Here is a 112,656-nt window from a genome sequence, read left to right as displayed (position 1 = left end):
GTCTCCGATCCATGGACCATTATTTCAATTGGGCTACGTGATTGGGCACATAGGTTCTAATTAATGAGCTCTAGTATTACCCGCTTACCACGCATCCTATGGCTAGCCTAACACAATTTGATTGTGTACTTAGTTTTTTGCAATGTATATGAAAATCGCTTCCCTGAAGTAAAGTTTTTCAATGCTTTGACAGCAAAACATCGTTCGTAACAAATCGAGGAGATGAATGAGCTCGATCCGCAAAATTCGTAAGGCAGTTTTCCCGGTTGCCGGTCTTGGAACCCGCTTTCTTCCGGCGACAAAGTCCATCCCCAAAGAAATGCTCACCGTCGTCGACAAACCAGTCATCCAGTATGTGGTGGACGAGGCTCGCGAGGCTGGGATCGAACATCTGGTTTTCGTTACCGGACGCAATAAGGCTGTCATCGAAGATTATTTCGATGCACAGGTCGAGCTTTACTCCACGCTTGCCGAACGTGGCAAGAAGGCTGAGCTTGCGCATTTACAGGAATTGCAACCACAGCCAGGCGCCACTAGCTTCACCCGCCAACAGGCTCCACTCGGCCTCGGACACGCGGTCTGGTGCGCGCGCGAGATCATTGGCGATGAGCCCTTCGCACTTCTTTTACCAGATATGGTTATGCAATCGAAGAAGGGTTGCCTCAAGGAACTTGTTGAACTTTACGAGCAGACTGGCGGCAACGTAATTTCCGTACAGGAATGCGACCCTGAAGAAGCCCATAGGTACGGCATTGTTGCCAAGGGCAATGCGATTGGCAATGGTTTTGAGATTACCCAGATGGTTGAGAAACCTGCCAAGGGTACTGCTCCTTCCAATCTCTATATTAATGGCCGCTACATACTTCAGCCCGAAATATTTACGTTACTGAGCAAGCAGGAGACGGGCGCTGGCAATGAAATCCAACTAACTGACGCCATGCTCAAGCTTGCGAATACGCAGAAGTTTTACGGCTTCGATTACCGAGGTTTGACATTTGACTGTGGCTCCAAGTCCGGTTTCATCGAAGCCAACGTGGCTTTTGCCCTTTGGCGCAAGGATATTCGTCCAACAGTCGAAGTTTCTATTGCCAGTATTCTTAAAAGAAGCCGTTCCTAACCTACGTGACCTAGCGCATGTTTCCCAAAAGTGGAAACCGGTTTCGAGATCAAGACATACGTAAAAACAAATATTTAAAGCGTGTTGCCTGAATACGATAAACGCAACACGCTTTAGAGCGTAGAAGCAAACCACGCCGAGCGTTCCAGCAAAATCCGCTCAACGGGCTTGCTTTACTTCTGCTCCTCACCGAAATAAGCGGACAGTACCTCTTGAGTAGGACCATCCATTTTCAGCTGACCATGCTCCAGCCAAAGAATGCGATTGCAATTTTTCATTAGCAATTCCCTCGAGTGACTTGCCAAAATCAGAATCTTTGTAGCCCCCACCAATTCGTGCATGCGTTTGTTTGCGCGCTCTTTGAAGTCTTCATCTCCGGTTGATAACCATTCATCCATAATCAGAATTTCTGGACGCACAGATGTCGAAGTTGCAAAGGCCAGCCTCAGCTGCATACCTGAGGAATACGTTCTGAAAGGCATGTCCAAGAAATCACCCAAGCCGGAGAATTTGGCGATCATATCGAATTTCTCGTCAATTTCTTTCGGAAGCATTCCCATCATAGCGGAGCGCAGGCGAATATTTTCGCGTCCCGTCGCATCCGGGTCAATGCCAAGATGGATATTGATCAATGAAACACAGGTTCCATCAATATACGCAGTCCCCTGCGTTGGGGTATAGATGCCCGAAAGCACTCGCAACAGCGTTGTCTTTCCCGAGCCATTATGGCCGATCAGCCCGATCCTATCGCCGTCCTTAAGAGTCATCGAGACTCCCTCAAGACCACGGATCACAACCAGTTTATCAGTTCTCCGTTCAATTTTTCCGCCTGTCGCGATGCTTAGAACACGGTTCTTTAGGGAGCGACTTGATGAGTTATAAATTGGAAACTCAACGCTCACGTTGTCTAACTTAATCAAGCTCATGTCATCACAACCAATACGCTACACGCCAACGGTATTTTCCAAAGAATACTAACGCAACAGCCCAACCGAAAACTGCAAGCCCAACCGCAACAAACCAGCTAGCATTTTCAGGAGCATGCCCCAAAAGTGGCGCTCTGACCAACTCAATGAAGTGGTAAAATGGATTAAACTCGATAAATGCCCTGGAAACATGATCCGGCAGGATCTTCACCATCCACATAATTGGCGTTGCATAAAAAAATATCTGTAGGAAATTTGTTACAACTTGAGTCATATCGCGAAATCTAGCGCATAAGACGGCCAGAATAAGCATAATCCAAGCTAGATTCAAACAAACGAGTAAGAAGCCAGGAAACGACAATAGAACATAAAAATTTATTGAATGACCAAGAATTAAAGCAATAAAAGGAAATATTACAATATTATGCATGAATATTATTATATTCCTCCACAATGTGCGCAGTATATGCGTAAAAAGTGGCATCCTTACCTGAAGGATAATACCGTCGGACCCACTGAAAGTAGTACAACCTTCTGATAATGAGCTTGTAATGAAGCTCCACATAATGATGCCAGCGCATACGTGAGGCAAATACTCATGCATCTCAGATTGGAAAAGCGTTCCAAAAATAGCACCCAGTGCACCAATCAACACAGCCATATTCAAGGTCAGCCAAAATGCTCCAACTCGCGAACGGCGATAACGCTGCGCAACATCTTGCCAGCCGAAAATCAAAGCTAACCGATAATTTGCAAAAGCCTCTACAATATCATTCAATGCAACTTTGATACCTGCCTTCGGTCTCACTCGATATGCAACCAACTCGGCGTTCCCATCAAAAGCTTCAACGCTCATAAAGACCTAATCCTAGTTGAAATTATGCAGGCTCGCCCATGCGCCTTCGCAAATTTTTCGTCTATTTGATCGCGTGTGTAGTAATGGAAATGTTTGAATTAAGTCAACCACCTCCAATAAGAGAATGCCTTCACAATGCGACTAAACTGCGATTGACGACGTGTCTGAGTTTCCTCGGCTGGTTAGCCCTTACCGGTCAGGCTCCTGTACAGTGTGTAGTGGGTTATTCGATGGCAATCACCCAGCCCCACCGAAACCCGTTTCTGCCCTGCTCCCATCGGTAACCGAAAGGATTGCAGACAATGCGGCTTCGGCCGATCTGAACGTCGAACGCGTGGTGCGTATGACCACAGATCCACAAATCTGGAGCCTGTTCGGAATGAAGGATGTCACTGAAGGCTTCAGCACCACAGGCGAACAGAAAATTTGCGTCTTGCCCCATATAGACCGGCGGCGTGCAATCAGGATGCGGCATGTGATGCGTCAGCACGACAGTGCGGCCGTCAAATGGTTCTGCCAGCTTTTGTCGAATATAGGCTGCATCTGAACGATGTAGGTCAAGCATATTCTCAGGCGTGAACCGATTGCCATCTTGCATATATATTGCATGAAAATCGTTGAGCATCTGACGTGCCATCAACATTCGCTGGCGCAGGTCAGACTTCGCGGCGAGTTTCATCTGGAAATCGACCCATAGGCTTGCGCCGATGAAGCGCGTATTGTCGATAATCACCGTATCGGCATCGAGACAATAAAACCGCTGCGGCCATTGCAGAGAAAGGGCCTCAATTGCCTTGATGGTCTGCCTATCGCTTTCCAGCGAACGATCCCTATCACCGATAAGCCATTTGTTCTGATAGAATTCATGATTTCCGGGGACATACAGGATCGGCTTCTCGTAGCGCCTGATCAGAAATTCCAGCGTTATGTGGAGATCTGGTGCCGCGCTGAGATCGCCCGCTATCATGATCACATCACAGTCCGGCGCTTCTTCCCGTGTTGGATAGGCAACATCTTGCAGTTCATTATGCACGTCAGACCAGATCCAGAGTTTCATGCGATTCTCCCCTATTCCTATCCGTATTATCGAAGCCGTTTTCGCGTCAGGTTTTCCAAGACAGGCATCCACGTCTCTGGCAGACGTGCAGAGACTTTCACACCAGCTGCCATGTCGGTTGATATTGTGCTGTCTGATCAGCTTCATTTTTTCTCAGTGGCCGATGTCTTGTTGGCCAAGCCGATAAAAGCGACTGAAGGTGCGGGCATAATTTCTGTCGAGATCCAGAAGCCACAGCTCGGACGTGATGCCATTGGGCACGATGTAACCAAGACGAGGATGTTCGAACAATACGCCTTCGAGACATGTTGCCGGTCGTTTGCTCAGCTTCCAGCTTGTGATTGCTGGCGAATTTGCCAGTGTCCGTTCATCTGGATAATCACCCTGGAATATCCGCTCGAGATCATCGACCAGAGATTTCAGCATCTTGATTTCAAGTTCGAGTTGTTCGCGATTGTATTTTCCGTCTTTGATTGTAACCATCACGCTGTGTTCCTGATTTATGAAAAAATGAGGGATCGTTCAGGCGCGCAACAACGCGCCCGGGGATTGGCGTTTCCTGATTTCCACGCATTTGATTGTTATCGAGAGCAAAAGCTGAGCTGTTCAGCGTAACAAAGGCATCCACCCTGATATCTGAGCAGAAGCTACTCTGCTGCCTTATCTATTTTGCTTTAACCTTCGTTCTCATCGGTTGTCCGTTAACTCACCATTGAGAATACTGGATACCCTTGTTGGTCTGCATCGCGGCAAACGTCCACGCTGCTGCATAACGGATATGTCCGTGACACGCAGTTTCAGAAGCTTCGCACGAGGCATCAGCTGATTGGTCACGCCGTCTCAACGCTATTATCCGGCCACAAAATCTGAATCCTCGGCATAGACATCTTGTCGAGCGCTTCGACCGTAATCTTCGCGATCTCTTCATCGATAAGCTGTGCTTGCTCTGCTTCAGTTTCCGCGAATGTATCGCCGAGCCAGATGATAAGCTCTTCCCTGAGAGCTTCTTGCACATCCAGCACTTTTCCCGCGATACCCGGTGCGCCGATCAGTCGGTCAAGGTCAGCCAGTGCCCAGATGCCCTTTTCTCGTGGGCTTTCATTCAATAGCGGATCGATCAGCGCGAATTCACACTGTTCGATATCTATATCGTAGTATTGTGATGCCAAACGCGCCAGAATTGCTGCTGTGGTTGATGCTTCAATGCGCCATTGACACAAGGCGTTTTTGTGCGCGTAGATACCGTACACCATGCTGAACATCAGTAGTCGTTTTTTCTCAGCATCATAATGCACGAGATCAAAAGCATAAGGCTTCGTCGGGAGTGCTGATGCAGCAATCTCGATGCTCATTGTAGAAACCGATTTGGGGGCAACCGACTCGATAACATGATTAAGCGTATCACGTGTGATTGGCATTGCACGGCTCGGTCCCCTATGATCGAAAATCCTCAAACGCGCTGACGCTTCTTCAATGAGCCCCAGGATTTTCTCACCTTCGTTCCAGATCGCCCAGCGCAAGAGCGTATCGCGAACCACCGTTTTCTCTGTATCCCGGTTATGGGCTTGGTCAATTCGATGGAGAAGCCACGATAGATGCAGCGCTGCATTTAATTCACGTGTGTAGCTGCGCTGCGGAATTTTGTTTTCGATCAGGTCGATGTAGCCGATCACTGTTTCTGCAAACATAAGTCCTCCTTCTCCGGAGCGACTATCGGCCGCCGGAGCTAAATGGTGTGAGGTGTTGGTCGCGCTTGCCCTTGCAAGCGGCACCAGTTTTTAAAGACAGCAAAGACCGTGACGTTGCGCGCGAACGCACACGAGCAGAGTGTCAAAATCGGAAATTGGGGAGTTCGGCTTTAAAGAGCGCCGAACGTGTCAGAGGCGGAAATTACTTCCGCTCAGGAGCCACAAAGCCGATACGATTATCGGGCCACAGATCTTTTAATTCGAGACGAATGTCGATAATAACCAGCATAGCTTGGCTCCTGTGTTGGCAGGCTAAGTTAGTCTCCATTCCGGTGTTCCAGCACCGGAATGGAGATGTCTGATCGATCAGACAAAGTGACTATTGCAGGATCTCAAACGCGCTGCAAGGATCTGGAACAAAAAAGATCTCCAGACCGTATTTTTATCTAAGTCCCGGATATCACCGGCTTTTTTAGAATAGCCCCAATCGCTACAAAACCCAGTAGCCGTAAGGCTTCTGCTTTGGTCGGCGACTGATCCGGGCGGCTGAAAGCAAGATAAAAAGTTATCCACAGGCGAGACATCAGGCCCCATTTTAACTGCATGCCAGAGTGCTCATCGAAAGAAGCGCCCTTGCCCGACATCTCACATGAACAAAGACGCCGAATACGTTTCGACCTTACTTTCAAACGGCGTTTGTCGCTGAATCGGGAAAATTGCCTCGGGTAACACTCTTCTCGAATTTTGAATCGGATTACTGCAAATTATTTCGATTTGAAACATGTTGCTGACAAATCGAAATGACGTGCCTGCACATTGCGTGGCCCTACCTGCCTGCCATTTCAAACTCGATATTTCCGATTCATCTGCAAACGGCGTTTTATGAAGTAATGGGGGGAGAACAGACAAAAGGGACAAACGCCGTTTGTGAAACGAGGCCATTGAAATCAGGCTGCCACGGTTTTGGAAGCCATCTTCATTGCTCGGGGTCGTCGGCGTCTCCATGAGGCATCAGATGCACTTTGCGTCGGAAATCCCAACCCCTTTTGGTGTATTTGTCGATCAGATCATCAATGACATCCAACGAAGCATCTTTATCGAAGCCCTGATCTGCCAGCCCATCAAGCAGCATATCAATTAGCTTCTCCATCCCGTCTTGATTGCCAGACTTCATCGCTTTGGCAATCATGAAATGCAGAAACACCCGAGCAACGTCGTCGCGTGTCGGTTTGCGCTCTGCTCTCAAACGATCCCGATATTCTTTCTGCCGTTCTCGCTGTTTGCGCAAGCGTTCTGCCTGCTGCTTGCTCGATGCCATTTCACCCCCAATTGCCCGCGAACAATTAAACTATGAGATCAAAACCAGTCGGCGCAAAGCGTTTTTCTTCCTCCCCGCCTACCCATAAACGGCGTTTGCCCTTGAATCGGAAATCTCGGGTTCAGCAACGTTTACCCCGAACTCTGTAACGCTCCTCCCAAGTTTTGAATCGGATTACTGCAAATTATTGCAATTTGAAATGCATCACTGGCAAATCAAAACAACTTGCCGACACGTTGTAATGCCCTACCCGCAACTTCAAATGAAGTACCGGGAAGTTATTGCAATTCAAATCACCTACTGGGGTCGCCAATGCAAACGCCGTTTAAATTATGCAATATATTTCCCGAACTTATTTCCGAAACACGGGTCTGCTGCGCTTTCCGTTCCGTTCGATGGATGCCTCCCACGTTGATAATGAGTATAGCGCGACACCTAACGACGTCGCGCTGTTTTCTTAATTACGAATTGCGACGCCGGGATGGCTTCTCTTTTTCTTTTCTAAACCAGGGCGCAGGTTCTTTTGCCTCGACATACGACAGCAAGCGTAAGGGCTGTGGTTGCAGATGCCCCGTAATGACCGGATACACATCAATTGTCTTTTTCATCACCGTCAAACTGGCAATATTCGTATATCGTGTATCTCCCTCCGTTCGGCCCAGATGCCCGGTAATGTCTTCTATAATCGACATTTCTATCCCCTTCTGTTTCAGCGTGTCGCTGAACCCATGGCGCAGGGCATGGATTGCACGACCCCAAAGCTGATCACCAAGCCCCGTTTCCGCTTTCAACAGAGGGACAAAGCTCTTGTAGAAACGATCACCGGTATCGTTTTTGCGTCCTGGAGCGACCAATTCCGGAAATAAACATCTGTGTCCAAGTTCCTTCAAACGCTTTGCGTAGTCGAGAAAACCCAGTCGGATAAGCTCATCTGGTACGGGGAGATCGCGTTTTGATTGGAGGTTCTTCAATCCTCGGAGCTCGTTTTTCCGAATTTTGATGGACCACATACCTTGATCCTTTGCATAAACCACATCATCAATCATGAGGCCCGTAAATTCGGCGCGTCTTGCGCCCAGATATGCGTAGAGCATTGGCACATAATAAAGGGACGAATGATATACGGTCTGTCCGAACTCCCGCATTTCCTCCGGCATCGGCCCGGCACAACCGGTGAACACCGGAAGCCGGAAGATCGCTTCAACCTGCTCAGGGCCGGGTTTAGCAGTCAGCTCCCGAACGGATGCGAGGCTGCGTTTCTTCGGCTTGATCCCTTTGAACGTAAATGCCCGCAACATGAAACCTGACGCGACAAGATGATTCAGGAACTGTTCGAGATTACCAAGGTGACGCCTGATTGTTCCACTCGACAAGCCGACCTGGGGTTCTGGCAAATTAAGCTTTTGTGCGCGGATTACTTCCCGTTCTGTCGCCTCCCGCAATTGCACGGTCGTCATTGCCACGTAACGCGAACTGCTTCCCCATCTGACAAGGATGTTATTGAAATGCTGGCGCAAAGCCGCCAAGTGGGTCTGAGTAATGGCACTGCTCGTGAGAACATTGTGCTCGTCCAGAATACCGCAGAAAATGCGAACAGCTGTCCTGACGTCCTTTGCCGTATCTTCGTTCCAGTTCTCACGGTTGTTGGCGATCAGAAGGTCGCACTGCTTCATGAATTGCTTCACTGGCAAGTCCTGCCCAGTAAGCCCCAGCATGTCAGATACTGATACAGGAACAGGATTTTCTACAACTGGCTGTGGCTGTGGCTGTGGCTGTGGCTGTGGCTGTGGCTGTGGCTGTGGCTGTGGCTGTGGCTGTGGCTGTGGCTGTGGAATGATATCCGGCACAGGTTCCACGTTTGCAACCGAAACAATTGGTTCTGGCTGGATGGGGGCTGGTTCAGCCTGCTCGTCAGTATATTCGATGAGATAGCGATTCTCGGTGCTCAACAGTACATCAGCCCGCGCTTTAAAATACTCGGCCTTCGCTTTTTCGAAATTCAGGATCGAATAAGCGAGGCCATGTTCCTGCATGAGCGCTCTCAGTTCACCAGCGAAGCGTGATGATTCTGCGTATTCTCGCTCTCCGTGATATGTTGTAACGATGCCTTGATGCAGGCTCTGCGGGACGTTTGCCTTTTCGAGAACACGCCAGCCCAGACAGGATGCATCTTCAAACAGGATCCGACGGGTACCAAATTTTTCCAGAAGCCTGTAGGCCCAGCCTGCTTCCAAATCGGAACGAATATTATCAATGTGATGGAAGCCTACTGTCGTACTCCTGCTGGCAGCCTGCAGGTTGTCCATATGATCATTCATCCGCGCGATTTCGGACTGGAACAATCCTTCGAGAGCTTCTTTCGACATCAATACACTTCGCGGGTTCTCTGCAATTTCATAGAGCATAAGATTGAGCTTGCGGGCCATGTAGCCTGCCTGTCGATGATCAGATTGTTTGAGGCTGAAAGCAAGGTGACGCGAACCAATATTGCGGCCCAGATGTGCCGGAAGGCGCGCGCGCCAGTAAAAAATATTTCCGCGCCGTTGAAGATTCTGAACCTGATGTCTGATTGCCATGATGGACTCGCCGTTTGGAGCCACGAGACAAACCGACCAGGCGAATCGGCATGTGTCATAGCTCTGTGTCACAGTTTGGTGCACAGTCGGCGAAATGGAAAAAAGCTTGAGGATTCCCAGCAAGGAAAACACTAAGTAAAATCAATAAGATATTGATTTTACACATGATTCATGGCTGGGGCGCCTGGATTCGAACCAGGGAATGGCGGTACCAAAAACCGCTGCCTTACCGCTTGGCTACGCCCCAACAAATCACACCGAAGCAATCGGTTGCGCGGCCTTATAACCGCTTCGAAACCTGAGCGCAATCGCCTAATAACGAAATCCCGCCCAAGATTACAGGCCCTGTGAAGAAGCTTTTCAACCGCATATCGCCACTGTCAGCTCAACAAAACCAAAGCGATGATTTGCGTCCAGCTTCAAAGCTGCTAATTCCTACAGATAAATGGGATTTTGGTATTCATCATGCTGTTTCTGTTGATTTCGTTTCTCGTCAGCACTGCCTTGTGCGGCATTGGCCTCTATCTGCTGAACCAGCTGTTACCCGCGCAGTTTCTCGCGGCACGTATGAGTTCGCGCTCCAACCACACAACCGTGGCACGGCAGATCGGCGGCCTGGCGCTTATCCCCGCCATCATCGCGACCCTACTGATCTTCGCACCGGATCTGGAGGTGAACGCGCATCTGGCACTTTGCCTTTCCGGAGCTTCGCTGTTGCTCTGGATCGTCGGTGGACTGGATGACCGCTATGAGCTTTCAGAAATCATCAGGCTGGGATCACAACTCCTTGCCGCCGGACTGGTTGTCTACGGCCTGGGACCCGATTTCCGGTTGTTGCCAGACCTGCTGCCCTACTGGCTGGAGGCAGCACTTATTGCCTTTGCTCTGGTGGTAGCGATCAATGTCACCAATTTCATGGATGGCCTCGATCTTATGACGGCGGCAGGGATTGGGCTTCCTTTGGCTGGTATCGGGCTTCTGGCCGCTCTCAGCCTTACCGGACTGGAAAGCGGCGGCATCGCTATCATCGCAGCTGGAGGTCTTGTCGGCTTTGCCTTGTTCAACCGCCCGCCGGCAACTATTTTTCTGGGTGACTCTGGAAGCCTGCCGCTCGGCCTGATCACAGGTACGGCGCTTATCCTGCTTGCGCGGGAAACGCATATCGCCGTCGCGCTGATCCTGCCGCTTTATTATATTCTCGATGCGGGAACGACTCTCGTAATGCGGTTAAGTCAAGGCGAGAACATCCTTAAAGCGCATTCCAAACACGCTTACCAAGTGGCAAAACGCGCAGGCTGGAGTGTGCTAAAGGTCGTTGGCCACGTGGCGCTCCTGAATCTGATCCTCATCGCCTGCGCCATAGCGCTGCTCGCGCTTGATCACATGCTTACCCAGGTCGCATTTCTGCTTGTCGCTATTGTCGCAACCCTTGTTCTGCTATTGGATTTCCGCGGACGCTTCAGGAAGTTATAACGTCGAACAGTACCTTGCGAACCGCATCGACATCACCGCTTTCCATGGCAATACGTAGCGCCGTGAGGCTGGCAGGCACATCGACCGCAGCCTTATTGCCTTGGGGGGCACGCATGATCTTGGGATGGCGTGTCGGCTGCGCGAGTGACGGATCGTAGAAGAGTTCTTCATACATCTTCTCGCCCTCACGAATCCCCGTTACTTCAATACCTATATCGCCATGCGGATTCTCGTCGTTCCGGACGCTCAACCCCGCCAGAAGAATCATATTCTCTGCCAGATCGCGAATTTTAACCGGCTCTCCCATTTCCAGCAGCACAGTATCGCCGGATTCGGCAATGCCGCCTGACTGTACGATTAACTCGGCAGCTTCCTTGATCGACATAAAATATCGGGTCATGTCTTCATGGGTCAGCGTAATCGGCCCGCCATTGGCAATCTGCTCGCGAAAAAGCGGAACCACTGAACCGTTCGATCCCAGCACATTGCCGAAACGCACGGAATAGAATGCCTTCTTTTTCCCGGATTGCTCGGCCAGTTTGCCGCAATAATAAACGACCAGTTCAGCCCACCGCTTGGTCGCACCCATCACGTTCGTTGGCCGCACTGCTTTGTCGGACGAGATAAGCACCACGCGTTCAACATCGGTATTCAGAGCAGCCTGAGCCACTTCCAGCGTACCGAAAACATTGTTAAAAATACCGATCAGCGGGTTTTTTTCCACGAGCGGTACATGCTTGTAGGCAGCACAATGATAGACCGTGTCGACATTATAGTCGCGAATGGCTTTTTCCACGCAGGCCCGATCACGCACCGAGCCCAGGATCGGCACAATCTCGCAACTAGTAATCTGTCTCAATTGCCGGTCGATATTGTAAAGAGCAAACTCGCTCGACTCGAATAGGACAATGCAGGCGGGATTCCATTGCGAAATGGTACGGCAGAGTTGGCTACCGATGGACCCCCCTGCTCCTGTTACCATGATGCGCCGTCCTTCGACGACTTCCCGCAACAAGGCTACATCCGGCGGCACAGGTGACCGTCCGAGCAGATCGTCAATCTCCACATTGCGCAGCGAACTGACCAGATATTTTCCTGCCGTCAGATCGGCAATCGGCGGAAGAATACGTGTGTTGACCGGAAGGCGGCCCAAAAGTCGTGCAAAATCCTGACGCTGTTTCTGGTCCAGGGCCGGCTCAGACACAACCACTTGTTTGATTCCGTAATTTTCGATCAAGGCAGGGATGTCTTCCACCGCATAGACACGCAGCCCGATAATATCCATACCATTAAGCTGGCCATCGGGATCGACGAACCCGACGACCAATGTATCGCTGTGGCTGCGGAGTGCCGTTGCGAGCTGGCGGGCAGGCTCGCCCACGCCGATGATCAGTGCTGAACTCGTATAACGCTTGTCGGACTCGGAACTCCGCAAAAGCCATTTCGCACCGAAACGGCTGGCAGAGATGAATACGGTGCTCAAAAGCCAGTAAAGCAGCGGAACCGAGCGCGGCAGGCCGGTACTGCCGTAGAGTTCCATAAGAAAGACGAGCGCAACCCAGAAAAGCGCCGCAATGGCAGTGGCCTGAAAAATCGGCCAAATCGCACGTTCGGCGAGATAGCGGATGATGGCGCGATAAAGCCCGAACCGGACAAAAACCGGGATCGCCAGGACCGGTGCGATGAAAATCAGAAATGTTTGTCCCTCGTTCGGCACGAAGACGAAACCAAGACGGATGACAAATGCGAGATAGGCACTCAACAACAGCAGAACACAATCGCTCAGCATCAGAATGATCTGTTTGCTGGCGCGGGGCAAAAGCGCCAGTCTCTGCCATGGATATTTCAAACTCATCCGCGTGTTATCCCGCTCTCCTATGGAGAGAAATACCGGAATGTTTCCAGCGCCATAAGGCTATTCAAACGACAAATAAGGACTAAAACCTAGCCAACTTCTCCGCAACAGGTGCATGCGTTCTCGCTGCGAAGCATTCAAATTTCTCGCCACCGTTACCATGAGTCCTCTGGCTGGACTATATCAATTGCCATTGCAGGGGCTTAACAAACATCTTTTGACGAGATTATGGCTCATAAACAACATCTTGGCACCTGTGCGGCCCAGTCCGCCGCACTCCATTGCTTTGCTTTACGCATGTCTTTATCCCATCGTAGCGGGACCAGAAATCAATCCAGCGGACTGATTTCCCCGCGGAGGCGGTTTCCGCTTTGGGGACATGCTTTAGGCAATTACAGTGCCACTGCGAATGCTCCGCCAGTTCAGGCCATCCGAATAAGCCATTTCAGCGCCAGATGACGCATCGGCAACGAAGACCAGCGCACCGGCTCCATGGTTTTCGGCTGAAGGCAGCAATGCGACCGTATAGGATGATGGACGGATAGGACCGTCGACATCAAGCTGGGTCTGGGGCCAGATCGAACCGACGGCAACGTTACCGGTCGCATGATCGATCCTGATCGCCTCGCGCCATTGTCCGCTATCACTGCTCACCTTTACGCTGAAATCATTGCTGCCATTAAGCCCCATTTCGGCGAAGCCGGTCCAATTGGTCTGATACAGCAGGCTTGCCGTATCGCTCACCGCCTGCTTGTTCACCTTCACCTGATGCCCTGCACCGGCATTGTTGAACAGGCTCGCATCCGACGAGATGGCAAGCCGGTTAACCGCATCGGCAGTGGCATGAACGCCCAGCATGGACAGGGACAAGTTTTCGGGAACCGACGAAACGCCCTTCCAGAGTATGCCGTCAAAAACCAGCAACAATGCTTCGTCCTCGACGTAGGCTTGCCAGCCGATAGCGGGCATCACGAACAGCCATCCGTCGTCAATGAAAGAGGCAATTGCGCCGTCCTTTCCTGCCCATGCCCCGGCAGCCGCCACAGCCACGAGATAGCGATCTCCGCTGGCAGGTATTTCGGGCGCTTCAGCTCGATTCCGTGATTTGACGCTCAGATGCACAACAGCATCGAGCAGCCGCAATGCCTCATTGTGGGTGACATGTTTCTGCGCCTGACTGGGCAGAATATAGGGCATTTTCAGATTTGGGGTTTGATCCATGAACAACTCCTCGCAATGGATAATGCGAGGAGTTTAGTTCGTCTGCCCGAAAAGAGGATAAGTCTGGATCAGCTTCCGCGATAGGTGGAATAGGACCACGGGCTGACAAGCAACGGCACATGGTAATTTCCATCGGCATCAGCGATTGCGAAGCGGATCGGAATAAGATCGAGAAATGGCGGATTGGCTTGTTCCGCACCACGTCCTTCAAAATATTCGGCAACATGGAACTGCAACTCGTATGTACCGGAGCGCAATTCATCGCCGGAAAGCAGGGGAGCATCCGTGCGTCCGTCCAGATTGGTCACCGTACGTTTGATAAGTTCGGAAGCGCCGTTTGCACCGATACGATAAAGTTCGATGCGCATTGCCGCCGCGGGGCTGCCATGGGCAGTGTCGAGAACATGCGTGGAAAGTTTACCCATAATATCCCTCGATAGAGCTCAGGCAGTTTTTTCCGCTTCAATACGGTATGCGGTATCGGAGAAGAAGAACTCCTCCAGATTGTCTTCCTTGCCTGCCCGGTCGACAATCAGAAAATCGGATTTCTGCTCAAGCGCCAATAGCGGATGATGCCACACATTGCGCAAATAATTGACGCCCTGATCACCGCGCGCAAGGAACACACGCGGACGGGCAGGCTTGCCACCGTTATCCTCGGCGACCACGACGAGAAACGGCCTGCCGTTCAATGGAATGAAGGCCTGCGAGCCAAAAGGATGGCGTTCCATCATGACGATGTCGATTGGCGCTTCGAACGATTGTCCCCGGAAGATGTTGATGAGAACCCTTGCCTCGGTGCCAGCGGCTTCGACACGCGCGAGATCATGGTATCGCTCGGTCGTCCCGTTGTTGATCAGCCGGAGCTCGGCTCCTTCTGTCTCGATGACATCGCCAAATGGCGCAAAAGCGTCTTTTGTCAGCGGTTCGACCATCAGAGTTTCGACGTGCAAATCATCCTCCCCGTAAAAGCAGATGCGTTATAGCGACAAAGCTCGACGATGGGGCCTCTGTCAATTGCGAAGCAGTTTCAATCGAAACAAGAAAAGCCGGGCAGAAAGCCCGGCTTTCAACATGTAAAACCAATAAAAACTCAGCGCTTCAGAAGCGTCATCACCGCAGGAACGCCGCATGCGGCAAGTGCGAGTTTCACCAGATCGCCGGCGATAAAGGCGCCGAAACCGAAGGCAATGGCGTTTTCCAGACCGAAGAGATAGGCCATCCAGCCAGCCCCCATCAAAAGAATGACGGCTTCTGCAAGCAACATTGCACCGCCGAGAGCGAAAGGATTGCGCGCCAGTCCCTTGTCAGCAGCGCGTCCGACAATCCAGGCCGCAGCAAGATAGGAGAGAAGGTAACCGCCCGTCGGGCCGACCATATAGGCAAGGCCGATGCCCTTTTCCGGCGTTCCGGTGAAGACCGGCATGCCGAGCGCGCCTTCAAGCAGATAAAGAGCGACGGTCGCTACAGCGAGCCGCGAACCGTAAAGTGCTGAAATTGCAAAGAGAGCGAAGGTCTGCATCGTCACATTGACGTAGACCAGATCAACCTTGATCTTGGCGGAAATGGCAAGAACAGCCGTTCCGATCAGCGCAAGCCCGACGAACCAGAAGGCGCGAGCCAGTTGTCTGGTCGGCAAATATTCCGCAGCGAGAGAGGCGGTGGCGACGCGAGACTTTGCTCTGTGAGGCATATCCAACTCCACTTTTGACGCGGCGACAGACACCGGAACACAACATTCTCCGGAATCTACCAGCTGACGCGATTGTCAGCGCGCGTGACTGTTCACGTTTGCAACCCAACTATATAAGGCCTATGCCGTTTCATCAATCAAACCAAAGAAGAATTGGAAGCCGCTTCAATGGCGCTTGTTTTCGACAGCAGTTTCACGCCCCAATATGGGAAGCCGGTTGAACTGAGTAAAGGCATTTTGCGTCTCACCGTCAACAATCCGAGCGCTTTTACCTTTCACGGCACCAACAGCTATATTATCGGCACGGATACACTGGCGATCATCGATCCCGGACCGGAAGACGAGGCACATTACAACGCCCTGTTAGCGACCATTGCCGGTCGCCCGGTCAGCCATATCTTCGTCAGCCACACCCATCGCGATCATTCACCTTTGGCCCAGCGTCTGAAGGAAAACCTTGGCGCCCGCACCGTCGCCGAAGGATCGCATCGCCCTGCCCGCCCCTATTATGCGGGCGAAACGAACATGCTTGAGGCAAGCGCCGATACGGATTTCATTCCGGATATCATGCTGGCGGATGGCAATGCAATCGAAGGCGACGGTTGGGCTTTGGAAGGAATTCATACTCCAGGACATGCCGCCAATCACATGGCTTTCGGCCTGAAAGGAACCGGCGTTCTTTTTTCCGCAGACCATGTCATGGCATGGGCAACATCCATCGTGGCACCGCCCGACGGCTCGATGAATGACTATATGATCTCGCTCGAAAAACTGCTGGTACGCGACGACAGGGTCTATCTACCGGGCCATGGCGGCGCTGTGACCAAACCTGCCGCTTTCGTTCGCGGCCTGCGCGCCCATCGCAAGATGCGCGAACGCGCCGTTTTAGAGCGGGTTCTGCAGGGGGACCGGACGATCAGCGACATGGTGAGGGTGATCTATCGCGATACCGATCCACGGTTGCACGGTGCGGCGGCGCTATCCGTGCTTGCACATCTGGAAGATCTCGTCGGGCGTGGGGAGGTCACGACCGATGGCCATCCGTCACTCGACGGTATCTATCTTCCTGCCTGATTATTCCACATCGGCTGGAGCCTTGTTAACCTCGCCTTCCAGCGCCCCCAGAAAATCGGTGATGAAGCCCGCATTCTGCCCCATGTCGCGCTTGCCATAGCGTGACAGCGAGCGCACATCGACATAGGTGGTTTCGCCTTCGTCGAGCAGGCGGATGACGATATCGCTTTTCAGGCCCAGAATGAAACTATGCGCTGTCACGACAAACCGCATCGCGTTCTGCTCCGGTGAAGGAGCATTTCGCGCAACCTCCTGCCATCCGAATGTCTTGAGAACAGTCTGGACGCCTTGCGCAACGCGGTCGGGTGCAGCTTCGTAGCGGCGTCCAACCACATCGGGATAGGCGGTCAACTGGGTCAACGCATCACCACTCACCGCCACTGTCAACGGATTCATCCATTGCAGGCGTGGCGGCATATTGGATGGGAATTGCGGCGGCGTCTCAAAATCTGTGGAGAGGTCGTAGAGAGGTGGAGAGAGATACCACAGTGCCGTTACCAGCCCGACCGGAAGCAACACTGCAAAAGCGAATATGCCGCCCCAGAAGGAGCGCGCGCCGCCCTTGTCGCCATTGACCCACAGATTGCGAAAACCTTTAACCGCGCAGAGAAGGGCCAGAACGGCAAGACCGGTGCTCAATCCGGTAAGCAGCACCAGATCAGGTGTCTCCAATGTCCAGAAGCGATGCAGAAGAAATGCCATCGCAAGCAGCACGAGCGCAAAAATGCCGAGCCGAAGCGCCCAAACCGCAGAGCGCGACCGACGCCGCTGATAGCGAAGTTTTCTCATGCAGTCTCCGAGAGCATTTCCAGCCTATAGTGAATCATTGGAAATGCTGTTTCTCTCTGTTTTCACGCCGTATGAATAGCAGAGAGAATTTCACTCGGCAAAACCTCAACATGGAAATTAAAATGCCTCGCCTGTCAGGACGAGGCACTTTCCCTGGCGATACCCGTCAGTAGCGCGCGTCTTTCGGCTTCTTCATGTTCGGCCAGTCCTTCGCTTTGCCTGCGAAATCAGGCCGCGGCATATGGGTGAAATATTCCGACACGTCGATGGCTTCCTGATCGGTCAGAACACCACCCTGCCCGATGGGCAGATTGTAGTTCTGGGCAGGCGGCATCGCATATTTGACGAACTGCGCCGCCTTGTAGGTGCGTGCCAGACCGGCGCCGATGTTGAAGCTTTCATCGCCCCATAGTGGTGGGAAGATATAGTCACCGGCCTGATCCTTCATGCCTTCACCGGCAGCGCCGTGACAGGTCGAACATTGGGCCGCATAGATTTGCGCACCTTTGACCGGGTCAGGAACAAGGCTTTCGTCGATGGGACCGGCATTGCGGACCGCCACTTTCGTGCCCTTTTTCACATCCTGGCGCAGCCAGTCCATATAGGCGATCATTGCCTTCATGTCGGCCCCATCAGGCGGCAGCGGCTTGCCGTTCATCGAACGCTGGAAACAGCCATTGATGCGCAACACCAGATCGACTTCCTTGCCTGCACGGGGCATGACGGCGGGATAGAAATTGCTGGTATTGATATAGGAGGCGACGTTATCCATCTTGCCCTGCCCCATGTGGCAAGAGTTACAGTTCAGGCCGTTGCCGACATTGTCGGGCAGAAGCCGCGCCGTTTCGTTGAGCAGCCGCTTGCCATGCATGATCTCGGACGCGTTCGGCTGCTTGAGAATGTCACGGTCCGGCGGGATGACATAGGTTCCAACCTGCTTCTTGTCCTTGTCCAGAACAGCATAGGCTTGGGGAGCCGGGGCATCCAGCGAGGGCCGCAGGTGATTGAAGAGGAAGGCGCCCCCCGTTACCGCCACGGCAAAACCGGCACCGAGAACGACAATCGTACTGGTTTTCATTGCTTGTTCTCCGGAACGTAATGGACGGGCTTGTGAGCGATTTCACGTCGCATACGTGCGATATCCTGCTCCGTTATGGCAGCGCCATGATTGCCCCAGCCGTTGCGAATAAAGTTGAGGATTTCAGCGACCTGCCAGTTCGGAAGATTGGCGAAGCCCGGCATGGTGAAAGCCATCTTGTCCGCCGGTGTATCAGGCGTCCTGCCTCCGGTCAGTGTGACCTGAATGAGCGAGCTTGGATCATCGGCAAAGACAATCGAATTGCCAGCAAGTGCGGGATAGATGCGTGGCGCGCCCTTGCCGTCCATGCGGTGGCAGACCGAACATTGCTCGACATAGGACAGGGCGCCCGGTGCACTGAAATCTCCAGCCTTGAGCGCCGCGGTCGTCACGTCTTCCTTCGGCTGCCATTCACGCACGCGTCCTTCGCTTGGCTGTAGCGACTTCAGATAGCGGGCAATTGCACGCAGATCATCTTCCGCAAGATATTGGGTCGAGTGCTGCACGACATCGGCCATTGAACCGAATGCCGCTGTGCGGTCTGTTCGTCCTGTCTTGAGGAAAGTGACGATCTCGTCTTCAGCCCACGTCGAAAGCCCCGTATCCTGATCGCGCAGATTCTTCGCATACCAGCCTTCCAGAACCGAGCCGGACAGGAACTTGCCCTTCGGATCGTTCTTCACCGCTTTTTCTTCATAGGCGAGACCACGTGGCGTATGGCACGCGCCGCAATGACCGAGCCCCTCGACCAGATAAGCGCCGCGTGCGATCACCGGATCAGTGTCCGCTGCAATTTCGAACGGACGCGAATTTCCAAAGAAAAGCTGCCAGTAAGCGAGCGGCCAGCGCATATTGGTCGGCCATGGCAGAGTGCTGGGCTGGTTGTCCTGCTTTACCGGCTCCACCTTCGACATGAAGAATGCGTAAAGCGCCTTTATGTCTTCATCATTCACGACCGTATAGGAGACAAAGGGCATTGCCGGATAAAGATGAACATTATCCCGGCGCACGCCCTGCCGCACCGCACGCTCGAAATCGGCATAGCTGTAGCCGCCGATGCCAGTTTCATTGTCGGGCGTGATGTTTGTGGAATAAATCGTGCCGAGCGGCGTCTGCATGCCGAGCCCGCCCGCAAACGCCCTGCCGCCCGGCGCCGTATGACAGGCCGCGCAGTCGCCTGCCTGGGCGATATATTCGCCCTTTTCGATCAACGCTTTATCGGTAACATCGATAGTGCTTTCCTGTTTGGCCGTCAGCCAATGGGGTGTTGAAAGCGCAAAGAGCCAGGCTGCGGCTAGCGCACCCGCGCCGCCGACCGCCGCTTTCCAGATCAGTTTCATGTGCCCTCCGACACCATTCCCTTGTGATGAGGAGAACATCGAAGATTCGGAAGGAAGGGGCATTGACCGCGATCAAAACCTATCGGGATCAATGTTTAGCGTTCTACAAAAGCAATAACTAATGCACTCTTAGCGTGCTTGATAGATGATGCAAATCGCATTAGGGGCAGCACCCTCCCGGAGCGCAATTCTATATGACCGCATCAAATCAGCACCTCAATTGTTTGTTCAACACGCATCATATCCGAAAACCGTTTCTCACTTTTCGGGATGCGTTCTTAGCCTGCAAAGATCACCAGCTTTAAGAATAAGTGAGAAAAAGCTAGGTAAATCAAATAAAAAGGCATTGCAGCAACCGCTAACAGAAGGCATGATTGCGCTCGTGGGGGGCTTATATTGCAATCGTCGGAGAGGACGGAATGGATCGCGCCCTTCAAAATGGCAACCAGTCATCGGACGGCACAACTACAGACGATACGATGACGCTTGAAGCCGTCGAACTGGAGTTTGCGCTTGGAGCCATCGACGTCCTTATCGAAGGTTTTGATTCCGCGCTTGCCAAGGCCGCTGAACGGGTGGGCGGCGAAGTTCTTTTCAATATGCCAGCTCTCGACACCAGCGAAGCACAGCGCATCGGTGCAATTGCCATTGCCGGACAACCGGAAGATCAGGTTATTTTCGTCACATTGCGCAATGACGGCACGACGCTGTCCGTTGAACCGCCAACAGGCGAAAATGCCGTTTTTGAAAGCCTTGGCCGCAACTACGCCGCCGTCATGAAAAGCCTTTCTCCGAAGGAAAAAGTCAACGGCGCCTGAACGGGATTATTTCGGCACCGCAGGCTTTGGAACCCCCGCATGAAGATTGTGCGGAGCAACCGGGTTGAGCGTCATCGTCGTCTCGACATCCTTGAGACGCACGAATTTCATCCCCTTCGCTTTCAAGGCTAGAACGCCTTTGGCCACGCCTTCGCCCGCTGACCGCGTTGGTTGGTTGATATGCGAGATAATGACATCGCCGTCACGCGCGGCGGTGATGCGGCGCTCGACCGTCGGCGCCAACAACGAGGCGCCCTGATCGCCATTCAGTGAATAGCCGCCGATCTTATAGCCCATGCTGGTGGCAAGCTTGATGGCATCGGTCGAATAACGGGCCGTCGCATCGCGATACCAGCCAGGCTTTGACACTCCGGCATCGATGATAGCCATCGCGCCGGCATCGATTTCCAGATGGATGGCTTCAAGCGAACCTGCCGTCCTGATACCGTACATTTTTGGCTCGTTCGTGATGGCCGGAATATGCATTGCGCCATGGTTCTCGATATCGAACAGATCGGCATTGGCCTTCAGAACCGCCATGGCCGCTTGGTTCTGCTTTATCCATCGTCCCGTCACGAAGATCGTCGCTGGAATACGGTTCTGCACCAGCATGTCCAGAATGCGATGATCGGTCTTGCCCATGCAGGCATCAAGCGTCAACGCCACCTGTGGCGATGCAGCGCCACCCCGCGCGATATGCAATTGCGGCTCAACGATCTTGATCGTGTCACGCGCAGCTTTGTTCTCCGCTCGCTCCTGCGGCGAGATATCGTATGCACTGGCAATGCCAGTCGTGGCGAGAATGACGGCTCCTGCCGCAGCAATACAACGAAGCATGACAATATCTTCTGAAAATGGCTTAACTACCGGGGACTACTCCGGCAGCTAAGCCAAATTGTGGCGTGCTGTCAAACCTTGCGTATGGCCGACTGCGCGGCGGCAAGACGGGCAATCGGCACGCGGAAGGGCGAACAGGAAACATAGTCGAGACCTGTCTTTTCGCAGAAGGCGATCGACGCCGGATCACCACCATGCTCGCCGCAGATGCCGAGCTTCAGTTTCTCGCGGGTCTTCCGTCCGCGTTCGGCGGCGATTTCCACCAGTTCACCGACGCCTTCAAGATCGAGCGATACGAACGGATCCTGTTCGATCACACCCCGCTGTTGATAGGAAGTCAGGAAGGACGACGCATCATCGCGTGAAATGCCGAATGTCGTTTGCGTCAAATCGTTGGTGCCAAACGAGAAGAACTCAGCCGTTTCGGCAATTTCGGCAGCGCGCAAGGCTGCGCGCGGCAGTTCGATCATCGTGCCGACCATATAGTCGATCTTGACGCCTGCCTCACCCATGACTTCCTTGGCAACGGCATCAATACGCGCCTTGACGAAATCGAGTTCTGATTTCAGACCAACCAGCGGCACCATCACTTCCGGCACCACATGTTCGCCGGTTTTTTTGCCTGCTTCGACGGCAGCTTCGAAAATCGCCCGCGCCTGCATTTCCGCGATTTCCGGATAGGATACAGCCAGACGGCAGCCGCGATGGCCCAGCATCGGGTTGAATTCATGCAAGGCGTCGGCGCGCTCACGCAGCTTTGCTGCATCGACACCCATTGAGCGGGCAACCTCTGCGGCTTCCTCGTCGGTGTGCGGCAAAAACTCGTGCAATGGCGGGTCGAGCAGACGGATCGTGACCGGTAGCCCCTTCATGATCTCGAACAGCTCGATGAAATCGGAACGCTGCATCGGCAGAAGCTTTGCCAGAGCCGTGCGTCGGCCTTCTTCATTGTCGGAAAGAATCATCTCGCGCATGGCAACGATGCGGCTTCCGTCGAAGAACATGTGTTCGGTACGGCAAAGGCCGATGCCTTCCGCACCGAACGAACGCGCCGTGCGTGCATCTGCTGGCGTTTCGGCATTGGCACGAACCTTCATCCGGCGGGTACGATCAGCCCATTCCATCAACCTTCCGAAATCGCCGGAAAGTTCAGGCTGCAGCATCGAGACAGCGCCTTTCAGAACCTGCCCCGTACCGCCATCGACGGTGACGACATCACCTTTCTTGAAGGTCTGACCTGCTGCGAGCATGACACCATTGCGATAATCAACGCGAAGCGATCCTGCGCCGGAAACGCAAGGCTTGCCCATGCCGCGTGCGACAACCGCTGCGTGACTGGTCATGCCGCCGCGCGTTGTCAGAATGCCCTCCGCCGCGTGCATGCCGTGAATATCTTCCGGGCTGGTCTCGATGCGAACGAGAATAACCTTTCGGCCTTCCGACTTTGCCTGTTCGGCATCTTCCGACGAGAAGACGATTTCGCCCGTCGCAGCACCCGGCGATGCGGGCAGCCCCTGACCGATAACCTGACGCTCCGCACGCGGGTCGATGGTCGGGTGCAAAAGCTGGTCAAGCGCTGCCGGATCGACGCGCAGAACCGCTTCCTCCTCGGAAATGAGACCTTCGCCTGCCATTTCGACGGCCATTTTCAATGCTGCTTTGGCGGTGCGCTTGCCCGAACGGGTCTGGAGCATCCACAGTTTGCCGCGTTCAATGGTGAATTCGAGATCCTGCATATCGCGATAATGCTGTTCCAGCCGGTTGGCGACGTTCAGGAATTCAGCGAAGGCATCCGGCATTACCTTCTCAAGCGACGGCTTGTCGGAACCGGCTGCGATACGCGCTTCCTCGGTGATGTTCTGCGGCGTGCGGATACCGGCAACGACGTCTTCGCCCTGTGCATTGACGAGGAACTCGCCGTAAAGCTTCTTCTCGCCCGTCGAAGGATTACGCGTGAAGGCCACGCCCGTCGCAGAGGTCTCACCCATATTGCCAAACACCATAGCCTGGACATTGACCGCCGTGCCCCAGGCCGCCGGGATATTGTGCAAGCGGCGATAGGTGATGGCGCGTGCATTCATCCAGCTTGAGAAGACGGCTCCGATGGCACCCCAGAGCTGTTCGCGCGGGTCTTGCGGGAAAGGCTGACCGAGTTCTTCCTCGACCTTCGCCTTGTAAGACCCGATGACACCTTTCCAGTCTTCTGCCGTCAACGCCGTATCGACCTCAATGCCGAGATCGGCCTTCTTGTCTTCAAGAATTTCTTCAAAGAAGCCATGGTCGACGCCCAGCACGACATCCGAATACATCTGTATGAAACGGCGGTAGCTGTCATAGGCAAAGCGCTCATCACCCGCCTCACGGGCAATGGCCTGCACCGTCTCGTCATTGAGGCCGAGATTGAGCACCGTGTCCATCATGCCCGGCATGGACGCACGAGCACCGGAACGCACCGACACTAGAAGCGGCTTTTCGGCATCGCCGAAATTACGCCCTGTCACTTTCGCGATATAGGCCAGAGCCGCCTGAACCTGATCGTTCAGCTCGGACGGATAGGTACGCTCGTGATCGTAATAATAGGTGCAGACTTCGGTCGTGATGGTAAAGCCCGGAGGCACCGGAAGACCAAGGCTGCTCATTTCAGCCAGGTTCGCTCCCTTGCCGCCGAGAAGATTACGGTCGCTTGCCGCACCTTCTGCCTTGCCGTCGCCGAACGTGTACACCCACTTCGCCATCATGGCCTCCCTTGATGCAGGATAGGCTCACGAAAGGCTTGCAACAGTTGCAAGCACTCCCAGAACCTGCTTCCCGTTGCTTATGCGATCCGCAAGGCTGCTGCCAACCAAAAAAGACAAGCCGCGACAATAGAATCGATTAGAGACGGGATTGGCTGGACAAAGGCCACATAACTGATTGACTCTGCTGGCCAGATAGAGCAAGAATGAGAACAAATAAGGAACATACTGGAGTTCGGCCATGCGTATCACAGGCAAGCTTGACTATCTGGAAATGCCGGCGGGAAACGGCTCGCTCGATGCGACGAAAAGTTTCTATGCGCGCGCCTTCGGCTGGTCATTCATCGATTACGGCCCAACCTATTCGGCCTATTCCGAAGGGCTTGATGGCGGCTTTGACGCCGACCTGCAAGCGACAGCAAAGCCGCTGCCCGTGCTCTATGCGCTGGAGCTGGAAGGCGCGCTGGAGGCTGTTACCGATGCGGGCGGCACGATTGTGAAACCCATCTTCTCGTTCCCCGGCGGCCGGCGTTTTCATTTTACAGATCCAGCCGGAAACGAACTTGCCGTGTGGAGTGACCGGTAATCCTGTTTGTGGCGGCGCGATGACGAGTTTCAGTGAATATGCTCGGCAGAAGCGCGATCTACCGTTTCCATCTGCAATGTGGTGTGGTGGAGATCGTATTTCTCCTGCAAGACCTGTTCAACCGCACAGCGCACGGTTTCACCCTCTGCCCCGGCGGCCAGCACGATATGCGCAGTCAGGGATTTCTGGTTCTTGGTCAGCGACCAGACATGCAGGTCGTGGAGCGTCACTACACCGGGTACAGCCAGAACGGCTTTTCGCAGATCATTGAGATCCAGGCCAGCCGGAACACCTTCCAGCAGAATATTGATACATTCCTTGAGCAGCACCCAGGTACGCGGAAAGACCATAAAACCGATAGCGATCGCGATCAGTGAATCCACCCATTCCCATCCGGTCAGATAAATGATCACAGCACCGACGATCACACCGACAGAGCCCAGCATATCCGCCCATACCTCAAGATAAGCGCCCTTGACATTAAGGCTTTCGTCCTTGTGCCCCATCAAAACCCGCATGGATATCAGGTTGACGATCAAACCAAGCACCGCAACAACCATCATGCCCACAGACTGCACATCAGCGGGGCGCGAAAGACGCTCATAGGCTTCATAAAGGATATAGAAAGCCACGCCCAGCAACAGGAGTGCATTGACCGTCGCCGCAAGGATCTCGAAGCGAGCATAGCCATAAGTGCGAAGAATATCGGCTGGCCGTCGGCCCAGATAGATGGCGATCAGGGCAAGGAGAAGCGCAAAACTGTCCGTTGCCATGTGCATGGCATCGGATAAAAGCGCGAGACTGCCGGTGACGAAACTGCCGATAATCTCGGCAATCATGAAAAGGCTGGTCAGCGCGAAAGCGATCCATAGTCTCGGAAGAGGTGTGTCGCTAACGTCTCCATGATCGTGATCGCCGCTCATACCGTCCTCCGTACAGATTATGCTCTATCTTTTTGTTTTTACGCATGTCTTTATCCCAAAACCGGTTCCCACTTTTGGGAGACATGCTCTAGCTTGCTTCGCGTAGTTGTTCCGCAGTCTGCAAGTCCACGGAAACGAGCTGGCTTACACCCTGTTCACCCATGGTCACACCGAATAGACGGTTCATGCGCGCCATGGTGATCGGGTTATGTGTGATAACCACGAAGCGCGTTTCAGTTGAAGCCGCCATTTCGTCCATCAGATTGCAGTAGCGCTCGACATTGTGGTCATCGAGCGGTGCGTCCACTTCGTCCAGCACGCAGATCGGCGCCGGATTGGTAAGGAACACCGCGAAAATGAGTGCCATAGCTGTCAACGCCTGCTCACCGCCTGAAAGCAGCGTCATGGTCTGCGGCTTCTTGCCGGGCGGACGGGCAAGAATTTCAAGCCCGGCTTCCAGCGGATCATCGCTTTCGATCAGCTGCAGTTCAGCCGTGCCGCCACCGAAGAGATGCGTGAACAGGCGCTGGAACTGCACATTTACAACGTCGAACGCAGCCAGCAGACGCTCGCGACCCTCGCGGTTGAGGCTCTGGATTGCCTGGCGCAGCTTCTTAATCGCCTCTATCACGTCTTCGCGCTCAGAGACGATGGTGTCGAGACGCCCAGAGAGTTCCTGCTGCTCCTCATCGGCGCGCAGATTGACTGCGCCGAGCCGCTCGCGCTCGATCTTCAACCGCTCCAGCTGACGTTCCAGCTGGTCAGGATCAGGCAAAGCTTCATCCGGCTTCAAGCCGGTCTGGCGAATAGCCTCGTGGGGCGGGCAGTTCAGCGCTTCGGCAATACGGGCTTCTGCATCCTTGCGCCGCTCTTCTGCCGCCGCAAGGCGTTCTTCAGCGCGTACCCTCTGTTCGCGGCTTGCCGCCAGTTCCTGGATGGCAAGGGTTGCTATCTTGTCGAGTTCCGCTTGTGCGGCCTCGGCTTCGGCCAGAATGTCGCCTGCCTGTTTGCGCAGGTCATCAGCGTGCGAAAGCTCGTTCAACAATGCGCGGCGGCGGCTCTCGATCTCGTCAGGCGCTTCCGCAAGCGCCTCAGCCTCGTCAGCCGTTTCCGCCCGGCGATCATTCAATGCAGCTATATGGCGGTCAGCATTTTCCGCACGGGATTTCCAGTTGCGGCGTTCCAGCGCAATCATTTCCAATCGCCGTTTGCGGGCATCGGCCTCGCGTCGCAGCCCTTCATAAGCGGCGCGCGCTTCTGCCAGGGCAGTACGATCCGACATGACTTCGCTGTTCAATGCGGCAAGGCGTTCGCCAATCGCATCTATATCCGGCATTTCGCCTAGCCGGTCTTCGGCTTCCGTGACACGGATCTGCGCTTCTTCGAGATTTTCTTCCAGATGTGCCTTGCTGTCTTCCAGACCGGCACGGCGTGTTGCCAACTGACCTGCTGCACGCTCCGCAGCCGCCAGAGCTTCACGCGCTTCGTCAAGCTTGTGCTGGTTTGCCCGCCATTGATCGCGTGCGACGCGCTCCTGCTCGACTGCCTCGCGGACGCCTGCTTCGGTGCGTTGCACATCCTGCTCAGCCTGCTCGGCACGCTTACGCGCAGCAATTGCTTCCTGTTCGAGCTCCGCCAGCCGGTTTTTTTGTGCCAGTCGCTGCGCTGCCGGGGTCGGCGCATCGGCGCTTGCTGTATAACCATCCCAGCGCCACAGCGCACCTGCTTGGCTCACTAGCCGCTGGCCGGGCCGCAACATAGCCTGCAGGCGCTTACCGTCGCCATCCGCAACGACGCCGACCTGTGCCAGCCTGCGGCGCAATTGCTGCGGTCCTTCCACCAGCCGATCCAAAGGCGTCACGCCGTCTGGCAGAGCGGGATCGGCGGTGACAGCAGGGGTGTAGGCCCAGTAGACCGGCGCATGCTCATCGCTGGCCGCATCGAGGTCTTCACCAAGTGCGGCACCGAGCGCGACCTCATAGCCCTTCTCGACACGCAGCTCTTCAACCACCGGCGGGAATTGTCCCGTTTCACCGGCATTCAGAATGCGGGCCAGCGTCTGTGCTTCCGTTTCGATACGGTTCAGTTCCGTGCGCGCTTCGCTCAAAGGCTGGCGACTGGCGGCTTCAGCTTCGCGCGCATTTGCAACAAGCTCTTCCGCGCTGGCCACCATCTCCTCCGCCGAAGCCAGCGCTTCCGCGCAACGGTCAACGACGATGCGCCTTTCCGCCGGGTCGAACAGGCCGCCAATCTGTTCCGCGACCGCGGCGATATCGCGCTCAATCGCTTCCATCTGGACAGAAAGACGGTCACGGCGGTCACGCGTTTCCTTCAAGGCCCGTTCGACCTGCGCGCGCTCCGCGGCGGCTTCGGCGCGCTCCGCGGTCACACGCGACAGCGCATTCTCACTGTCCTGCAAGCGAATTTCCGCTTCCTCGAACAGTGCGCGCAGTTCCTGATCGCGTTCGCCCGACTCCTCGGCAGAGGCGATCAGTTCCTGCTCCTCCTCATCAAGCCGCGCCAGAATGTCGGCGTTCTCGCGCATCATGTCTTCTTCACGCGCAATGTCGGCGGAAAGCTGCTCAAGACGCTTTATCAGTTCGGCCCGGCGGGAACGCACACGCTCGCCTTCCTCGTCAAGCTGGGTTCTCGCTATGGAAAGTCGCTGCAATGCAGCCGCAGCCTTTGCTTCAGCCTCGCGCAGTTCAGGCAGTTTGTGCGCACCGACTCCTTGCGCCTTGGCGGCGTTCATCTGCGCCTGCGCCATATCGCCGACGGCAGACGTCGCCTGTGCCAGGGCGCTTTGCGCCTCGCCTTCCTGCATCTTTGCCTGTGACCAGCGCAAATGCAGGAGTGCAGCTTCCGCCCGGCGAATATCCGCGGAAAGGGCCTTGAAGCGGTTCGCCTGGCGTGCCTGACGTTTCAGGCTTTCGATCTGGCTGCCCAACTCGCCCACCACATCGTCCAGACGCTCAAGATTGGTCTCGGCAGCCCGCAGGCGCAGCTCGGCCTCATGACGGCGCGTATGGAGACCGGAAATGCCAGCCGCTTCTTCCAGAAGCGCGCGACGGGCCTGCGGCTTCGCCTGAATAAGCTCACCGATACGTCCCTGCCCGACCATGGACGGCGAACGTGCGCCGGTAGACTGGTCCGCGAAAAGGAGCTGCACATCCTTGGCGCGGGCTTCCTTCCCATTGATGCGGTATACTGACCCGGATTCACGCTCGATGCGGCGAGAGACCTGCAACTCGTCCGCATCATTATAAGCGGCGGGCGCTGTGCGATCGGAATTATCCAGAAAAAGCGTGACTTCCGCGGTATTGCGGGCAGGCCGCGTGGCAGAGCCGGAGAAGATCACATCATCCATGCCGGAGGCGCGCATGTTCTTGTACGAGTTTTCCCCCATCACCCAGCGCAGCGCTTCGACAAGATTGGATTTACCGCAGCCATTCGGACCGACAACGCCGGTCAGCCCGCCTTCGATGACGAACTCCATCGGTTCGACAAAGGATTTGAAACCGACGAGGCGCAACTTGGAGAAGCGCATTAATAGACTCCTCCCATTGTCACCTTAGAAACGCAAAAAGCGGGTGCAAGGGAGCGCCCGCTTTTCGATCTGAAAAACGGATCAGAGAAGCTTGTCGATGATTGCCGACATTTCGTCAACCGAAAGCGCTCCAGCGTATTTTTGTCCGTTAATGAAGAAAGTCGGCGTTGCACTCACACCGAAATCCTTCGACCCACGCTCCATCGTGGCTCTCACATCATCGAGAAGTTGCTGGTTCGTCAAGCAAGCCTTGAAGGACTCCTGTGTAAAACCAGCAAGTTTCGCGATTTGCAGAAGAGCCGCTTCGCCATCTTCAGCCGTCGCCCACTGCTGTTGCTGTTTGAAGAAAACATCGACCATCGGGAAGTAACGATCTTCTGGTGCGCAGCGCGCCAGCATGAATGCAGCCGTCGCGCGCGGATCGAATGGAAATTCGCGGAAGATGAGCCGCGCTTTGCCCGTATCGATATATTTTTCCTTGATTTTCGGGAATGTATTGATCGTGAAATCCGCGCAATGCGGGCAAGTCAGGGATGCGTATTCAACGATGGTAACGGGCGCGTCGGCCTTGCCGTAGACCATGTCCTTGAGCTTACCGGGTTCGGCAATCTTGGCCGCATCGACTGTGCCTTCAGGATCGCGCTGCTGCGCATTCGCGCTGCCGGCAAAAGCCAGCCCGGCAGCAGCCGCTCCGGCAAGTGAAATAACGTGTCTGCGATTAAGCGCTGCAGGCATCCGAATCATCCAGTCCTGTTTCAATAGTTGACTTCGACATACAATTTAGAGCGGCAGATCACACTTCGCTAGACCCGCTGCGTTCACATGAAAGTCAGAACCTCGGATTATTTGTCTTCAAATCTGCGACAATAAATTAAGATTCTGAACACAAACTCCTGAAAGCTTGCATCAATTTTATGGCAGTAGATTGAATTCAGCTGTCCTTGCCGCCTTTTTGACCGATTGCCCGCTTCTCAGCGAGAATATTTTTGCCAAGACGCGCGAGAGCTGCACGAAGCGCATCGTCTTCGATGCCGTCCGTAGCCTTGTCGATGCGGCGTTCTTCCGCAGGTCCGAGCGGCGCCAATCGCTTCACGCGGCGTTTGGGCGGGATGACCGGCGGTTTCTGCTCGATGCGAATGCGCCCGACCGCCGAGAATCCGAGAAAACCATTGATACGACTGATGATTTCCCCTGTTTCATGCTGGACTTGCAGGGCTGCGAACCCTTCACAGGCAATGATCAGCGTTGCGGGTGAAAAGGGATCGTCGTCATGCAGGCGACGCGGCCAGATGATCCGCAAAGGACGTGAGGTTGCCCCGATCGCGGGACCGACAATATCTTCCCAGGATTGAAGCAAGGCGAGATTGATACCGGCACGCTTTTGCAGCATCGGGTCCACCAGTCCCGAAGCCATATCTGCCAGCGGCCTGAAGCCGCGTCTGGTTGTTGGTTCGCTCATCGTGCTCCATTATAGCCGCGAAACCATTCGACAAACAAAGGAATACCCTGATCGAGTGTTGTTTTCGGGCTAAAGCCAAGATCACGTGCGGCCAGTGCAATATCGGCATAGGTGCGCGGCACGTCGGCAGCTGGCATAGGTTCCAGTGTGCGAATTGCCTCCTTACCGGTCGCTTTTTCGATCGCAGCGATAAAATCGTTGAGCATAACGGGGCGGTTGTTGCCGAGATTGTAGACAGGTGCCGTATCCTCCGGCTTGTCGAGTATGCGTCGCACCGCGCCGACCACACCGCTGACGATGTCGTCCACGAAGGTGAAGTCCCGCTGCATCTCACCATTGTTGAACACCCGGATCGGTTCGCCCTTGAGGATCGCAGATGTGAACAACCACGGGGCCATATCCGGCCTTCCGTATGGGCCATAGACCGTAAAAAAGCGCAAACCGGTGGAGTGCAATTTGTGCACGTGGCGGTAGGAATAGGCCAGCAATTCGCCCGAGCGCTTCGTTGCGGCATAAATCGAGACGGGATGATCGACAGGATCGCTTTCGGAGAAAGGAACCTTTTCGTTCGCGCCATAAACCGACGATGAGCTCGCATAGACGACCGGTGGGCGCTTCTCCAGTCCCAGCGCGGTTTCGAAGACCGTAACCTGTCCCTGAACATTGGCGGAAATATAGGCCGCAGGGTTCTCGATGGAATAACGTACCCCCGCCTGTGCTGCCAGATGCACGATGATATCTGCGTCCCGATCAGCCCCAATAGCAGCATTGAACGCTCCTGCATCCGAAATATCCGCCTTCGCAAAACGGAAACCTTCACGCATATGAAGCTTCGAAAGGCGCGTTTCCTTCAAGGCGACCGGATAATAGTCATTCACATTGTCGATGCCGATGACCTGCCAGCCCTCATCCAGCAGGCGCTGTGCGGTATGGAACCCGATGAACCCGGCAGCGCCCGTTACAATCGCTTTCATACAGGTGATTTCTTTCCAAAAATATACGAGGCGAGGCCTGCACGCCGTGCTGCCATGATGCGTCTCGATGCAGCCGCGTTCAGTGCCGCGAGGAAGAACATCGTTGAGGCAATGGTTACCTCGTGCAACAATGGATTATGCAGCATGCCGTAGCTACCGCACACCAAGGCGAAGTAGATCAAAGCTCGCCGCATTGCCCAGCTATCGGCGGTACGCCACAAATAGATGAAGATGGAGATGAAGGCGCCAGCCATGAATACGAGGCCCAAAATGCCGTCGTTCAACAACTCATCCAAGACCGTGTTGTGAACATGACGAAAACCATCCAGCATCGCGGCTTTGTCTCCCGCTTCGGCCTTCACGTAATCCATTTTTGAGTAGGAACCAACGCCTGTCAACGGGTGGGCTTCAATGACATGGGCTGCACTTTTCCACATGACCTCACGAATGTCAGCCGAGATTTTGTCCTCCCAATCGGCGGCACGCCCAGTATCGTAATATTCCACCATTCCGGAAAAACGCTTGGACATGATATTCCCGACAGGTCCGACGACGATAAGAGCTGCCATCGCTGCAATCAATGCAGCATAGACGGCTCCTTGCTGCCTTATACTGAAGCGTCTCAGGAAAAGCATAATCTCCACCGCAGCGAAAATGGGCAGCACCACGATGACCGCTCGTGTCTCAGACGTCAAAACCGCTGCAAACCCCAGAACCAACCAATGTGGGCCGTTCGGTAAGTATCGTGAGGCCCTATGCAACGGGATTGCAGCAGAGATCGCCGCTACTCCAGCCACGAATGCAAAGACTGCCTGGTTGCCACCGATACCGATGCGCCCGCCGTCTGTCGCCGAAAGATAGACTGCAGCAATGACGGCAAGCAAAGTGCCAACCCGCGCCCCGAGGACATAGGCTCGCAGCGGATCACGGACGAGTACCATCCCCGACCCGGCAAAAGCGAAAACAGTGATGAGCAGAGTATAACCGATCTGTCGATTATCCTGAAATGGTTCCCCGCGGAACAGGATCAATCCCAACGACCAGACGCCGTATAGCACTATGAAAAGGTAGAATTTCCTGGCGAACATGCGGGTTGTCGCGTGACGACCGCAGGCCAGATAAATACCGATACATGAGAAGACGAAAAGTAACAGCGGTCCTATACCGACACGAATGGGCATTGCCGCCGATGCGATTCCGAGTACCCAAGAATCCACCCGGCGACGTAAAAGAAAAGACTTTTTAAAATAACTCAATCTTCTGCCTCTTTCAGGCTCTTCCTGTTTAAAGCGTAAGCGATTCGCCGGACATAGTCAGTTGCTCGAAAGCCAAGTGTGCTAATCCTTTTGTACATCGGCAAACGCGCTTTGGCATAAGCCGAGCGCCCCTGTGCGATCGTCGATTCTGTGACTGAAAAGGAGACCAGAGGCACATTCGTCGTGAATATTTCATGCCCTTTTGACCATCCGCGTTCAAGCTCAACATCATACGGCAAATGCATTGTGCGGATGGAGTTGCTGAGTTTTCTCGCCGCCTGCCTCGTCACCAGATATGCAGCCGCACTTCCCATCGGTCCATGTAAACTACGCCCAACGGCAATTTCATCATTCACCTGCAGGAAAGAACGAAATGCCGAGAGGCGATGATTTACGAGCTTGATTACGTCCCAGCCTTGAATATGCGTCATTTGCTCCACTGAGGCACTGAACGCGGGAGGCAACACCACATCATCCTCCACAATCACTGCGAAAGGCTCCGGTGCATCGGCTATGGCTTCCAATGCCCGAATATGGCTGAAATAACAGCCTATTTCTGCAGGCAATGCCACTTTACCGTGCCACCGGCGGAACCCAGCATCATCGAAATGCGCCAGTTCTTCCGGCGAAAGCAATTTTCCTTCGATGGCCTCCACGCGCCGAAGATCAATCGAAAGCGCATCGGCATTGGACTTCAGCCTGTCCCAGCGGTCTCGCGATCGCGCAAGATTGATGACATAGACAGGTATAGGACGATCCACTTATTCTCTTTCCGCCACAAGCACTGGAGCACACCGGAGACTCACAGATAAACTTCTATGCGCTACGCCCCAATATACACAGCATTGTTTCTATCAATTGTAAAAATAAGGCATTAATCAGAATGTTGCCCAACTGTTATCTCACGTACATTTCATGCTGAATTCTGCCATTTCCGATCGAAGCACAAAGCTCCTGCACTGGTATGACCGACACCATAGGGTTTTGCCGTGGCGTGTAGGTCCGGTCGAACAGGCATCCGGCATCAAGCCCGACCCTTACCGTGTCTGGCTTTCCGAGATCATGCTCCAACAGACAACAGTTGAAGCAGTAAAAAGCTATTTCAACGTTTTTGTGGCACGCTGGCCGACCGTTCAGGACATGGCAAAGGCAAGTGAAGACGATATTCTTCGAGCATGGGCCGGGCTCGGCTATTATTCGCGCGCACGTAACTTGAAGAAATGCGCCGACGCCGTAGTCATGCAATATGACGGCAAGTTTCCGGACAATGTTGAGGGGTTGAAGGAACTGCCTGGCATCGGTGATTACACTTCCGCGGCAATCGCAGCAATCGCGTTTGGCGAAGCTGCAGCAGTCGTCGACGGCAATGTGGAGCGCGTAATTTCGCGGCTTTACACAATCGATACGCCCCTGCCCGCAGCAAAAACGGAAATCCGCGCGCTCATGGGTCAATTGACTCCCACCGACAGGCCGGGAGACTTTGCTCAGTCCATGATGGATCTGGGAGCAACCATTTGCACGCCACGACGCCCGGCCTGTGCGATCTGTCCGGTTAACGAAGATTGCATGGCGCTCGCGTCGCGCGATCCGGAAGAGTTTCCGGTCAAGGCACCCAAGGCGGAAAAACCCGTTCGCACCGGGGCGGCTTTCATCGCCATTGCGGGGGATGGTTCAATCCTCCTACGCAAACGGAAAGGTGAAGGCCTGCTTGCCGGGATGACTGAGGTTCCAGGCAGCCATTGGACCGCGCGTATCGACGGAGATGCAACGGTCAATGCGGCACCGTTCCCGGCACAATGGACCGCTTCCGGTTCAATCACACATGTTTTCACCCACTTCGAACTGCGATTGTCAGTCTACCGCTCCGAGAATGTCAGTAAGGCTGCATCCACGGATGGATGGTGGTCTCGACCGGACGAACTTTCGGACGAGGCACTGCCGACTGTCATGAAGAAGGCGATTACCGCCGCCATTCCAGAGGCTTTCAAACGGGAGAGGAAGCACCGTTGAGCAATCCCATCAAGCATGTCGTTTTCGATATTGGCCGGGTTCTGATCCATTACGATCCTGAACTTGCTTATCTCGATGTCATTCCCGATACGTCGGAAAGACGTTGGTTTCTGGAAAATATTTGCACCAGCGCGTGGAATATCGAACAGGACCGCGGCAGAAGCTGGGAGGAAGCGGAAGCGCTTCTGATCGATACATATCCGGAGAAAAGCGATCACATCCGTGCATTCCGGCAAAACTGGAACCGCATGGTGCCGCACGCATATGAGGACAGCGTCGAAGTTCTGCGCAGCCTGATCGGGCACGGCAACGATGTTACCATGCTGACGAATTTCGCTTCAGACACTTTCCGCGAAGCACAGATTCGCTTTCCCTTTCTGACCGAAAGCCGGGGCGTCACCGTATCGGGCGACATTCATATGCTGAAACCCGACCGCGAAATCTACGATCATCACGTTGCATCGTTCGACCTTGATCCCGCGGCAACGCTTTTCATAGATGACACGATGCACAATGTGGATGGTGCCAGACAGGCTGGCTGGCAGGCGGTGCATTTTACGGATGCGGACAAGCTGAGAGCCGATTTGAAGGCCTTGGGTCTCACCTTCTAAGCCTAGAATAGCGAAGGCGCCCGAAGCCGATGCTTCGAGCGCCTCACTATCAGACTATGCTGGAGGCCGTCCGATAACTTGTGTTTGCGCATCTTTTTCCGAAAACCGCTCCGCACTTTTCGGGATGCGCTCTAAGCGCCCGCAACTGCCATCTGGTCGCGGATGACCTTGCGCAAGGCGTCGATTGGCTTCAGCGCGCCGTTTTCCTCATAGTGCCAGAAAGTCCATCCATTGCAGGCATCAAAGCCCTGGACCTTTGCACCCATACGATGGATCGAACCCGCTTCACCGTTGGCAGCCAGCGTACCATCCGCCCTAACAATGGCAGCAAAACGGCGACGCTCATCGGAAAGCACCGTGCCGGGGCGAAGAAGGCCTGCTTCGAGGACACTGGTGAATGCCACACGCGGTTCAGCCCGCTTGCCGGTCATCACTGTCAGTTCGGCTTTGCCGAGCGGTTCAACAGCATCGATGCGTGCCGTTGCCGCATCGATATAGCTCTGTTCGCGCTCTATGCCGACAAAGTGGCGTCCGAGGCGCTTGGCAACTGCACCCGTTGTCCCGGAACCGAAGAATGGATCGAGAATAACGTCGCCGGGCTTGCTGGATGCCATCATGATACGGGCAAGCAGCGCTTCCGGCTTCTGGGTTGGATGAACCTTGTCACCGTTTTCGTCTTTCAGGCGTTCAGAACCGGTGCAGATCGGGAACAGCCAATCCGAGCGCATCTGTATGTCGTCATTGGCGGCCTTCATCGCTTCATAGTTGAAGGTGTAGCCTTTACCCTTCTGGTCACGCGAGGCCCAGATCAGCGTTTCATGGGCATTCTGGAAGCGACGACCGCGGAAATTGGGCATCGGGTTCGTCTTGCGCCAGATGATGTCGTTCAACAGCCAGAAGCCGAGATCCTGCAACTGCGAGCCAACCCGAAAAATGTTGTGGTAAGAACCGATGACCCAGATGGTGCCATTCGGCTTCAAGACACGGCGGCAGGCCATAAGCCAGGCACGCGTGAAGGCATCATAGGCTTGAAAGCTCTCGAACTGGTCCCAATGATCGTCAACTGCGCTGACCATCGACTGGTCGGGACGATGCAAATCGCCACCCAGCTGGAGATTATATGGAGGATCGGCAAAAATGACGTCCACGGAATGATCCGGCAGGCGTTCCAGAGCCGCGACGCAATCACCTTTGATGATGGAGTCAAGCCAGGCGGTACGCGGAGCCTCGATGGGCAACTCATGTGCAAGACGTACAAGAGACATGGGATACTCGATTACCTGTGGACGCAAAAAACTTGTCCTTATGGTTACCGGGTAGGGTAAATATGCAGTTAACGCCAAGTGATTGAAATCGTAAATCTTTTCTTAACCGGGAGGGAAAGACCGCAGTTCCGGGCTTTTCGCGGTTAATTGGCACTCGACATTTTACCGCCTGTCATCTTAACGCCGTGATCGCTATGCAATGGTGGCTTTCTCATCGTGCCATCGATAAGGCTTGGTTATTCCTTTTTGCCTATAATCGGCATTCAACTTCTGAGTTTGCGTGGCGGGCGGGCGAGCCGTCCTGCTTGTCCGGTGTATTTTATGATGAATATCGCTGAGCTGCGACATAACCGGTATTTGCGGGTTCTTTTTGTACCCTTTCGCATGCGAGCATTGGTTCGCGGCAGCGAAATAGGTCTCGTCATTGCCGGTACAGTCATCGGCATCATTTCCGGACTGATGGTTGCCGCTATAGGCAGCATTTCCCAATGGATGCACCAGGCCATCTTCGCCCTGGAGCCCGGCGAAAAGCTAAGTTCAGCAGCGTCACTGCAACCCAGCGCCTATATTGCGCCACTTGCGGGCGGCGTCTTGATGGGGATCGTGATCTGGGTTCTTGCACGCTGGCGCAAGCGTCCCATCGTCGACCCCATCGAAGCCAATGCACTTCATGGCGGGCGTCTCTCGCTGACGGACAGCTTTATTCTCGTCGGGCAGAACCTGATTTCCAACGGGTTCGGCGCATCGGTCGGCCTTGAAGCTGCCTATACACAGCTTGCGAGCGGTTTCGCGTCCCGCATTGGCCGAGCACTCAAACTTCGCCGCGCGGATCTGCGAACATTGGTCGGCTGCGGTGCTGCTGCCGCCATCGCCAGTGCATTCAATGCGCCCCTTACAGGCGCTTTTTACGCATTCGAACTCATCATCGGCGTCTATTCTATCGCCACGCTGGCACCGGTAGTTGTAGCGGCAATGATCGGTGCTCTGGTAACACAGGCAATCGGCGGGGCACCGTTCGTCATCGATATCGGACAGATCAACGACATCACACCACGCGATTATGTTCCTGCACTCGTTCTCGGCTTCTTTTCAGCGGGCATCGCCATTCTCATCATGCGCGGCGTCACTTTTGTTGAAACGTTCGCCCGACGGAGTGTTATACCCAATGTAATGGCACCGGCAATCGGCGGTGCACTCGTTGGAACGATAGCGTTCTTTTCGCCGCAGGTTCTGGCCTCCGGTCATGGAGCTCTGCACCTCGACTTGAACGCGAACATCACCATTCCCGCGCTACTGCTCTTGATCTTCACCAAATCGCTCGCCTCTGCCGTCTCCATCGGATCGGGCTTTCGCGGCGGCCTTTTCTTTGCATCGCTGTTTCTCGGGGCACTGACCGGCAAGCTATTTGCCGCAGTGGCGGGAGCGGTACTGCCAGTCGGCTTAGCGCTTGCACCGGAAGTATACGCTGTAATCGGCATGAGTTCACTCGCCGTAGCAGTTGTTGGCGGTCCAATGACCATGACCTTCCTCGCACTGGAGCTAACGGGGGACTTTCCGATCTCCATGCTCGTGCTAGGTGCCGTCGTCTCATCTTCGCTGATGGTACGAAAGACCTTCGGCTACTCCTTCGCCACGTGGCGCTTTCACCTGCGCGGCGAGGCCATCCGGTCCGCGCACGATATCGGTTGGATACGCAATCTGACCGTGAACCGGATGATGCGTCATGATGTACGGACCGTACTGATCGATACCGACATCGAAACATTCAGGCACGATTTCCCGCTCGGCTCGACTCAGCGCGTCATCGCGGTCGATGCCGATGGGCGCTATGTCGGCATGATCCCGGTTCCGGAAGTCTATGCCGACAGCTTCGACACATCAGATAGCGAACACAGCATCAGCGAGCTTCTCAAATATCAGGACGAGTTCCTGCTGCCCCAGATGAATGCCAAGGAAGCCGTCGCCCGTTTCGACCGGGCAGAAAGCGAAGCTCTGGCGGTGGTCAACAACGCGCAGGAGCGTAAGGTGCTCGGTCTTCTCAGTGAAGCGCACACCCTGCGTCGCTACAGCGAGGAGCTGGACCGGCGGCGGCGTGAAGTTTCCGGTGAGGTCTGAATCCGAACCAACCCGATTTGACGGCTTCGCCATAAAGGTGTAGCTCAATCGCGGTGTTTCCGGCCGCTGCCGGTGCCCACTCCTCCAGTCGAGCGCTGTTCGATCTGAATGAATCAGATCGGCGCTCTAACTCCTTCTATTTGAAGCATAATCTTATCGATCCTCGTTTCACTCCGGTCGAATTATGCTCTAAAAGGCTATTATCATGGCGGCACCGTCCCTCATCATTTTCGATTGCGATGGCGTTTTGGTGGATTCCGAAATCATCGCGGCAGAAGTAGAATCCGCCCTCCTCACCGAAGCCGGTTATCAGATCGCCGCGGATGAAATGGCTGAACGTTTCGCCGGTCTGACGTGGCAGGATATTCTTCTCACCGTAGAGCGAGAAGCAGGGATTCCACTTTCGGCATCGCTTCTCGACAAATCCGAAAAAATTCTGGACGAGAAGCTCGAGAACGAAGTTCAGGCGGTTGAGGATATCGTGGAAGTGGTCTCGGCGCTAAGGCTGCCGAAGTGCATCTGCTCCAACTCGACCGGCCATCGGCTGGAAAGCATGCTGAAACGTGTCGGCCTTTACGAACTGTTTGCGCCGAACATCTTTTCGGCCAAAGAAGTCGGCACCAAAAAGACCAAGCCCGCTCCAGACGTGTTCCTCTATGCGGCCAAGCAATTCGGGGTCGATCCGAAGGATGTTATCGTGATTGAAGATTCCGCGCATGGCATTCAGGGCGCGCGCGCCGCTGGCATGCGTGTGATCGGCTTTACGGGCGGTGCACACACCTATCCCGGCCATGCCGACAAGCTGACCGATGCCGGTGCGGAAACCGTCATCCATCGCCACAAGGATTTGCCAAGCGTTATCGAAGCGCTGTCCATCTGGACTGATGCCTGAATGAGATAATCCGACGCCCGGTTTTTGTCAGGCGGCGGATTGTTTGTTGCGTCCTTTCGGCGGAGCATTGAGAATTGCCAGAAGCTCTTCGGCTTCGCTCTCAGAGAGGCCGATCAGCAGGCGGGTTCCCATAATGACGGGTTCGCCAGTGGACGTATCGAAGATCGCCCAGGTGTCCGTCGGCTCAAGAATGCGTTCGTATTTCTGTTTCATAAGAACACACTAGCCTAAATCCGTTGCCATTCATTTCATACCGGCAGTCGCATTTAATTCGAATTTTATCGATCTGCATTTATCCACGGAACCGGTTATTTTAGGCTGTTCCCGTGACTGCTCGGGTACGCTTTCGTCTGGTTTTTGGCAAACTGACCGTCACCAGCGCCTTGGCTTCTTCGGCTTGTAGCGGTTTGCCATAGAACCAGCCCTGCGCTGTCATCGGCTTCTTCATTTTGCGGAAATATTCAGCCTGAGCTTCAGTTTCGATGCCTTCGACCACGATGCCGAGATTATGCTGCCGCGCCATCGATATGATCTGGGGAACGATCGACACCGTATCCCCGTCAGTACAGACAGTGCGCGTAAAAGCTTTGTCGATCTTGATCGCGTCGATCTGCAGCTCGCCAAGATAGGAAAGGCTTGAATAGCCCGTTCCAAAATCATCGATATAGACTTTGTGCCCCTGATCACGAAGCTGCCTAATGCCCTTCGACGCTTTCGAAAAATCTACTGCTGTGCGTTCCGTAAGCTCAAGACCAATCTGACGAGGATCGATCCCCGCGTCAGCCAGTTTCGTCTGGATGTTTTGTTGAAATGCGGACGCCTGAACATCACTGGCGGTAATATTGATGTTAATCTGAAGATTTCGATTGCGACGCAATAAATCTCCCATTTCATCGATAACATGATCCACGACATAGGCTGTTACCCGGCCTGCCATACCCTTCTCTTCCGCTTCAGCGATAAACACATCGGGCGGTATCAGGTCGCCAGTTTGCAACTGCCAGCGCAACAAGGCTTCGAAGCCAGTAATTTTGGCATCCGCCACATTGACCACCGGTTGATAAACAACCTCAAGCTGCCGGGCTCTCAAGGCTTTGTTGAGCATGGACGCTAAGGGGCGTTCGCGGTTGCGATAAGCGAACCACCCCAAGCCAAGAGTTGCACCTGCGAGCATTCCGAGACTGACTGCGATGAAAGATTTCCACCGGGCGGAGTTGCCGGAATTGTCCAAGCGTGCCTCGAGAGCAATACAGATTCCCGTATTGTCATCACAGCGATATTCCTTGATAACGTTGCTCAGCACGTCGTATTTCCGTCCAAGATCGCCGAAATCTGGTGCGGGAAAATTCCCCGACGGATAACTGTAAAGGCGGGCGAAATGCTTCTGATCCGCATCGCGCATATAGATTGCAAAGCCGTATTGCGGCGTATGGAGCAGATCGAATGCGACCGAACTCAAAACAACATTGGCTGCGTCTTTACCAATCACGGAACCGTGGCTGCCCGGAGTAATCAAGGATCGGTCGCCATAAACATAAGTGCCGTCACTCAAATGAACATCCGCAGGCGAACGGTCGGGTTGTCCAGGGATATTGCTCAGAAGTGTGGAACAGATAAAACGGCCACCGCGAAAACGACCTATATCCTTGATCTGATAAGCAGAAAAGATCAGATCCCGTAGATATGCCATATCTTCTGGAGAACACATCTCGTAGGGTGAGCGATTGGCCGCATCGATTGTTTCATGCGCAGAAACAACCAGGCGATTTGCATGAGCAAGCAAAGCGGCCATATAAATATTTATGTGCCGCTCTTCATCCAAAATTCGCAATCTATTGCCTGCCCACTGCCCGAAAGCCGCACCAAGAAACAGCATAAGAAGTAAGATGAGAGGAACAGGCTTTAGAAATTTACTGCGATCAAATCGCATATGATACTTGCCCTCAAATATATCAGATTATGTTCAGGGATTTATCAAATTCAACTATCGCCGGTATTCCAATACAAGTACGATAAAGGCTTTACAGCACAACTCGATCCAAACACACGAACATTATCTGAATCCGCATTAATACAAGATTAAAACCAAAATAATGTCTCAGATTATCACAATCACATAAAATTAACACTGTAAAATATGCCTGAGTGCGAACCAGCATAAATAAATTATAGAAAATATAAACGATGCGCGGATATGCTGATCCACGCATCGTTTATGAACAGGCTTATATTATCGAGGATCTCGGTAATTTTTTACTTCGTATTGTACGGCCCTTCGTCAAAACCAACGAAAATCTGGATATTTTTCTTATCCGTCATCGGCACAGTGATTGCCTTGTCATTGAAGACGAACTGGGTGGCTGTGTCCCCATTGGATATACTAACCGCCTGCTTGTGCAGTTTGGAATAGATGACCTGATCGCCCTGACGGACAGCAACACGGATCGGCATGGTGATGGTGCCAGTCTTGAACTTCGGCCCAGGGACAACCTTGCCGGCCGCAGCAACGTCGATGGTCATGGTTCCAGCGCCGTACTGGCAGGCGCGGGTCGTGTCGGTCAGGGCCGCCTGATAGATCACGCGCGCGGGGTCCTTATCGCCACCCTTTTCATATGTATTGAAGAAGGCCGTGCCGTCGCGCAACGAAACCGAAGGGCAGAAAGCGCGAAGCTCGGATTCCTTAACGCGCTGATCGCCGGAAACGGCGGGCGTAGTCAATGAGGAACCTGCGGCTCCGTCGGCAGCCTTATCAGTGCCACTGGTTGTGCAGCCTGCGAGGGCTACGAGCAAAACCGTTGCAAAGACTGGAAACAACGATGAACGATTCTGTGGTGCTGTTTGCATAAACCGGCTTCCCTGCACTGATAGAGCTGTCTTCTACATCACGCATGTGTATAGCGTGATGACGTTTTCCCGTTTTTTGCTCCAGAGAGCAACCCCCCATCCACGCCAACATGCTTTAAAACCTTGCGGCTTTTTTAGGGAAGCTCTATTGCATTACGCGGCTCAAAACCGCGCCGATCTGAAATGAAGGCCCAAGAAATGAAATATGTAAGCACGCGTGGGGAAGCGCCGGTCCTGGGGTTCAGCGATGCATTGCTGGCCGGTCTTGCCCGGGATGGCGGTCTCTATCTACCGCAGGATTATCCCCAGTTTTCGCCAGAACAGATTCGCGAACTGCGCGGGAAATCCTATGTGGATATTGCGCTGGCGGTGCTCACTCCATTTGTCGATGGCGAAATCCCGCATTCGGATTTCCGCCGCATGGTGCATGAAGCCTACGGTACTTTCCGTCACGATGCAGTCTGTCCGCTGGTCCAGACAGGCGCAAATGAATTCGTCCTTGAGCTTTTCCACGGTCCGACACTCGCCTTCAAGGACGTCGCAATGCAGCTTCTTGCTCGCATGATGGATTATGTTCTGGCGCAGCGCGGCGAACGTGCCACCATTGTCGGAGCAACATCGGGCGATACGGGTGGCGCGGCCATTGAAGCCTTTGGCGGTCGTGACAACACCGATATTTTCATCCTGTTCCCGAACGGCCGCGTGTCGCCAGTGCAGCAGCGCCAGATGACATCATCCGGCTTCTCCAACGTTCATGCCCTTTCCATCGACGGTAATTTCGATGATTGCCAGAACCTTGTAAAAGGCATGTTCAACGACCTTCAATTCCGTGATGCACTGTCGCTTTCGGGTGTGAACTCGATCAACTGGGCCCGCATCATGCCACAGGTCGTTTATTACTTCACAGCGGCGCTGAGCCTCGGCGCGCCGGATCGGGCCGTATCCTTCACCGTACCGACCGGTAATTTCGGCGATATTTTTGCAGGCTATGTGGCCAAGCGCATGGGACTGCCTATCGATCGGCTGATTATTGCCACCAACGATAACGACATTCTCTCACGCACGCTTGAAACCGGCGCATATGAAATGCGCGGCGTCGCACAGACGACATCGCCGTCGATGGATATCCAAATTTCCTCGAACTTCGAACGTCTCCTGTTCGAAGCCCATGGACGCGACGCGGCGGCATTGCGCGGCCTGATGGAAAGCCTGAAGCAATCCGGCGGTTTTTCGATATCCGAAAAGCCGCTTTCGGCGATCCGTGGCGAATTCGCCGCTGGTCGTTCGACTGTCGACGAGACCGCAGCAACGATCAAATCCGTGCTTGAGGCGGATGGCTATCTGCTTGATCCGCATTCGGCAATCGGCGTGAAGGTCGCTCGCGAAAATGTGTCCGGTGCCGCGCCGATGGTTGTTCTGGCAACGGCACATCCGGCCAAATTTCCCGATGCCGTAAAGGCTGCCAGCGGTGTCGAGCCGCAGCTTCCGGCGTGGCTTTCGGACTTGATGCAACGAAAAGAAAGCTTCACAGTTCTTCACAACGACCTGAAAATCGTGGAAGAATACGTTCGCCGCCATTCGAGAGCTTAAAAAGACCGGCTCCGAGACGAGAACCAGAGCGGGAATGCAGGGAGCAGTTTGCTTATGGGTGTTGAAGTAACGCGTCTTTCCAATGGATTGACGATAGCCACCGATACGATGTCCCACGTGGAAAGCGTGGCGCTTGGAATCTGGGTCAAAGCCGGAGCGCGGAACGAAGCTACCGACAGACATGGCATTGCTCATCTTCTTGAGCATATGGCATTCAAAGGAACCGAAAAACGTACAGCGTGGCAGATCGCATCGGATATTGAAAATGTCGGCGGCGAGATCAATGCCGCCACCAGCGTCGAGACCACATCCTATTATGCGCGTGTTCTGCGCAACGATGTGCCATTGGCAATCGACATTCTTTCCGACATCCTGACCGCTTCCAAGTTCGATGAAGCCGAACTGGAACGCGAGAAACAGGTTATCATGCAGGAAATCGGCGCGGCGCACGACACACCCGACGATATTGTTTTCGACCGCTTCACCGAAACAGCCTACCGCCATCAGCCGATCGGACGCGCCATTCTCGGCGAACCCGAGACAGTGATGTCGTTCACCTCCACCGATCTGCGCCAATATATGGATGAACAATACAGCGCTGACCGCATGGTCGTGACTGCGGCGGGTGGCATTGATCACGATGCTTTCGTCAAGGAAGTTGAAAAACGTCTCGGCAGTTTCCGCGCCCACAATACAGCGCCAACACTCGACCTTGCCCATTATGTCGGCGGTGATTTCCGCGAAAATCGCGAACTGATGGATGCGCAGGTTCTGATCGGCTTCGAAGGACGCGCCTATCATGTGCGCGACTTCTATGCCTCGCAGCTCCTGTCCATGGTACTGGGCGGCGGTATGTCCTCGCGTCTCTTCCAGGAAGTGCGTGAGAAGCGCGGTTTATGCTATTCAGTCTATGCCTTCCATTGGGGCTTCTCGGATACCGGTCTGTTCGGCATCCATGCAGCGACAGGTCGCGACGAACTTGTCGAACTGGTCCCCGTCCTGATCGATGAACTGCACAGGGCCGCCGACTCCATCAGTCTGGAAGAAGTGGATCGCGCGCGCGCGCAATATCGCGCGAGCCTGCTTATGTCGCAGGAAAGCGCTGCAAGCCGTGCAGGCCAGATGGCACGCCAGTTCCTGCTCTATGGTCGTCCTGTCGAAAATAGCGAACTGATGGACCGTCTCTCGCTGATTACTCCAGAACGGCTGACCGATCTGGCCGGGCGCCTGTTCCTCGACAGCAAGCCCACTATCGCCGGTGTCGGCCCTATTGGACGTCTGATGAGCTTCGACGGACTGTCTGACGCCCTTTCGACCAGTGCGCATGCGAGGAAAATCGCTGTATAATTAAGGCAATAGGGCATTAGGGGAGTAGGGCAGTATGTTTAGCTCGGCGAATACGTCCACCCTTCCCTATTGCCTTACTGACTTACTGCCATATTGCCTTATCCCGTCATGATCGGCCTGCCCTTCCGTAGAAGCAATCCGAACGTCCTGCGTGGCCAGCGCATTTATCTGCGCGAGCCGATGATGAGCGATTTTGCAAACTGGGCCAGTCTGCGCGAGCAAAGCCGGGCCTTTCTCGCGCCATGGGAGCCGACCTGGCCCGATGACGATCTTACCAAGAGCGCCTTTCGCCATCGGATAAGGCGCTTTCAGGATGAAATCGCGGCCGGTACCGGCTACCCGTTTTTTGTGTTCCGCAACAGCGACAACAAGCTCGTCGGTGGCATTACGCTCGGCAATATCCGGCGTGGCGTCGGCCAGAACGGCATGATCGGCTACTGGAGTGGGGCGCCCTATGCCGGCAAAGGCTATATGACCGAAGCGCTGTCGCTGGTTATCCCCTTCGCATTCGACCGACTGCAGTTGCACCGGATTGAAGCAGCCTGTATCCCTCATAACGAGCGTTCGATACGGCTTCTCGAAAAAGCCGGATTTGAGAGAGAAGGACTGCTGCGTTCCTATCTCAAGATAAACGGCTTCTGGCAGGATCACCTGCTTTTCGCCCTTATAGAAAGCGACAAACGTATGACGAATAGCCGCATGATCAATGGCAAGGTTGGACGCTCGTGACGGGTTTTGCGGATAAGTGGTTTGTTGCCGGTGCAAGGTTTCTTGCGCTCGTGGTTTTTCTGACCGTTTCGGTCATTCAGGCATCAGCCATTGAACCGATAAAAATTTCCAAGGAAGATACTGCCCTCGACCTGTCTCGCGCTGTCGAACTTCTGCGCAACAAGGGCGAAAGCGTCCAGGTATCGACCGCACCGGGTCCTGACGGTATTGTCCGCCGCATCGAAGTGCAGGCCGATCAAAACAGCAAGGCATCCGGCGACTGGGCCGCTTTCTCGATTGCAAACCCCACCGATGAGCAGATCGACCGCCTGATTGTCGCTCCGCATTTCCGTCTTGTCGGCTCCGGCGTCATCTGGCCCGATCTTGGCTCTCCGCGCATTGCATCAATCACGCCGAGCGAGGGCTTCGCGCTCGATCGCCAGCCAAGTGCCGATGCAGACATTTTCCGCATCACACTCAATCCGGGCAGCGTTGTTACCTTCGTGGCCGAACTGTCCTCACACAATCTGCCCCAGCTTTATCTGTGGGAGCCGGAAGCCTATAAGGATGCGGTTAATTCCTACACGCTCTATCGCGGGATCCTGCTCGGAATTTCCGGCCTGCTGGCGCTGTTTCTGACTATCCTTTTCGTCGTCAAGGGCACTTCACTGTTCCCCGCAACCGCCGCACTTGCATGGGCGGTTCTGGCCTATATCTGCGTCGATTTCGGCTTCTGGAACAAGCTGATGGAGATAACGCCGGGCAACGAACAAATCTGGCGCGCCGGCACCGAGGTGGCACTAGCAGCCTCACTTGTGATTTTCCTGTTCACCTATCTCAATCTCAATCGCTGGCACGATCATTTCAGCTATGGCGCGGTGACCTGGGTGCTGGGCCTGCTGGCACTTGCAGGGGTTGCCGTCTTCGACCCGCCCGTGGCTTCCGGTATTGCGCGCATTTCGCTAGCGCTTACCGTCCTGTCCGGTGTCGCCATCATCGGCTATCTGGCGGTCAAGGGTTATGATCGCGCTGTCATGCTGATACCGGCCTGGCTCCTTACCCTCATATGGTTGCTGGGTGCCTGGATGACAGTATCGGGCCAGCTCGATAATGATATCGTGCAGCCTGCACTTGGCGGCGGTCTTGTCCTGATCGTTCTTCTGATTGGCTTTACCGTCATGCAGCATGCCTTTGCTGGCGGAGCGCTGCAACAGGGCCTTCTATCTGACATGGAGCGGCAGGCGCTAGCTGTCATCGGTGCGGGGGACATCGTATGGGATTGGGACGTGCCGCGTGATCGCGTGGTGACAACGCCAAACATTGCCAATTATCTCGGCCATACCGCCAACAGTCTGCAAGGCCCGGTGCGCAACTGGCTTCCCGCCATGCACGCCGATGATCGCGACCGGTTCCGGTCTACGCTTGACGCCATTCTGGAAAACCGGCGCGGACGGATCGGCCAGATTTTCCGGCTGCGCGCCAATGATGGCCACTATCACTGGTATGCGCTGCGGGCGCGCCCCGTCATCGGTTCGGATGGCGAAGTGGTGCGCTGCGTCGGTACACTGGTCAATGTGACGGAACAGAAGAAGGCGGAGGAACGCCTGTTGCACGATGCGGTGCACGATAATCTGACCGGCCTTCCCAACCGCGAGCTGTTCCTCGACCGTCTCAGCAATGTCATGAATATGGCACGCGGGGAAAGCAACCTGCACCCAACAGTGTTCATCATCGATATCGACCGCTTCAAACAGGTCAATGACAGCCTCGGTATGTCGGCAGGCGATACGATCCTCCTGACCATTTCGCGTCGTCTGGGGCGCCTCATGAAGCCGCAGGACACGCTCTCGCGCCTGTCCTCTGACCAGTTCGGCCTGTTGCTAGCCTCTGAAAGCGATCCGGGGCGCATCGCATCCTTCGCCGAAGCTTTGCGTCAGGCCGTGCGCGCACCGATTGCCTATGCAAAGCGCGAAATCGTTCTGACATCGTCCGTCGGCCTGATTACCTGGACGAAAACGGCGACGACCGCGGAAGATTTCGTGAAAGACGCTGAGCTTGCCATGTATCAGGCAAAGCGTTTCGGTGGAGACCGTATCGAACCATTCCGTCCGGCATTCAGAGCCATCGGCAGCGACAAACTTCAGCTTGAATCCGATCTGCGCCGTGCGCTTGAACGTGACGAAATCAGCCTTGTCTATCAGCCCATCGTCAAACTTGATGAAGGCACAATTGCCGGTTTCGAAGCGCTCATGCGCTGGGAACATCCGCGGCGCGGCGCCATTTCGCCGTCGGAATTCATTCCGATTGCCGAAAACTCTGGTCTCATCATCCAGCTTGGCCTCTTTGCAATGCAACGGGCTGCAGAAGATCTGTTCGCCTGGCAGGAGCAGTTTCCGAAGCTCGAACTTTTCGTTTCGGTCAATCTGTCATCCACGCAACTCATCCGTCAGGACCTCATCAATGATGTCCGCTCGGTGCTTTCGCGCATTCATCTCAATCCGGGCAGCCTCAAGCTTGAACTGACGGAATCCGTTCTTATGGAGAATCCGGAGCAGTCCACGCATGTCCTGGCACGCCTCAAAGCGATGGGCATCGGCTTGTCGCTAGACGATTTCGGGACCGGTTATTCGTCGCTGGCTTATCTCACGCGTTTCCCGTTCGACATCATCAAGATCGATCGTTCCTTCGTGAAAGGCGATCAGCCACAGAAAGCGACGCTGCTTCGCTCGATTGTGAGCATGGCGCACGATCTTGGCCTCGCCGTCGTCACGGAAGGCGTGGAGAGCGAAAGCGATGCACTTCAGCTTCGTCAGATGGGTTGCGAGTATGTGCAGAGCTTTATGTTCGGCCAGCCAACGAGTCGCGACGAGGCAACGCGCATGATCCGCGAACAGCGGGACGCGGCAGCGGCTTGATTTAGGGCAGTATGTTAGGGGAATTTGAAAGAATCGGATAAGCTAAAGCAAGTGATTTTTAGCTTACTCCCTTACTCCCTTACTCCCTTACTCCCTTACTCCCTTACATCAAGCATGCCCCGCATCAGAGACGAGCCGGGACATATCAATGCCCATGTGGAGCATTAAGCGCGCGTACTTGCCCTCGATATCACTATCGAACAGCATGTCGAGCGGCGCGTCGCAGGTCAGCCAGCCATTCTCGGCAAGTTCTGCTTCGATCTGGCCTGGCGCCCAACCAGAATAACCAAGCGCCATTAAAGCCTGTGACGGCCCCCTGCCCCCATAAATGGCACGCAGAATATCGACGGTTGCAGTAAGGCAGACATCCTCCGAAACCGGCATGGTCGAGTCGACCATATAATCGTCGGAATGCAGCACGAAACCACGCGTACGATCCACAGGCCCACCATTACGCACCATCATATGCTGTGCGCGATCCGGCAGAATAATCAATTCATCCTCATCGATGACCCCGATCTGACGCAGGAGATCTGGAAATTCAACTGGCTGAAGCTGATTGATGATGAAACCCATCGCGCCTTCATCGGAATGCGCACAAATATAGACCACCGACCGGGCAAAACGCTCGTCGCTCATTCCGGGCATGGCAAGCAGGAACTGCCCGTTCAGAAAACCCTGCTCCTTGTTCGGCGTCTTTAGAATGGTCATGAATATGAAGGTAGCAAGACTGCGTAAAATAACAATGGTCATTTATTTCGCGCCCCACGTTCAGAGTGAGAATCCGTTCAAGTAGCCAGACAGGACACCACAGCACTGCCAGCCGCCAAACGGTGCAAGCTCGGCAATATTGGACTTGAAGCGACCATCTTTTCATTCCATCTTTTGTCCATGAACATTCGAACGCTTGCTCTCGCACCTTTTCTGTTAGCCTCGCTGGCACTACCAGCAATCGCATCCAACTCTGACTGGACCGAGACGCCAGGCGGACGCGTTCGCGTCGTGCTTGAAGACAATGGCACCAATAAAGCGGCCAGCCACGAAAGGCGCGGTGCCTTGCAGATCGAGTTGCAGCCCGGCTGGAAGACCTATTGGCGTAATCCCGGCGATGCAGGCGTTCCACCGCAGATCAATATCGAGGGGGATGCCAAAGCGCGGATCGATTTCCCGGCACCTGTCCGATTTGCAGGGGATGATGAAGGCGGGATCGGATATAAGCACCCGGTTTCGCTGCCGATAGTGTTTCACCTGAAACCCGCTGATACGCGACTAAAGGGCCATGTTTTTCTCGGGGTCTGCGAGAAAATCTGCGTTCCGGTACAGGCTACATTCGACTTCCCGCTCGATGGCAAAGGGCAGCCAGCTTCGCCGCAAGAAGTTGCTGCCCGCACGATCATTGAGACCGCGTTCGAACGACTCCCTACACCGGCATCCGCAGAATTCGGCATAAGCGATGTAAAACGGGAAGGAGATAAGGCCGTCTTCGACCTCACCGTTCCCGACCCTGTCGCCCCAGCGGAACTGTTTGTTGCCAGTGACAAGATCAGGCTTTCCGATGCTATTGCGATCCAGAGTGGGCAATCCGGTCAGCGTTTTACCGCTACAATGCACGGCACGGCAGACAATGCCATTATCGATTACACCATTGTGCAGAATGGAAGAGCCGTCTCCGGTCAGGTAACGCTGGATTAGTCTTTCCTGCTTTTATCCGTGTTTTAAAATTGTCCAGCGACCAGTTATCGGTTTAACTGTGTCATCCCCCGCTTCGCGGTGCGGATGAGAATTTGACAATGGCAGAGGAGCAGACGCCCTTGCCCGAGGAGAGATTAAATGACGATCAAAGTTGGCGACAAGCTGCCTGCAACAACTTTCAAGGTAAAGACTACCGATGGCGTTAAGGAAATGACGACCGATGAAGTCTTCAAAGGCAAGAAAGTTGTTCTCTTTGCGGTTCCAGGTGCCTTCACGCCGACCTGCAGCCTCAATCATCTGCCGGGCTATCTCGAAAACCGCGACGCGATCCTCGCTAAAGGGGTCGATCAAATCGCAGTTGTGGCGGTAAACGATCCATTCGTCATGGGCGCTTGGGCGCAGAACACCGGTGGCGAAGGAAAGATCCTCTTTCTTGCCGATGGAAGTGCAACCTTCACCAAGGCAGCCGGTCTCGATATCGATCTTTCCGGTGGCGGCCTCGGTGTGCGCTCCAAGCGTTATTCTGCCATCATCGAAGACGGTGTAGTAAAATCTCTCAATATCGAGGAACAGCCGGGCCAGGCGGTCACATCCGCAGCTGCAGCCCTTCTCGACCAGCTTTGAGAATAAAGAAGGGCGGCGAAAGTCGCCCTTGCTATTTCACCTTCAAAGTCCGGTGGCCGACATATTTAAACGGTTCCATGCCTTCACGGGCGAGTTCATCCGCGCGTTCGTTTTCTGGATGCCCTGCATGGCCCTTGACCCAATGCCAGTTAACTTTGTGCGGTTTGCGCGCCTCATCGAGCGCCTGCCACAATTCGGCATTCTTGACCCGCTTCTTGGCAGCAGTCTTCCAGCCGTTGCGCTTCCAGCCTTCGATCCAGCCGGAAATGCCATCGCGCACATAAACTGAATCCGTATAGAGATCGACTTCGCACGGTTCCTTGAGTGCCGAAAGCGCCGAGATAGCCGCCATTAGTTCCATACGATTGTTGGTGGTATCGGCTTCGCCGCCCTTTAACTCCTTGACGTTACCGTTCCAGCGCAGAATTGCCCCCCAGCCACCGGGACCGGGATTGCCCGAGCAGGCACCATCCGTAAAAGCCTCAATCCGCTTCACGCAGCCGCTCCCTGTTGCTCCAAACCATATTCAGCAGCTGTTTCGATCTGACGATGGAAGCGCATCTTGCGCACATATTCCATCGGGTCTTTCTTGATCACGAAACTGCCTTCCGGGACATTGAGCCAGTCATAAAGCCGGGTCAGCATAAAGCGGATGGCGGCGCCGCGCGCCAGAACCGGCAGCGCATCGGCCTCAGCCACAGAAAGCGGACGAACCGATGTATAGCCGCGCAGAAGCGCTGCTCCCTTGGTGCGATTATAAGAGAAGTCCTTTTCAAAGCACCATGCGTTCAGGCAAACGGCAACGTCGTAGGCCAGAATGTCCGTGCAGGCAAAATAGAAATCGATAAAGCCCGAAAGCTTGTCGCCAAGGAAAAAGACATTATCCGGGAAGAGATCGGCGTGAATCACGCCTTGCGGCAGATCGGCAGGCCAGTTCTGTTCAAGAAAGGCAAGGTCGGCTTCCGCCTCGCGGACGAGGCCTGGTTCTACCGCATCCGCGCGTTCACGCGACAGGTTCCACAATGGGCGCCAGTCGGAAAGCGTCAAACCATTGCGGCGGTGCAGTGAAAAATCAGCGCCTGCCAGATGCATATGGGCCAATCCTTCGCCGACAGCTTCGCAGTGCTCGACCGTTGGACGGCGCATCCACATGCCCTCAAGGAATGTGACAATTGCGGCAGGTCGTCCGGCAAGTTCACCAATTGTGGAGCCGTCACGACGGACCACCGGCTGAGGGCATTCGAGGCCACGGCGGGCCAGATGCTGCATCAGGCCCAGAAAGAACGGCAGGTCTTCGCGATTGGTGCGTTTTTCGTAGAGCGTCAGGATGAAGGAACCTGAAGATGTGTGCAGAAGATAGTTGGAGTTCTCCACGCCTTCCGCGATGCCTTTGTAAGATGTCAGTGTGCCGATATCATACTGCTGCAGGAAAGTGCCAAGTTCGATTTCATTGATATCCGTATAGACGGCCATGCCGCTTATTTCCCTCAATTGTCCTTGGGCATCAGTTTTGGAATACCAGCCACCCGGTGTTCGCCGTTGACGAAGGCCATGTCTCGGACCGTCAGTTCCACATCGCGAATCTCGCGATTTACCAGGAAGTTCTCAGTCTCGACCGTCGTTTCAGCCAGCTCGATTTTCACGTTGAAGCGTGCCTTGAAGGCATCAATGATTTCATCGACGATGATTTCAGGTGCCGAAGCCCCGGCCGACAGCCCCACCACCGATATATCCCCGATGCGATCCCATTCGATATCAGCGGCGCGTTGAACCAGCATCGACATCCGCGCGCCTGCCTTCTCCGCGACCTCAACCAGACGCTTGGAGTTGGATGAATTTGGTGCACCGACGATCAGAAAAAGATCGCAGCCGGGAGCGGCGGATCGCACCGCGTCCTGGCGGTTGGTCGTCGCATAGCAGATCGACTCTGCCGCCGGGGCCGAAAGGTTTGGAAAGCGGGCCTGCAATACCTCGATAATGCCTGCAGTGTCATCCACTGAGAGCGTTGTCTGCGTCACGAAACCAAGATTGTTCTCGTCATTGAAATGGCAGTTTTGTGCATCCTCAACCGTTTCGATCAGCGTAACGGCACCCTCGGGCAATTGTCCCATGGTGCCGATCACTTCCGGATGACCGGAATGACCGATCAAGATGACATGGCGACCAAGGCGTTGATGACGCATGGCCTGCTTATGCACCTTGGAAACAAGGGGACAGGTTGCATCAAGATAAAACAGGTTCTTGGCTTGGGCGTCGGCAGGCACTGATTTCGGCACACCGTGGGCGGAAAACACTACCGGCTGGTCACGGTGCTCTGCAGGTATCTCGTCCAGTTCCTCGACAAAGATCGCGCCGCGCGATTGCAAGCCCTCGACCACATAACGGTTGTGAACGATCTCATGGCGAACATAAACCGGCGCGCCGTACTTCTTCAGCGCCAGCACGACGATCTGGATCGCCCGATCCACTCCGGCACAAAAGCCGCGCGGGCCGCAAAGGCGGATTTCCAGTGGTGGTCGCTGATCAGTCATGAAGCGTGCTCGCAAGGTTCGGCGTGGCTTTAAACTTAAGCGCGTCGCGCTTCAGTCTTTTATTTCATCGCATGTCTTTATCCCATCTCGGCGGAATCAAAAATCAGTCCGGTGAACTGATTTCCCCACAAAGATGCGGTCCCACATGGGAAAGACACGTTTTAGTCTGGGAGTTGGGCCGCAACGAGACCGTTGTCAACCCCTCCCCCCTTTTCGATAGCGCCAGAACCACGCTCCGACCACCCCTATCAGGGCCAGGGCAAGGCCGTACCATGTTACCGCATACTGCAGATGATTGTTGGGAAAATCGATAATCGTCACGCCGCCAATGGGTAAACCACCCGGATTGGGCTTGTTGTCGGCGTCGATAAAGAACGGCACGACCTCATCCAGACTTGGCAAACCGGCGCTTGTCCCCATCGCCGTCCAATCCTTCCAGTAGAAGATATTCTTGGCGATATCATTGTCGGGAAGGAAAAAGCCGGGCTTTGCCGACAAGGGATCACGTGCCAGCCCAGTGACGCTTACCGGGCCGTCGAGCTGTCCTTCAGCACGCGTTGCCGGATCTTTCTTTTCGTAAGGAACGAAACCGCGATTAACCAATACGAAGCGCCCATCTTCCAGCATCAGCGGCGTATAGACATTGTATCCGGCGACTCCCTTATAAGTGGCCAGAAAATGCCGTTCGCCCTGATGCATGAAGGTACCCGAGACCGTCACCGAACGATACTCGACCGATCCCTCCTCCTTGTAGACTTTCTCCATTTCGGAAAGCGGTAGTGGCGGCTCATGAATGCGCTGTTCGGTCGATGCGATCAGCGCTTCCTTCCATTGCAGTCGTTCCACCTGCCAGGTGCCAAGCGCCAGCAAAATAGCCAGCGCGATGGCGGATGCGATCACCACTCCCCAAGGAAAGCGGCGCGACTGCTGTGCTGCCGTCATTGGCCGTCATCCTGTCGGCTGTCCAGACGCCCCTGCGCGGCCTTATGACGATACTGCATATTGATAAGAACGCCCTTTGCCCACCGCATGGCCACGAGGCTGAGGATAACGGCCAGCGGCACCCATAGAATAAAATGCACCCAGAGCGGCGGCCCGAAATTCACTTCCATCCAGAGCGCAAGACCGACGACGATAAAACCGATAATCAGAATGACGAATGCCGCGGGCCCATCGCCGGAATCGGCAAAAGAGTAATCCAGCCCGCAGGCCTTGCAGCGCGGAGCCACTTTTAGAAAACCGTCGAACAGTTTTCCTTCGCCGCAACGCGGGCAATGTCCAGCAATGCCGCTCTTTATGGGATCGACGGGGGGATAAATGTTCTGATCCGGCATTGCGTTTCCCTTCTCAACATCTCTTCACAAACAAAAGGCGGCCATGTCGCCAGGGCCGCCTTCGAACCTTTGACTGCTGGCAATCAGCCTGCATGCATTGGCGCGCCCCAGCCACCCCAGACATAGATGGCGAAGAACAGGAACAGCCAGACCACGTCGACGAAGTGCCAGTACCAGGCAGCTGCTTCAAAACCGAAATGCTGCTTCGGCGTAAAATCGCCGCCAATGGCGCGGATCAAGCAGACCAAAAGGAAGATCGTGCCGATGAAAACGTGGAAGCCGTGGAAACCCGTCGCCATGAAGAAAGTTGCGCCGTAGATCGAATCCTTGAACGCGAATGGCGCGTGAATGTACTCATACACCTGTACAAAGGAGAACAGAACACCAAGAGCTACGGTGATCGCAAGGCCGGCAATCATACCCTTACGGTCGTTGTGCAGCAGCGCATGGTGCGCCCAGGTCAGCGTCGTACCCGACAATAGCAGGATAACGGTGTTGTAAAGCGGCAGATGCAGAGGATCGAGAACCTCGATACCCTTCGGAGGCCAGACGCCGCCAGTAAATTCGGCGCGCGCTACTTGATGCACTTCATTCGGGAAGAGACTGGCATCGAAGAACGCCCAGAACCAAGCCACGAAGAACATCACTTCCGAGGCAATGAACATGATCATGCCATAGCGAAGATGCAGCGACACGACGCGGGTATGATGTCCCTCATGCCCTTCCTTGATCGTATCGGACCACCAGCCATACATGCAGTAAAGCACGATTGCGAGGCCGATGAAGAAAATCCACGGCGTCACGACATTCAGGCCGAAAAACGGCAGCTCGCCGGAGTTGATGTAACGCATCCAGGCAATACCGCCAACGGCAAGCACGAATGCACCCACCGAGCTAAGGAACGGCCAAGGGCTCGGCGCGATGATATGATAGTCGTGATTTTTCTGATGAACGTCGGCCATGTTTCTCCCCGTAAATCCCCTTAGGGGTTCCTCTCTCGTACCTTCTTGCATACTCCCCAACCGGGTTGCCAAGCAAGTCTGTCTATAACAAGCGGTATCTCCCGTCAGAGTAAAACCGCTTCATTGTTTTGTCTTTGCGGCATTGTGCGCCGCCAGGGCATTTCGCGTTTTCCTGAAACATCGAGAATACTCTATCTCTATGTTTTTATGCATTATCCAACACAAAACCGCTTCGCACTTTTGGTTCGAAAATGCTCAAGGCATCAACTTCCGTTCGTCGAGGTCTCCGCCTTGGCGTTTGCGACAGGCTTCGGCTTCTCAATCGGAAAGAACGTATATGACAGCGTGATCGTTTTGACATCCTTCAAATCGGGATCGTTAACAATCTCCGGATCGACAAAGAACAGCACCGGCATTTCCATATCCTCGCCAGGCTTCAAGGTCGTATCTGTAAAGCAGAAGCATTCAACCTTGTTGAAATAAGCCCCGGCCCGGCCCGGCGCGACGTTGAAGCTTGCCCGGCCGTAGGTCGCCTGATCGAACAGGTTGCGCGCTTCATACTTGATCAACGTCGTTTCGCCGATGCGAACCGTGACCTCACGCTGCACGGGTTTGAAATCCCATGGCAGCCCATTGGCCGTATTCGCGTCGAAACGCACCTTGATGGTTTTGTCGAGGATGGTATCGGAATATTGTTCGACGCGCTGCGTCGTGCCGCCATAGCCCGTCACCTGACAGAAAATGCGGTATAGCGGCACGGAAGCATAGGCTGCACCGATCATGCAGACGAAGAAAGACAAACAAGCAAAAGCAATCGTCGCGTTGGAACGCTGTTGCTTTTTCAGCTTTTGATTCTTTTCCTGCTGATCCGCCATTTTCTCCTCCCCGATAAAATTTAGAGTGGCCGTACCAGAATGTTAGCACCCAGTTTCGCAATCGTGCCGACGTAAACCAGCAGCACGAACAGCACCAAGGCGATCGCCAGTCCCCGGGAACGATTGCGCTGGGCCCGCTTTTGCCGCTCCGTCGGAACGACCAAATCCAGCTCGCTGTTCACCGGCTTCTGTACGGTTTTATCCATTAGAACACTCCAAAGGCGGCGAATGCCTTCATTACCAGTGCCTCTACAAGTAGCACTGCGAACAGTCCCGACAGGTAAAGTAGCGAAAAGCGAAATAGTTTGCGGGCAGCCGACAGCATTTCAGGCTGCGATCCTGCAACCAACATACGCCATGCATAATAAACGAAAGCCAATCCAAGCAGCGTGGAAATCGCGCCATAGACAGGCCCTGCAAAGCCGAGCACCCAGGGCAGAACGCCGACTGGCGCCATGATGATCGCATAGAACATCGCCTGACGTCGGGTTGAAAGCTCGCCTTTAACGTTCGGCATCATCGGAACATGCGCTGCTTCATAATCATTAGCTGAAAAGAGGGACAGTGCCCAGAAATGCGGTGGTGTCCATAGGAAGATAATCATGAACAGCACGACGCTGTCCCATGTGATTTCACCCGTCGCCGCCGCCCAACCGATCATTGGAGGGAATGCGCCTGCGGCACCGCCTATGACGATGTTCTGAGGCGTCGAACGCTTCAGCCACATCGTATAGATCACAGCATAGAAGAAAATCGTAAAGGCGAGCAGCGCCGCCGACAACCAGTTGACCATCAGTCCAAGCGTGACGACTGAAAAAGCCGACAATGTCAGACCGAAAGCCAGAACCTGGTTGGGGGCAATGACGCCTGCCGGAATGGGCCGATTGCGCGTGCGCTTCATTACCGCGTCAATATCAGCATCGTACCACATGTTCAGCGCACCCGATGCTCCAGCACCAACTGCGATGCACAAGATGCTGATGGCGGCGAGAACTGGATTCATATGTCCCGGCGCGACCACGAGACCGACCAGCCCGGTGAAGACCACAAGGGACATCACCCGGGGTTTCAAAAGAACAAGGTAATCCCGTGCTGTCGCTTCGGAGAGAGCGAGCGCATCGTCGGTACCTGCATTTTTTTCCACCAGAGACATTTTAACTTTAACAACCTCAAACTCACCGGTCCGAACCCCACGCCCCTACAGCGTGGATCGGCACAATCACGACAATGTCCTCCCGAAAACCATTCTGTCCCCGTCGGAAAGTGCCGCAATTGATGGCCAACTTTTTCGTCTACCGGCGACGGGCGGAACAGAATGCCGTCCGCCCATAGCACATTTTGTAAAGATGGGCGAAGCCTTTTCCGTGCCCCGCCCATAGCACGATTACTTGATGCGCGGCAGCTGTTCCCACTGATGGAATGGAGGCGGCGACGAGAGCTGCCATTCCAGCGTGGTTGCACCATCACCCCATGGGTTTGCACCGGCTTCACGCTTCTTCGCGAATGCCTCAAAGACATTGTAGAGGAAGATCAGGACAGCAAAGCCCGAAATATACGAGCCGTAGGACGACACCATGTTCCAGCCCGCATAAGCGTCGGGATAGTCAATGTAGCGGCGCGGCATGCCAGCAAGGCCAAGGAAGTGCTGCGGGAAAAAGAGCAGGTTCACGCCGATAAAGGTGACCCAGAAGTGCAGCTTGGCGGTGAACTCATTATACATATAGCCGCTCATCTTCGGGAACCAGTAATACCAGCCCGCAAAGATTGCAAACACCGCACCCAGAGACAATACGTAGTGGAAGTGCGCCACAACATAGTAGGTGTCGTGAAGTGCACGGTCGAGTCCGGCATTGGCGAGCTGAACGCCGGTCACACCACCGATCGTGAACAGGAAGATGAAGCCGATCGCCCACAGCATCGGTGCCCGGAAGGTGATCGAGCCCCCCCACATCGTCGCGATCCACGAGAATATCTTGATACCCGTCGGAACCGCGATGACCATCGTGGCAAAGACGAAATAGCGCTGCGTATCGAGCGACAGGCCAACCGTGTACATGTGGTGGGCCCAGACAACGAAACCGACAACCCCGATTGCAACCATGGCGTAAGCCATGCCGAGGTAACCGAAGATCGGCTTGCGTGAGAAGGTCGACACGATGTGGCTGACGATGCCGAAGCCCGGCAGGATGAGAATGTACACTTCCGGGTGTCCGAAGAACCAGAAAAGGTGCTGGTAAAGGATCGGATCACCACCGCCGTCCGGAGTGAAGAAGGTTGTTCCGAAGTTGCGATCTGTCAGCAGCATGGTAATGCCACCCGCCAAAACCGGCAGGGAAAGCAGAAGCAGGAACGCCGTAACCAGCACGGCCCAGGCAAAGAGCGGCATCTTGTGCAGCGTCATGCCCGGTGCGCGCATGTTGAGAATCGTGGTGATGAAATTGATCGCACCAAGGATGGACGACGCACCGGAGATGTGGATTGCCAGGATGGCAAAGTCCACAGCCGGTCCCGGTTGACCCGAGGTCGACAGCGGCGGATATAATGTCCAGCCGCCACCAGGACCCCAGCCACCGGGCGCCGACGGCATGAACAGTGAGATCAGCAGCAACAGCAGCGCTGGCGGCAGGAGCCAGAACGAGATGTTGTTCATGCGTGGAAAAGCCATGTCGGGCGCGCCAATCATCAGCGGCACCATCCAGTTGGCAAAACCACCGATCAGCGCCGGCATGACCATGAAGAAGATCATGACCAGAGCATGCGCGGAGGTGAACACATTGAACATCTGCTTGCCGGCGTCGAGCGCGGCATCACCTTCAACACCGTAAACCATGGATGCAAGGCCATGGAAAATCTGAATGCCTGGCTCCTGGAGTTCAGCGCGCATCGCGATGGATAGAGCGCCGCCGATGATGCCGGAGATGATTGCAAAAATCAGGTACAAAGTACCGATGTCTTTATGATTGGTCGAGTATACCCAACGAACCCAGCCGTGCGGCTTGTGGTCGTCTTGGGCACCATGCTCGTGAGCTGCTGTGCCAGCCATGGAATTCGCTCCCGTTTTCAACAGTCTTGCGTATCGGGATCAGAGACCCGCCGCAGCCACTTTATCGTTTGCGCCACCTTCAACAGCGGCCTGAAGTGCCTTGTTCGCGCCATTCAGGTCAGATCCCGCAGCGGCGATCCAGGTCTGATACTGCTCTTTCGAGACAACGCGCACGGCGATTGGCATGAAGCCATGATCCTTGCCGCAAAGCTCAGAGCATTGACCGTAGTAAAGGCCTTCCTTGTCAGCCTTGAACCAGGCTTCGTTGATACGTCCCGGAACGGCATCCATCTTCACGCCAAAAGCTGGAATCGTCCACGAATGGATCACATCGGCAGCGGTAACAAGGAGGCGAACCGTTTCACCGACCGGAACCACGACCTCGTTATCGACGGCGAGAAGACGCGGATAACGCGCGCGGTCTTCCTTACCGGCAGCGGCGCGATCACCGTCCTTTAAAAGAAGGGAATCAAAGCTGACCGGATTATCGACCTGATACTCATAGCCCCAATACCACTGGTATCCCGTCGCCTTGACGGTGAGCGTCGGATCTTCAGGCGAATATTGCGCCGTCAGAAGCTGGAAAGACGGGACCGCCAGAAACAGAAGTATGATAACGGGCCCAATGGTCCAGACTACTTCAATGGCGGTATTATGGCTGGTTTTGGAAGGCTCCGGGTTTGCACCCGCACGAAAGCGGAACACGACCCAAACCAACAAAAACAGAACCAGCAAGGTAATCGGAACAATGAACCAGAGCGTATAACGCTCAAACCAATGAATCTGCTCGGCAATTCCAGTCGCTGCGTCCTGAAATCTCCATTCCCAGGGACGGGGCTGATCCGCAAAAGCGGCACCAGTCGTCCACAGCACTGCAAGAACGCCGCCGAAGGCGCCCTTCGTTGTGGCAACAATCTTATCCACCAGAACTCTCTCCCTTTTCGCCCTTTCGAGCTGGACGCCGGACGCTAAAGACGGCCGCATCCCCCGTCGGCGTTCAAACCACACCTTAGCGCACACCGCAAGGAAGGCGAATATGTTCCTGTGCGGCATTTTTGCGCGCAGCCTGCAGGAGAAAGAGTAAACGTCCGGATTTATTCAAAGCAAGGCACGGTTCGCTTAAACCGCGAAAACTTGGGAAAACCGCACGAAACCCATAATGAAGCCATGATTTGACAAGACGTTTCCTTTAACGTGCCGCGTGACAATCGATGCAACAGACGGTATCACCGTTGCCATGATGGCCAAGACTGTTAAACGCCAATCACGGCGCTTTTCATGGCCAATGCAGCGCGTTAACGTCCCGGTGATTCGATCTGGAGATTTCATGACTTTTCGCATGCTTGCCCGCCGCACGTTCAGCCAGCACCTCGTGACTCTTGCAACAGGTGTCAGTATGGCGCTCGCCGTTGCAACGCTTCCTTCGGTTGCTCAGGAAAAACCGGCGCAGTTACAAACCCCACAAGAAGCTCCCGCAGCCCAGTCGCAAGCGGCTCCGACCAGTCCGCAGCAAAGCGGCAAGCTCAAGTCGCAGCATGGCGCATGGTCCGTTCTGTGTGATACGCCCGCTGGCGCCAAGACGGAACAGTGCGCTCTGATCCAGAACGTAGTCGCAGCAAAGCGCCCTGAACTGGGTCTTTCGGTCGTCGTTCTCAAGACTGCGGACAACAAGGCCCGCATCCTTCGTGTTCTGGCCCCGCTCGGCGTTCTATTGCCCAACGGTCTTGGTCTCAATGTCGACGGCAAGGATATCGGTCGCGCCTATTTCGTCCGCTGCTTCGAAGACGGCTGCTATGCTGAGGTAATCCTTGAGGATGATCTCCTCAAGACATTGCGTTCCGGCAAGGCAGCTACCTTCATCGTCTTCCAGACACCGGAAGAAGGCGTAGGCATCCCCGTTGATCTGAAAGGGTTCGGCGAAGGCTTCGATGCTCTCCCCTGATCACAACTGCGATGACTGGTTGTTCTCAACCGATTTAGGGCTTACATCCTGCAGCAAACACATGCTGCAGGATTTATTTTTATGAAAAGCCTGATCGACAGTTTCGACGCCAGCCGCGACGATATCGAACGCCTTGTCGCCCGAAGCCTGAAAGGCAGTGATGATGGCGAACTCTTCGTGGAATATCGCGAAGCGGAAGCGCTTGTTTTCGATAATGGCCGTCTCAAGACCGGCTCCTTCAATCAGGATCAAGGTTTTGGCCTGCGGTCCGTTGCAGGTGAAGCCATCGGCTATGCTCATGCAGGCGATCTTTCGATGGCCGCCTTGAAACGCGCTTCCGATGCGGTCTCCGCTACTCTTCGGGGCTACGGCGGAAATTACGCGGCGGCACCTGCTGGCACCAATCGTCACCTATACACGGATGAGAACCCCATCGGTTCGCCGACATTCGACGCTAAGGTGCAATTGTTACAACAAATCGACGCCTATCTGCGCGCCAAGGACCCCAAAGTACGCCAGGTTTCTGTTTCGCTCGCGGGCTCATGGCAACAGGTCGAAATTCTGCGTGCCGACGGTCATTTCGTCCGCGATATACGGCCCATGGTACGCCTGAGCGTTTCAGTTGTGGCGGGCGACGGCGACCGTCAGGAATCCGGTTCGCATAGTGTTGGCGGACGCAAGGGGTTCGGCGACTTCATTACCGCTGAAAGCTGGCAGCACGCAGCCGATGAGGCATTGCGTCAGGCGCTTGTCAATCTCGAAGCCATCCCTGCTCCGGCAGGCACATTCGACATCGTTCTCGCCAATGGCTGGCCGGGCGTCATGCTGCACGAAGCCGTCGGGCATGGGTTGGAAGGTGACTTCAACCGCAAGAAAACCTCTGCCTTTGCTGGCCTGCTCGGCCAGCAGGTTGCCTCCAAGGGTGTCACGGTTGTCGACGACGGCACCATCGCCGAGCGCCGCGGCTCACTGACTATCGATGATGAAGGCACGCCCACCAACCGCACCGTGCTGATCGAGGATGGCAAGCTCGTCAATTACATGCAGGACAGGCAGAATGCGCGGCTGATGAGCATGGAAGCGACCGGCAATGGACGCCGCGAATCCTATGCTCACGCGCCGATGCCACGCATGACCAACACCTATATGCTGTCCGGCGACAAGACGCCGGAAGAGATCATCGCCTCTATGAAGAAGGGAATCTATGCGGTTTCCTTCGGTGGCGGTCAGGTGGATATCACATCCGGCAAGTTCGTGTTCGGCTGTACAGAAGCCTACATGATCGAGGACGGCAAGGTGGGAGCGCCCATCAAGGGTGCGATGCTGATCGGTAACGGTCCGGATGCCATGCAGCGGATTTCGATGATCGGCAACGACATGAAGCTCGATACCGGCAGCGGCAATTGCGGCAAGGGTGGCCAATGGGTTCCTGTCGGCGTCGGCCAGCCACATCTGCGCATGGATCAGGTAACGGTAGGCGGCACAACTGTATAAGAGCCATGCCATTATCCGCGCTTCAGTCAGAACACCGCTTATTAGAGCCATCTAACTTGCAGATACAGGGAGTAAAGTGCAGGTTACGGAGTGTGGCCTGCACAGCGTTACTCGATGCCAGGCCGATCTGGAGAGATGAATGCCTGAATCGCCTTACGACTGGACGGGCAAGCGAACGGAAAAACGCGACCGGCAGAAGCGTATGCTGGTTGTGACAGCCATCACGATGGGCGCACTCATTCTTGTCCTCGGCATGGTGGACGGCCTGCTGATCCTGTTAGGCTGACATGCTGCCCATCTACGAAATCGATTGTGCCGGGATAGAAAGCCCGGACGATCTTTGGCAGAGATATCTTTCCGCCGTTCCGGCCAAAGAACCGGAATCCTTCGGCTACACACTCGACTCGTTCTGGGACGCTGTGCAATGGCAAGGTCCGGGCTGGCCCGGTGAATGCGAATTGGTGTTCAGGAATGCCGAAGCTCTGCGCAGGTTGAGAACACGCGGCGGGAAGCCTTTTCTCGACGCCTTAAGGCGTCTTGTGAGCGAAACAGATCGGATAGTTGTGAGGCTCTCGTAAAAATCGGGTCTTGATTTACATGCCCGGCTCTTCTTCCAGCAAACCGGTTACGAAATCGAAAAGTCCGGGACGACGGTCGCGGCGAAGACGTTCAGCCTCGATGATCGACTTGATAGCTGCAAAGGAGCGGTCAAGATCTTCATTGATGACGATATAATCGTACTTCACCCATTTCTGGATTTCAAAGCGCGCATTCTGCAGACGGGTCTCGATGACATCTGCTGTATCCTCCGCACGACGATTCAGGCGCTGCTGCAATTCGCGCATGGTGGGCGGCAGGATAAAAATCGAGACCACATCAGCCGGCATTTTTGCTTGCAGCTGGTCTGCACCCTGCCAGTCGATATCAAACAGCATATCCTGACCGTCGGCCAGCGCGATTTCAGCAGTTTCACGCAGCGTGCCATAGAAATTGCCGTGGACCTCAGCCCATTCGATCAGCTCGTCATTGTCCCGCAAACGTTCAAATTCGCGGATCGTCTTGAAATGGTAGTGAACCCCTTCAATCTCGCTCGCGCGGCGCTGGCGCGTCGTCACGCTGATCGACAGCGAGAGGTCCATCTTCTTGTCTTCCAGCAACAGCCGGGCAATAGTGGACTTACCGGCCCCAGATGGCGACGAGATCACCACCATCAAGCCTCTACGTGCGACGCCATTTTCAACCGAAGAGATGGCCATGATACCTGTTACTCCAGATTTTGTACTTGTTCGCGAAACTGATCCACGACTGCCTTCAGTTCCAGACCGATGGCTGTGATCGACGCTGCATTCGATTTAGAACACAGTGTATTAGCTTCACGATTAAATTCCTGTGAAAGAAAATCGAGCTTGCGCCCAACGGGGCCGCCATCTTCCAGAAGCTTGCGAGCCGACGCCACATGGGTATCCAACCGGTCAAGCTCTTCCTGAATGTCGGCTTTGGTCGCAAGAAACACTGCTTCCTGGTAGAGCCGCGCTTCGTCGAGTTCGCGTGCGGTATCCATCAGCAATGCCACCTGTCCGGCGAGACGTGCCTTAATCGCGTCTGTGCCGCGTGACGGGTCGCAACGAGCCTTCTTGGTCAGGCGTTCGATACTATCGACATGAGCGGAAAGTATGGTGAAGAGGGCTTTACCCTCCTGCGTGCGCGCATCGGCGATTGCCTTGAGTGTTTCCTCAAAGCCCGAGACGATAGCAGCTTCCAATCCGCCCCGCTCATCTTCGTCGTCAGCCATCTGCGCCTGATCGATGATACCGCGCAACGAAAGAATACCGTCTACGCTTGCCGGGGCCAGGCCGTGCTTCGCCTGCAGATCCGCACCGAGCTTCAGGACTTCGGCGAGCATGGCTTGGTTAATACTGAAACCGGCCTGAGCCTCGCTCCGCTCAACGTTGAGGCTGGCTTGAAAATTACCACGTGAGAAATGACGCGCCAGCATAGAGCGAACTGGATGTTCGGCGGCTTCAAGACCTTGCGGCAGACGCAGCCGAAGGTCGAGCCCCTTGCCATTGACGGAACGTACCTCCCAGACAATGCGCGCTTCTCCGCCTTCCATGGCGTGTTGCACGGCATGGCGTGCAAATCCAGTCATGCTTTGGAGCGCCATGCGTTCCGTCCCCTCAACTCACGCCCGCAAATGTGCGGCCTACTCAAAAAACCAATCCGAAGCCGGCGCTCGCCACCGGCTTCGGTTACACATTCACCCCAGATCATAGCGAAGCACTATTGGCCCGCACTCTGATCTGTATTACTGCCGCTATTATTCTGCTGTTCGATATTCTTCTGTTGTTCCACGGAACGCCACTTGCGGACATTGGCGTTGTGTTCCTGCAGCGTCTTCGAGAACACGTGACCGCCCGTACCGTCAGCAACAAAGTAAAGGTCTTCCGTATCCAGCGGATTGGCGACAGCTTCCAGCGCGGCCTTGCCCGGATTGGCAATCGGCGTCGGTGGCAAACCGTTGATCACATAGGTGTTGTAAGGGGTCGGTTTTTCGATGTCCGACTTGAAGATCGGTCGGTCCGAAGGTTTGCCTGCCCCGCCGAACAGACCGTAGATAATGGTCGGGTCGGACTGGATGCGCATGCCTTTCTTCAAGCGATTGACGAAGACCGAGGCCACATGCGGACGTTCGGACGCGATGCCGGTTTCCTTTTCCACGATGGAAGCCAGCGTCACGAATTCGTTCTTATCCTTGATCGGCAAATCGGGATTACGCTTTGCCCAGGAGTCGTCCACGAGCTTCTTCTGCGAGGCAACCATACGATCGATGATTTCCGAACGCGTCGTGCCACGTGTGAAATTCAGCGTATCGGTGAAAAGCGAACCTTCCGGAGGCATATCCTTCGGCATGTCGCCAACCAGCGTCGGATCAACCGAGATTCGGTCGAAAATCTGCTTGACCGTCAGACCTTCCGGAATGGTCAGCGGATACATGATGGACTTGCCGCTGATGAGAATGTTCATCACGTCGCGCATCGTCGCGCCCGCGGGAATAGCGTATTCACCCGCCTTCAGATCGTTCTCATGGCCAAGCGTTCGCATACCGTATCGGAAAATACGCGCATCGCTGACGATATCACGGCTTTCCAAGCTGTTGGAAACTTCGGAGATACCAGCACCGCGCTTGACGAGAAATGTCGTCTCAGCAGTGAGCGGACCTTGCCCGTCAAACTGCATCTTGCCGAAATAAAACAAAGCGGATGCACCGAGCAGAACCAGCACGACCAGCGACAGCATGAAGTTCATGAAAACGACGATCTGACTGCGCGCATGGCGCGAACGCTTGCGCGGCGGTGGCGTTCCCGGTTCGGGACGCAGAGCTTCAGACGCGGATTTCGGCACGAACGGCTTGGACGTCGCGTTCGTTTCCTGCGTCGCACCCTGAGGCTGCTCGTCTGCAGGGGGGGGTCCGGATGGCGCCTCTGAATTCACTCAATCACCTCGGTCCAGAGCATTTCGAATAGCTCAACCAAACTATCAGAAAGACTCTATCTATCTATTTTGGCGAGCTTCCCGACACATTGTGTTGAATGCCCGCCCGGAACGGCTTTTGCGCTTATTATTCCTAAGAGCGAATAAACCCTTTGGATTCGTATTCACACTAACCGCTGTTCACGATTTTAAACATCGCATCCGGTTATATTTTGACAAAAACGCGGAGAAATCCCCGCGTTTTTTAAATTCGATATTTTATTTCCAACTAATGCCGATCAGGCATATCGGCGCAGGACCAGCGAAGCATTGGTTCCGCCGAATCCAAAGGAGTTCGACAGAGCTACATCGATCTTGCGTTCACGCGCCTTGTGCGGAACCAGATCAATCTTCGTCGTGACAGCTGGATTATCAAGATTGAGCGTTGCGGGCGCGATATTATCGCGGATGGCAAGCGTCGAGAAAATCGCCTCAGCTGCACCAGCGGCACCCAGCAAATGGCCGATAGCCGACTTGGTCGAGGACATCGAGATCTTCGACGCAGCATTGCCGACCACGCGCTCGACAGCGCCGAGTTCGATGGTGTCAGCCATGGTCGACGTGCCATGAGCGTTGATGTAGTCGATCTGGTCCGGCGTGATTTCAGCACGCTTCAGAGCTGCAACCATGCAGCGCTCGGCACCCTCGCCGCTCTCGGTCGGAGCCGTGATGTGATAGGCATCGCCCGAAAGACCGTAGCCGATGACTTCCGCATAGATTTTCGCGCCGCGCGCCAGTGCATGCTCCAGCTCTTCGAGAACCACAACACCAGCGCCTTCGCCCATCACGAAGCCATCACGATCTTCGTCATAAGGGCGGGAAGCTGCGGTCGGGTCGTCGTTCCGCTTGGTGGAGAGCGCCTTGCAGGCGGCAAAGCCTGCCAGCGAAATGCGGCTTACCGGCGATTCCGTGCCACCGGCAACCATCACATCCGCGTCGCCGAAAGCGATGAGGCGGGCAGCGTCACCGATAGCGTGCGTGCCGGTTGCGCAGGCGGTCACGACCGAATGGTTTGGACCGCGCAGCTTGTGCTTGATGGAAACGTGGCCGGAAGCCAGATTGATCAGACGGCCCGGAATGAAGAAGGGCGAAATGCGGCGTGGCCCCTTGTCGCGCAGCGTGTAGCCTGCCTCGACAATACCTTCGATGCCGCCAATACCCGAACCGATGAGAACACCGGTGCGCACCTGATCCTCGTCGCTTTCGGGATGCCAGTCGGCATCGTCCAGCGCCTGGTCCGCAGCGCCGACGGCATAGACGATGAAAGGATCAACCTTGCGCTGTTCCTTGGCTTCCATATGGAGGTCGGGGTTGAAGGTGCCATTGGTGCCGTCGCCAACCGGAATACGGCAGGCAATCTGGCAGGCCAGATCGTCAACTTCAAATTCCGTGATGCGGCGAGCACCGCTTTCACCGGCAATAAGACGCTTCCAGGTCTCTTCGACACCGCTGGCAAGCGGCGACACCAGACCAAGACCGGTGATGACGACACGCCTCATATCCACCCCTTAAAATTCTGTTATGTCACGAGCACCGCGCCCCGCAGGCTTTAACCGGCAGAACATATGTCCGGGCCTGACTGAAAGGGATGGTGCCCCAATTGTTAAAACTGGAGCCTGCCATGTCGAACACAATCTCAGATCAGTGTTCTGGCAGATTCACAAACAGGCCGTTGAACGACCGTTGTGCAAGCTCGCCTCGATCGCGGACGAAAGAGGCGATTAAAGACAAGCAGGGCCGGGATTCGCGAGAACCCCAGCCCAATGCCCAAGTTCAGATTAGGCGGAAGCCTTGTCGATGAACTTCACAGCGTCGCCGACCGTAAGGATCGTTTCGGCAGCGTCGTCAGGAATTTCAACGCCGAATTCTTCTTCGAAAGCCATGACCAGCTCGACAGTGTCGAGGCTGTCTGCGCCGAGATCATCGATGAAGCTTGCGCCTTCCGTGACCTTGTCGGCATCTACGCCCAGATGTTCAACAACGATTTTCTTGACGCGCTCTGCGGTATCGCTCATGTCGGAACCTCGACCTGTGTGTTTGTTGCTCTGCCTTGGTTAGCGGCATGCAGGATTGTAATCAAGTTATAAGATGTCTGCCAAGTTTCGAGCGAAGCCGCCCGGACAGTCATCCTGTGGATATTCCTTTCGGAACAGGATCGCGGCACTTCTACTCAGAATGCCGCAATTCTCGATGGGCGCATTACCATGCTTCTTGAGCAAGGCAAAGCGCCTTTTCCTTCTCTACCCCCCGTATTAAGGCATTTTATACCATAATAGAGGGAAGAAGGAGGCTTAGATCATGGCCATGCCGCCATTGATGTGCAGGGTCTGGCCCGTCACATAGGCTGCCTCGTCGCTTGCCAGATAGACAACTGCCGCAGCAATATCGCCACCAACACCCATGCGTTTCATGGGGATATTGCTCATGATCGCTTCCTTCTGCTTTTCGTTCAGCTTGTCGGTCATGGCCGATTCGATGAAGCCCGGAGCGATGCAGTTGACCGTTACATTGCGGCTGGCGATTTCCTGCGCCAGCGACTTGGAAAAGCCGATGAGGCCAGCTTTCGAAGCGCAATAGTTCGCCTGCCCCGGATTGCCGGTCACGCCAACAATCGACGTTATGTTGATGATACGGCCATTGCGGCGACGCATCATCGGATGGGTCAGTTCACGTGTAAGATTGAACACGGACGTCAGATTGACGTTCAGAACTGCATCCCAGTCCTCGTCGCTCATGCGCACGAACAGACCGTCGCGGGTAATGCCGGCATTGTTGACCAGAATGTCAACGCCGCCCATTTCCTCTTCCGCCTTCTGGCCGAGAGCCTTGACGGCTTCGCGGTCGGAAAGATTGGCTGGAAAGACGAAGGTGCGGTCGCCAAGTTCAGCAGCAAGCTCTTTCAGCTTTTCTTCACGCGTGCCGTGCAGGCCGACGATTGCGCCCTGTGCATGAAGAGCGCGGGCAATCGCTTCGCCAAGACCACCGGTTGCGCCGGTTACCAGAGCCTTGCGGCCAGTCAGATCAAACATATCGGATCCTTTTAGCTAGTGAGCTTTTATGCCAACGCTGCAAGCGCTGCATCAATTTCTTCGGCAGAACCGACAGCTGCACCGGCCACATCCTTCGAAATGCGGCGCGCCAGACCGGTCAGAACCTTGCCCGAACCTACTTCATAAAGCGTGGTGACGCCATTGGCTGCAAACCATTCGACAGTTTCGCGCCAGCGCACCTGACCCGTAACCTGCTCGACAAGAAGATCGGCAATCTCGTTAGCGTCCGTCACCGGTGCCGCGCGCACATTGGCGATAAGCGGCACAATCGGGTTGTGCTTTTCGACCGAAGCCAGCGCTTCACGCATTGCGTCAGCAGCAGGTCCCATCAAAGTTGAATGGAAGGGAGCAGATACGGGCAGCATGATGGCGCGCTTGGCGCCCTTTTCGGATGCAAGTTTTGCAGCCAGTTCGACCGCCGTCTTGGAACCGGAAATGACGAGCTGGCCACCGCCATTGTCATTGGCGATCTGGACTGAACCAGATGCCTTGGCTTCAGTGCAGACGGCTTCTACGTCGCCATGCTCCAGACCAATGATCGCAGCCATCGCGCCTTCGCCAACCGGAACAGCCTTCTGCATCGCATTGCCGCGAATGCGCAAAAGACGCGCCGTATCGGCAAGCGAGAACGTGCCAGCAGCGCAGAGCGCCGAATATTCGCCCAGCGAATGACCCGCGACATAGGAAACCTTGTCCTTCAGCGAGAAACCGCGCGCTTCCATGACGCGCAGCACGGCCATTGAGACGGCCATCAGAGCAGGCTGGGCATTTGCAGTCAGCGTCAATACGTCTTCCGGCCCTTCGAACATGGTGGCGGAAAGCTTTTCGCCCAATGCGGCGTCCACTTCGTCGAAAACGGCGCGCGCTTCAGCAAACTGCTCGGCCAGAGCCTTGCCCATACCCACAGCCTGGCTGCCTTGTCCGGGGAAAGTGAATGCTACCGCCATTGATGCCTCGTTCTGGTTTTAAGCATATGATAATGTCGAAACCGATATCTGTTTTCGCCGACATGCCTTGCAATTAATTGCACAATTTGGCGCGATGTGCCCTAGCGAGGACTGCAAAGTCAAGCATTTCCCGGTTTTTGTGAGGTTTGCGCCTTGCAAAGCCGGGGAAAAACACGTAATAGCCGCCCGTTCATTGCTCGGCACCAGCTGGGGGCTGAACGGAGGGCCGTTCTCCTGACTAATCATTTAGTGTGGAAACGTTGGAAGCCACAAGCGCTTCTGCCTCCCGTGTCTCCGCTCTCGACCGTCTCAAGTTGCGCGTCCTTTCTTCTCCGGTTTGCCGGATCAAGAGAAGTCGCAGAGGCTTAGCCGCTGGTGTCAGCATGTTGTAACAGAAGAAAGGCAAAGCCAATGGCTCTTTATGAACATGTGCTTCTTGCCCGCCAGGACATTTCCCAGCAGCAGGTCGACGCTCTCGTCGAACAGTTCAAGGGTGTTCTCGAAGCTAATGGCGGCAAGGTCGGCAAGGTCGAAAACTGGGGTCTGCGTCCCCTCACCTACCGTATCAAGAAGAATCGCAAGGCGTATTACACGCTCGTAAACATTGACGCTCCGGCTGCAGCCGTTGCCGAAATGGAACGTCAGATGCGTATCAACGAAGACGTTCTTCGCTTCCTTACCGTTCGCGTTGAAGAACACGAAGAAGGCCAGTCGGCCATGCTCACCCGCCGTGACGACCGTCGCGAACGCGATGGTGATGATCGTCCGCGCCGCCGTGAAGGCGGTTTCGATCGTGGTGATCGCGGCCCACGTCGCCCGCGCGACAACGAAGCTGGTGAAGGAGCATAATCATGGTTGATATCAATCAGATCCCGACCCGCCGTCCTTTCCATCGCCGTCGCAAGACGTGCCCGTTCTCCGGCGCAAACGCACCTAAGATCGACTACAAGGACATCAAGCTTCTGCAGCGTTACATTTCCGAACGCGGCAAGATCGTTCCTTCCCGTATTACGGCTGTCAGCCAGAAGAAGCAGCGTGAACTCGCCAAGGCGATCAAGCGTGCTCGTTTCCTCGGCCTGCTGCCCTACGTTGTGAAGTAAGAACAAGATTTCGAGAGGCGCTCTCTTAGAGATCGCCTCTCGTGCCCCTTTCCTCCATTGCGATGGGCGCAACGGAGCGCAATAAAAACCCAAGTTGGGGCAGCCGCCTCTAACTGCACGAACCGGCAAGACCGGAGCAGGACAGCGAAACTTATGAAATTCAATGGAACCATTATCGGTATCGGCATATTGGCGGGGCTTGCCTCGGCCTTGATGTCGTCCGGCGTCATCGCACAAGGTGGCGCGATGGCCGCTATGGCCATGGTTCTCTATTTCCTGACACCACTTCCCATCTTCGTTGTCGCCCTTGGCTGGGGTTCGAGCGCCGGTATCGTTGCCGCCGCCACAGCCACGATTGCCGTCGGCGTTGTCGCCGTCCCGCTTGCAGCACTCCTGATGGCATTGACGAGCTTCATTCCCGCGGCAACCGGCGCTTATCTGTCCGGCCTCGCGCGGCCAGCCGAAGAACTCGGCGGACCGAAGGACATTCTGGTCTGGTATCCGCTGTCGGACATCGTGTTTCGGCTTGCTATGATGGTGGCGCTCAGCTTCGTCGTCATCGGTGCGATTCTTGGTTTTGGCCCGGACATGGCGCGCGAACTTGCAAATACGCTTATCGACCGGGTTGCCGAAGCCGATCCGCAGTTCACAGCCAGCGACGACATACGCAACAATGTAACCTCGCTGCTGATGGTCGCCCTGCCCGCGATCCAGCCGGCAACCTGCCTTGCGATTCTCGTCGGCAATCTTTATCTGGCACAGCGCCTGATCTCCATGTCGGGTCGCCTGCGCCGTCCGCGTGATGACTGGCCCGCAACGCTGCGTATGCCGCGCCCGGCCCTGCTCGTCTTCGCGGTCGCTCTTGCGGTTGCATTTCTTCCCGGCGGCGCCGGATTGATCGCAACCGTCGTTGCCGGTGCTCTCAGCGCAGGTTTCATGATGTCAGGCCTTGCCATCATGCATTTTCGCACACGCGGCAAGCTGTGGCGCCCGGTGGCGCTGTGGCTCGCCTATTTTGCGATCATACTCTTCGCATTCCTGCTTTTCATCTTCATGGTTCTCGGACTTTTCGACACTTCGCGCGGCGCGCCAGTCTCGAAAATGCCGGGAACTGACAGTCAGTAACCGAATCAGAAACTCGAAAGGAAACTCCAATGGACGTTATTCTTCTGGAACGTATCGGCCGCCTCGGCCAGATGGGCGAAACCGTCAAGGTCAAGGACGGCTATGCCCGTAACTTCCTGCTCCCGCAGGGCAAGGCTCTTCGTGCCAACGAAGCCAACAAGAAGAAGTTCGAAGGCCAGCGCGCTCAGCTCGAAGCCCAGAACTTGGAACGCAAGAACGAAGCAAGCGCCGTCGCTGAAAAGCTCAATGGCGAAAGCTTCATCGTTGTGCGTTCGGCTGGTGAAACCGGCCAGCTCTACGGTTCCGTTTCAACCCGTGACATCGCCGACATCATCACGGCCAACGGCTTCACCCTGCACCGCAACCAGGTTGAGCTGAACCATCCGATCAAGACGATCGGCCTGCACGAAGTCTCGATTTCGCTGCATCCGGAAGTTCAGGTTCAGGTTACGGTCAACATCGCCCGTTCGACCGAAGAAGCCGAACGCCAGGCAAAGGGTGAAGACCTGACCTCGATCGAAGCCATTTATGGCATCGAAGAACAGCCTCTGTCGGAAGAAGTATTCGACGAAGAAGACGAAGCTGAAGATCAGGCTTAATTTAGCCGCCTATTATCCATGAGGATGCCCAGCCAGACGGCATGCATTCCCATCGTGGTAAACTTTATATGATCGTGCCCGGCGGCCCTCGCCGGGCATTTTCTCTTTTCAGATCGGTAAAACTCCCTATTCTGCATATTAGTATTGGATTGGAGAGGTGCTGACGGAAACGTCTGCGTTGCTTGGGCATTCCTCCCGAGGCCGATTGACCGAGGGGATATTGCCTGAAAATCTGATGACAGTGCGGCTCTGATACTTATGCACCGCCGCCTGCCATGCAAACGCATGGACGTGCGCCTGCTTCGATCCCCAAGAGGAGATGGGGCCGATGTATGGAATGTTGCGTACTGTTCTTTCGCATATGATTAAAACCGGTGATCTGACGGTTACCGATTCGGAAGGGTCGCGTTTTCAGTATGGCGACAAGACCGGCGCGCCGGTTCATGTACATTTCAAGACCAAGCATGCCGAGCGCGCCGTTGCGCTCGATCCAGAACTAAAGCTCGCCGAATGCTTCATGGACGGTGAGATCGATTTCCTGGACGGAGATATATATACGCTGCTTCAGGTGGTGTTCGAAAATACCGGGCCGACAGCGGCAACCGAGCCATGGATGAAAGCTGCCGGAAAACTGCGGGTGCTCTTCCGCCGCTTCCAGCAGATGAACACGATTTCGCGTTCTTCGAACAACATCAAAAGCCACTATGACCTTTCGGGCGAGCTTTACGACCTGTTTCTCGATCCCGACAAGCAATATTCCTGCGCCTATTTCGATCCGCCAAATGCTACGCTGGCTGAAGCACAGCTTGCCAAGAAACGCCATATTGCGGCGAAGATGCTGGTGAAGGAAGGCGACAAGGTACTCGATATCGGCTGCGGCTGGGGCGGCATGGGGCTTTATCTCGCCCGCCATCTCAAGGCCAATGTGACAGGCGTGACCTTATCCGAGGAGCAGCACGCCATCGCCAATCAGCGCGCGCAAGACGAAGGACTGGCCGACAGGGCAAAATTCGAACTGACCGACTATCGCAATATCAACGACAAATTCGACCGGCTGGTGTCGGTCGGCATGTTTGAACATGTCGGTGTCGGCCATTTTGCCGAGTATTTCCAGCATGTTGCACGGCTGATGAAACAGGACGGCGTGTTCCTTCTGCATGCCATCGGACGCGCCGATGGTCCGGGCGCAACCAATCCGTTCATCCGCAAATATATCTTCCCGGGCGGATATATTCCTGCGCTTTCGGAGGTTCTACCGCACATCGAAAAGGCCGGACTTTATGTCACCGATGTGGAAATCCTGCGGCTTCATTATGCGGAAACGCTAAAGGCGTGGCGAGAGGCATTTATGGCCAATCGCGACAAGGCAAAGGCGCTTTATGACGAGCGCTTCTGCCGAATGTGGGAGTTCTATCTGGCTGCATCCGAAAGCGCATTCCGCTGGCAGAACATGATGGTGTTTCACATTCAGATCGCCCACAAGCAGGAATCCGTTCCGCTGACCCGCAACTATATCGAGGCAGAGGAAAAGCGTCTCAAGCGTCTCGACAGCGCGCCGAAAGGCGCCAATAGCGAGGTTCGCGCCGTTAAGAAGAGCATGAACGCCTGACCGCAATTCCATCGGGTCCAGATGTCAGTCCGCGTCAACAGCGGACTGACAAAACCATGATCCGAACTGTGGATCAGTGTGAATCATGGTATAGCTTGGTCCTTCCAGCAGGAATCATCCGAAGTCGCGTTGCGTTTGGCATCGCTTGAGGGCTAGCTGGTTGGATCAGGAACGGAAAAGAGAATCATGGCGGAAGCGGCGGTACGCAAACTCGACGATGCGCGGGACCAGAAAGATGCGCTCTATCGGGAAGCCCCCCACAATATTGAAGCGGAACAGGCGCTGCTGGGCGCGATCCTGATCAATAACGACGCCTTTTATCGGGTATCGGACTTTCTCAAGCCAACTCATTTTTTTGAGCCGTTACACCGCCGTATCTATGAGATCACGACCGATCTCATTCGCGTGGGCAAGATGGCAAATCCTGTAACGATGAAGACCTTCCTGCCAACCGAAGGCAAGGTGGGCGATCTCACCATCTTCCAATATGTAACCCGTCTCGCAACCGAAGCCGTCACCATCATCAATGCCGAGGATTATGGCCGCGCGATTTACGATCTGGCGACACGCCGTGCGCTGATCGGTATCGGCGAGGATATGGTGAATGTTGCTTATGATGCGCCTGTCGACATGGCACCGCAGGAACAGATCGAAGATGCTGAGCGACGCCTGTTCGAACTGGCAGAAACAGGCCGTTATGATGGCGGCTTCCTGCCGTTCAAGGATGCCGTAACCACCGCCGTCGACATGGCCAATGCCGCCTTTATGCGTGACGGCCATCTTTCCGGTGTTTCTACCGGCATTCACACGCTCGATGGCAAGATGGGCGGTTTGCAGCCTTCCGACTTGATCATCCTCGCCGGACGCCCGGGCATGGGTAAAACCTCGCTCGCCACCAATATCGCCTTCAATATCGCCAATTCCTATGAGGGCGAACAGCAGGCGGATGGTTCAATGAAAGCCGTGAACGGCGGCGTCGTCGGCTTCTTCTCGCTCGAAATGTCGGCAGAGCAGCTCGCAACCCGTATCATTTCCGAACAGACCGAAGTTTCCTCCTCGAAAATCCGCCGTGGGGACATCACCGAGACCGATTTCGAAAAGCTGGTCGCCTGTTCGCAGGTGATGCAGAAAATCCCGCTCTATATCGACCAGACCGGCGGTATCTCGATTGCCCAGCTTGCAGCGCGCGCGCGCCGCCTCAAGCGCCAGCGCGGCCTTGACGTTCTGGTGATCGACTATGTGCAGCTGATGACCGGTTCGTCGAAGGCTTCCGCACAGAACCGCGTGCAGGAAATCACCGAAATCACCACCGGGCTCAAGGCGCTCGGCAAGGAACTCAATGTTCCGATCATCGCGCTTTCACAGCTCTCCCGTCAGGTTGAAAGCCGCGACGACAAGCGCCCGCAGCTCTCGGATCTTCGTGAATCAGGCTCCATCGAGCAGGACGCCGACGTGGTACTTTTCGTGTTCCGCGAGGAATATTACGTCAAGAACCTCGAACCGCGTGACGAGTTCGACCCGAAATATGAAGAATGGAAGCAGCACTTTGAAAAAGTGCGTGGCACTGCCGATGTCATCATCGCCAAGCAGCGTCACGGACCGACCGGAACGGTCAAGCTTGCCTTCCAATCCGAATTCACGCGATTTGCAGATCTGGCCGAGGGTTCCTATCTCCCGGAACAGTATGAATAAAATCACGATCAAGATGGAGCGCGTCTGATGGCCAAGGCGCGCATTCAATTCATTTGCCAGAATTGCGGCGCGGTCCATTCGCGCTGGGCGGGCAAGTGTGATTCCTGCGGCGAGTGGAACACGCTTGTCGAGGAAGGCACCAATAGCGGCATCGGGTCCGGTCCCGGCGCCATGTTGTCCAAGCGTAAGGGTCGCGCTGTGGCGCTGACCTCCCTGTCCGGCGATATAGAAGATGCACCGCGCATCATTTCCGGTATCAGTGAGCTTGACCGCGTAACCGGCGGCGGTTTCGTACGCGGTTCGGCGCTGTTGATCGGCGGGGATCCCGGCATCGGCAAATCCACGCTTCTGACACAGGCGGCGGCAGCCCTCGCCAACCGCGGCCACCGCATCGTTTATGTTTCAGGCGAAGAAGCCGTCGCCCAGATTCGCCTGCGCGCGCAGCGTCTGGGCGTTGCCTCGTCGGCGGTGGAGCTTGCCGCTGAAACCAACGTCGAAGACATCGTTGCCACCATTTCGGACGGCAAACGCCCCGATCTGGTGATTATCGATTCGATACAGACGCTTTGGACCGACATGGCGGATTCTGCGCCGGGCACGGTCACACAGGTCCGCTCGTCAGCGCAGGCGATGATCCGCTATGCCAAGCAGACAGGCGCTGCGGTGGTGCTCGTCGGCCATGTCACCAAGGATGGCCAGATTGCCGGTCCGCGCGTGGTCGAACACATGGTTGACGGCGTTCTCTATTTCGAAGGCGAAGGCGGGCATCATTACCGCATCCTGCGCACAGTGAAGAATCGTTTCGGTCCCACCGATGAGATCGGCGTTTTTGAGATGTCCGATGGGGGACTGCGCGAAGTTTCCAACCCGTCAGAGCTTTTCCTTGGTGAGCGGAATGCCAAGGCTCCAGGTGCCGCAGTCTTCGCTGGCATGGAAGGCACGCGTCCTGTGCTGGTAGAGATACAGGCACTTGTCGCGCCCTCCTCGCTCGGCACTCCGCGTCGCGCGGTCGTTGGCTGGGACGGCGGACGGCTTGCCATGATCCTCGCCGTGCTGGAATCGCATTGCGGCGTCCGCTTCGGCCAACACGACGTCTATCTGAATGTCGCCGGCGGCTACCGTATCAGTGAGCCCGCTGCCGATATAGCTGTGGCTGCTGCACTGGTTTCGTCCATGGCCGGTATTGCCCTTCCGCCAGATTGCGTTTATTTCGGCGAAATCAGCCTTTCCGGTGCTGTTCGCGCAGTAACGCATGCAGTACAGAGGCTTAAGGAAGCTGAGAAGCTCGGTTTCCGGCAGGCAGAGGTGCCCGGCGGCAGCGGCGAACTTTGGAAAGATCGCAACTTCCGTCTCATGGAAACTTCGGCCCTGCCTGACCTCGTAGCGCGCATTGCGGCTTCAGGCTCCGGAAAGAAGCAATAAATCTGGTGATTTGCCATTGGAAGAATCTGTCAACTTTCCGGTGATAAGCTCCAGCATCTTTGACTGCCCTGCGTATTGAAATGATTGCGCATAATAATTGAGGACAGGCAGAATGCCGATAACCATGCTTGATGGAATTCTACTCGGGATAACGCTGGTTTCAGCCGTTCTGGCGATGGTACGCGGTTTTTCCCGCGAGGTGCTGTCGCTGGTATCGTGGGCGGCAGCGGCGGCTGCGGCCTATCTCTTCTACCAGCCGGTTCTGCCTTTCGTGCAGCCCTATATCAACAACGAAACCATCGCGAAGATTGCCGCCGCTGGCGCGGTCTTCCTGGTCGTGCTGATTGTCGTTTCGCTGATTACCATGAAGATCGCCGATTTCATCATCGATAGCCGTATCGGCGCGCTGGACCGTACACTCGGCTTTCTGTTCGGCGGCGTGCGCGGCGTGCTTCTCGTCGTGGTCGCCATGCTGTTCTTCAACTGGCTCGTGCCGACCAACCAGCCAGCCTGGGTAACGAATGCAAAATCGAAGCCGATGCTCGATTCGTTTGGCCAGCAGTTGATCGACCTTCTGCCGGCAAATCCCGACCAGATGATCGACAAGTTCAAGCCGCAGCATAATGCTCCGGCTTCCGGCGAACAGGAAGAAGCGCCGGTTCCGGACGATACGCCTGCGCAGCAATAAGCCGTTTTCGACGATCGGGAAGCCGTCAGCCTCGCTGGCGGCTTTTCCAATTCCGGAAGCCGATAGCCAAATTGACGCCCCGACATTGTCATTTCGTTTTCGCGATCATATTTCAGACGGGAATTTGCGGGATTATTCGCGGACATCGTGCGATACTCATATTCATGAGACTATATCGACGCAGCGGTGAACTCTTGGCTTTTAACAAAAAGCCATCTTGTGATAGAGAGGCGCTTTAGTTGCCTCTGCAATCGAAAGGCCTTGCGGCAATGACCAGCCATTCTTCTGAAAATGCTTCCTTCATGCTGGATGAAGACACCCTGCATGAAGAGTGCGGCGTATTTGGCATACTTGGCCATGAAGACGCAGCCGCGTTGACCGCGTTGGGCCTGCATGCCCTCCAGCATCGCGGGCAGGAAGCCGCTGGCATCGTTTCCTACCATAATCGCCGTTTCCATTCCGAACGCCATATGGGCCTCGTGGGCGATCATTTCACCGATGCGGCGACGCTGAACCGCCTGCCGGGCGACCGCGCCATCGGTCATGTGCGCTACTCCACCACCGGCGAGACAATCCTGCGCAATGTGCAGCCCTTGTTCGCGGAACTGGAAGTCGGCGGCATTGCCATTGCCCATAACGGCAACTTCACCAACGGCATCACACTGCGCAAGCAGCTGATTGCTTCGGGCGCGATCTTTCAGGCGACCTCCGATACGGAAGTCGTGCTGCACATGATCGCCCGTTCGCGCCACTCCTCCTCTTCCGACCGTTTCGTCGATGCCATTCGTCAGGTCGAAGGCGGTTACGCCATGCTGGCGCTGACCCGCACCAAGCTGATCGCCGCACGTGATCCTATCGGCATCCGTCCGCTCGTCATGGGCGAGCTCGACGGCAAGCCCATCTTCTGCTCAGAGACCTGCGCTCTCGACATCATCGGCGCGAAATATATTCGCGACGTCGAAAATGGCGAAGTCATCATCTGCGAGATACAGAAGGACGGCTCCATCACCACCGAATCCATCAAGGCTGAAAATCCGCAGCCGGAACGGCTTTGCCTGTTCGAATATGTCTATTTTGCCCGTCCTGACTCCGTCGTCGGCGGTCGCAGCGTCTATGTCGCGCGCAAAAATATGGGCGTGGAGCTTGCCAAGGAAGCCGGCATTGAAGCCGATGTGGTCGTGCCGGTGCCCGATGGCGGCACGCCTGCTGCCCTTGGCTTCGCGCAGGCAAGCGGCATTCCGTTCGAATATGGCATTATCCGCAACCATTATGTGGGCCGCACCTTCATCGAACCGACGCAGCAGATTCGCGCGCTCGGCGTCAAGCTGAAGCATTCGGCCAATCGCGCGATGATCGAAGGCAAGCGTGTCGTGCTGGTGGATGATTCCATCGTGCGGGGCACAACCTCCGTCAAGATCGTTCAGATGATCCGCGATGCAGGCGCAAAGGAAGTGCATATCCGCGTGGCAAGTCCAATGATCTACCACCCGGATTTCTACGGTATCGACACCCCCCATGCCGATAAGCTGCTGGCCAACCAGCACGAAAACCTGGAATCCATGTGCCGTTACATTGGCGCAGATTCCCTGGCGTTTCTTTCCATCGACGGGCTCTACACGGCCGTTGGCGGAAAGCCACGTGATCCGAAAGCGCCAGCTTTCACCGATCACTATTTCACGGGCGAATATCCAACCCGCCTCCTCGATCAGGAAGGCGAGAGCAACGTGCACACGCTGTCGCTGCTCGCCAGCAACGGCTGATCGCCCAATTCTTCACGCAGGCGGCCCAAAAGGCCGCCCGTTTCTTGTGTTTGCACGAAATATGGGGACTAGATGAGCATCGACCTTACGGGCCGCATCGCACTGGTAACAGGCGCATCGCGCGGTATTGGCTATTTTCTTTCACTTGAACTGGCAAAACGCGGCGCACACGTGATTGCGGTTGCTCGTACCGTCGGCGGGCTTGAAGAACTGGACGATGACATCCGCAAACTTGGAGGCAGCGCCACGCTGGTGCCTCTCGATATCACCGACATGGAGGCGATTGATCGCCTCGGAGGCTCCATTCATGAGCGCTGGGGCAAACTCGATATCATGGTCGCGAATGCGGGTGTCCTCGGCACAATCTCACCAATCGGCCATGTCGAGGCTAAGACCTTCGAAAAAGTCATGAACGTCAACGTTACCAGCGTCTGGCGCCTTATCCGGTCTACCGATCCGCTGCTGCGCGCTTCCGACGCTGGACGCGCCATTCTTCTCTCGTCAGGTGTGGCGCATAGCTGCCGCGCCTTCTGGGGGCCTTATGCTGCCTCGAAAGCTGCCGTCGAAGTCATGGCGCGCAGCTGGGCTGAAGAAACGAAGCAAATGAAGCTCAAGATCAACTCGGTCAACCCAGGCGCGACCCGCACCGCAATGCGCGCGCAGGCGATGCCGGGTGAAGATCCGGAGACATTGCCAACACCGCAGTCCGTCGCGGAAAAGATCGTCAAGCTAGCCGACCCAAAACTTGAAGTTAGTGGCAAGCTTTTTGACGTCCGACAGGATCGCTTCCTAGACTATCATCTGCCGAGCTGATTTGTTTCTTCCGGCCTTGCCTATATGCAGGGCCGGTTGTATTTGTTTATTTATTGTTGTTTCCCGCCTAGCCACCTGCGGCTCTTTTTCAGCGGGCACTTCTCCCACTCTCAGATCCCTTCGTCGCGCGCCGACCGTTTTGGCGTGCTCTTTTTGCTATTGGAGGACGTATGACCAAAGATCACCAACGTTTCATCATTATCAGCGGCGGGCCAGGATCAGGCAAAAGCACACTGATCGATGCGCTTGAAAAAGATGGCTTTCCCCGCACGGTAGAAGCTGGACGCGCCATCATTCAGGATCAGGTCTCTATTGGCGGCAATGCTCTGCCCTGGAGTGATCGCGCGCTTTTTGCGGAGTTGATGCTTTGCTGGGAAATGCGCTCTCACGAGATGGCGAAACAACAGCGCGGTACAGTCTTCTTCGACCGAGGCGTTCCCGATGTAATCGGCTATCTGACGCTGTGTAACCTGCCCGTTCCCCGACATATGGAAGAGGCCGCACGGCAGTTTCGGTATAACAGAACAGTTTTCCTGACGCCGCCATGGGCTGAAATCTTCGGTCAGGATGCCGAGCGCAAGCAGGATTTCGAAGAAGCCGTGCGCACCTTCGATGCGATGGACAAAACCTACAGGCGGCTCGGATATGAAATCGCGCTCCTGCCGAAATCATCGGTCGAGGAGCGCGTCGGTTTCATCAAGCAGGAATTGCCTTCAGTTTTCCTCTGACGGCTTGTCCTCTTCGGAGTTGGTTTCTTCCTCAGCCCTTCGGTCAGCGGCTTCGCGCCTGTTCCAGGCCACCAGGCTAAAAGGAAGAAATGCAAGATAGGCAAGCGCCGTGAGGCTCAGAGTTTGCCAAGTGAAGCTCATCAGGAACGCGACGTAAACGACCACAAACAGGATAAGCGGCATGACAATATCGCGCCGGACAAGGCTTCCGGCGGATTTGCCATTATAGACCGGCAGGCGGCTTACCAGCAGAAACGCGATTGCCACGGTATAGATCGCCACACCGAAAGCGAGCGCCCGTGTTGGAGTCAAACCGAGAAAACCGAGATAGACCGGCAGCAGGACGAGCATGGCGCCCGCCGGCGCAGGAACGCCGATGAAATAGTTGCTTTGCCAAGCCGGACGGTTCGGGTCTTCCAGCATGACATTGAAACGCGCCAACCGCAGGCAGCAGGCAATGGCGTAGAGGAGTGCCGCGATCCAGCCGAACGAGCGTGCTTGATCCAGCATGAAGGCATAGAGCACCAAAGCAGGCGCCACGCCGAAATTGACGATATCGGCGAGTGAATCCATCTGGGCGCCGAACTTCGACGATCCCTTCATCATGCGCGCGACACGCCCATCGATCCCGTCGAGGAAGGCAGCGACAAGAACCATAACAACGGCGAGCTCGAAGCGGTTCTCGAAGGCCAGACGGATGCCCGTAAGACCAGCACAGATGGCAAGAACAGTTATGACATTGGGAATGACAATACGCAGCGGTATCTGCGACAGCTTCGGGCCGCGCGATGAATCCACGCGGCCATTGGGCTCAAAAGGCGGAAAAGGTGTTTCCATCGGCTCAGCCGATCCGCACCACAGGCTCGCCGCGTACGCTGCCGTAATCGGCCAGCACGGTTTCACCGGCGACTGCCGTTTGGCCGATAGCGACACGAACAGTCGCATCTGCCGGAAGATAAACATCGACCCGTGATCCGAAGCGGATCAGGCCGAACCGCTCGCCCACGGACAAATCATCGTCTTCGTTAGACCAGCAAACAATGCGCCGCGCAACCAGACCGGCAATCTGGACAACGCCGATCTTGCCGTGCGGACTTTCGATCAAAAGGCTGTTACGTTCGTTTTCCGTGCTGGCCTTGTCCAGTTCCGCATTGAGGAACTTGCCCGGACGATGCGCGACTTTCTCAATCTTGCCACGCACGGGAGAACGGTTGATGTGAACCGAGAACACATTCATGAAAACCGATACGCGCATGCGCGGCTCGACACCGAGATCCAGCTCGGCGGGCGGCACAGCCAGACCGACGAAAGAAACCTTGCCATCAGCGGGGCTGATAACGAGATCGTCATCCATTGGCGTCACGCGTTCCGGATCGCGATAGAAATAGATGCACCAGACCGTCAGTACCATGCCGATCCAGAACAACGGGTCCCAAAGCCAGCCCAGAATAAGCGAAACCACGAAAAAGCCCGCTATAAACGGATAGCCTTCCCGATGGATCGGCACGAAAGTATTGCGGATGGTGTCAGTAAGGCTCATCGCTCTTCCTTTGAGTTTGGCCGTTATTTACATCATCCTGTCCAGAATCGAAATCCATTTCGCAAATTATTCACGGCTGTTAGAGCACGTGATCGCGCCCTAACATAACCAACCACCGACAAACGGTTTATTCCGCAGCCGGAACACCGCGTTTGACGATGCCCAATTCGTCGTTTTCCCGGACCTGACGCAGACGCTCTTCCGCCTCGTCCGCCTCGCGCTGGCGAGCCCACATGGATGCATAAAGCCCCTTATGCTTAAGAAGCATGCGATGCGTGCCGCGCTCAGCAATCAGTCCGTCTTTCAAGACGATAATCTCATCCGCACCGATCACGGTCGACAGGCGGTGCGCGATGACAAGCGTGGTGCGCCCACGGCTGACGATGTCGAGCGCAGACTGGATTTCCTGTTCAGTTGCCGTATCGAGCGCTGAGGTCGCCTCATCGAGGATCAGGATTGGGGGCGCCTTCAGGATTGTCCGGGCGATGGCGACGCGCTGCTTCTCACCGCCTGAAAGCTTGAGACCCCGTTCGCCGACCATGGATTGATAGCCTTCCGGCAGATGCTTGATGAAGCCGGAAATCTGTGCCAGTTCCGCCGCCTTTTCCACTTCTTCGGTCGTGGCATCGGGACGGCCATAACGAATGTTATAAGCTATCGTATCGTTGAACAGAACAGTGTCCTGCGGCACCATGCCAATGACCTTCCGCAGGCTTTCCTGCGTAACGTCGCGGACGTCCTGCCCGTCGATGGAAACCGATCCGGACTGGACATCATAGAAGCGGAACAGGAGGCGCGAGATCGTGGATTTACCCGCGCCCGAAGGTCCGACTATCGCGACTGTCTTTCCTGCCGGAACTTCAAAACTGATGCCCTTGAGGATCGGGCGGTTCGCATCATAAGCGAAATGCACATCATCAAAACGGATCGCACCGTGATCGATTTTCAATGCTGGTGCATTGGGCTTGTCGACGACTTCCTGCTTCACATCGAGGAGATCGAACATCTGCTCAATATCGGTCAAACCCTGACGGATCTCGCGATAGATGAAACCGATGAAATTGAGCGGAATGGAAAGCTGCATCAGCATGGCATTGATGAAAACGAAATCGCCAATGGACTGCGTCCCGGCCCGAACTTCCAGCGCCGACATGACCATAACCACCGCCATGCCGACGCCAAAGATGACGGCCTGACCGAAGTTCAGCCAGCCAAGCGATGTCCAGGTCTGGGTTGCCGCCTTTTCATAGCGTGCCATCGACGCATCGAAGCGCTTGGCTTCCATATTCTCGTTGCCGAAATATTTGACCGTTTCGAAGTTGAGCAGTGAGTCGATCGCCTTGGTGTTGGCGTCTGTATCGGAATCATTCATCTCGCGGCGAATATTGATGCGCCAGTCGCTGGCCCTGATCGTAAACCAGGTATAGAGCCAGACCGTCGCCGCGACCACGAGCAGATAGGAAATGCCGTAAGCAAAGGCGAAAATCACCGCCGTCAGCGCAAATTCCAGAATGGTTGGCAGCGTGTTGAGGATCGTGAAACGGACAATCGTTTCGATGCCCTTGGTGCCGCGTTCGATAACCCGCGAAAGCCCGCCCGTACGCCGTTCAAGATGGAACCTGAGCGACAGCTGGTGCATGTGCACGAAAGTCTTGTAGGCCAGCTGACGCACCGCATACTGACCGACACTCGCAAACAATGCATCGCGAAGCTGATTAAGACCAGCCTGCACGATCTTGGCGCCGTTATAGGCCAGAACCAGCATCACCGCACCGACCAGAAACAGCGGAATATAATCCGGCGGGTTCAGTTGACCGGTCAAGGCATTCGTCACCCATTTGAAGAAATAGGGTACGAGGATGAGCACGATCTTGGAAATCACCAGATAGAACGTGGCCCAGACGACGCGCATACGCAGATCGGGCCTGTCGGACGGCCACATATAGGGCCAGAGATTTCGCAGCGTCTTGAACGTCTCGCCAGAGTCGGCGGAAACCGTTTTGGGGGAACTCATAGTGTGTTCTTTCAAGTCGGTGGACTCAAGCGATTTCGCACGAGATGAAACTCCGTCATCGCTCTGTCTTTTGCTTTTACGCGCATCTCATCCCGAAAAACGGTTCCCGCTTTTCGGGATGCGCTCTAGCCGCAGCATCTGCTCTGGAAGGAAGCAAAATGCGCGCGGACAGCATTTAATTGCTGCCAGTTGACGCTGTAACGCGACGACTGGCGCTCAGGCCGATAATCGATAAGGCCGGCCTGCACGAGAACCTTGAGGTGTTGGGAAACAGTCGATTGGGCGAGATCGAGCCTGCCGACAATATCCTTGCAGCAGCAGGCGTCCTCCATTATCAACTGGCGGATAATTCGAATGCGGACAGGATGGCCCAGCGCAGCGCAAATGCGCGCTGCCGCTTCATCGTCAATGCCCGGCTGCGCCAGATCAGGGACGGCTTCGGTCGAGTATTTGTCCAGAACTACTTTCATCGTCTATCGACGATATACGATATTGCTCCCAATTTCAATATTTGGAAACGTTCTTTCCAGAAAAGATCGCCAAACAGAAACACGCTATCGTCGCTGACACTCATTGCCGAAACGCGCCGCCATTATCGGAAAGCGCGGTTCAGTATTCAAAACGTTCCGTCAGTTTTTATGGTCTTCCAACTGGCGCCGAACCTCGTCTTCACCCAAAGGTTCCTTCGGCATATTGAACACCTGACCCGGCCAGATCAGGTCCGGATTGCGAATCTGGTCGCGATTGGCGAGATAGATCGTCGTATATCGCGTACCCTTGCCATAGGTGCGCTTGGATATCGTCCAGAGATTGTCCCCGCGCCGAATGATGACGGAACCCTCGACCTTCCGGAGCGGGGTTGCCGATGAAGCGGCTTCACCGCCGTTTTCTTCCGATTGAGCTGCCATCTGACCATCCGTATCGGAAGCAACGGCTGAAATGTTCTCGCCAGCTTCGCGACGGAACGGGACGCGGGCTGTCGCCAGAACCCGATTGGCATTATCGAGCAGATCGGCTCGAATGATATAATCACCGACGCTCAGCGGCTGTTTGCTCTGCACGAGGAAGCGGCCATCAGGTGAAATGGAGCTTGCGCCAAGCAACGTATCATTGGCGTGGACGATCACGCGATTACCGCCCTTGGCCTTACCCGCCACGAAGACCGACTGGCCTTCAATCTCCACAGCTTCGATGGCAATCGGCAAATCCTGTGCAGGCTTCGCTTCCGGTTTGTCGGCCTTGGCAGCAGCTTCCGTATTTTCCTGCGGCTTCTTCATTGCCGTTTCTGGCTTTGTGATCAAGCGGCTCGCCTGCCCCGGCTCCTCAACCAGCGCCAGCACCTGCCCCGACTTGGTTTCAGGTACTGACACGATGGCCGTCTGCGCGGAAGTGGCAACATTGTTGTCCGCGCCAGTCGAGCGCAGGACAAGCTGATGATCGCCGCTCTTCAAAGGCTCATCCAGAACGATGGCGAAATCACCATTGGCTCCGGCCTTGGCTTTGCCTACAACCTTTGCACCTGCGACAACCTCGACACCGGCGTTGGGAAGCGCCTTGCCCGCAATCACGACCGAACCGTCAGGCTCGACGCGAAGGAGATCGAAAACCGGTGTCTTGCTGGCCTGTTCTGCGGGAGTAGCATCAGCCTGCTTGGCCGTTTCTTCGGGGTGAGCCTCCTGTGGCTTTGTATCGTTTGCCGCGGCTTCGTCCGTAGGCTTGGTCGCTTCGGGTGCTTTGGTCTCGGACGGCGTTGCTTGCAGCTGCGCTGGCGCATCGTTCGACGCTGGCGCAGCAACATCGGATTGCGGCGCCTCGACACGGGATCGAGTTGCATTCCAATAAAGGCCAAGCCCGACGACAATTGCGACGAGCCCGATACCGAGCAATCCTAACCTGTTCTTTTGCATTTCGCTTCGAAACCCACGCCAGAGACTATAATAGCGGGTTTATAGCTTTTGGCTTCCCCCTACAAGAAATCTGCACCGAAACAGCAAAAGGTACGAGGCTTTTTATTAGCAAGGTCACTGTTCTACACAGTTTGTCGGCTTTGATTGGTCCGGATCGTCCATAAGGTTATAAAGATCGGCCGTCTCGCCCTTGGTCCACCAGATATAGACACCCCCGGCATATTTGGCTCCCGACCCTGAAATGACATTGGAAGCAACGACGGTTTCGTCTTCGAGCTCGAGTTCGGCAAGCGAAATATCACCGGCATTGTAGTAGGTTACCGAGACATTTTTCTCACCGCATTTATACAGGACGGCATTGGTCGTAACTTCAGTGTCATCCGGCAATTTGATGTTGATCTCGCCAGCCGATGCAGATGATGCGGCAAAGGTGAGCCCGAGAAACACAACCCAATTCTTCATATCCAATCCACTTCTCAATCTGGAGTACATAATGATTGAGATATAACAATCGCCGTAAATGTCCAACCGGAACCTGGCTTGCACGTCTGCCTGTCGGCAATCTTCACCGCAAAATGAAATCGCAGACGCTTGACGCTGAAAGGCCAAAAGCGCACAAGAAAATCATGTCTGAGATTCGATCCATCTGTGTTTATTGCGGCTCGTCTACGGGCTTGAATCCCATTTATCGCGAAGCGGGGGTTACGCTCGGCCGATCCATCGCCGAACACGGTTTGCGCCTCGTCTATGGCGGCGGCACACGCGGCATCATGGGCGCCGTGGCGCAAGGCGTGATGGAAGCTGGCGGCGAAGTCACCGGCATCATCCCGACCTTCCTGCTCGACAAGGAAGCAAGCCTCGAAAAGGCCGAACAGCTCACCGAACTTATCGTCGTGGGTGACATGCATGAGCGCAAACACCTCATGTTCCAGAAGTCGGATGCGTTCGTTACGCTCCCCGGCGGTATCGGCACGGTTGAGGAAATCGTGGAAATGATGACCTGGGCGCAGCTCGGCAAGCATCGCAAGCCGATGGTGTTCGCAAACATCAACAATTTCTGGCAGCCAATGCTTTCGCTTCTTGAGCACATGACGGCAGAAGGTTTTATCCACACCGCCCATCAGATGAAGCCACTCGTCATAGACAGCGCAGAAGATATCGTCCCCGCCATTATCGCCGCCAATGGCAAGGCACATGAGGGCGACCAGACGATCATTGAGAAGATGTGAGTTTAGGGCAGTAGGGCAGTAGGGCAGTAGGGCAGTAGGGCAGTAGGGCAGTAGGGCAGTAGGGCAGTAGGGCAGTAGAAAATTACAGCCGTCGCGGCCATCTACAACCCAAACATACTGCCTTATTCACTTACTGCCTTATTGCCTTACCTCTTCACCAGCGTCGCCACAGCTTCGACATGTGGCGACCAGAGGAATTGGTCAATCGGCGTGACACGCGTGACGCGATAACCGCCTTTCACCAGAATGGCGAGATCACGAGCCAGCGTCACCGGGTTGCACGAAACTGCGACAACCTTCTCCACCTTGGATTTTGCCAGTTCCAGCGCCTGCTCCTCCGCGCCTGCCCGCGGCGGGTCGAAAACGACAGCATTATAGGGCAGCAATTCCTTTGGCATAAGCGGACGACGGAACAGGTCACGACGTTCGACCGAAACAGGCTTCAGTCCCTGCACATGGCGCACGCCACGATCGAGAGCGGCCAGGGCCAGCGCGTCGTTTTCAACGGCATGAACTGCGCTCTTTTCTGCAATCCGTAATGCAAATGTTCCAACACCGCAGAACAAATCCGCGACACGCTTGGCCTTGCCCACATGGTCCAGCACAAGCTGCACCATCGCTTCTTCGGCATCGGTCGTTGCCTGCAAGAAACAGCCGGGCGGAACCGGAACCGGTACCTTGCCGAAATGGATAAGCGGCTTTTTCGGTTCAACGATGATTTCGCCTTCATGCGAAAGGCGCGCAAACCCCTTCGTCATGACAAGCGCGGTCAGCGCGCGCCGTTGATCGTCGCTCAGCTTGCCACAACCGCTCGCCGCAAGGTCGAGACCGGATTCCGTCTGCGTCACTGCCAGCTTGAACGGCTTGGAACCGGGAGCAATCAAAGCCCCTACTTCACGCAGATCATCAAGCCGCGCGATGATCTCTGGAACGGTTACCGCGCATTCAACGATATCGATGATTTCATGGCTGAGGTGACGGTTGAAGCCGAGCAGCACCCCCTTCTCCGTCTTGCGTGCCGCAAAAACAGCGCGACGGCGCGTGCGCGGCTGGCAGGCCACCAGAGGAGCAACCTCCGTGTCGATCCCCCTGCCCTTCAGAGCGGAGACGACAAGTTCGCGCTTCCACAGACGATAGGGTTCATCCTGCCAGTGTTGCAGCGCACAACCACCGCAATCCTCGAAGTGCCGGCAGGCGGGCGCCTGCCGCTCAGGCGATGTTTCGAGAAGTGCCATAACCGTCGCGCGGTTCTTGTCGCGCGCGACATTGGCCACTTCGCCCGGCAATGTGAAAGGCACATAAATCTGGCCGTCTGGAAGGTTGGCAACGCCATCGCCGCCCGCGCCAATCGAGCGGATATTAACTTGCGTCGTCATCGGTCTTTCTTTCCTGCCAGGAGATATTCACGATTGCCATCGCCGCCTTCGATGGGCGACGGACAAAGACCGAGCGCGCGCCATCCGGCTTGCGTTTCCAGCCATGATCTCAGTTCTTCTGCTATGCGTTCGCCATCTTTCGGATCGCGCAGAATGCCGCCCTTGCCGATAGCCTCCCGGCCCGCTTCAAATTGCGGCTTTACGAGAAGCGCGCAGATAGCACCTTTTTGCGCAAAGGCCAATGCTGGTGGCAAAGCCAGTTTCAGCGAAATGAAGCTTACATCCGAAACTACACAATCGACATCGCGTCCATCCAGATCGGAAAATTCCAGCGCACGGGCGTTAAGCCCTTCCTTGTTGGTGACGCGAGGATCGGTGCATAGCGTCTCGTGCAACTGGTCATGGCCGACATCAATGGCAAGAACATGGTTTGCGCCACGCTCCAGCAAAACTTGCGTGAAACCGCCTGTCGATGCGCCTATGTCGAGCGCGGTGCGCCCCTTCACATTGAGGTCGAAATGATCGAGCGCCGCGATAAGCTTCAAGGCAGCGCGGGAGACATAGCGGCTAGCCGGATCATCCACGGCGATGTTTGCGGTGCGCAGAACCGTCTGGCCCGGCTTGGTGACAGGCTTGCCGTCCATCTTGACCGTGCCGCGCTGGATTGCATCACGCGCCCGCGAACGCGTTGCAAAAAGCCCCAGTTCCACCAGCAGCTGATCGAGCCGCAGGTTCTTGTCGCTCGTTTCTCCGCTCATCGGTCAGGCGCTAAATGGCGCTGCAACGGCCTCACGGCCAAGAGCTGCAAACACCGCATGCACGATGCCTGCCCGGTCAAGACCGGCCTCGGCATACATAGCGTCCGGCTTGCCGTGGTCCTGATAGCTATCCGGCAATGTCAAAGCCCGCACCTTGAGGCCACGATCAAGAAGGCCATCGGTGGCAAGAAATTGCAGAACATGGGAAGCAAAGCCGCCAACAGCGCCTTCTTCCACCATCACCAGTACTTCATGTTCGCGTGCCAGACGGCGGATCAGATCGTGATCGAGCGGCTTGGCAAAGCGCGCATCGGCAACCGTGGTCGAAAGACCGGCGGCGCCCAACTCATCGGCAGCGGCAAGGCATTCCTGCAAACGCGTCCCGAAGGACAGCAGCGCAACCTTCGTGCCCTCGCGCACGATGCGGCCCTTGCCGATTTCGAGCAATTGTCCTCGCTCCGGCAGATTGACGCCGACGCCATCGCCGCGCGGATAACGGAAGGAGATCGGGCCTTCATCATATTCGGCGGCCGTACGCACCATATGGCGCAGTTCCGCTTCGTCCGACGCAGCCATCACCACGAAACCGGGGAGAGCGGCGAGGAAGCCTGTATCGAACGAACCCGCATGGGTCGGGCCATCGGCACCAACCAGACCGGCACGGTCAATGGGGAAGCGCACGGGCAGGTTCTGGATCGACACGTCATGCACGACCTGATCGTAGCCGCGTTGCAGGAAGGTGGAATAGATGGCGCAGAACGGCTTGAAACCTTCGCTGGCAAGACCGGCGGCGAAAGTCACCGCGTGCTGTTCGGCTATGCCGACATCAAAGGTGCGCTTCGGAAACACTTCGCCGAAGAGGTCAAGCCCGGTGCCCGACGGCATGGCGGCGGTGATCGCCACTATTCTGTCATCGTGACGCGCTTCCTCAATGAGGCTGGAGCCGAAAATCTTGGTATAGCTCGGCGCATTTGCAGGCGGCTTCGACTGCTTGCCCGTAATGACGTCGAATTTGTTGACGCCGTGATATTTGTCCGCTGCAGCTTCCGCAGGCGCATAACCCTTGCCCTTCTGCGTCACCACATGAATGAGCACCGGGCCTTCCTGCGTATCGCGAACATTTTTTAGGATCGGCAGCAGATGGTCGAGATTATGCCCGTCGATGGGGCCGACATAATAGAAGCCCAGCTCCTCGAACAGCGTGCCGCCGGTAAAGAAGGCGCGTGCATATTCTTCCGACTTGCGGGCCTTGTCCTGCAGGAATTTCGGCAGCTTCTTTGCTACCTGCTTGGCGGCTTCGCGAACGCTACGATAGGTCTTGCCCGAAACGAGGCGCGCCAAATAGGCGCTCATGGCACCGGTCGGCGGCGCAATCGACATGTCGTTATCGTTGAGGATGACGATCAGGCGCGCATCGAGCGCCCCGGCATTGTTCATAGCCTCATAGGCCATGCCAGCCGACATCGAACCATCGCCGATGACTGCAATCACATTGCGTTTTTCGCCAGAAAGGTCGGATGCGACCGCCATGCCAAGACCGGCGGAAATCGATGTCGACGAATGCGCCGCACCGAAGGGATCATATTCACTTTCGCTGCGCTTGGTGAAGCCTGAAAGGCCACCGGTCTGGCGCAATGTGCGAATACGGTCGCGACGCCCGGTCAGAATCTTGTGCGGATAGGCCTGATGGCCAACGTCCCAGATGATACGGTCATGCGGCGTATCGAAAACGTGGTGCAGTGCCACTGTCAGCTCCACCACGCCCAGTCCCGCGCCCAGATGCCCGCCGGTAGTCGAAACCACGTCAATCAGTTCTGCACGCAATTCCTCCGCGAGCTGCGGCAGATCGGATTCCGGCAATGCACGCAGGCGATCCGGGGTCGGCGCCCTGTCAAGCAATGGGGTCATAGGTCGGGACATTCAAACAACCTGTTTTTGGTTAGGCCTTGTTGTCGGTATAGCAGCAACGCGACAGGATCAAGCAGGGCGGGACATCGTGTCCTATCGCCGAACGCAATCCACATTATACCAAGGCGTTAAGATGCTAACGCATCACGCTTTGAAAAAGTTCAATCGCCGCTCGGGCTTAATCCGCCCCATGAGTCGGACTCATGGGGCTGACATTATTCAGGCAAAGGTATGAAATCCTTCTCGTCACCGGGCACGATATCGAAGCGACCACTGCGCCATTCTTCCTTAGCCTGCTCGATCCTCTCACGTGAAGAAGATACGAAGTTCCACCATACATAGCGTTTCGAACCAAGAGTTGCACCGCCAAAAAGCATAATATGCGCGCCTTCCGGTCCGGCCTTTACGACAACATCATCGCCCGGACGAAACGCCAGCAAACGGTCTGGCGGAAACACTTCGCCGCCAATGCCGACATGGCCCTGCAGCGTATAGATAGCGCGTTCTTCGGCCACAGGCGGGATTGGAAAACGCCCGTTCGGTTCTATACGAATATCTGCATAAAGCGTATCAGCGTGCTGGATCACGGGCGACGTCACCCCGAGCATGGAACCCATGATCAGCCGACCGGAGAAATCACGATCTTCCATCACTGGCAAATCAGGCGCATTGGTGTGAAAAAACTCAGGATTGATTTCTTCCAGCGCATCGGGTAGCGCAAGCCAGGTCTGGATACCGGAAATCGATAATGGTCCGTCGCGTTCTTCTTCCGGGGACCGTTCGGAATGCACAATGCCCCGACCTGCGGTCATCAGGTTCACGTCACCAGGGCGGATAACCATTTCTGTACCGAGACTGTCTCTGTGACGAATATGCCCGTCGAAGAGATAGGTCACCGTGGAAAGACCGATATGCGGATGCGGACGCACATCCAATGCATCTCCATCCCGCAGAACAGCCGGTCCCATGCGATCGAAGAAAATGAACGGCCCGACCAGGCGTCGACGCACCGTCGGCAAGGCTCGTCGCACTTCCAGCCCCCCGATGTCGCTTGTACGCGGAATGACGAGCGTTTCGATGCTGTCAACCGAGGTCTTGTCGCCAAGAACCGGATCAGGACATGGAAAGAAACTCATGAAACGCAACTCCAGCCGTTGATCTACGCCGTTTATATAAGCAATAATTTCACTTTATCGAATGTTCCCCCAAAACAAAACCGCACCGACAAGCGGTGCGGTTCGATTACAACGTAAATCCCGTCAACGTCCCTGCAACAGCTTCGAAAGCGAGCTGGCATCGGGAACTTGCCCGTTTGCAGTTAGCTTGTCGACCAATCCCGGCAGAACCTGAGACAGCTGGTTCAGAAGTTCCTGCTGGTCGATACCGGCATGCTGGGCGATTTCACTCAGCGTTTTCTGGCCGATCGCATCACCAAGCTGACCTGGCTCGATTGGATGGTTGGAACCTTGGCCGACCCAGGAATCCACCTTCTCGCCAAGACCAGCCTGTTTCAGCTGATCGAGGAGACCACCAAGTCCTCCGCCAAGAGAGCCCGGAGCCGAGGGAGCAGCAGAAGCATTGCCTGCAGCCGCGCCACCGAGCAGTCCGCCAAGACCGCCAAGGATGCCGCCGAGCAGACCGCCGCCTGCCTGCGACTGATCCGGCACGGGCTGTGCCTGAGTGGTTTCCGGCTCAGCGCTATTTCCCTTCAGCATCTTGCCGACCAGCAGGGCGCCAAGCGCGATCAGCACCGGTTTCGCGAGGCTTCCGCCGGGAATGGGCGAATTTCCTGAGTTGTCGTCATAACTTCCCATCACACGATACTCCCTGTTATCCGATGCCAACTGTGCATTCGGTAAGTTAAAGTTAAATGGGTTTCCCAATTTGACAAGCATTATACCTTGCAAATTTTGTAGTAGTATGAAAATTTCCTAAGTGCGTGATGCAAAAGTGTAATTACGCTTCGGGAGATATTAGATGTCTTTTATAAGCTGGATAATACTAGGCTTGATTGCCGGTTTCATCGGCAGCAAGATCGTCAATAAAAGCGGCCAGGGAATTTTCCTGGACATTGCTCTCGGCATTGTCGGCGCCATTGTCGGCGGTGTGATCTCGTCTCAGCTTTTTGGACGTGGCGTCACCGGTGCATTTGATCCGATCAGTCTTGTTATCGCGATTGTCGGCTCAATCATCGTGTTGTGGGTCTATCACGCAATTACCGGCAAACGATCCATCGGCTGAAATCAATTCATGTAATTCAGGCTCCGGTTCGTCCGGGGCCTTTTATTTCTATTGGCCGAAAGACCTGCCAATCAATGAGTTTTCTGGAACCCTATATCACCGCTTATGGTGCGCTAGCACTTTTCTTTATCGTATATTTTGAATCTTTCGGCGCACCCTTGCCGGGTGAAAGCGCCCTCATAGCAAGTTCGCTGCTTGCCCTGCATGGCACATTGAACATCAACGCCGTGCTTCTTGCGGTCTTTGTTGGCGCGGTACTAGGCGATTGCACCGGCTATCTGATCGGGCGGTTCGGTGGACGCCGACTGATCCTGCGATACGGACATCTCGTCAAGCTGACGCCGGAACGGCTGGAGCAATTCGAGAAACTCTTCGATACAAAGGGAATTTATGTCGTGGCGACAGCACGCTTCGTCGTGCTGCTAAGGCAGCTGAACGGCATCGTAGCGGGTTCAATGAAAATGAACCCGCTGCACTTTCTGGCAGCCAACATTGTCGGTGCAGCGGGATGGACGCTTGCCTGGGGATTTGGCCCCTATATGCTGAGCGGCGTTCTGGCGCCTTATGTCGCCCAGCTCAAAACACTATTCTGACCGGAATTATTCAGGCCGGGTTACTCAGGATCCAGCGGTTCGGTTCCGACCGGCTGGCCATCACGGCCAATGCGGATTTTCTCCACCTTGTCCTCGGCAGACTTCAGAAGCATGTCGCAATGTTTCTTCAAGGCTTCGCCACGCTCATAGATGCGAATGGACTCTTCCAGCGGCACGTCGCCCCGCTCCAGAGCATCAACAATCTTTTCGAGCTGTGTCAGCGCATCCTCGAAACTCATCACTGCAATATCGGCGTTGGACGGTTCGGTCACCATGATTCATCCTTTCAACAGCCGCGTAATATGCGCAGACGCGGACTGCGACAAGCCCTCAAGATCATATCCACCTTCAAGCACACTCACCAGCCGGTGATCGCAGAACCTTTCTGCCCGCTCCATGAGTTTGCCCGTCGCCCAGTCAAAATCCGCTTCGTCGAGATTGAGCTCGGCCAGCGGATCGCGAAAATGAGCATCGAAGCCCGCCGAAATAAGGATCAAATCTGGCCGGAAATTGTCCAAAGCGGGCAATACACGACTATTAAACGCCTCGCGGAATTCGCGACTTCCCGTATCGGGGGAAAGCGGCGCATTGAAGATGTTACCAACGCCGGTTTCATCCTTCGCACCCGTGCCGGGATAAAGCGGGAACTGATGCGTCGAACAGAACAGGACGCTTGGATCATCCTTGAAAACATCCTGCGTTCCGTTCCCGTGATGGACATCCCAATCAACGATAGCGACACGCTCCACGCCATGATGATGCTGCGCATGACGCGCCGCAATCGCAATATTGTTGAAAAGGCAGAACCCCATCGCGGTGGAACGCTCAGCGTGATGTCCCGGCGGGCGGGCCGCGACGAACACATTGTTTGCAACGCCGGAAAAGACATCATCGACCGCGGCCGTCGCCGCACCAATTGCCGTCAGCGCTGCATCCAGACTTTTTGGGCTGACATAGGTGTCGCCGTCGAGCTTCACCACAGGCGCAGGTGCATCCTCGTCCAAAACTGACTCCGGTATGCCGGCGCGTATGGCTTCCAGATGTTTTTCAGGATGCGCAAGAAGCACTGCCGTCTCATCGGCGCGTGGCGCTTCCACCCGGTCGAGCCGATAGAAATCCGGCCCTTCCAGCTCACTCATCAACGCCCGGATACGATCCGGACGCTCGGGATGGCCGGGCGGCGTCAGGTGTTCGAGATAGATCGGATGCCAGTAAAGCCGTGTCGTCATGGGTTCACTATAACATCCTGATGGCGCATGACCATGATGGCCATGCGCCTGATCTGTCTGAATGGGGTTAGATGATTTCCGTGCGGGCGATACGGATGCCGAAGCCTTCAAGGCCGACATAGTGACGCTCACGCGAGGCCAGCAGCACGATCGACGTGATGCCGAGATCCTTCAATATCTGCGCGCCAAGACCGATCTGACGCCATTCTTCCTCGCGGGCAACCGCTTCGGCATGGCTTTCATGGTCGCTCTGAATCGCATCGCGAGCGCGGGTGTCGTGGTGATCGGCGCGCACGCCAACGGAGCCTTCGCGCAGATAGACCAGTACGCCGCGGCCTTCCTTGCCCATCTTTTCCATAATGGCATCGAGATTGCTCCCGCCCTTGCCGAAAACATCGTTCAGCACATCCTCGCGATGCAGGCGAACCGGTACTTCCTCGCCGTCACGAATATCGCCGAATACGACAGCCACGTGCTGCATGGGCTCCCATGGCAGTTCGTAGGTATATGCATGAGCCGCACCTGCGCAGGTATTCACCGGTGCATCGCCTACACGCTTGACCAGCGTTTCCTTGCGCTGGCGATAGGCGATGAGGTCCGCAACCGTGACCCGGTGCAGCGTGTGCTTTTCGGCGAATGCCTTCACGTCCGGGCCGCGCATGACGGAACCGTCATCATTGACCAACTCGCAGATAACGCCGATGGGCGGCAGGTTCGCGAGCTTGCAAAGGTCGACAGCGGCCTCCGTATGGCCGGACCGCATCAGAACGCCGCCTTCGCGGGCGACCAGCGGGAAAATATGGCCGGGGCGTACGAAATCCGAAGCGCCAGCATTGGGATTGGCCAGATTGCGCACGGTCAACGTGCGGTCTTCCGCCGAAATGCCTGTCGTCGTGCCATGGCGGTAATCGACTGTCACGGTGAACGCTGTCGTGTGAGCGGATTCGTTTTCGGCGACCATCGGCGCGAGGTTGAGGCGCTTGGCTTCGTCACGAGTCATCGGGGTGCAGACGATGCCGGACGTGTGGCGGACGATGAAGGCCATCTTTTCCGGCGTGCAATGCACAGCGGCAACGATCAGGTCGCCCTCGTTCTCGCGCCCGTCATCATCCATGACCACAACGATTTCGCCACGTTCGAAAGCGCGAAGCGCATCCACGACCTGTTTCTGATTATAGCTCATTTCGACCTCTATATGTCAGGCAACCAACGGGCCCTATCGTCGGTCAGATATGGCCAGTCTGGCCGAATTCAATCAGATGCGGCCAGTTTGGCCTCAAGTTATTCAGACGCGGCCAGTTTGGCCCCCAATTATTCAGACGCGGCCAGTTTGGCCGCGGTGGCGCAGATAATGATCGGCAATAGCGCAAGCCACCATCGCCTCGCCAATCGGCACGGCACGAATACCCACACATGGATCGTGACGACCCTTGGTCATCACATCCACTTCCTTGCCGTCCTTGTCGATGGAGCGGCGCGGCGTCAGGATAGACGAGGTCGGCTTGACGGCAAAGCGCGCAACAACAGGCGCACCGGTCGCAATACCACCGAGAATGCCGCCTGCATGATTGGACAGGAACAATGGCTTGCCATCGTTGCCCATCCGCATTTCATCGGCATTCTCCTCGCCGGTGAGACGGGCAGCCTCGAAACCGTTGCCGATTTCCACGCCCTTTACAGCATTGATCGACATCAGCAGGCTTGCAATATCCTGATCGAGCTTGCCGTAAATCGGCGCGCCGATGCCCGCAGGCACGCCTTCGGCAACGATCTCAATGACCGCGCCAACCGACGATCCGCTCTTGCGAATGCCATCAAGATAATCCGCGAACAGCTCGACCGAACCCGCATCCGGCGAGAAGAAAGGATTGTTGTCCACCTCCGCCCAGTTCCAGCGGCGGCGGTCGATACCGTGCACGCCCATGGCAACCAGCGCGCCCTTGACTTCCAGCCCCGGCACGATCTTGCGTGCAATGGCACCAGCCGCAACACGGGCCGCCGTTTCGCGCGCCGATGAACGTCCGCCGCCACGATAGTCGCGAATGCCATATTTGACGTCATAGGTGTAATCGGCGTGGCCCGGACGATACTGGCGGGCAATCTCGCCGTAATCCTTCGAGCGCTGATCGGTGTTCTCGATCATCATCGAAATCGGTGTGCCGGTCGTCGTCATCGTCACGCCGTCGTCGTCCAGAAGAACGCCGGAAAGCACGCGCACCTGATCGGGTTCGCGGCGCTGCGTCGTATATTTGGACTGGCCGGGTTTGCGCTTGTCGAGATAAGCCTGAATTTCGGCTTCCGTGAACGTGATACCGGGCGGGCAGCCGTCGACAACGCAACCGAGCGCCAGACCATGACTTTCGCCCCAGGTGGTTACGCGGAACAGATGACCGAAACTATTGTGAGACATGCGCGACGCCTGAATTATTTGTCCTTGTCCGGAGCAGGTCAAGGAGAGCAGCTACTTTACGGCCCGGTTTTATTGAGCTTTTCGATGGCGGTCAAATCAAGCTCCCCGCTGACGTAAAATTTCCTTCTGAAGATCGATATCCGGCATTTTTTTTGACACATTCGGCACGCTACATTGTGGGATATGCGGCGCGGCGCGCCGAAAATCGCAATCACGACAATCGTGTCGAATCGGTCAGGCGACAACCCAACCCGAGGCACAACCAAAGGAACGGAAAGTCATGCATTATCTGGTCGGATTAATTCTTATCGTGGCTTCGCTCTTCTCGACGGTAGCCATGGCAGACGATGCCGAAGGCAAGATCACCGGTATCAACAAGGATAGCGAAACCATAACGCTGGATGACGGCCAGACATACAAACTGCCCGGCGAGTTCGATTACAGCGCGATCAACAAGGGCATGAAAGTCCTCATCATCTATGACATGGTCGACAGCACGCGCTTCATCACCGACATTCAGGAAGCGCCGTAAGCCCGGAACCAGCCGTTTCTGAAGACACGCGCCCCAACCAATCTACGGAATCAAACCCACTCAAGCTTGCTGTTTGCGAACTTCAAAATCTTGTCCTGTGGGATGGAAAGATTAGCGGCGGCATGACCGTCCATATCGCCGTATAGATAAAACAGCGTGCGGATGCAGCCGCCATGCGTCACGCAGACGGTCGGCCACTCCACGGCTTCCACCCAGCGCCCGATACGCCGCGATAGGCCCATATAGCTTTCGGCGGTTATGCCCGGCGGCACGAAATTCCACTTGTCGCGGGCGCGTGCTTCAAGAAGATCTTCGCGCTCCTTGGCAATGTCTTCCATCATGAAGCCCTGCCAGTCGCCGAAATTGACTTCCATCAACTGCGGATCGGTTCGGTAATCATACGGGTCGAGGCCCATGCGCAGGCGGATGCGCTCCATCGTCTCGCGCGTGCGGCGCAGTGGGCTTGCCACGAAATCGAAGCCCGCGCCGTCGCCGATCAGCGATCTCAGCATGTTGCCGTTGCGGTCGGCCTGGCTGCGCCCATTATCGTTGATATCGATATCGAGCTGACCCTGAATACGCTGCGAGACATTCCAGTCCGTCTCGCCGTGACGCGAAAAGTAGATAATTTCCCGAGCCACAACCCTACCTCTATCTGCCGTCAATGAACAATCTGGATAGCTTTCCCGCATCGGAAAAGACAAAGAAAAATCCCGAAAAGCCGGTCAACTTTTCGGGATTTTGTATTCGCTGCCTCAGTCTTTCACGACCGAAATGTCCGGAGCGTCAACCGCTTTCATGCCGATGACATGATAGCCGCTATCCGCGTGATGGACTTCGCCGGTCACCGAGCGAGACAGGTCGGACAGGAAATAAAGGCCGACATCCCCCACTTCCTCAATGGTGACGGTACGACGCAGCGGCGCGTTGTATTCGTTCCACTTGAGGATATAGCGGAAGTCGCCGATGCCCGAAGCGGCCAGCGTCTTGATCGGACCAGCCGAGATTGCGTTGACACGAATTTTCTGCGGACCAAGATCGACGGCCAGATATTTCACGCTTGCTTCGAGAGCGGCCTTAGCCACGCCCATGACGTTATAATTCGGCATGACCTTTTCGGCGCCGTAATAGGTCAGCGTGAGGATCGACCCGCCATCCGCCATCAGCTTTTCCGCCCGGCGCGCAACCGCCGTCAGCGAATAGACCGAGATCAGCATCGTGTTGGTGAAATTGGCTTCCGACGTATCGAGATAGCGGCCAGTCAATTCGTCCTTGTCGGAAAAACCGATAGCGTGCACCAGGAAGTCGAGTTTGCCCCACTTCTTTTCAAGCGTCTCGAAAACAGCATCAATACTGGCGGCGTCCGCCACATCGCAATGTCCGGCAACGAACGCGCCAAGCTCTTCTGCCAGTGGCTCGACACGCTTCTTCAATGCATCGCCCTGATAGGTGAATGCGAGCTCTGCGCCTGCATCGCGAGCGGCCTTTGCAATACCCCATGCGATGGAGCGGTTGTTGGCGACGCCCAGAATCAATCCACGCTTGCCCTGCAACAAACCTGACTGTGCGGTCATTAGGGGTCCTCATTGAAAACAATTAACTTGTTGCCCTATCGCACAGGCTCGGCTCTCCTTCAAGCAATTGCGGTGAAAAAGCCGGGCATTGTCACTTTACTGCCGCAAAGAGACAACACCCGGCTTCAAACGATTGAAGTGGAACTTAAGCGACTTTGCGCTTTTGCAGGAATTCTTCCAGTTCCTTGTCACCGCCTTCCGGCAGCATGATCCGCACATGCACGTAGAGATCGCCACGTCCGCCGGCTTTCAACGGAAGGCCTTTTTCTTTCAGGCGCAGCACGCGGTCGGAGCTTGACCAGGCCGGTATTTTAACCGCGATCCGTCCGTCGAGCGTTTCAACTTCCTGCTTGCCGCCAAGCACGGCGTCAGCAAGCTCAACCGGCAGATCTACATGGACATCACGCCCTTCCAGCCGAAACCGTGGATGCGCCTTGAAATGGATCGTGACGAGCGCGTCACCGGCGGTTCCGCCGATCAATGGCTCGCCCTGCCCTTTCAGGCGAATGGTCTGACCGTCTTCGACGAATTTCGGCAATTTGATCTTCAGATGCTTGCCATTCGGAAAAATCGCTTCGACCTTCTCCGCACCCGCCGCTTGTTCCAGCGTAATATTAATAGACGCGGAAAGGTCGGCTCCCTTCGCCTGGCCGCGCTGACGCGCGCCGCCTGCGCGGGCACCGCCACCGAATGCACCGCCAAAAAGATCGTTCAGAATATCTTCCGCGCCGCCATAGCCCCCACCTCGCTGAAAGCCGCCGGGACCGGATCGAAACTCGAAATGACTGTTGCCGTCGCCACCCTGCCGAAACCCGGCGAACGGGTCGCCATGAGCACCGCCGAAGCCTTGTCCGCCGGCAAAACCCTGAAAGGCTGGCTTGCCTTCGGCATCGATCTCGCCACGGTCGAATTGTCCGCGCTTGTCCGTATCGCCCAGGATTTCATAGGCCTGGTTCAGTTCTGCAAAGCGCTCCTGCGCCTTCGGATCGTCCTTGTTCTGATCCGGATGGTGCTTTTTGGCCAGTTTGCGGAAAGCCGATTTTATTTCCTCGGGCTTCGCCGTTTTGGCGACGCCCAGCACGCTATAGGGATCGCGCATATAGTTCCTCTTTCAGGAAAATGACTGTGAGATAAGTAAGACTCGTTGCCCATAATATGCGCATGTGACCGGAAAAGTTCCAGTCAAGCCGGAGTTTTCTTTTCAGCACCTTTTGGATCAGGCACTCAGATCGGAGCGAATGAAGTCACCGTCCATTGACCGCCGCGCTGCATGCAGGTTTCGCCGCGATAGATGGAAACGCCGTCAAAAGCTTCACGCGAGGTTTCAAACTCGCGGCAAAGCTGATTGTTCTTGTTGTTCTCGGCAATCGTCGTGATGGTGCCCTGGCTGCCCGTATCCGGATTTGCCCATGGCACAGGCTTTTTACCCCATTCCGTAAAATTAAGTGCGGAAACAACGTTCTTTATCGCAGACTGATCGGAAAGCTTGCCGGTATCGGTTTCAACCGGCTGCGGCTGCTTCACGGAGCCGGTAATCGTGGAAGAATCAGGAACAGCTTTTTCGATGCTCACGCCACCCATGGCGCAACCGGCGAGTGAAAGGAAACATATGCCAAACGCAGCCTTGCGCAGAGAATTTGCGCCACAGTTCAGAGTCCGGAGATTGTTTTTGTGGCGAGCCGTATCGATAGCCAACGCTATTCCCTTATTCTACACGCTAAAGATGCAGGGATTATGGGTGAACTTGAGTTAACAAGCGGTGTGCCGGGAAGGTAAACAAATCGGAATCAGAGCACAACGCCCAACTCTATACTTTATGCAGCCGTCAAACGATGTTCCCGGTTTTCTGTGACCGACTGTGCCCAATTTGGGCATGTTGCATCCCTTGTCGGCAGGCAGAGGAGCCGAACCATTCCCTGCGACGACCTATCCCGGCAAAACATTGGACAAAATGGCGGTTATCGAAGAAGCTCCCTTCGATCCGCCCCATATGGGGTTTCTTTGGCGGGGATTCCCTTTGCAGGACGATCCGCAAAATTCCGACAGGCTGTTGAAATATCCAAAATGACAAACGCAAGCGACGACTTCACCGAATCCGCCCAGCCGTTCAAACTTTTTGCAGACTGGCTGGCCGATGCCAAAGAGAGCGAACCGAACGATCCCAACGCCGTAGCGCTGGCAACGGTCGACCCGGATGGCCTGCCCAATGTGCGCATGGTGCTGTTGAAGGATTTCGACGAACAAGGCTTCGTCTTCTACACCAATTATGAGAGCACAAAGGGCAAAGAAATCCTGTCAGCCGAAAAGGCTGCAATGTGCTTTCATTGGAAGACGTTACGACGTCAGGTGCGCGTGCGCGGACCGGTGGAAAAAGTCAGCGATGTCGAGGCCGATGCCTATTACGCCTCGCGCCCGCGCGGCAGCCGCATCGGCGCCTGGGCATCCAAGCAGTCACGCCCGCTGGAAAGCCGTTTCGCGCTGGAAAAGGCGGTCACCGAATATACTGCAAAATATGCCATTGGCGACATTCCCCGCCCGCCCTACTGGTCGGGTTTCCGAATCCGCCCGGTTTCAATCGAGTTCTGGCACGACCGGCCTTTCCGCCTGCATGACCGCGTGCTTTTTACGCGACCGACGCCGGACGGCGACTGGAACAAGGACAGGCTCTATCCGTAAACTGCTATGCGCACCGCCCTCATCCTGAGCCAGCCGGAGGGTCGAAGGATACTCTAAGATAGCCCCGTGCTTCGAGGCAGGCTTCGCCTGCACCTCAGCATGAGGGGCTATCCATTCCTTATACAATCGGCTTGATCGCCACCCAGAGGCTTCCGAACACAAGCCCCAGGAAGATCAGCCAGCCGACAATATTGTTCGACTTGAAGAGCCGCAAGCATTGGTCGGGATTGTCGATATCGAGCACGATGATCTGGCGATAGAGATGCACGCCCGCCGCGAGCAATCCCGCCAGTGCCGGCATCGGCACCTGTGCCACGGCGAAAGCAGCCGCGAAGAAACCAATAGCACCGCCATAGAGGATCATCAGCGCCGTCTTGGTGTGTTTGCCGAACAGGCGCGCCGTCGAGCGCACCCCCACCAGTGCATCGTCTTCCTTATCCTGATGGGCATAGATCGTGTCGTAGCCGATCGTCCACAGGATCGCGCCGATATAGAGGAGCACCGGCGGAAGCGCGAGCGAGCCTTCCACCGCAGCCCAGCCCATGAGTGCGCCCCATGAGAACGCAAGACCAAGCACGAATTGCGGCCAGTTGGTAATGCGCTTCATGAAAGGATAAGCGGCGACGATCAGAAGCGAGAAAATGCCCAGTCCGATGGAGAACCAGTTGAACTGCAGCACGACGACGAGGCCGACCAGCGCCTGCAAAACCAGAAAAATCTTGGCCTGACCGCGTGTCACCTGCCCCGACGGCAACGGTCTTGACCGCGTGCGATCCACCTTGTCGTCAATATCCTGATCGACCAGATCGTTATAAGTGCAGCCGGAACCGCGCATCGCGATGGCGCCGATCAGGAACAGAACAAGATGCCAGATCGAAGGCATGACGGCCCAGGCGCCATCGCCCGGCTTGGCGCCCGCACCTGCCACGAGAGCAGCCGACCACCAGCACGGCCAAAGCAGAAGCTGCCAGCCAATGGGACGATCCCAGCGGGCAAGCTGCGCATAGGGCCAGAGCCAATGCGGTAGCAGCTTATAGACCCAATGGCCCGATGGAGCATCCTTTACACGCCCTTGCGCATTGCGTGACTGAATCGATCCGTGTAGTTCGGGCTGTGCCATGGCGAAATCCTTGATATATGCAGCCATCACTATAACCCCGACGAAGACGGAGCAAGCAATGAGAGTTCTTTTAATCGGTTCTGGCGGTCGTGAACATGCTCTGGCCTGGAAACTGTCCGCTTCTCCGTCACTGACAAGACTCTATTGCGCTCCCGGCAATCCAGGCATTGCAACGGTCGCGGAACTCGTCGACATCGGTGTCGATGACCATCAGGCGCTGATCGCCTTCGCCAAGGACAAGCAGATCGATCTCGTCGTCGTTGGACCGGAAGCGCCACTTGTAACTGGCCTTTCCGACGAAATGCGCGCAGAGGGTATCCGTGTGTTCGGTCCCTCCAAGGCTGCAGCGCAGCTTGAAGGATCTAAGGGTTTTACCAAGGATCTCTGCGCGCGCTTCGATATTCCGACGGGCGCTTATGGCCGTTTCAACAATGCGCCGAAGGCCAAGGCTTATATCCGACAGCAGGGTGCGCCCATCGTCGTCAAGGCCGACGGGCTTGCCGCAGGCAAGGGCGTGGTTGTTGCGATGACGCTCGATGAAGCGCTCGACGCCGTAGACGCCTGTTTCGAGGGCGCATTCGGTTCTGCGGGGGCCGAAGTGGTGGTCGAAGAATTTCTGGATGGCGAAGAAGCAAGCTTCTTCTGCATCTGCGATGGCAAGACCGCCTTGCCGCTCGGCTCGGCGCAAGATCACAAGCGTGTCGGCGACGGCGACACCGGCCCCAATACAGGCGGCATGGGCGCCTATGCCCCGGCCCCGGTGATGACGCCGGAAATCGTCGAACGCACCATGCGCGAACTGATCGAACCGACCATGCGCGGCATGGCTGAAATCGGCGCGCCGTTCTCCGGTATCCTGTTTCTCGGCCTGATGATCGGCAAGGACGGCCCGAAGCTCATCGAATACAATACCCGTTTCGGTGATCCGGAATGCCAGGTGCTGATGATGCGCCTCAACAGCGACCTGCTCGCGCTCATCAATGCCGCCGTGGACGGCAAGCTCGATGAAGTCTCGCTCGATTGGAAAGACCAGCCCGCGCTGACGGTGGTGATGGCTGCGGAAGGCTATCCGTCCAATGTGAAGAAGGGCAGCGTCATCCGCGATCTCGACAAGCTCGAAGGCATCGATGGCGTCAAGGTTTTCCATGCTGGAACGGCGGAGAAGAACGGCAGCATCGTTGCCAGCGGAGGCCGCGTGCTCAACATCACCGCCATTGCCGAAACGGTCGCCGAAGCTCAGGCGCGAGCCTATGAAGCTGTAAAGTTCATCGACTGGTCGGAAGGTTTTTACCGCTCCGATATCGGCTGGCGCGCCGTGGAGCGTGAGAAGCAATCCTGATCTCGCCAGTTGGCTTGACTGCCACGACATAAATTCTTCTCATTCTGCGAACCCTTCGTCATTGCGACGAAGGGTTGTTCCCTGTGGATGGCCGCGCGACATCTCATCATGATGACGTGCATCGAAAACATTGACGTTTACGTAATAAGCCGATAGCTCTTATATCGGATAGCCATTTGGCGCCTGCCGGAATGCGAACAGCGCCGATGCAGGATGGCTTCTGAGGAGAGGCCAGAGCATTTTGCAACTAAATGAAACATTTGGTGTCGCATAAATGCGCAGAAAATAAATGGTTAGAGCGGTTCCCATTTCGATGGAATGGTCAGAACCGCTCTATCGGACCATATTTGGAGGAAAGATGTATCGCGCGCCGGTTTCTGAAATTTCCCATACACTGATGAAAGTTGCGGGGCTGGAGAAAGCCCTCGACGACAACCGCTTTCCCGAATTTTCCGCCGATCTTGCCGCTGCCATTCTGGAAGAAGCCGGCAAGTTTGCCTCCGAGCGCGTCGAGCCTTTGCGTATCACCGGCGACAAGCATGGTGCCACCGTCAAGGACGGTGTCGTCACCACGGCACCGGGCTGGAAAGAGCTTTACCGCGACTGGATCGAAGGCGGCTGGAACTCGCTGACCGGCACGCCGGAATATGGCGGACAGGGCCTGCCCACGATGATGTCGGTTGCAGTAAGCGAAATGTGGAACTCCGGTACGCTTGCCTTCGCCATCGCGCCGACGCTGACCATGGGCGCCGTCGAAGCGGTCGAGAAGCACGCCTCCAAGGAATTGAAGGACATCTATCTCGAAAAGCTCATCAGCGGCGAATGGATGGGGACGATGAACCTAACCGAACCGCAGGCCGGTTCAGACCTCGGCGCACTTCGCACCCGTGCGGAACGCACCGATGACGGCAGCTACCGCATCTTCGGCCAGAAGATTTTCATCACCTATGGCGAGCATGACCTGACCGACAATATCGTGCATCTGGTACTGGCGCGCCTGCCGGATGCCCCGACCGGCACGAAAGGCATTTCGCTTTTCCTCGTACCGAAGTTCCTTGTCAATGATGATGGCTCGCTTGGCCGCAGGAACGATCTGTTCTGCTCCGGCCTCGAACACAAGATGGGCATTCATGCCTCCCCCACCTGCACCATGATTTATGGCGATGGTTTCGTGAAGGGTGAGGAACAGGGCGCTGTCGGCTACCTGATCGGCGAGGAAAATCGCGGACTGGCCTGCATGTTCACCATGATGAACAATGCTCGTCTTCTTGTCGGCATTCAGGGTGTCGGCGTGGCCGAAGCCGCCTATCAGCAGGCTCTTGCCTATGCGAAGGAACGCAAGCAGGGCCGCGCCGTCGGTGCAGATCCGAAGCAGGGTATGAGCCCGATCATCGAACATCCAGACGTGCAGCGCATGCTGTTGACCATGAAGGCGCTGACGCAGATTGCCCGTTCGATCACCTATTCCTGCGCTCATGCCATTGATATGAGCCACGCGACGGATGACGCAGACCGGCAGTTCTGGTCGGATCGCGCCGGCTTGCTGACACCGCTTGCCAAAAGCTTCGCGACCGATGCAGGCGTGGACGTTGCTTCGCTCGGCATCCAGATTCACGGCGGCATGGGCTTTATCGAGGAAACCGGCGCCGCCCAATTGCTGCGTGATGCCCGGATTACCCCGATCTACGAAGGCACCAACGGCATTCAGGCCATCGACCTCGTGGCGCGCAAGCTGCCGCTTGGGCATGGTGAGCATATCAAGGGCTTCCTTGCAGAATTGCAGGACGACGCCGACAAGGCCGCCGCATCCAATCGTCCGGAACTCGGCGAAACTGGCGCTCGCCTTTCCAAGGCCATCAATGAGGCCCGCGAAGCGACCGACTGGTTGCAGAAAGCGATTGCAGAAGGGCAGCTTGAAGCAGCGCTTGCCGGGGCCACGCCTTATCAGCGGCTTTTGTCGCTCGTTTCCGGCGGTGCCTATCTTGCGCGTGCAGCACTTGTAGACGACGATAGCGGCCGCGCAGTGCTGAGCCGCTTCTTCGCGGAAAACATGCTCGCCGAAGTATCCTCTCTGAAGGACACCGTCATCACCGGCGCCGCCAGCCTTGCCGCCGCCAAATCTGCGCTGGAGGCGTGAGCATGAGCGAACATATCCTGATCGAACGCAAAGGCGCGATCCAGATCATCCGCTTCAACCGTGCGGACAAGAAAAACGCCATCACCCGCGCTATGTATGCCACCTTGGCAAAGGCGCTCAAGGACGGCGATGCCGACGACGCCGTGCGTGTGCATGTGTTTCTTGGGAGTCCGGGTGCCTTTTCCTCCGGCAACGACATGCAGGATTTCATGGTCGCGGCATCGGGCGGCGATCTCGGCAACGACATTCTGGATTTTCTGGGTGCTCTTTCCAGCGCAAAGAAGCCGATCATTTCCGGTGTCGATGGCCTTGCCATCGGCATCGGCACGACCATCCACCTGCATTGCGACCTGACATTTGCGACGTCGCGCGCTCTGTTCCGCACACCGTTCGTCGATCTTGGCCTCGTGCCGGAAGCAGCTTCCAGCCTGCTGGCGCCGCCACTGATGGGACACCAGAAGGCATTCGCCCTTTTGGCGCTCGGTCATGGATTTACTGCGGAAGCCGCACAGGAGGCCGGTATCGTCTATCAGATCGTTGCCGAGGATACGCTGGAAACAGTAGTGATGAAGGCTGCCGAAGAAGTCGCTGCCAAGCCACCACAGGCCATGCAGATCGCCCGCGCCCTGATGCGCCTGCCAGCTGAAAAAGTTTCCGAACGTATTGCACGTGAGGCCAAACATTTTGCTGAACGGCTTACCTCGGATGAAGCCCGGGAGGCCGTCATGGCATTTCTCAGCCGAAAAAAAATAAGCCCGGATGCGTTCTGAAAACAAGACATCCGGGGGCTTTTTGGAGGTCAGCCAAAATTTTTGAAGGGGTCGCCTTTTATCGGGCGACCCCTTTCGATTCAATTTCGAGCAATGATTTCCTTGCCGGAGATTACCAGGCGGACGCCGAGCGTACCGGTCTTGCGGCGAGCGAGAAAACGCGGACGGCGACGGCGTGGCTCCTGCCCCTGACGACGAGCCTGCGGCTGGCCGGTGCGGACTGCGCCTGTGCTTTCGTAAAGCGGACGGGCGATGCCGTCTTCCTCGACCAGCATCATCGGCAGATTGAAGCTTGCGGCCCAGGCGCGCCAGTCGGCGGCAACGTCGGTCAGATCATGCGCAACAAGCAGGGGAACGGAAAGCTGCGGGTCTTCATGCATCAGCTCCAGCGTCACCGTGATTTCTCCGAACTCATCTTCCACTGCACGGGCGGCAACGCCGACAAATGCGTTGGCTGGGAGAGCGATCGACATCGGCAGGCCACTTGAAGGCAGAACCTGCCGGATCACCGCGCCGCGCTCGTTGATGGTGAAGGTAACGTCGCTGCTCCCGTCATGGGTCGCATAGCTCACAACCTGCGGAAAGTGAAACGGATCGAGCCGCAATTCCCGTCCTGCCCAGTCGGGCTTCAGTCCCTCGCTCATCATTTTCGACGCCTCTGTCTCTCTGTCTTTTTTATTTTGGGAGCCGGTTATTCCGACTTCCCTTTGTCGAGCTTTTTGCTCTTCGTTGAGATGGAGAATAGGCGCGGTTTATTACCGACGGGCTTAATGAGTTGGGTTAACTTTTTCCTGCCTTTTCCTTTGGTTAGCAGATTGCAACCGGGTGTAAGAATTCGGAAATTCTTCTGAAGAAGCGTTTACTAAAACAAACGGGCGGTTAATACCGCCCGCCTTACACGATTAAATAGTGATACTTTTACAGAACCTTGCCGGGGTTCATGATGCCTGCCGGATCGAAGGCCGACTTGATGCGGCGCATCAGGTCGAGCGCGATATCCTGCTTGAAGAAGGCCAGTTCTTCCCGCTTGAGCTGACCAATGCCATGTTCAGCCGAAATCGAACCCGTATAGCTCGCGACGATCGTGTGGATACGATGGTTCAGTTCATGCCAGCGTGCAAGGAAGGCTTCCTTGTCGGCGCCGACCGGCTGCGAAACATTGTAATGCAGATTGCCATCGCCGATATGGCCGAAGCAGACGATGCGTGCGCCGGGGATCATTTCCAGCGTCGCGGCATTGGCTTCGTGGATGAAGGCGGGGATGGAAGCGACGGGCACTGAGATGTCATGCTTGATCGAACCGCCTTCCGGCTTCTGCGCCCAGGACATTTCCTCGCGCATCTTCCAGAAAGACTGTGCCTGCGCCACGCTTTCACCAATGGCCGCATCTTGAATAATGTCGCTCTCAAAGGCTTCAGTCAGGATCGTTTCCAGCGTCGTGCGCGCATCCTCTTCCGAGCGGGTAGAGGAAATATCGATTAACACATACCAATCATGCGGGCTTTCGAGCGGATCGCGCACGCCATCGACATGGCGCACGGTAAATTCCACGCCGACGCGCGGCATCAATTCAAAGCCGGTCAGCGATGGGCCTGCATGTTCCGTTGCAAGCTGGAACAGACGCAGCACGTCTTCTGGATTGCGCAGGCCCGCATAGGCCACTCCCTTGCCTTTCGGCTGCGGGAAGATTTTCAGCACCGCAGCCGTGATGACACCAAGCGTGCCTTCCGAGCCGACAAAAAGGTCTTTCAGGTCGTAACCCGTATTGTCCTTCTTCACATAGCGAAGATCGTTGAGAATCTCGCCGGTCGGCAGCACGACCTCAAGGCCAAGGCAAAGCTCGCGCATATTACCATAGGCAAGCACTGCCGTGCCGCCAGCATTGGAGCCAAGGTTGCCGCCAATCTGGCATGAACCTTCGGCACCCAGCGACAGAGGAAACAGACGACCGGCTTTTTCAGCTGCTTCCTGGAGGTTCTTCAGGATGACGCCCGCTTCGAGCGTTACCAGATTGCCGACCGTATCGAGATTGCGGATGCGGTTCATACGGCCAAGCGACAGAATGATGGCCGTACCGCTTTCATCGGGCTGCTGGCCGCCGACGAGGCCCGTATTACCACCCTGCGGCACCACCGGCGTTTTCGTCTCGCTGGCAAGCTTCATGATGGCCGCGACTTCTTCCGTCGAACCCGGGCGAAGGACGAGAGGTGTGCGACCGTGATAGAGATCGCGCTGCTCGATGAGATAAG

The 112,656-nt window shown here is 55.6% G+C and carries 107 protein-coding genes, 1 tRNA gene and 1 pseudogene (1 of these 109 running past the window's edge); 39 read left to right on the top strand and 70 right to left on the bottom strand.

The window, feature by feature from the left end; genetic code table 11:
* The first annotated feature begins 226 nt into the window (after positions 1 to 226).
* Complete coding sequence (gene galU, locus JNC70_RS07635) at positions 227 to 1,117, top strand: UTP--glucose-1-phosphate uridylyltransferase GalU (RefSeq protein ID WP_340583691.1); 891 nt, start codon at positions 227 to 229, stop codon at positions 1,115 to 1,117.
* Positions 1,118 to 1,290: 173 nt separating this feature from the next.
* Here galU and JNC70_RS07630 read toward each other — a convergent pair whose 3' ends face one another.
* The 8 genes from JNC70_RS07630 to JNC70_RS07595 all read right to left on the bottom strand — a co-directional run bounded on the left by JNC70_RS07630 (position 1,291) and on the right by JNC70_RS07595 (position 9,785).
* The gene (locus JNC70_RS07630) at positions 1,291 to 2,043 is read right to left on the bottom strand and encodes an ABC transporter ATP-binding protein (RefSeq protein ID WP_340583690.1); all 753 of its coding nucleotides are present in this window, start codon (positions 2,041 to 2,043) and stop codon (positions 1,291 to 1,293) included.
* 4 nt (positions 2,044 to 2,047) lie between these two features.
* Complete coding sequence (locus JNC70_RS07625) at positions 2,048 to 2,899, bottom strand: ABC transporter permease (protein WP_340583689.1); 852 nt, start codon at positions 2,897 to 2,899, stop codon at positions 2,048 to 2,050.
* Between the two features lie 223 nt (positions 2,900 to 3,122).
* Entirely contained in the window at positions 3,123 to 3,956 is an 834-nt protein-coding gene (locus JNC70_RS07620) for a metallophosphoesterase (protein ID WP_374788574.1), read from the bottom strand.
* Between the two features lie 153 nt (positions 3,957 to 4,109).
* Positions 4,110 to 4,439, bottom strand: a complete 330-nt coding sequence (locus JNC70_RS07615) for a DUF6634 family protein (protein ID WP_340583983.1) — start codon at positions 4,437 to 4,439, stop codon at positions 4,110 to 4,112.
* 347 nt (positions 4,440 to 4,786) lie between these two features.
* Complete coding sequence (locus JNC70_RS07610) at positions 4,787 to 5,644, bottom strand: hypothetical protein (protein ID WP_340583687.1); 858 nt, start codon at positions 5,642 to 5,644, stop codon at positions 4,787 to 4,789.
* Positions 5,645 to 6,620: 976 nt separating this feature from the next.
* A complete protein-coding gene (locus tag JNC70_RS07605; RefSeq protein ID WP_340583686.1) occupies positions 6,621 to 6,962 on the bottom strand; it encodes a hypothetical protein in 342 nt (113 codons plus the stop codon).
* A 461-nt stretch (positions 6,963 to 7,423) separates the two neighbouring features.
* Complete coding sequence (locus tag JNC70_RS07600) at positions 7,424 to 9,538, bottom strand: DUF6538 domain-containing protein (RefSeq protein WP_374788573.1); 2,115 nt, start codon at positions 9,536 to 9,538, stop codon at positions 7,424 to 7,426.
* A 172-nt stretch (positions 9,539 to 9,710) separates the two neighbouring features.
* A tRNA-Gln gene (locus tag JNC70_RS07595) sits at positions 9,711 to 9,785 on the bottom strand.
* 218 nt (positions 9,786 to 10,003) lie between these two features.
* Between JNC70_RS07595 and JNC70_RS07590 the strand changes: the two genes are divergently transcribed.
* Positions 10,004 to 11,011 (top strand): MraY family glycosyltransferase, encoded by a 1,008-nt coding sequence (locus JNC70_RS07590; protein ID WP_104754775.1) that lies wholly within the window; start codon positions 10,004 to 10,006, stop codon positions 11,009 to 11,011.
* Here the strand turns inward: JNC70_RS07590 and JNC70_RS07585 are convergent.
* The 5 genes from JNC70_RS07585 to JNC70_RS07565 all read right to left on the bottom strand — a co-directional run bounded on the left by JNC70_RS07585 (position 10,998) and on the right by JNC70_RS07565 (position 15,780).
* Complete coding sequence (locus tag JNC70_RS07585; RefSeq protein ID WP_104754774.1) at positions 10,998 to 12,866, bottom strand: polysaccharide biosynthesis protein; 1,869 nt, start codon at positions 12,864 to 12,866, stop codon at positions 10,998 to 11,000. The two genes, JNC70_RS07590 and JNC70_RS07585, sit on opposite strands and share 14 nt — an antisense overlap.
* 384 nt (positions 12,867 to 13,250) lie before the next feature.
* Complete coding sequence (locus JNC70_RS07580) at positions 13,251 to 14,087, bottom strand: DUF2793 domain-containing protein (RefSeq protein ID WP_374788572.1); 837 nt, start codon at positions 14,085 to 14,087, stop codon at positions 13,251 to 13,253.
* Positions 14,088 to 14,155: 68 nt separating this feature from the next.
* Complete coding sequence (uraH, locus tag JNC70_RS07575; RefSeq protein WP_211692406.1) at positions 14,156 to 14,512, bottom strand: hydroxyisourate hydrolase; 357 nt, start codon at positions 14,510 to 14,512, stop codon at positions 14,156 to 14,158.
* Positions 14,513 to 14,530: 18 nt separating this feature from the next.
* Entirely contained in the window at positions 14,531 to 15,040 is a 510-nt protein-coding gene (locus JNC70_RS07570; RefSeq protein ID WP_211692405.1) for an ureidoglycolate lyase, read from the bottom strand.
* Positions 15,041 to 15,180: 140 nt separating this feature from the next.
* Positions 15,181 to 15,780 (bottom strand): biotin transporter BioY, encoded by a 600-nt coding sequence (locus JNC70_RS07565; RefSeq protein WP_104754771.1) that lies wholly within the window; start codon positions 15,778 to 15,780, stop codon positions 15,181 to 15,183.
* Positions 15,781 to 15,948: 168 nt separating this feature from the next.
* Between JNC70_RS07565 and JNC70_RS07560 the strand changes: the two genes are divergently transcribed.
* Positions 15,949 to 16,854 (top strand): MBL fold metallo-hydrolase, encoded by a 906-nt coding sequence (locus tag JNC70_RS07560; RefSeq protein WP_211692403.1) that lies wholly within the window; start codon positions 15,949 to 15,951, stop codon positions 16,852 to 16,854.
* Here JNC70_RS07560 and JNC70_RS07555 read toward each other — a convergent pair whose 3' ends face one another.
* The 3 genes from JNC70_RS07555 to JNC70_RS07545 all read right to left on the bottom strand — a co-directional run bounded on the left by JNC70_RS07555 (position 16,855) and on the right by JNC70_RS07545 (position 20,061).
* Entirely contained in the window at positions 16,855 to 17,643 is a 789-nt protein-coding gene (locus JNC70_RS07555; RefSeq protein WP_211692402.1) for a DUF1499 domain-containing protein, read from the bottom strand.
* 166 nt (positions 17,644 to 17,809) lie between these two features.
* Entirely contained in the window at positions 17,810 to 18,721 is a 912-nt protein-coding gene (locus JNC70_RS07550) for a c-type cytochrome (protein WP_104754768.1), read from the bottom strand.
* Positions 18,718 to 20,061: a c-type cytochrome gene (locus JNC70_RS07545; RefSeq protein ID WP_104754767.1), complete on the bottom strand. Its 1,344-nt coding sequence runs from the start codon at positions 20,059 to 20,061 to the stop codon at positions 18,718 to 18,720. Before JNC70_RS07545 ends, JNC70_RS07550 begins: the two co-directional genes overlap by 4 nt.
* 419 nt (positions 20,062 to 20,480) lie before the next feature.
* Here JNC70_RS07545 and JNC70_RS07540 point away from each other — a divergent pair, with 419 nt between their 5' ends.
* Positions 20,481 to 20,879, top strand: a complete 399-nt coding sequence (locus JNC70_RS07540; protein WP_104754766.1) for a hypothetical protein — start codon at positions 20,481 to 20,483, stop codon at positions 20,877 to 20,879.
* Positions 20,880 to 20,885: 6 nt separating this feature from the next.
* Here JNC70_RS07540 and JNC70_RS07535 read toward each other — a convergent pair whose 3' ends face one another.
* Positions 20,886 to 21,716, bottom strand: coding sequence for a polysaccharide deacetylase family protein (locus JNC70_RS07535; protein ID WP_104754765.1), 831 nt, complete (start codon positions 21,714 to 21,716; stop codon positions 20,886 to 20,888).
* Positions 21,717 to 21,787: 71 nt separating this feature from the next.
* Complete coding sequence (ppdK, locus tag JNC70_RS07530) at positions 21,788 to 24,451, bottom strand: pyruvate, phosphate dikinase (RefSeq protein WP_104754764.1); 2,664 nt, start codon at positions 24,449 to 24,451, stop codon at positions 21,788 to 21,790.
* A gap of 241 nt (positions 24,452 to 24,692) precedes the next feature.
* Here ppdK and JNC70_RS07525 point away from each other — a divergent pair, with 241 nt between their 5' ends.
* Complete coding sequence (locus tag JNC70_RS07525) at positions 24,693 to 25,037, top strand: VOC family protein (protein WP_104754763.1); 345 nt, start codon at positions 24,693 to 24,695, stop codon at positions 25,035 to 25,037.
* Positions 25,038 to 25,066: 29 nt separating this feature from the next.
* Here the strand turns inward: JNC70_RS07525 and JNC70_RS07520 are convergent, their stop codons facing one another.
* The 7 genes from JNC70_RS07520 to JNC70_RS07490 all read right to left on the bottom strand — a co-directional run bounded on the left by JNC70_RS07520 (position 25,067) and on the right by JNC70_RS07490 (position 33,957).
* Positions 25,067 to 25,960, bottom strand: a complete 894-nt coding sequence (locus JNC70_RS07520) for a cation diffusion facilitator family transporter (protein ID WP_374788571.1) — start codon at positions 25,958 to 25,960, stop codon at positions 25,067 to 25,069.
* An 88-nt stretch (positions 25,961 to 26,048) separates the two neighbouring features.
* On the bottom strand, positions 26,049 to 29,507 hold the full coding sequence (gene smc / locus JNC70_RS07515) for a chromosome segregation protein SMC (RefSeq protein WP_374788570.1): 3,459 nt from the start codon (positions 29,505 to 29,507) through the stop codon (positions 26,049 to 26,051).
* A gap of 81 nt (positions 29,508 to 29,588) precedes the next feature.
* The gene (locus tag JNC70_RS07510; RefSeq protein ID WP_104754760.1) at positions 29,589 to 30,242 is read right to left on the bottom strand and encodes a DsbA family protein; all 654 of its coding nucleotides are present in this window, start codon (positions 30,240 to 30,242) and stop codon (positions 29,589 to 29,591) included.
* Between the two features lie 196 nt (positions 30,243 to 30,438).
* Positions 30,439 to 30,966 (bottom strand): DUF721 domain-containing protein, encoded by a 528-nt coding sequence (locus JNC70_RS07505; protein WP_104754759.1) that lies wholly within the window; start codon positions 30,964 to 30,966, stop codon positions 30,439 to 30,441.
* Entirely contained in the window at positions 30,963 to 31,940 is a 978-nt protein-coding gene (locus JNC70_RS07500) for an NAD-dependent epimerase/dehydratase family protein (protein WP_374788569.1), read from the bottom strand. The genes JNC70_RS07505 and JNC70_RS07500 overlap by 4 nt, the downstream gene beginning before the upstream one ends.
* Positions 31,937 to 33,121, bottom strand: coding sequence for an O-antigen ligase family protein (locus JNC70_RS07495; protein WP_374788568.1), 1,185 nt, complete (start codon positions 33,119 to 33,121; stop codon positions 31,937 to 31,939). The genes JNC70_RS07500 and JNC70_RS07495 overlap by 4 nt, the downstream gene beginning before the upstream one ends.
* Before the next feature lie 71 nt (positions 33,122 to 33,192).
* Entirely contained in the window at positions 33,193 to 33,957 is a 765-nt protein-coding gene (locus JNC70_RS07490; RefSeq protein ID WP_374788567.1) for a glycosyltransferase family 25 protein, read from the bottom strand.
* 154 nt (positions 33,958 to 34,111) lie between these two features.
* Here JNC70_RS07490 and mutY point away from each other — a divergent pair, with 154 nt between their 5' ends.
* Both mutY and JNC70_RS07480 read left to right on the top strand, forming a co-directional pair.
* Positions 34,112 to 35,206: an A/G-specific adenine glycosylase gene (gene mutY / locus JNC70_RS07485; RefSeq protein WP_211692395.1), complete on the top strand. Its 1,095-nt coding sequence runs from the start codon at positions 34,112 to 34,114 to the stop codon at positions 35,204 to 35,206.
* Complete coding sequence (locus JNC70_RS07480) at positions 35,203 to 35,817, top strand: HAD family hydrolase (RefSeq protein WP_104754754.1); 615 nt, start codon at positions 35,203 to 35,205, stop codon at positions 35,815 to 35,817. The genes mutY and JNC70_RS07480 overlap by 4 nt, the downstream gene beginning before the upstream one ends.
* A 131-nt stretch (positions 35,818 to 35,948) precedes the next feature.
* Here the strand turns inward: JNC70_RS07480 and JNC70_RS07475 are convergent, their stop codons facing one another.
* Entirely contained in the window at positions 35,949 to 37,082 is a 1,134-nt protein-coding gene (locus JNC70_RS07475; RefSeq protein WP_104754753.1) for a site-specific DNA-methyltransferase, read from the bottom strand.
* 324 nt (positions 37,083 to 37,406) lie between these two features.
* Here JNC70_RS07475 and JNC70_RS07470 point away from each other — a divergent pair, with 324 nt between their 5' ends.
* Positions 37,407 to 39,197: a chloride channel protein gene (locus JNC70_RS07470; protein WP_211692419.1), complete on the top strand. Its 1,791-nt coding sequence runs from the start codon at positions 37,407 to 37,409 to the stop codon at positions 39,195 to 39,197.
* A gap of 205 nt (positions 39,198 to 39,402) precedes the next feature.
* Complete coding sequence (locus JNC70_RS07465; RefSeq protein ID WP_374788566.1) at positions 39,403 to 40,089, top strand: HAD family hydrolase; 687 nt, start codon at positions 39,403 to 39,405, stop codon at positions 40,087 to 40,089.
* A 27-nt stretch (positions 40,090 to 40,116) separates the two neighbouring features.
* Here JNC70_RS07465 and JNC70_RS07460 read toward each other — a convergent pair whose 3' ends face one another.
* The 3 genes from JNC70_RS07460 to JNC70_RS07450 all read right to left on the bottom strand — a co-directional run bounded on the left by JNC70_RS07460 (position 40,117) and on the right by JNC70_RS07450 (position 42,933).
* A complete protein-coding gene (locus JNC70_RS07460) occupies positions 40,117 to 40,302 on the bottom strand; it encodes a hypothetical protein (RefSeq protein WP_104754751.1) in 186 nt (61 codons plus the stop codon).
* A 100-nt stretch (positions 40,303 to 40,402) separates the two neighbouring features.
* The gene (locus tag JNC70_RS07455) at positions 40,403 to 42,019 is read right to left on the bottom strand and encodes an EAL domain-containing protein (RefSeq protein WP_374788565.1); all 1,617 of its coding nucleotides are present in this window, start codon (positions 42,017 to 42,019) and stop codon (positions 40,403 to 40,405) included.
* A gap of 323 nt (positions 42,020 to 42,342) precedes the next feature.
* Positions 42,343 to 42,933, bottom strand: a complete 591-nt coding sequence (locus tag JNC70_RS07450; protein ID WP_104754749.1) for a hypothetical protein — start codon at positions 42,931 to 42,933, stop codon at positions 42,343 to 42,345.
* 198 nt (positions 42,934 to 43,131) lie between these two features.
* Between JNC70_RS07450 and thrC the strand changes: the two genes are divergently transcribed.
* The 4 genes from thrC (at position 43,132) to pdeA (ending at position 49,493) form a co-directional block, all read left to right on the top strand.
* Positions 43,132 to 44,523 carry a threonine synthase gene (gene thrC, locus JNC70_RS07445; protein ID WP_104754748.1) on the top strand — a complete coding sequence of 464 codons (1,392 nt, stop codon included), beginning with the start codon at positions 43,132 to 43,134 and terminating at the stop codon, positions 44,521 to 44,523.
* Positions 44,524 to 44,577: 54 nt separating this feature from the next.
* The gene (locus JNC70_RS07440; RefSeq protein ID WP_104754747.1) at positions 44,578 to 45,870 is read left to right on the top strand and encodes a M16 family metallopeptidase; all 1,293 of its coding nucleotides are present in this window, start codon (positions 44,578 to 44,580) and stop codon (positions 45,868 to 45,870) included.
* A 108-nt stretch (positions 45,871 to 45,978) separates the two neighbouring features.
* Entirely contained in the window at positions 45,979 to 46,599 is a 621-nt protein-coding gene (locus JNC70_RS07435) for a GNAT family N-acetyltransferase (protein WP_374788575.1), read from the top strand.
* On the top strand, positions 46,596 to 49,493 hold the full coding sequence (gene pdeA, locus JNC70_RS07430; protein ID WP_104754745.1) for a phosphodiesterase PdeA: 2,898 nt from the start codon (positions 46,596 to 46,598) through the stop codon (positions 49,491 to 49,493). Before JNC70_RS07435 ends, pdeA begins: the two co-directional genes overlap by 4 nt.
* Before the next feature lie 108 nt (positions 49,494 to 49,601).
* On the opposite strand, the gene JNC70_RS07425 is transcribed toward pdeA, so the two are convergent.
* A complete protein-coding gene (locus tag JNC70_RS07425) occupies positions 49,602 to 50,204 on the bottom strand; it encodes a YqgE/AlgH family protein (protein WP_104754786.1) in 603 nt (200 codons plus the stop codon).
* Positions 50,205 to 50,384: 180 nt separating this feature from the next.
* On the opposite strand from JNC70_RS07425, the gene JNC70_RS07420 reads away from it, so the two are divergent.
* Both JNC70_RS07420 and JNC70_RS07415 read left to right on the top strand, forming a co-directional pair.
* A complete protein-coding gene (locus JNC70_RS07420) occupies positions 50,385 to 51,185 on the top strand; it encodes a protein-disulfide reductase DsbD domain-containing protein (protein ID WP_104754744.1) in 801 nt (266 codons plus the stop codon).
* Between the two features lie 138 nt (positions 51,186 to 51,323).
* The gene (locus JNC70_RS07415; protein ID WP_104754743.1) at positions 51,324 to 51,809 is read left to right on the top strand and encodes a peroxiredoxin; all 486 of its coding nucleotides are present in this window, start codon (positions 51,324 to 51,326) and stop codon (positions 51,807 to 51,809) included.
* A 31-nt stretch (positions 51,810 to 51,840) separates the two neighbouring features.
* Here the strand turns inward: JNC70_RS07415 and rnhA are convergent, their stop codons facing one another.
* From rnhA to coxB, 11 genes are all read right to left on the bottom strand, one after another.
* Complete coding sequence (gene rnhA, locus JNC70_RS07410; RefSeq protein ID WP_374788564.1) at positions 51,841 to 52,305, bottom strand: ribonuclease HI; 465 nt, start codon at positions 52,303 to 52,305, stop codon at positions 51,841 to 51,843.
* Positions 52,302 to 53,282, bottom strand: coding sequence for a homoserine kinase (locus JNC70_RS07405; protein ID WP_104754741.1), 981 nt, complete (start codon positions 53,280 to 53,282; stop codon positions 52,302 to 52,304). The genes rnhA and JNC70_RS07405 overlap by 4 nt, the downstream gene beginning before the upstream one ends.
* 14 nt (positions 53,283 to 53,296) lie before the next feature.
* A complete protein-coding gene (gene ispH, locus JNC70_RS07400; protein WP_104754740.1) occupies positions 53,297 to 54,340 on the bottom strand; it encodes a 4-hydroxy-3-methylbut-2-enyl diphosphate reductase in 1,044 nt (347 codons plus the stop codon).
* Between the two features lie 195 nt (positions 54,341 to 54,535).
* On the bottom strand, positions 54,536 to 55,282 hold the full coding sequence (locus JNC70_RS07395) for an SURF1 family protein (RefSeq protein ID WP_374788563.1): 747 nt from the start codon (positions 55,280 to 55,282) through the stop codon (positions 54,536 to 54,538).
* Positions 55,279 to 55,674 carry a DUF983 domain-containing protein gene (locus JNC70_RS07390; protein WP_374788562.1) on the bottom strand — a complete coding sequence of 132 codons (396 nt, stop codon included), beginning with the start codon at positions 55,672 to 55,674 and terminating at the stop codon, positions 55,279 to 55,281. The genes JNC70_RS07395 and JNC70_RS07390 overlap by 4 nt, the downstream gene beginning before the upstream one ends.
* A gap of 83 nt (positions 55,675 to 55,757) precedes the next feature.
* Positions 55,758 to 56,636 carry a cytochrome c oxidase subunit 3 gene (locus JNC70_RS07385; RefSeq protein WP_104754737.1) on the bottom strand — a complete coding sequence of 293 codons (879 nt, stop codon included), beginning with the start codon at positions 56,634 to 56,636 and terminating at the stop codon, positions 55,758 to 55,760.
* Positions 56,637 to 56,899: 263 nt separating this feature from the next.
* Positions 56,900 to 57,511, bottom strand: a complete 612-nt coding sequence (locus tag JNC70_RS07380) for a cytochrome c oxidase assembly protein (RefSeq protein WP_104754736.1) — start codon at positions 57,509 to 57,511, stop codon at positions 56,900 to 56,902.
* A gap of 20 nt (positions 57,512 to 57,531) precedes the next feature.
* A complete protein-coding gene (locus tag JNC70_RS07375; RefSeq protein ID WP_211692387.1) occupies positions 57,532 to 57,717 on the bottom strand; it encodes a cytochrome c oxidase system small membrane protein in 186 nt (61 codons plus the stop codon).
* Entirely contained in the window at positions 57,717 to 58,664 is a 948-nt protein-coding gene (locus tag JNC70_RS07370) for a heme o synthase (RefSeq protein ID WP_374788561.1), read from the bottom strand. Before JNC70_RS07370 ends, JNC70_RS07375 begins: the two co-directional genes overlap by 1 nt.
* Positions 58,665 to 58,895: 231 nt before the next feature.
* On the bottom strand, positions 58,896 to 60,554 hold the full coding sequence (gene ctaD / locus JNC70_RS07365) for a cytochrome c oxidase subunit I (RefSeq protein ID WP_104754733.1): 1,659 nt from the start codon (positions 60,552 to 60,554) through the stop codon (positions 58,896 to 58,898).
* Between the two features lie 39 nt (positions 60,555 to 60,593).
* Positions 60,594 to 61,478 carry a cytochrome c oxidase subunit II gene (gene coxB, locus JNC70_RS07360; protein WP_104754732.1) on the bottom strand — a complete coding sequence of 295 codons (885 nt, stop codon included), beginning with the start codon at positions 61,476 to 61,478 and terminating at the stop codon, positions 60,594 to 60,596.
* A 403-nt stretch (positions 61,479 to 61,881) separates the two neighbouring features.
* Between coxB and JNC70_RS07355 the strand changes: the two genes are divergently transcribed.
* From JNC70_RS07355 to JNC70_RS22860, 4 genes are all read left to right on the top strand, one after another.
* Positions 61,882 to 62,496: an invasion associated locus B family protein gene (locus JNC70_RS07355; RefSeq protein ID WP_104754731.1), complete on the top strand. Its 615-nt coding sequence runs from the start codon at positions 61,882 to 61,884 to the stop codon at positions 62,494 to 62,496.
* A gap of 81 nt (positions 62,497 to 62,577) precedes the next feature.
* Positions 62,578 to 63,990, top strand: coding sequence for a metalloprotease TldD (tldD, locus tag JNC70_RS07350; RefSeq protein WP_104754730.1), 1,413 nt, complete (start codon positions 62,578 to 62,580; stop codon positions 63,988 to 63,990).
* Between the two features lie 139 nt (positions 63,991 to 64,129).
* The gene (locus JNC70_RS07345) at positions 64,130 to 64,276 is read left to right on the top strand and encodes a hypothetical protein (protein WP_158304317.1); all 147 of its coding nucleotides are present in this window, start codon (positions 64,130 to 64,132) and stop codon (positions 64,274 to 64,276) included.
* A gap of 1 nt (position 64,277) precedes the next feature.
* Complete coding sequence (locus JNC70_RS22860) at positions 64,278 to 64,568, top strand: barstar family protein (protein WP_104754729.1); 291 nt, start codon at positions 64,278 to 64,280, stop codon at positions 64,566 to 64,568.
* A 15-nt stretch (positions 64,569 to 64,583) separates the two neighbouring features.
* On the opposite strand, the gene gmk is transcribed toward JNC70_RS22860, so the two are convergent.
* From gmk to fabD, 7 genes are all read right to left on the bottom strand, one after another.
* A complete protein-coding gene (gene gmk / locus JNC70_RS07340; protein WP_104754728.1) occupies positions 64,584 to 65,246 on the bottom strand; it encodes a guanylate kinase in 663 nt (220 codons plus the stop codon).
* Positions 65,247 to 65,254: 8 nt separating this feature from the next.
* Positions 65,255 to 66,154: a YicC/YloC family endoribonuclease gene (locus JNC70_RS07335; protein ID WP_104754727.1), complete on the bottom strand. Its 900-nt coding sequence runs from the start codon at positions 66,152 to 66,154 to the stop codon at positions 65,255 to 65,257.
* A gap of 116 nt (positions 66,155 to 66,270) precedes the next feature.
* Positions 66,271 to 67,482, bottom strand: a complete 1,212-nt coding sequence (gene mltG, locus JNC70_RS07330) for an endolytic transglycosylase MltG (RefSeq protein ID WP_104754726.1) — start codon at positions 67,480 to 67,482, stop codon at positions 66,271 to 66,273.
* A gap of 278 nt (positions 67,483 to 67,760) precedes the next feature.
* Positions 67,761 to 69,020 (bottom strand): beta-ketoacyl-ACP synthase II, encoded by a 1,260-nt coding sequence (gene fabF / locus JNC70_RS07325; protein WP_104754725.1) that lies wholly within the window; start codon positions 69,018 to 69,020, stop codon positions 67,761 to 67,763.
* Positions 69,021 to 69,299: 279 nt separating this feature from the next.
* Positions 69,300 to 69,536 (bottom strand): acyl carrier protein, encoded by a 237-nt coding sequence (locus tag JNC70_RS07320; RefSeq protein WP_002963616.1) that lies wholly within the window; start codon positions 69,534 to 69,536, stop codon positions 69,300 to 69,302.
* 276 nt (positions 69,537 to 69,812) lie between these two features.
* Positions 69,813 to 70,550 carry a 3-oxoacyl-[acyl-carrier-protein] reductase gene (gene fabG, locus JNC70_RS07315; protein ID WP_104754724.1) on the bottom strand — a complete coding sequence of 246 codons (738 nt, stop codon included), beginning with the start codon at positions 70,548 to 70,550 and terminating at the stop codon, positions 69,813 to 69,815.
* A gap of 26 nt (positions 70,551 to 70,576) precedes the next feature.
* Entirely contained in the window at positions 70,577 to 71,518 is a 942-nt protein-coding gene (gene fabD / locus JNC70_RS07310; protein ID WP_104754723.1) for an ACP S-malonyltransferase, read from the bottom strand.
* Between the two features lie 411 nt (positions 71,519 to 71,929).
* On the opposite strand from fabD, the gene rpsF reads away from it, so the two are divergent.
* From rpsF to JNC70_RS07255, 11 genes are all read left to right on the top strand, one after another.
* Positions 71,930 to 72,367 (top strand): 30S ribosomal protein S6, encoded by a 438-nt coding sequence (gene rpsF / locus JNC70_RS07305; RefSeq protein ID WP_104754722.1) that lies wholly within the window; start codon positions 71,930 to 71,932, stop codon positions 72,365 to 72,367.
* Positions 72,368 to 72,369: 2 nt separating this feature from the next.
* Positions 72,370 to 72,618: a 30S ribosomal protein S18 gene (gene rpsR / locus JNC70_RS07300; RefSeq protein WP_006466219.1), complete on the top strand. Its 249-nt coding sequence runs from the start codon at positions 72,370 to 72,372 to the stop codon at positions 72,616 to 72,618.
* A 153-nt stretch (positions 72,619 to 72,771) separates the two neighbouring features.
* Entirely contained in the window at positions 72,772 to 73,743 is a 972-nt protein-coding gene (locus JNC70_RS07295) for a DUF2232 domain-containing protein (protein ID WP_104754721.1), read from the top strand.
* A gap of 29 nt (positions 73,744 to 73,772) precedes the next feature.
* Complete coding sequence (gene rplI, locus JNC70_RS07290; RefSeq protein WP_104754720.1) at positions 73,773 to 74,342, top strand: 50S ribosomal protein L9; 570 nt, start codon at positions 73,773 to 73,775, stop codon at positions 74,340 to 74,342.
* Positions 74,343 to 74,670: 328 nt separating this feature from the next.
* Positions 74,671 to 75,951 carry a cyclopropane fatty acid synthase gene (locus JNC70_RS07285; RefSeq protein ID WP_104754719.1) on the top strand — a complete coding sequence of 427 codons (1,281 nt, stop codon included), beginning with the start codon at positions 74,671 to 74,673 and terminating at the stop codon, positions 75,949 to 75,951.
* A 186-nt stretch (positions 75,952 to 76,137) separates the two neighbouring features.
* Positions 76,138 to 77,643 (top strand): replicative DNA helicase, encoded by a 1,506-nt coding sequence (locus JNC70_RS07280; RefSeq protein WP_061345135.1) that lies wholly within the window; start codon positions 76,138 to 76,140, stop codon positions 77,641 to 77,643.
* A 27-nt stretch (positions 77,644 to 77,670) separates the two neighbouring features.
* On the top strand, positions 77,671 to 79,065 hold the full coding sequence (gene radA / locus JNC70_RS07275; protein ID WP_104754718.1) for a DNA repair protein RadA: 1,395 nt from the start codon (positions 77,671 to 77,673) through the stop codon (positions 79,063 to 79,065).
* A gap of 112 nt (positions 79,066 to 79,177) precedes the next feature.
* A complete protein-coding gene (locus JNC70_RS07270; RefSeq protein WP_029925541.1) occupies positions 79,178 to 79,753 on the top strand; it encodes a CvpA family protein in 576 nt (191 codons plus the stop codon).
* 269 nt (positions 79,754 to 80,022) lie between these two features.
* Entirely contained in the window at positions 80,023 to 81,513 is a 1,491-nt protein-coding gene (gene purF, locus JNC70_RS07265; protein ID WP_104754717.1) for an amidophosphoribosyltransferase, read from the top strand.
* Positions 81,514 to 81,585: 72 nt separating this feature from the next.
* Positions 81,586 to 82,326 carry an SDR family NAD(P)-dependent oxidoreductase gene (locus tag JNC70_RS07260; protein ID WP_104754716.1) on the top strand — a complete coding sequence of 247 codons (741 nt, stop codon included), beginning with the start codon at positions 81,586 to 81,588 and terminating at the stop codon, positions 82,324 to 82,326.
* A 170-nt stretch (positions 82,327 to 82,496) separates the two neighbouring features.
* On the top strand, positions 82,497 to 83,054 hold the full coding sequence (locus JNC70_RS07255) for an AAA family ATPase (protein ID WP_104754715.1): 558 nt from the start codon (positions 82,497 to 82,499) through the stop codon (positions 83,052 to 83,054).
* Here JNC70_RS07255 and pssA read toward each other — a convergent pair.
* The 6 genes from pssA to JNC70_RS07225 all read right to left on the bottom strand — a co-directional run bounded on the left by pssA (position 83,040) and on the right by JNC70_RS07225 (position 88,977).
* Entirely contained in the window at positions 83,040 to 83,891 is an 852-nt protein-coding gene (gene pssA / locus JNC70_RS07250) for a CDP-diacylglycerol--serine O-phosphatidyltransferase (RefSeq protein ID WP_104754714.1), read from the bottom strand. The two genes, JNC70_RS07255 and pssA, sit on opposite strands and share 15 nt — an antisense overlap.
* A 4-nt stretch (positions 83,892 to 83,895) precedes the next feature.
* On the bottom strand, positions 83,896 to 84,594 hold the full coding sequence (locus JNC70_RS07245) for a phosphatidylserine decarboxylase (protein WP_104754713.1): 699 nt from the start codon (positions 84,592 to 84,594) through the stop codon (positions 83,896 to 83,898).
* A 127-nt stretch (positions 84,595 to 84,721) separates the two neighbouring features.
* A complete protein-coding gene (locus JNC70_RS07240; RefSeq protein ID WP_104754712.1) occupies positions 84,722 to 86,608 on the bottom strand; it encodes an ABCB family ABC transporter ATP-binding protein/permease in 1,887 nt (628 codons plus the stop codon).
* A 125-nt stretch (positions 86,609 to 86,733) separates the two neighbouring features.
* Positions 86,734 to 87,078 carry an ArsR/SmtB family transcription factor gene (locus JNC70_RS07235; protein WP_104754711.1) on the bottom strand — a complete coding sequence of 115 codons (345 nt, stop codon included), beginning with the start codon at positions 87,076 to 87,078 and terminating at the stop codon, positions 86,734 to 86,736.
* Between the two features lie 159 nt (positions 87,079 to 87,237).
* Positions 87,238 to 88,515: an Ig-like domain-containing protein gene (locus tag JNC70_RS07230; protein WP_104754710.1), complete on the bottom strand. Its 1,278-nt coding sequence runs from the start codon at positions 88,513 to 88,515 to the stop codon at positions 87,238 to 87,240.
* Between the two features lie 114 nt (positions 88,516 to 88,629).
* Positions 88,630 to 88,977: an MliC family protein gene (locus tag JNC70_RS07225; protein WP_104754785.1), complete on the bottom strand. Its 348-nt coding sequence runs from the start codon at positions 88,975 to 88,977 to the stop codon at positions 88,630 to 88,632.
* Between the two features lie 164 nt (positions 88,978 to 89,141).
* On the opposite strand from JNC70_RS07225, the gene JNC70_RS07220 reads away from it, so the two are divergent.
* Positions 89,142 to 89,744 (top strand): LOG family protein, encoded by a 603-nt coding sequence (locus tag JNC70_RS07220; RefSeq protein WP_104754784.1) that lies wholly within the window; start codon positions 89,142 to 89,144, stop codon positions 89,742 to 89,744.
* Positions 89,745 to 89,890: 146 nt separating this feature from the next.
* Here JNC70_RS07220 and JNC70_RS07215 read toward each other — a convergent pair whose 3' ends face one another.
* The 5 genes from JNC70_RS07215 to JNC70_RS07195 all read right to left on the bottom strand — a co-directional run bounded on the left by JNC70_RS07215 (position 89,891) and on the right by JNC70_RS07195 (position 95,600).
* Complete coding sequence (locus tag JNC70_RS07215) at positions 89,891 to 91,120, bottom strand: class I SAM-dependent RNA methyltransferase (protein WP_104756435.1); 1,230 nt, start codon at positions 91,118 to 91,120, stop codon at positions 89,891 to 89,893.
* The gene (locus tag JNC70_RS07210; RefSeq protein ID WP_104756436.1) at positions 91,117 to 91,878 is read right to left on the bottom strand and encodes a TlyA family RNA methyltransferase; all 762 of its coding nucleotides are present in this window, start codon (positions 91,876 to 91,878) and stop codon (positions 91,117 to 91,119) included. The genes JNC70_RS07215 and JNC70_RS07210 overlap by 4 nt, the downstream gene beginning before the upstream one ends.
* 3 nt (positions 91,879 to 91,881) lie before the next feature.
* Positions 91,882 to 93,798 carry a 1-deoxy-D-xylulose-5-phosphate synthase gene (dxs, locus tag JNC70_RS07205; RefSeq protein WP_104756437.1) on the bottom strand — a complete coding sequence of 639 codons (1,917 nt, stop codon included), beginning with the start codon at positions 93,796 to 93,798 and terminating at the stop codon, positions 91,882 to 91,884.
* 203 nt (positions 93,799 to 94,001) lie between these two features.
* Entirely contained in the window at positions 94,002 to 94,922 is a 921-nt protein-coding gene (locus JNC70_RS07200) for a pirin family protein (RefSeq protein WP_104756438.1), read from the bottom strand.
* Positions 94,923 to 95,045: 123 nt separating this feature from the next.
* Positions 95,046 to 95,600, bottom strand: coding sequence for a YidB family protein (locus JNC70_RS07195; protein WP_104756439.1), 555 nt, complete (start codon positions 95,598 to 95,600; stop codon positions 95,046 to 95,048).
* 163 nt (positions 95,601 to 95,763) lie between these two features.
* Between JNC70_RS07195 and JNC70_RS07190 the strand changes: the two genes are divergently transcribed.
* On the top strand, positions 95,764 to 96,027 hold the full coding sequence (locus JNC70_RS07190) for a GlsB/YeaQ/YmgE family stress response membrane protein (protein WP_104756440.1): 264 nt from the start codon (positions 95,764 to 95,766) through the stop codon (positions 96,025 to 96,027).
* Positions 96,028 to 96,101: 74 nt separating this feature from the next.
* Complete coding sequence (locus JNC70_RS07185) at positions 96,102 to 96,620, top strand: DedA family protein (RefSeq protein WP_104756441.1); 519 nt, start codon at positions 96,102 to 96,104, stop codon at positions 96,618 to 96,620.
* 20 nt (positions 96,621 to 96,640) lie between these two features.
* On the opposite strand, the gene JNC70_RS07180 is transcribed toward JNC70_RS07185, so the two are convergent.
* The 4 genes from JNC70_RS07180 to aroC form a co-directional block, all read right to left on the bottom strand.
* Entirely contained in the window at positions 96,641 to 96,895 is a 255-nt protein-coding gene (locus JNC70_RS07180) for an exodeoxyribonuclease VII small subunit (RefSeq protein ID WP_104756442.1), read from the bottom strand.
* A 3-nt stretch (positions 96,896 to 96,898) separates the two neighbouring features.
* Positions 96,899 to 97,849, bottom strand: coding sequence for a histone deacetylase family protein (locus tag JNC70_RS07175; protein WP_104756443.1), 951 nt, complete (start codon positions 97,847 to 97,849; stop codon positions 96,899 to 96,901).
* Positions 97,850 to 97,916: 67 nt separating this feature from the next.
* Positions 97,917 to 99,032, bottom strand: a complete 1,116-nt coding sequence (ribB, locus tag JNC70_RS07170) for a 3,4-dihydroxy-2-butanone-4-phosphate synthase (RefSeq protein ID WP_104756444.1) — start codon at positions 99,030 to 99,032, stop codon at positions 97,917 to 97,919.
* Positions 99,033 to 99,164: 132 nt separating this feature from the next.
* A complete protein-coding gene (gene aroC, locus JNC70_RS07165; RefSeq protein ID WP_104756445.1) occupies positions 99,165 to 100,259 on the bottom strand; it encodes a chorismate synthase in 1,095 nt (364 codons plus the stop codon).
* Positions 100,260 to 100,539: 280 nt separating this feature from the next.
* Between aroC and JNC70_RS07160 the strand changes: the two genes are divergently transcribed.
* Positions 100,540 to 100,791 carry a DUF1344 domain-containing protein gene (locus JNC70_RS07160; RefSeq protein ID WP_010658359.1) on the top strand — a complete coding sequence of 84 codons (252 nt, stop codon included), beginning with the start codon at positions 100,540 to 100,542 and terminating at the stop codon, positions 100,789 to 100,791.
* A 50-nt stretch (positions 100,792 to 100,841) separates the two neighbouring features.
* Here the strand turns inward: JNC70_RS07160 and JNC70_RS07155 are convergent, their stop codons facing one another.
* The 4 genes from JNC70_RS07155 to JNC70_RS07140 form a co-directional block, all read right to left on the bottom strand.
* On the bottom strand, positions 100,842 to 101,432 hold the full coding sequence (locus JNC70_RS07155) for a histidine phosphatase family protein (RefSeq protein WP_104756446.1): 591 nt from the start codon (positions 101,430 to 101,432) through the stop codon (positions 100,842 to 100,844).
* 114 nt (positions 101,433 to 101,546) lie between these two features.
* Positions 101,547 to 102,365 (bottom strand): enoyl-ACP reductase FabI, encoded by an 819-nt coding sequence (gene fabI, locus JNC70_RS07150; protein WP_104756447.1) that lies wholly within the window; start codon positions 102,363 to 102,365, stop codon positions 101,547 to 101,549.
* Positions 102,366 to 102,510: 145 nt separating this feature from the next.
* Complete coding sequence (locus tag JNC70_RS07145) at positions 102,511 to 103,464, bottom strand: DnaJ C-terminal domain-containing protein (protein ID WP_104756449.1); 954 nt, start codon at positions 103,462 to 103,464, stop codon at positions 102,511 to 102,513.
* Between the two features lie 125 nt (positions 103,465 to 103,589).
* The gene (locus JNC70_RS07140) at positions 103,590 to 104,060 is read right to left on the bottom strand and encodes an RT0821/Lpp0805 family surface protein (protein WP_374788560.1); all 471 of its coding nucleotides are present in this window, start codon (positions 104,058 to 104,060) and stop codon (positions 103,590 to 103,592) included.
* Between the two features lie 369 nt (positions 104,061 to 104,429).
* Here JNC70_RS07140 and pdxH point away from each other — a divergent pair, with 369 nt between their 5' ends.
* Positions 104,430 to 105,041 carry a pyridoxamine 5'-phosphate oxidase gene (pdxH, locus tag JNC70_RS07135; protein WP_104756450.1) on the top strand — a complete coding sequence of 204 codons (612 nt, stop codon included), beginning with the start codon at positions 104,430 to 104,432 and terminating at the stop codon, positions 105,039 to 105,041.
* Positions 105,042 to 105,159: 118 nt separating this feature from the next.
* Here the strand turns inward: pdxH and ubiA are convergent, their stop codons facing one another.
* Entirely contained in the window at positions 105,160 to 106,161 is a 1,002-nt protein-coding gene (gene ubiA / locus JNC70_RS07130) for a 4-hydroxybenzoate octaprenyltransferase (RefSeq protein ID WP_104756517.1), read from the bottom strand.
* A 58-nt stretch (positions 106,162 to 106,219) separates the two neighbouring features.
* Here ubiA and purD point away from each other — a divergent pair, with 58 nt between their 5' ends.
* From purD to JNC70_RS07115, 3 genes are all read left to right on the top strand, one after another.
* Entirely contained in the window at positions 106,220 to 107,500 is a 1,281-nt protein-coding gene (gene purD, locus JNC70_RS07125) for a phosphoribosylamine--glycine ligase (RefSeq protein WP_104756451.1), read from the top strand.
* A gap of 358 nt (positions 107,501 to 107,858) precedes the next feature.
* Positions 107,859 to 109,637 (top strand): acyl-CoA dehydrogenase family protein, encoded by a 1,779-nt coding sequence (locus tag JNC70_RS07120; protein ID WP_104756452.1) that lies wholly within the window; start codon positions 107,859 to 107,861, stop codon positions 109,635 to 109,637.
* Positions 109,638 to 109,639: 2 nt separating this feature from the next.
* The gene (locus JNC70_RS07115) at positions 109,640 to 110,407 is read left to right on the top strand and encodes a crotonase/enoyl-CoA hydratase family protein (RefSeq protein ID WP_104756453.1); all 768 of its coding nucleotides are present in this window, start codon (positions 109,640 to 109,642) and stop codon (positions 110,405 to 110,407) included.
* 80 nt (positions 110,408 to 110,487) lie between these two features.
* Here JNC70_RS07115 and JNC70_RS07110 read toward each other — a convergent pair whose 3' ends face one another.
* A complete protein-coding gene (locus tag JNC70_RS07110) occupies positions 110,488 to 111,054 on the bottom strand; it encodes a DUF6101 family protein (protein WP_104756454.1) in 567 nt (188 codons plus the stop codon).
* Here JNC70_RS07110 and JNC70_RS07105 point away from each other — a divergent pair.
* Positions 111,050 to 111,258: pseudogene (locus tag JNC70_RS07105) on the top strand (hypothetical protein). The gene JNC70_RS07110 and the pseudogene JNC70_RS07105 sit on opposite strands and share 5 nt — an antisense overlap.
* A 67-nt stretch (positions 111,259 to 111,325) precedes the next feature.
* Here JNC70_RS07105 and JNC70_RS07100 read toward each other — a convergent pair.
* Positions 111,326 to 112,656 carry the 3' portion of an FAD-binding oxidoreductase gene (locus JNC70_RS07100; protein WP_104756455.1) on the bottom strand. Its footprint extends 82 nt past the window's final position, so 1,331 of the gene's 1,413 nt are visible here — the last part of the coding sequence; its start codon lies off the right edge, out of view; the stop codon is at positions 111,326 to 111,328.

The sequence above is a fragment of the Brucella oryzae genome, from assembly GCF_041929965.1.
GTDB lineage: Bacteria > Pseudomonadota > Alphaproteobacteria > Rhizobiales > Rhizobiaceae > Brucella > Brucella oryzae.
The sequence above is the reverse complement of the archived record's forward strand: the minus strand, read 5'-3'. Positions and strand labels throughout refer to the sequence as shown.

Excerpts from the sequence above, each read along its gene's own strand:
- galU (WP_340583691.1), top strand. The coding sequence starts at position 227 with ATGAGCTCGATCCGCAAAATTCGTAAGGCAGTTTTCCCGGTTGCCGGT.
- JNC70_RS07630 (WP_340583690.1), bottom strand. The coding sequence starts at position 2,043 with ATGAGCTTGATTAAGTTAGACAACGTGAGCGTTGAGTTTCCAATTTAT.
- JNC70_RS07625 (WP_340583689.1), bottom strand. The coding sequence starts at position 2,899 with ATGAGCGTTGAAGCTTTTGATGGGAACGCCGAGTTGGTTGCATATCGA.
- JNC70_RS07620 (WP_374788574.1), bottom strand. The coding sequence starts at position 3,956 with ATGAAACTCTGGATCTGGTCTGACGTGCATAATGAACTGCAAGATGTT.
- JNC70_RS07615 (WP_340583983.1), bottom strand. The coding sequence starts at position 4,439 with ATGGTTACAATCAAAGACGGAAAATACAATCGCGAACAACTCGAACTT.
- JNC70_RS07610 (WP_340583687.1), bottom strand. The coding sequence starts at position 5,644 with ATGTTTGCAGAAACAGTGATCGGCTACATCGACCTGATCGAAAACAAA.
- JNC70_RS07605 (WP_340583686.1), bottom strand. The coding sequence starts at position 6,962 with ATGGCATCGAGCAAGCAGCAGGCAGAACGCTTGCGCAAACAGCGAGAA.
- JNC70_RS07600 (WP_374788573.1), bottom strand. The coding sequence starts at position 9,538 with ATGGCAATCAGACATCAGGTTCAGAATCTTCAACGGCGCGGAAATATT.
- JNC70_RS07590 (WP_104754775.1), top strand. The coding sequence starts at position 10,004 with ATGCTGTTTCTGTTGATTTCGTTTCTCGTCAGCACTGCCTTGTGCGGC.
- JNC70_RS07585 (WP_104754774.1), bottom strand. The coding sequence starts at position 12,866 with ATGAGTTTGAAATATCCATGGCAGAGACTGGCGCTTTTGCCCCGCGCC.
- JNC70_RS07580 (WP_374788572.1), bottom strand. The coding sequence starts at position 14,087 with ATGGATCAAACCCCAAATCTGAAAATGCCCTATATTCTGCCCAGTCAG.
- uraH (WP_211692406.1), bottom strand. The coding sequence starts at position 14,512 with ATGGGTAAACTTTCCACGCATGTTCTCGACACTGCCCATGGCAGCCCC.
- JNC70_RS07565 (WP_104754771.1), bottom strand. The coding sequence starts at position 15,780 with ATGCCTCACAGAGCAAAGTCTCGCGTCGCCACCGCCTCTCTCGCTGCG.
- JNC70_RS07560 (WP_211692403.1), top strand. The coding sequence starts at position 15,949 with ATGGCGCTTGTTTTCGACAGCAGTTTCACGCCCCAATATGGGAAGCCG.
- JNC70_RS07555 (WP_211692402.1), bottom strand. The coding sequence starts at position 17,643 with ATGAGAAAACTTCGCTATCAGCGGCGTCGGTCGCGCTCTGCGGTTTGG.
- JNC70_RS07550 (WP_104754768.1), bottom strand. The coding sequence starts at position 18,721 with ATGAAAACCAGTACGATTGTCGTTCTCGGTGCCGGTTTTGCCGTGGCG.
- JNC70_RS07545 (WP_104754767.1), bottom strand. The coding sequence starts at position 20,061 with ATGAAACTGATCTGGAAAGCGGCGGTCGGCGGCGCGGGTGCGCTAGCC.
- JNC70_RS07540 (WP_104754766.1), top strand. The coding sequence starts at position 20,481 with ATGGATCGCGCCCTTCAAAATGGCAACCAGTCATCGGACGGCACAACT.
- JNC70_RS07535 (WP_104754765.1), bottom strand. The coding sequence starts at position 21,716 with ATGCTTCGTTGTATTGCTGCGGCAGGAGCCGTCATTCTCGCCACGACT.
- ppdK (WP_104754764.1), bottom strand. The coding sequence starts at position 24,451 with ATGGCGAAGTGGGTGTACACGTTCGGCGACGGCAAGGCAGAAGGTGCG.
- JNC70_RS07525 (WP_104754763.1), top strand. The coding sequence starts at position 24,693 with ATGCGTATCACAGGCAAGCTTGACTATCTGGAAATGCCGGCGGGAAAC.
- JNC70_RS07520 (WP_374788571.1), bottom strand. The coding sequence starts at position 25,960 with ATGAGCGGCGATCACGATCATGGAGACGTTAGCGACACACCTCTTCCG.
- smc (WP_374788570.1), bottom strand. The coding sequence starts at position 29,507 with ATGCGCTTCTCCAAGTTGCGCCTCGTCGGTTTCAAATCCTTTGTCGAA.
- JNC70_RS07510 (WP_104754760.1), bottom strand. The coding sequence starts at position 30,242 with ATGCCTGCAGCGCTTAATCGCAGACACGTTATTTCACTTGCCGGAGCG.
- JNC70_RS07505 (WP_104754759.1), bottom strand. The coding sequence starts at position 30,966 with ATGAGCGAACCAACAACCAGACGCGGCTTCAGGCCGCTGGCAGATATG.
- JNC70_RS07500 (WP_374788569.1), bottom strand. The coding sequence starts at position 31,940 with ATGAAAGCGATTGTAACGGGCGCTGCCGGGTTCATCGGGTTCCATACC.
- JNC70_RS07495 (WP_374788568.1), bottom strand. The coding sequence starts at position 33,121 with ATGCCCATTCGTGTCGGTATAGGACCGCTGTTACTTTTCGTCTTCTCA.
- mutY (WP_211692395.1), top strand. The coding sequence starts at position 34,112 with ATGCTGAATTCTGCCATTTCCGATCGAAGCACAAAGCTCCTGCACTGG.
- JNC70_RS07475 (WP_104754753.1), bottom strand. The coding sequence starts at position 37,082 with ATGTCTCTTGTACGTCTTGCACATGAGTTGCCCATCGAGGCTCCGCGT.
- JNC70_RS07470 (WP_211692419.1), top strand. The coding sequence starts at position 37,407 with ATGAATATCGCTGAGCTGCGACATAACCGGTATTTGCGGGTTCTTTTT.
- JNC70_RS07465 (WP_374788566.1), top strand. The coding sequence starts at position 39,403 with ATGGCGGCACCGTCCCTCATCATTTTCGATTGCGATGGCGTTTTGGTG.
- JNC70_RS07460 (WP_104754751.1), bottom strand. The coding sequence starts at position 40,302 with ATGAAACAGAAATACGAACGCATTCTTGAGCCGACGGACACCTGGGCG.
- JNC70_RS07455 (WP_374788565.1), bottom strand. The coding sequence starts at position 42,019 with ATGCGATTTGATCGCAGTAAATTTCTAAAGCCTGTTCCTCTCATCTTA.
- JNC70_RS07450 (WP_104754749.1), bottom strand. The coding sequence starts at position 42,933 with ATGCAAACAGCACCACAGAATCGTTCATCGTTGTTTCCAGTCTTTGCA.
- thrC (WP_104754748.1), top strand. The coding sequence starts at position 43,132 with ATGAAATATGTAAGCACGCGTGGGGAAGCGCCGGTCCTGGGGTTCAGC.
- JNC70_RS07440 (WP_104754747.1), top strand. The coding sequence starts at position 44,578 with ATGGGTGTTGAAGTAACGCGTCTTTCCAATGGATTGACGATAGCCACC.
- JNC70_RS07435 (WP_374788575.1), top strand. The coding sequence starts at position 45,979 with ATGATCGGCCTGCCCTTCCGTAGAAGCAATCCGAACGTCCTGCGTGGC.
- JNC70_RS07425 (WP_104754786.1), bottom strand. The coding sequence starts at position 50,204 with ATGACCATTCTAAAGACGCCGAACAAGGAGCAGGGTTTTCTGAACGGG.
- JNC70_RS07420 (WP_104754744.1), top strand. The coding sequence starts at position 50,385 with ATGAACATTCGAACGCTTGCTCTCGCACCTTTTCTGTTAGCCTCGCTG.
- JNC70_RS07415 (WP_104754743.1), top strand. The coding sequence starts at position 51,324 with ATGACGATCAAAGTTGGCGACAAGCTGCCTGCAACAACTTTCAAGGTA.
- JNC70_RS07405 (WP_104754741.1), bottom strand. The coding sequence starts at position 53,282 with ATGGCCGTCTATACGGATATCAATGAAATCGAACTTGGCACTTTCCTG.
- ispH (WP_104754740.1), bottom strand. The coding sequence starts at position 54,340 with ATGACTGATCAGCGACCACCACTGGAAATCCGCCTTTGCGGCCCGCGC.
- JNC70_RS07395 (WP_374788563.1), bottom strand. The coding sequence starts at position 55,282 with ATGACGGCAGCACAGCAGTCGCGCCGCTTTCCTTGGGGAGTGGTGATC.
- JNC70_RS07390 (WP_374788562.1), bottom strand. The coding sequence starts at position 55,674 with ATGCCGGATCAGAACATTTATCCCCCCGTCGATCCCATAAAGAGCGGC.
- JNC70_RS07385 (WP_104754737.1), bottom strand. The coding sequence starts at position 56,636 with ATGGCCGACGTTCATCAGAAAAATCACGACTATCATATCATCGCGCCG.
- JNC70_RS07380 (WP_104754736.1), bottom strand. The coding sequence starts at position 57,511 with ATGGCGGATCAGCAGGAAAAGAATCAAAAGCTGAAAAAGCAACAGCGT.
- JNC70_RS07375 (WP_211692387.1), bottom strand. The coding sequence starts at position 57,717 with ATGGATAAAACCGTACAGAAGCCGGTGAACAGCGAGCTGGATTTGGTC.
- JNC70_RS07370 (WP_374788561.1), bottom strand. The coding sequence starts at position 58,664 with ATGTCTCTGGTGGAAAAAAATGCAGGTACCGACGATGCGCTCGCTCTC.
- ctaD (WP_104754733.1), bottom strand. The coding sequence starts at position 60,554 with ATGGCTGGCACAGCAGCTCACGAGCATGGTGCCCAAGACGACCACAAG.
- JNC70_RS07355 (WP_104754731.1), top strand. The coding sequence starts at position 61,882 with ATGACTTTTCGCATGCTTGCCCGCCGCACGTTCAGCCAGCACCTCGTG.
- tldD (WP_104754730.1), top strand. The coding sequence starts at position 62,578 with ATGAAAAGCCTGATCGACAGTTTCGACGCCAGCCGCGACGATATCGAA.
- JNC70_RS07345 (WP_158304317.1), top strand. The coding sequence starts at position 64,130 with ATGCCTGAATCGCCTTACGACTGGACGGGCAAGCGAACGGAAAAACGC.
- JNC70_RS22860 (WP_104754729.1), top strand. The coding sequence starts at position 64,278 with ATGCTGCCCATCTACGAAATCGATTGTGCCGGGATAGAAAGCCCGGAC.
- gmk (WP_104754728.1), bottom strand. The coding sequence starts at position 65,246 with ATGGCCATCTCTTCGGTTGAAAATGGCGTCGCACGTAGAGGCTTGATG.
- JNC70_RS07335 (WP_104754727.1), bottom strand. The coding sequence starts at position 66,154 with ATGGCGCTCCAAAGCATGACTGGATTTGCACGCCATGCCGTGCAACAC.
- fabF (WP_104754725.1), bottom strand. The coding sequence starts at position 69,020 with ATGAGGCGTGTCGTCATCACCGGTCTTGGTCTGGTGTCGCCGCTTGCC.
- JNC70_RS07320 (WP_002963616.1), bottom strand. The coding sequence starts at position 69,536 with ATGAGCGATACCGCAGAGCGCGTCAAGAAAATCGTTGTTGAACATCTG.
- fabG (WP_104754724.1), bottom strand. The coding sequence starts at position 70,550 with ATGTTTGATCTGACTGGCCGCAAGGCTCTGGTAACCGGCGCAACCGGT.
- fabD (WP_104754723.1), bottom strand. The coding sequence starts at position 71,518 with ATGGCGGTAGCATTCACTTTCCCCGGACAAGGCAGCCAGGCTGTGGGT.
- rpsF (WP_104754722.1), top strand. The coding sequence starts at position 71,930 with ATGGCTCTTTATGAACATGTGCTTCTTGCCCGCCAGGACATTTCCCAG.
- rpsR (WP_006466219.1), top strand. The coding sequence starts at position 72,370 with ATGGTTGATATCAATCAGATCCCGACCCGCCGTCCTTTCCATCGCCGT.
- JNC70_RS07295 (WP_104754721.1), top strand. The coding sequence starts at position 72,772 with ATGAAATTCAATGGAACCATTATCGGTATCGGCATATTGGCGGGGCTT.
- rplI (WP_104754720.1), top strand. The coding sequence starts at position 73,773 with ATGGACGTTATTCTTCTGGAACGTATCGGCCGCCTCGGCCAGATGGGC.
- JNC70_RS07285 (WP_104754719.1), top strand. The coding sequence starts at position 74,671 with ATGTATGGAATGTTGCGTACTGTTCTTTCGCATATGATTAAAACCGGT.
- JNC70_RS07280 (WP_061345135.1), top strand. The coding sequence starts at position 76,138 with ATGGCGGAAGCGGCGGTACGCAAACTCGACGATGCGCGGGACCAGAAA.
- radA (WP_104754718.1), top strand. The coding sequence starts at position 77,671 with ATGGCCAAGGCGCGCATTCAATTCATTTGCCAGAATTGCGGCGCGGTC.
- JNC70_RS07270 (WP_029925541.1), top strand. The coding sequence starts at position 79,178 with ATGCCGATAACCATGCTTGATGGAATTCTACTCGGGATAACGCTGGTT.
- purF (WP_104754717.1), top strand. The coding sequence starts at position 80,023 with ATGACCAGCCATTCTTCTGAAAATGCTTCCTTCATGCTGGATGAAGAC.
- JNC70_RS07260 (WP_104754716.1), top strand. The coding sequence starts at position 81,586 with ATGAGCATCGACCTTACGGGCCGCATCGCACTGGTAACAGGCGCATCG.
- JNC70_RS07255 (WP_104754715.1), top strand. The coding sequence starts at position 82,497 with ATGACCAAAGATCACCAACGTTTCATCATTATCAGCGGCGGGCCAGGA.
- pssA (WP_104754714.1), bottom strand. The coding sequence starts at position 83,891 with ATGGAAACACCTTTTCCGCCTTTTGAGCCCAATGGCCGCGTGGATTCA.
- JNC70_RS07245 (WP_104754713.1), bottom strand. The coding sequence starts at position 84,594 with ATGAGCCTTACTGACACCATCCGCAATACTTTCGTGCCGATCCATCGG.
- JNC70_RS07240 (WP_104754712.1), bottom strand. The coding sequence starts at position 86,608 with ATGAGTTCCCCCAAAACGGTTTCCGCCGACTCTGGCGAGACGTTCAAG.
- JNC70_RS07235 (WP_104754711.1), bottom strand. The coding sequence starts at position 87,078 with ATGAAAGTAGTTCTGGACAAATACTCGACCGAAGCCGTCCCTGATCTG.
- JNC70_RS07230 (WP_104754710.1), bottom strand. The coding sequence starts at position 88,515 with ATGCAAAAGAACAGGTTAGGATTGCTCGGTATCGGGCTCGTCGCAATT.
- JNC70_RS07225 (WP_104754785.1), bottom strand. The coding sequence starts at position 88,977 with ATGAAGAATTGGGTTGTGTTTCTCGGGCTCACCTTTGCCGCATCATCT.
- JNC70_RS07220 (WP_104754784.1), top strand. The coding sequence starts at position 89,142 with ATGTCTGAGATTCGATCCATCTGTGTTTATTGCGGCTCGTCTACGGGC.
- JNC70_RS07215 (WP_104756435.1), bottom strand. The coding sequence starts at position 91,120 with ATGACGACGCAAGTTAATATCCGCTCGATTGGCGCGGGCGGCGATGGC.
- JNC70_RS07210 (WP_104756436.1), bottom strand. The coding sequence starts at position 91,878 with ATGAGCGGAGAAACGAGCGACAAGAACCTGCGGCTCGATCAGCTGCTG.
- dxs (WP_104756437.1), bottom strand. The coding sequence starts at position 93,798 with ATGTCCCGACCTATGACCCCATTGCTTGACAGGGCGCCGACCCCGGAT.
- JNC70_RS07200 (WP_104756438.1), bottom strand. The coding sequence starts at position 94,922 with ATGAGTTTCTTTCCATGTCCTGATCCGGTTCTTGGCGACAAGACCTCG.
- JNC70_RS07195 (WP_104756439.1), bottom strand. The coding sequence starts at position 95,600 with ATGGGAAGTTATGACGACAACTCAGGAAATTCGCCCATTCCCGGCGGA.
- JNC70_RS07190 (WP_104756440.1), top strand. The coding sequence starts at position 95,764 with ATGTCTTTTATAAGCTGGATAATACTAGGCTTGATTGCCGGTTTCATC.
- JNC70_RS07185 (WP_104756441.1), top strand. The coding sequence starts at position 96,102 with ATGAGTTTTCTGGAACCCTATATCACCGCTTATGGTGCGCTAGCACTT.
- JNC70_RS07180 (WP_104756442.1), bottom strand. The coding sequence starts at position 96,895 with ATGGTGACCGAACCGTCCAACGCCGATATTGCAGTGATGAGTTTCGAG.
- JNC70_RS07175 (WP_104756443.1), bottom strand. The coding sequence starts at position 97,849 with ATGACGACACGGCTTTACTGGCATCCGATCTATCTCGAACACCTGACG.
- ribB (WP_104756444.1), bottom strand. The coding sequence starts at position 99,032 with ATGAGCTATAATCAGAAACAGGTCGTGGATGCGCTTCGCGCTTTCGAA.
- aroC (WP_104756445.1), bottom strand. The coding sequence starts at position 100,259 with ATGTCTCACAATAGTTTCGGTCATCTGTTCCGCGTAACCACCTGGGGC.
- JNC70_RS07160 (WP_010658359.1), top strand. The coding sequence starts at position 100,540 with ATGCATTATCTGGTCGGATTAATTCTTATCGTGGCTTCGCTCTTCTCG.
- fabI (WP_104756447.1), bottom strand. The coding sequence starts at position 102,365 with ATGACCGCACAGTCAGGTTTGTTGCAGGGCAAGCGTGGATTGATTCTG.
- JNC70_RS07145 (WP_104756449.1), bottom strand. The coding sequence starts at position 103,464 with ATGCGCGATCCCTATAGCGTGCTGGGCGTCGCCAAAACGGCGAAGCCC.
- pdxH (WP_104756450.1), top strand. The coding sequence starts at position 104,430 with ATGACAAACGCAAGCGACGACTTCACCGAATCCGCCCAGCCGTTCAAA.
- ubiA (WP_104756517.1), bottom strand. The coding sequence starts at position 106,161 with ATGGCACAGCCCGAACTACACGGATCGATTCAGTCACGCAATGCGCAA.
- purD (WP_104756451.1), top strand. The coding sequence starts at position 106,220 with ATGAGAGTTCTTTTAATCGGTTCTGGCGGTCGTGAACATGCTCTGGCC.
- JNC70_RS07120 (WP_104756452.1), top strand. The coding sequence starts at position 107,859 with ATGTATCGCGCGCCGGTTTCTGAAATTTCCCATACACTGATGAAAGTT.
- JNC70_RS07115 (WP_104756453.1), top strand. The coding sequence starts at position 109,640 with ATGAGCGAACATATCCTGATCGAACGCAAAGGCGCGATCCAGATCATC.
- JNC70_RS07110 (WP_104756454.1), bottom strand. The coding sequence starts at position 111,054 with ATGATGAGCGAGGGACTGAAGCCCGACTGGGCAGGACGGGAATTGCGG.